The organism is Aestuariivivens sediminis (assembly GCF_022662105.1).
GTDB lineage: Bacteria > Bacteroidota > Bacteroidia > Flavobacteriales > Flavobacteriaceae > Aestuariivivens > Aestuariivivens sediminis.
This window is the reverse complement of the sequence record NZ_JAKMCP010000008.1, coordinates 1-112,587: the sequence shown is the minus strand read 5'-3', so window position 1 is coordinate 112,587 and position 112,587 is coordinate 1. Positions and strand designations below refer to the sequence as shown.

Sequence of the window (112,587 nt, the reverse complement as noted above, 5' to 3'; positions counted from 1 at the left end):
CTTTGCTTCTTACTAAAAACGACTTTGTCGCTTTTGCGGGTGCAAATATAAAACCCTTTTTATTCCCCCACAATACTTTTTTCACTTTTTTTGAAAAAAAATCCGCCAGACCCGAAAACCCAACAAATCCAATACCCGAGGTATTTACATCTTAACCAAAACGTATCCGTTTTTGCGGCTGCAAACATACAACCCTTTTACCGCTTCACAAGACTTTTTTTGCCTTTTTTTTAAACCCTATTCTTAATAGCCTAGTAGAGCGTATTTTACATTCAAATTTTTTTTAAAAGCCTTTGTATTTTCTTCCAACAAAACAATCCCGTTCTGATACAATTTCTGCAATAAATAAAAAAGGAGGTCCCGGATGACCGCATTTGAAGTCAAGATCCGAGGATAGTCATTTTTAAGCTTCAGGGAGTAAACCGTTCCAAACAGGCCGCGCCCAATACCATAAAATTGATTTACAAAAAGAAATTCCATACTACGCCGAACCGCACAATAAAATCCCTGTATGGCGTATTCGGTGCTGCATAATAATTGTAGCCCGTAAAAGGCGCATTGAAATGCTCTGCCTTTAAAAAGATTCTGGTTTGTCGAATTTTTGCATTTACAAAAAAATCAAGTCGTGGAAAGCCTCCATATTCTTTGTCCCTTTGCACATAAAACTCTGCCAGTAATGGACTGTATGCATTCATATAGTATTTGGTAAAATAATTAAGCGTTAGTCCTGTTTGCAAATACATAGCCTTTTTAAACACATGACTGGAAAAATATAAAGTGTTTCGTGTAATAAATTGTGGCACATTAAACACCTCATTATCATTTTGCACGTTCTGATACAAAACAGTATTATGCAAAGCGAACTTACCAGCCCTTAACTCATTAACCCATTTAACTCTTAAGTAAGTAATGGATTCATTCGATTGAAACGGCTTAATGCTATTTGTCCCTTGATCTTCTCCAAAATAGACGTAGTCATTTAAGGTGGTATAATCCACCGTGATATCTGCAAAGTCCTTATATTTTACCTGGAAGGCCAGTTGCTGGGATTCTGTGTTATTAAAATGGTTTTCCCAATTGTAATGGACATATTTACTTTGGTAAAGCAATGTATTGTAATTAGGAACTTTCGAATTGTGATTAATGGAAGCTCTGGCAAAGACCTCTTCATTTAATTTAAATCCGACATGGGCATTTAAAAAATTGCCCTCGAATTCACCTGAGATATTTAACCCTAATTCGCCGTGCAGCTCCAATCCTTTAAATTGCTTATGATACTTACCTCCGGCCGACACAATATCTCCTTTTAATCGATTAGTGACATCAATCCCATTCTTTACATCCCGATAAAGTGAATTATAACCGTAATTATAATTATTATGATTAAGATTAAACTGTAAATCTCCCAAAAGATCATTACTATAACTTACATAGAACTGATTATAGAAATTTTCCAGAGTCACTTTGTCTTTTATCGAATTTTCTGAAGCTTGTCCAAAATACGCTGTGACTGCAGAGGTTTGACTAAATTCATAAAACTTATCCTTAAAGGACATGATATGCCCAATACTCATGTTGTTTTTTGATAAGGAATCTTTTTTACGAATTATAGAATAAGCATGTTCCACATGAAAACGTTTGCCTTTTAAAATACTTTCTGCATTTTCAAAATTAACTTCCAAAAGGGATCGATCTAAAAATTCCGCTATGCCACTTTCAAAATTTTCGACCATATCATCCCGTAATCCACCATTTTCCTGATTGAGCAGATCCTGCATGACAATATGGGCTCGAAAATGATATTGGTTGTTTTTAGTTGAATAATTTGTAGTGAATCTGAAATTCCCCGTACTGGTCAAGAGATGTTGATAATTCCCTAAGGACCTTAAACCCTTATACGCAATCGAAAAATTAAATCGAGGCGAGGTGTTTACCGTAAAGAAGGAATCGGCCAATTGTCCTTGCTCAAAGGCTGTTTTAAAAAATAGTTCCGTTAACGGTGTTGGTACTCTATAGTAATTGATATCCTCAATTTCCATATAATTAAAATGTCTCGCACGGGCACCAAAAACCGGCATTAAAGCAGTGCTTTGGAGGTTTTGAGTTAGGGTATTATAGGTTTGTCCCAAATTTGAAAACGGCATTAATCCGAAGTTATCCCTTCTTAAATAATTAAATTTATACTCCTTTTGAATGGTTAAAGTCGTATCGACATGTGTGGTGTCATTTAAATACGAAATGATAAGGTAGTCTTCTATTTTAGCATTTTCATTTTTGATGTTCTTTATCCCGGTGCTTTTTCTTTGTGCAGCGCTTAGTGTATCTTGTCTTCCAAAATTACCAATCCCGCTTTCCGGATTTAACCTCCGACCTTCCTGGGCAAAGACTCCCCCATACAGACACCATAAAACACCAATTAATACTACCTTATTCACCATAGGACTCTGTTAGTATTTTAGAAAGAATAAAACCCATATTTAGTATTTCTAATTTTTAAGGATCAACGACAAAACCAATCACAAATTTCAATCTTACCAATTTTTAGGAACAAAAGTAATTATTTGAACGATAAATGGCCTGAATTATTTTTAATAAAGAAAGCCAGCATGTCTATGCTGGCTTTCTTCTCTATATACCATCTTCAACTGATGATAATTCGAATATTTAATTTGAGTTAGTCGATTACAAACATCTAAATATTATCTTTAAATTCCAAAAAAAAACTTTAAAAAAGTACAGCTCATTTATTTTCCCGTTAAACATATAACAATTTTCCTTATGCTTTTTTATGTATTTTTTAATTATACAGCCCTATTTTAATGAATTACTAATGATAAGGTTCTCAAATATGAAAAATAAAATAATTTGTACCCTTTTAATTAAATTATAAACCTATAGATTTGTAATGTCATGAACGGTAAGTTATTAGCAAACTACTCGGGCAATCCTTTAGAATGTGGAACAGACGAGGCAGGTAGAGGCTGTCTGGCTGGTCCGGTAACAGCAGCTGCCGTGATTTTACCAAACCATTTCAAGAATACCCTTTTAAAGGATTCCAAACAACTTTCTGCAACGCATCGCTTTCAATTAAAACCGATTATTGAAGACGAATCTGTTAGTTATGGTATAAGCCACATCTTTCAAGAGGAAATTGACGTCATAAATGTGTTAAACGCCTCTATTTTGGGCATGCATAAAGCCATAGCGCAACTTAATCCAACACCGGGTTTTATAATTGTGGACGGCAATAGGTTTAAACCCTATAAGAACATTAATCATCAAACTATAATAAAAGGAGATTCCAAATTTTTGAGCATAGCTGCCGCATCTGTTTTAGCCAAAACCTACAGGGATTTGTATATGGAAACGATCCACGAAGAATTTCCAATGTACAATTGGAAACAAAACAAAGGTTACCCCACCAAGGAGCATCGCGAAGCGATAAAGAAATATGGCATCACCAAATACCATCGAAAATCGTTTAGGTTATTGCCTGAACAATTGAAATTTCAATTTTAGCAGGTTTTGTACCCCTGTAACTACAGTTCACTTTTTATAAATGACTATAATTTTGACGCATTAATTTATAAAATCTCATATCACTTTGGCCCACACTAGGCCCGTCCCTATCCTTTTTTTCATTTCGCTTTTATAAATGTTCTAATGAAAAAATTCATGTACTTTTGCAAAAACTAATTTATTTATGAGATTTTTTTGTTTTGTTATTTTAGCAACTACACTTTTAGGCTGTACCAATTCAAAAACAAACCCCTCAAAACTCCTTCATTATCTTCCTGAAAATGTTTCGGTGATTATAGAGACCCCATCTTTGGAAACCTTAAGAAGCAATTTAAAAAACAATGATTTGGTTAATCAATTTTCAAAGAATGGAATCTACAATGTAATTAGCTCCAAACTGGATTTTTGTGAATTATTAAACCCTAACGGTAAGATGCTGATTGGTTTGGGCTTGAATACTCAGGATACCCTGGAATTTTCAATCGTTACAAAATATCACAAAGACCTATTTCTTCGAGATTCTTTAGAGCACTATGCCGAAGAACAACAGGAATATCACGGTAAATCCGTTATTAAATCAACATTTAAAAATCAAATCGTATACAGTACTGTTATCGACAGTGTATTTTTAGCCTCTACTTCAATAAATTCACTGGATGATGCTTACCAAAATACCGCTCCGGAAAATGAATTAGAAAAAATATACCATACAACCAATGCCGACAAAACCTTATCGATGACGCTGAAGCCAGGCCATCCATTTATGAAATCTTTGTTTCTCAACGACTCTCTGTCCTACAATAGACTCACAGACTATACGGCATTAGACATGGATGTAAACCAAAATAAGTTGGTGTTTCACGGTATTACAAATGCCGCAGATTCTTCAAAAAAACTAATAAATGTATTTAAGTATACCGTCCCTCAGCAAAACCAGATGCAACACATTACACCGTCCAACAGTGATGGCTATATGAGTTTTACATTTGGAGACTACTATGTTTTTAAGGACAATTTAATTCGATATAACGGAAATGATTCCATAGCCAATACCACTAATTTATTTGAAAATATTATTGAAGTTGGTGTTATTTATGAAGGCCAAAATCAGGCTGTTGTTTTAAATGCCATGGATGTCATCGCAACAAACGACGCTTTATTGGCAGAACAAACTAAAATTGACCAATACCGACAAGTTGATATTTTTAGTTTTAGTCAGCCTCATTTATTTGCTGACACCTTTACCCCCTTTGTTACGCAAAACGGATTTATCACCTATTGTGTATTGGATTCATTTTTTGTGTTCGCCCAAACCATAGACATGCTTCAAAATATTATTGTAAACTATCAAAACAATACGACCCTAAGTAATTATGGTCCATTTATAGATACCCGGGACCAACTCAGCAGTGCCTCTTCTTTGATGCTGGTATGCAACGGCACGGCACTAAAAAAGATCATTTCGTCATCGTTCTCCGAAGCCCTTAATTTGGAGTTGGATGACTATAAAACCTCCGCCTTACAATTTGTGTACGACTCCAATTTTGCTCATGTTAATGGTATGATAGGTAAAAGCAAGGCCAAAGCTGTAGAACAATCTGTTAATGAAGAGTTTAGCATTACCCTGGATAGTGAATTACTCAATGCCCCTCAATTTGTAACCAATCACAGAACCGGACAAAAAGAAATTGTGGTTCAGGATGTTAGAAACTACTTGTATTTAATTTCAAATGAAGGCAAAATTCTTTGGAAAAAACAATTGCACGGCCCGGTTTTGGGTCGCATTGAACAAATCGACATTTACAAAAATGGCAGACTGCAATTGGTGTTTGTAACGCCTCACCGACTTTATGTTATGGATAGAAATGGTAAGGATGTCGCTCCATTTCCAGGCAGGTTCAATGACGACATCACGCAACCCCTATCCGTATTTGATTATGATAAAAACAAGAATTATCGGCTTCTGGTCACTCAGGGGGAAAATGTATTGATGTACAATACCCAGGCAAAAATGGTCTCGGGATTCACCTTTAAAAAAGCTAATGACGTAATTATTCATCAACCGCAACATTTTAGAATGGGTAATAAGGATTATCTCACTATTAAAACCAGGAACAAACTTCATATATTAAATCGTACCGGGAAAGATAGGGTGGTCCCAAAAACCAATAATACCTATTCTGAAGAGGCGATTTATTTGTACAAAAATAAGTTTACAACAACCTCGGATGACGGCAAACTTATAACCATAGATGTTAGAGGCAATACGGCCATTCAAGATTTAAAACTATCGGAACGCCATCATATTTATACCTCTTCTAAAACCTTAGTCACTCAAAACGACAACGAACTCTCTATTAGAGGTACGACCAGAGCACTGGATTATGGCAACTACTCGCCTCCAAAACTATTCTACATCTACGATAAAATTTATGTTACGCTTACCGATTTCCAATCACAAAAAGTGTATTTATTTGACAGTCAAAATGAACCTATACCCAATTTTCCGGTATACGGTAATTCGTTAATAGATTTGGATGATATTGACCGAGACAGAAAATTAGAATTTGTTACCCAAGGCGATAACAATACCATTATTTTGTATCAAATCAATTAATAGACGCCCTATTGCTCAAATACATTTGAACCTCATGCCGTGGCATGATGTCCTTTTTAATCCTTTTTAAATTTTCATTATTTAAGGCCAATCCTTTTGTTTAAATGGTATTTCGTAATACGTAAAATTCAATGTATATTTACATCTGTAGTATACACTATGCCTCATTAAAAATTTAAGTCCTCAAATCTCGGGCGTCAAAGCATTTGTTTTGGCGCTCATTTTTTAATTGTTACTTATATTATATACTCTGTTACATATGTAAAACGGGTTGATCTATTTAAAGTCTAAATCTAAACCATCCCATCTCCATAGCCTGAATCACTTATCCAAATAAAAGAGATTATGAAAATTTTTACTTCAGGCTTTTTGGTATTGGTCCTTGTGTGGACACCATTTGCTAACGCCCAATACGAAAATATCAGAATAGACCAGGAAGATTATTACCAAAAAGACCCGGCGTCGCCCAATAATGCTTCGGTTCTGGTGAATGTTTCCAGAAATGAATTATTTTACGACAATGGTGGCAATAAACACACACGAGTGGAAGGCTATTCAAAACCTATCGGAACTTCGGACTGGATGCCCTCTTTTCAAATTATAACACCTATAATGTGGACAACAATCTGGAAACTTCAGAATCCCAAATTTATGATGGCAGTCAATATCAGTCCTCCACATTAAGTGAATACTCCTACATAAATGGCAATATCAATGTGATAAATATAAGTCAATACCTAAACATGACATGGACGCCCTATAGTCGCAATGTTTACAGTTTTAATCCTGATAATACGATATCCGAGGTAAGAACAGACAATTGGAATACCATGACCAATGATTATGACTATTCGAGCTTAATTACGTACTCCTACACCAAGGGCCTGTTAACAGGATTTAATGCGTATACGTATAACGGGATGACCCCTGTGGATAATTACAGAGCGACTTACACATTGAATGGCTTTGATGAGATTGATTACATCCTGTTTGAAAAATATACCGGTAGTAATTGGGAGAACTGGAGACAAACACAATACAATTACTTTGCTGAGTTATTGTTGGATACCGAGGAAGAGTTTTGGGACAAAAGCCTTACGCCGGCAGCATGGGTAAAGTCCATCAAAACCTTTTATTCCTATACTACTATTGACGGTCAAACCGTTTATAATCAAATCCGCGGACAAGCTTGGGATAGAGACGAATCCAATGGAGGAGCCAACCCCTTTTGGTTTGATTCTTACAAGGTGGTATATCAATTGAGTTCCATTTTATCTACTCCCGAAGACACCGTTGAAAAAGGTATGGCCTACCCCAATCCGTTTAAAAGTGCCGTTACCATTTCATTGCCTCAACCCCTGGAGGCGGATGCCAAATTATATCTGTTGGACCCTCTTGGCAAAGAAGTCTCAACAGCACAATTAAAGGCCGGAAGAACGTCCATTTCCTTAAGCAATAGCCATTTGGCACAAGGTATTTATTTTATTAAAATTACCAATAGGAGTTACGATCAAACCATAAAGATTATCAAAGAATAACCTGGGACAGATAAACATGCTGTATAGTATGGCATTCTTAAAAATGGGCTTCTATGATTTCCATAAAAATGCATTATTATAAATTTTTTTACAATGCTGATAATTCATCGGTTTCTTGATTATTAACTAAAATATTATTCTGTTTGGTTTTGTTTTTTTATTAACTTGGTGGACATGAAATCCACGAATACCAGCCCATCCCATAAGGAAAACTTCAATTACGATAAAGAATTAGCAAAACTTCATGTCGAATTAGTCCATCTTCAAGAATGGGTTAAGCAACAGGGATTAAAGGTGGTTATCCTCTTTGAAGGGAGGGATGCTTCAGGTAAAGGTGGTACCATAAAGCGATTTACGGAACCCTTAAACCCAAGAGTGTGCAAAGTTGTAGCCTTAGGGGTCCCCACAGAAAAAGAAAGGACCCAATGGTATTTTCAAAGGTATGTTGAACATTTACCCCATAGCGGGCAAATTGTACTTTTTGATCGCAGTTGGTATAACAGAGCCGGAGTGGAAAAGGTTATGGGCTTTTGCACCGATGAGGAATACAGGGAGTTTTTACGCTCATGTCCCGAATTTGAACGTATGTTGGTGAGATCTGGCATTATTCTTTTAAAATATTGGTTTTCCGTTAGTGACGAGGAACAGGAAAAACGATTTAAAAATCGGATTAAAAATCCTTTGAAACGTTGGAAATTCAGTGAAATGGATTTGGAATCACGGTCCAGATGGTTAGAGTATTCTAAAGCCAAAGATGCCATGTTCGCGCATACGGATACCAAGCAAGTTCCCTGGTATGTGGTGAATTCAGACAATAAGAAAAAAGCGCGTTTAAATTGTATAAGTCATGTATTGAGCAAGATCCCCTATAATAAAATGAAGATTGAGCCCATAGAATTACCCGATTTGCCCGATAATCAAGCCTATGTTCGTCCTCCAATGGATTATCAAACCTTTATTCCGGAAAAGTATTAAAAAAAATTCCGATACTGCATCACTCTAAAATCAAAAGTATTGAAATCCGGGTGTTTTGCTTTCAATTGTTTGTACAATGGTAGACTACCAATAGCACGATTGGCACTTCCCGAGGCTGAGGTTAAAGAGACGGTTCTAATTTCTCTCTGAAATGCTGTCTCCCGACCTTTGGATTCGACTGGTAAATAAAATTTATGTATTCTGGGTATGTCGTCTGAAACCAACTCTAATGGTAGGTGGTATGCCTTAATATGTTTTCTAAAAAAATATTCCGGCCCATTTTTACTATTCCCTCCGGTAAACAGAAGGGTCTCAATGGAAGGGTACTGTTTTATATAACCTATGAGATCGCGTAATTTAACATTTTGCATTCCAAAGTCGGAAGCGTCTATCTTTTCCCGCTCACAGCGCTCAACGATATCGCACACTCCTATGTTATGTTCCATTAAGAACTGTTTACGCTCATCTATAGCTTCCTGCGAATTATCATAACGCAATGTCAAGCCGTAAATGACATCCAAATAAAGCCATAAGGAATTGTAATAACTGCCGTAACAAAAATCGACATCCTTGTCAAGAAGTTCACCGGTGGAAAATCGTGGTGGTGGTAATGTCCCGACGATTAACTTTTTGGTATCAGACCTTATAAAGGGAGGGTATGGATGCCGATGAATAAACATTGATTTTGACTTTTTTAATAAAATTTCTTATCTTATTGAGAACTAAAATATGAGAATTTATGGGAAAAGGAGATAAAAAAACAAAACGCGGGAAAATTCATCGAGGTACATTTGGCGTAAGACGGCCAAGAATCAAGAAAAAACCTTCTGTTGAAACTAAAATTAATGTGGGGTCTAAAGCGCAGGCCAAATAGAATTTACCTTATGAAAACCAATTCTGTATCACTTGACAGTGGTTCGCTGAAGTGGTACCCCTCATAATTAAAGCCTTTAACATCATCCAGGGTATTGGCATTGGTATCTACAATATAACGCGCCATGTACCCCCGAGCTAATTTAGCGTAGGTCATAATGGTCTTGTATTCTCCATTTTTAAAGTCCTTAAAGTGGGGGGTAACTACAGGCACTTTTAAGGCTTTTGTATCTATGGCTTTGAAATACTCATTACTGGCCAAATTTAAAAATAATTCACCATCATGCAGTTCATCATTCAAGGCCTTAACGACATCTTTTTTCCAAAAGTCGTATAAGTTTTTATATTTTCCGACAGGCATTTTCGTTCCCATTTCCAGGCGATAGGGTTGTATGAGATCGCTTGGTCTTAACAGTCCATAAAGTCCTGATAAAATACGCACTTTATCTTGCAATACCTCCATTTTATCTTCAGGAATAGTGTAGGCATCCAATCCGCGGTAAACGTCTCCACTAAAGGCGTAAATTGCCGGTCTGGCATTAGCACTGGAGAACGGCAATTCCCAAGATTGATTGCGCTCGTAATTCAACTGTCCTAAAGCATCTGAAATACTCATAAGTTTCGACAAACTTTTGGCCGATTTTTTCCGAAGTACTTTATTTAATCGTTCGGATTGCTTTAAAAAACGGGGCTGTGAAGAGGTATCTGTTGGTAATTGACTTTCAAAATCCAATGATTTGGCCGGTGATAATACTAATTTCATAAATTTTCTCTTTTAACTAAACTACAATAATTCTTTTATATGTCCTTCTTCAAAACAAAAGTTATAATCGCCTTTAATTATAAAATCCGAAGTACGAGCTTCCTCTTGGGTAGGGTACCATTTTTTTTGAGATTTATTGATGATAATAAACAACCCTTCCGCATTGCCCAGAGCACAAAATCGATGCAAATTTCCACTGTAAATCGGGATGTCTCTCATATCTTTAATGGATTGGTAAATGGGTTCTATTCGGTTTGTAACCATCCCAATTTCACTAATGGATAGGATACTTTTTGAAGAAAAGGAATCTTCACTAATCACATTTAAGTCCTTTCTTGCTATAAATTCCATGATATTATTATCGGCATCATAAAAATAAATGGCCTGAGCATTCCAACTTTCAAAATTCGAAATCAATTTTTTGTCATAAGGCAAAATAACCACCTTTTTTTGAAGCCATTCCAATGCCTGAGTAATGGCATTCGACGGAATATTAAAGGCTACATGGGCCGCATTAAAATATGCTTTGTACTGAAAGGATAAAATGCTGTTTCCCACATTAAAATCGATCCTGTCATTGGAGCTAAAAACCAATTCAAAATCCAAAATATCCGCGTAAAATTGCTTTTGCCGCTGTATGTTATTGGTGTATAATATGATTTGTTTAATAAGCATACCCAAAAATAACAGGAAATTAAAGGATATCGCTATGGTTGGCAATGAAATATTCTATATTAAAATAGGATGTCCTTATTCAGGCTTAACCACAATAATCCAAATCATTCATTGTCCTGATGTCTGGCATATCCGCGCCATTTATCAATACACTGTTGCATATCGTCTGGAAGAGGTGCTTCAAACCTAAGAAATTGACCGGATTTTGGGTGTTTAAATCCTAAAGTTTTCGCATGAAGGGCTTGTCTTGGCAGGATTTTAAAACAATTCTCCACAAACTGCTTGTATTTCGTAAAGGTTGTGCCTTTTATGATCCGATCACCACCATAACGTTCATCATTAAACAAGGTGTGTCCCATATGCTTCATATGCACTCGAATCTGGTGGGTGCGACCAGTTTCTAATTTACAGGATACCAGAGTAACATAACCAAAACGCTCTAAAACTTGATAATGCGTGATGGCAGGCTTGCCTTTGTCTGCTTCGTCTCCGATATAAACTGTGTTTTGTAATCTGTTTTTGGGATGTCTTCCAATGTTACCTTCAATGGTCCCTGTATCGGATTCAACATTTCCCCAAACCAAGGCCAGATATTCACGTTCACTGGTTTTCTCGGCAAATTGCAAGGATAACTCATTCATGGCCCTTTCGGTCTTGGCCACCACCAAAAGACCGCTCGTATCTTTATCAATTCTATGGACTAAACCAGGACGTTCACTGGAATTGTTTGGCAGGTTGTCAAACCGGTAAATCAAAGCATTAATTAAGGTTCCCGAGTAATTTCCATGTCCGGGATGAACCACCATACCGGCAGGTTTGTTAACCACCAAAAGCTCCTCATCCTCATAAACCACATCAATGGAAATATCTTCACCAACCAATAAATGCTCATGAGGTGGATGGGTAAACAGGACGCGAATACGATCGTCAGGCTTTACTTTGTAATTGGATTTTACGGGAATGCCATTCACCACAATACTCCCATTTTTAGCAGCGGCTTGAATTTTATTTCGCGTGGCATTTTCAACAAAATTCATTAAATATTTATCGATGCGTAACGGGGATTGTCCCTTATCTACCTTAAAAGCGTAATGCTCATAAAGCTGATCATCATCCGGAAGCTGAAGGGTGTCATCGTCCATATTAAGGCCTGTTACCATTGCCCAGTACGATATCGATAACTGAGGTCTTGGGTAATTTATCTCCGGGATTTATGGGTTCCCCCTGATATTTCAAACCAATAACAATATCCTTGCCTATATTATCCACATAGGTTAATGTTCCAATTCTAAACTCCAAAGCCTCCAAAGTACTTTTGGCCAATCGGAAGGTTTTATCTTCCAAATTCGGCACTAAGATGTTTCGATATCCGGAAGGATTCAGGGTGAGATAAATTTTTCTGTTTTCCTTAACCTTAGATCCCGGTTTAGGATCCTGGTCAATAACCGAAAACTTTGGATAGTCCGGGTTAAAATTCGAAGAATCCTGAATTTGCATGACTAAATTATTGTCTTTTAATTCTAATTCTGCCATATTAATAGATTTGCCCGTTAAGTTTGGCACCGTCTCAAAATCACCGTGATTGGTGGAAATTTTAAGCCATTTCAGCGCCATAAAACTGAGTACTCCAATGGCAACAACCGCTAATAGAATTTGTTTTACGAAGACTTTGCTGGTCAGGAATTTTATAATGTTCATAAAGTAGATTTACATTCAAACAAAGATATAAAAACAGAACTGTTTTTTGTTTTGCAATTTATATGATATTTTAGCTAAACTTATATTAGATACGTTTTATTGTCGGTTTTAGACTGAACTTTACGGTATGAAAAAAAACATCGCCATCATCATGGGAGGATATTCCAGTGAATATCAAATTTCCCTTAAAAGCGGTAACGTCGTTTTTGAAACGCTCAACCCCTTAAAATATGCTCCTTATCGCATTCATATCTTTCAGGACAAATGGGTTTATGTTGACGACAATGACAATGAATTTCCTATTGATAGACATGATTTTTCGGTTAGGGTTCATGGCGAAAAGGTTACCTTCGATTGCGTTTTTAATGCCATTCATGGTTCTCCGGGTGAGGATGGTTTTATACAAGCCTATTTTCAGCTTTTAAATATACCTCATACCAGTTGCAGTATGTACCAAGCCTCCTTGACGTTTAATAAACGCGACTGTTTGAGTGTGTTAAAACCCTACGGTATTAAGACGGCAACCTCCTATTATTTAAATTTGGGTGATGCGGTCGATGAGGTCGGTATTATCGAAAAAGTGGGCTTACCCTGCTTTGTGAAAGCCAATAAAGCGGGCAGTAGTTATGGAGTGAGTAAAGTTTATCGTAAATCCGATTTACAAAGCGCCATTGACGTCGCTTTTAAGGAAGATGATGAGATAATAATTGAATCTTTTTTAGATGGCACGGAAGTTTCGGTTGGCGTCATAACGTATCATGGTGAAACTAAAGTATTGCCGATTACCGAAATTGTCTCGGACAACGATTTTTTCGATTACGAAGCAAAATACTTGGGTGAATCCCAAGAAATTACACCTGCACGTTTAACCAAAGTTGAAGAAAATAAGGTTCATGCTGTTGCTAAACTGGTTTATGATACCTTGAAGTTGTCCGGTTTTAGCCGTAGTGAGTACATTTTTAAAAATGGGGAACCTCACCTATTGGAAGTGAATACCGTACCGGGATTAACCAAGGAAAGCATCCTGCCCCAGCAGGCCATGGCTGCAGGGATTACTCTTGAAGCGCTTTTCGAAAATGCCATTGAAGAAGCCCTGAAAAATCAGTCTTGATGCTTCTGTCACCTGCAGGTAACACAGCGTAGCCGTCACCCCTATGAAAAATACCGATAGCCCTAAACATTACTTCCAAAAAATTAGTGTTTTTACAGGAGTATGAAGCGGTCCGTGGGAAAAGGATTAGGCACAACTTGAGCCATAACCGATTATCCTTTTGGGATCGCGTAACCATGGCCCATTCAAATTCACAGGAGTTTTTTCAAAATTTACAGGAGTTTTTTGAAAATTCACAGGAGTTTTTTCAATACGGATGCTTATAAAATTACAGAAATGACGGCATTGCTTTACAATGCCCTGCTTAGTTAAATTTACAGCTCTAGGGTATTAGGGTCCGCCAAAGGGTTACCCCTATAAACGGTCTCTTTAAAGTTGCCTCAAGGTGACATTTTACATTGACTTCGAAGTTGAGAGGGGTTTTGGATCGTAATAGCTTGAGAAGCGGGAAACTAAATTTGGTTAAAGGATTAACTCATTGTATATTTATCCACATAATTACATGCCCCGATGGGCACATCAAGAGAGCTAATGAAACGCGCGCTATTTCCGGGATCTTTCGACCCGCTAACTTTGGGACACTACGATATAATAAAACGTGGCCTCACCGTTTTTGATGAAATTATTGTAGCTATTGGGATCAATGCGAGTAAATCCTACATGTTCTCCCTTGAGGAACGACAAGGTTTTATTGAAAAGGCTTTTGCTGATGAACCCCATATTAAAGTGATGACCTATACCGGACTCACGGTAGACTTCTGTAAAAGTATTGGTGTCGCATTTATTTTACGTGGATTACGTAATCCCGCTGACTTTGAATTTGAAAAAGCCATTGCGCATACCAACCGTGATCTTGCTCCAATTGAAACTGTATTTCTACTTACCTCAGCACAAACCTCTTATATTTCTTCTTCCATTGTTCGGGATGTCATTAAAAACAATGGCGACTATACGAAACTGGTTCCTAACAGTGTTCGCGTGCAATAGATTTTTAAAACAGGCGTTTTCAATTTTTTTTGGAATACTATAACTTATACTCCGCCAACCCCTTGGTAAAGGCTTCCGGATCTTCGGCCAAATAGTAACGGGGATCGTCGATGGCTTCAACAATTACTTCCCTGAATTTAGGACTCGATTTATAGAGCAATACTTTACAGTCCTCACTTAAATGGGTTAACTTTATTTGCTTACCCGCTTCTTCGTATTTATGGACCAAATTAAATATGGCTTCAATGGCAGAATGGTCACTCACCCTGGATTCGATAAAATCGACTTCAACCTTATCGGGATCATTCTTAACATCAAACTTTTCGTTAAAGGCAATAATAGACCCAAAAAACAAGGGACCCCATATTTCATATACTTTGGTACCATCTTCTTTCATGCGTTTACGGGCACGAATACGTTTAGCATTTTCCCAGGAAAAGACCAAAGCACTTATAATGACACCGGCAATAACGGCAATGGCCAAATCGAAAATTACCGTTAAGGACGATACCGCAACCAAAACAATAACATCGCTCAGAGGGATCTTATTTAAAATCCTAAAACTACTCCAGGCAAAGGTTCCTATAACCACCATAAACATAACGCCTACCAATGCCGCAATAGGAATTTGTTCAATATAAGGTGCGGCAAATAGAATAAACATCAGCAACAGTAACGCCGCTACAATGCCTGAAAGTCTGGTTCTTCCACCCGATTTGATATTGATTAAGGATTGTCCGATCATGGCACAACCTCCCATACCACCAAAAAAACCGGTTATTATGTTAGCGCCTCCCTGAGCCATACATTCCCGATTGGCATTCCCTCTGGTTTCGGTGAGTTCGTCAATTAAGTTGAGCGTCATTAAAGACTCTATCAATCCAATGGCGGCCAATATTAAGGCATAAGGTGCAATAAACGTAAAGGTTTGCCAATTGAGTGGTACTTTATTGAACATATCAAGCTGGAACTGTGGTAATCCGCCTCTCAGACCTTCTCCCCCGCCGTCCCTTATAAAACTTCCTACAGTAGGAACATCGAGCTTTCCAAATATCACAATAGCCGATACTACCAAAATACCGATTAAGGCCTCCGGTAATTTTTTGGTTAATTTGGGTAACCCATACATAATGCCCATGGTAAGGGCAACCAATGCCACCATAACCCATAATTGACTTGCCTGAAACCAGTTGCCGCTGGCATCTTTAAACATGCCTAACTGGGATAAAAATATAACAATGGCCAGTCCGTTTACAAAACCCATCATGACGGGATGGGGTATTAATCTCACAAACTTACCAAGCTTCAGGATGCCCGCCAACATTTGGATGATTCCCATCACAATAACGGTTATAAACAAATAATATAGACCGAGGTTTTCACCATCTGCTCCCATGGTATTACCCTCTGCCACAAGACTTACCATAACCACAGCCAAAGCACCGGTAGCACCGCTAATCATGCCGGGACGACCCCCAAATACAGAAGTCACCAATCCTACCATAAATGCCGCATACAAACCAACCAATGGATCTACACCAGCGACAAAGGCAAATGCCACTGCTTCAGGAACGAGAGCCAAGGCCACCGTCACTCCACTTAAAATATCGTCTTTCGCATTGGCCGCGCGTTTTCTAATGAATTCTGTCATAATGGTAGATTTAAAAAGCGGCAAATTTAAGGTTAATATATAGAAGCACAAACCTTAAGCTAACGTAATTTGCAACAGATCAACTAAATCGTTTGAATACGCTGCTGTGAATATAGCCAATCCAATGCCTCCTCCTTAGCGGTAAACACTTTGATCCTGGACCTTTCATTTTCATTGATACTAATTAATGTGTTAACAGCCATTTCGGCGCCAGGGGTGCGTATTACAATAGCAATGGATTTAATTTCTTTTAGATTACCGATATGCTTTTGGGCTTCAAAAGTATAACTGTAGGCGTGCTTTTTATTGATTAATAAAGAAAAAGGAGGTTCTAAGGTATTACGCAAAAAATCATGATATTCGTCCATCATGACTTCATCGATAAGCACATCCTCATCAACAATGACTTCAGCCATGTTTGAATGAAACACCTTAATTTCGCCAAAGGATAATCTATAACTCTCCATGGTATCAATATTATTGAGAGAATTATAAATTCATTGTGCCAAATTACGGTTATCCCCGATAGCAAATTACAATGGATTAAAGTTAAAACATTTTTTATAAATTTCAACAAAATCCCACAGAAGTAAATTTTAAACCCATGAAAACAAATTTATAATGTTCAAAACCCGATTTGGTTTTACTCAAACCGCAACAACAAGTTTCCTCGCTCTGGCCTCATTTTGCATGCTATCCGCACAATCCCGGCTTTTCGAAACCCAATTCGAACGTTCTGATGGCTTAGAGACTGCGACTTACCGGGAAGCGATTACTTTCTATAAAAATTTAGCCAAGGCCTATCCCGAAATTTCAATTGACAGTATTGGGGAAACCGATTCCGGTGAGCCTCTGCATTTTGTCACCTTAAACGGAGATATGGATTTTAACTTTTCTAATATTCGAACCCATAAGAGGTTACTTCTAATTAATAATGGAATTCATCCTGGAGAATCAGATGGTATCGATGCTACCATGATGTTATTTCGCGACTTTGTTCAAGGCAAAATCTCAATACCCAAACACACCGTTGTCGTTACCATCCCAATTTATAATGTCGGTGGCAGCTTGAACCGAAATTCTACCTCTCGTACCAATCAAAACGGTCCAAAAGCCTATGGTTTTAGGGGCAATGCAAGACACTATGATTTGAATCGTGATTTTATAAAGTGTGATACCAAAAACGCACAAGCCTTTACCGAACTCTACCATTTAATAAAGCCCGATGTGTTTATTGATACCCATGTTAGCAATGGTGCCGATTATCAATACACGCTTACCCATTTATTTACACAGCACAATAAAATTGGTGGCGAATTAGGCCATTATATGCATACTAGAATCATGCCCAAACTAGTAGAAAAGCTCATTAAAAAACAGTGGGATATTACACCCTATGTCAATGTTTTTAATGAATCTCCCGATAAGGGTTTTTCACAATTTTTAGATTATCCTCGCTATTCCACAGGGTATACCACCCTATTCAACACCTTGGGAATGATGGTGGAGACCCACATGCTAAAGCCCTATAAACAACGTGTTACAGGTACATACGAGCTAATTAAAAGTATGATTGAAATCACCGAGGAAGAGGGCCAAACGATATCAGCATTACGAAAACAGGCCCTCCAAAACTTTAAAAAAGGGAATGCCTATCCTTTAGATTGGGAACTTGATACCGCAACAACTACCCCTCTTAACTTTAAAGGGTATGAAGCCGAACGAATTAAAAGTGCTGTTACAGGACAGACACGACTCAAATACCATCGGGAACGCCCCTACATAAAAACCATATCCTATCAAAACTACTATGCCCCAAGGTTAGAAATACCTATTCCTTCAGCTTATGTCATACCTCAAGCCTGGCAAAAGGTTATAAACCTTTTAAAACTGAACCAGATTGAGATGACAATCTTAGAACAAGATACCGTCATGCCAATTGAAGCCTACAAAATCAAAGATTTTGAAACTGTACTTACGCCATTTGAGGGGCATTATCTCCATTTTAATACCAGTACAATACCAAGTTCAAGGGTACAATCCTTTAGAACAGGCGACGTTATAGTTCACACGAATCAACCGGGAATAAGATATATTATGGAAACTTTAGAACCCATGGCTCCCGATTCTTTTTTCAACTGGAATTTCTTTGATACTATTTTACAACAGAAAGAACATTTTTCGCCATATGTCTGGGAAGACAAAGCCTTAGCGTTATTGAACCATAACGGTGCACTGAAAAGGGCATTTGAAGAAAAAAAATTACATGACAAATCATTTTCAGAGCAGGGGTATGCCCAACTCGATTGGTTACACAAACAAAGCGAACATTATGAAAAAGAGCATATGGAGTATCCCATTTACCGCATCGTAATCCCCTAAACTAACAGTTTAATATTGGCATAGGAGTTATTCATCGCATCATTGATTTGTGCATGATTTAACCACTCCACCCTGGTAATACCCTCATTTTCCTGGGCCACCAAATGACCAGAAAAGCTGGTCTTCATTTCAAACCAATAGGTAATCTTTATTTTGTACCGGCCGTTCCTTTTAAAGATATGATACGTCGTTTCAAGCGGCTTTACAATCTCTAATCCGCCTACTCCGGTTTCTTCGGCGACTTCACGCAATGCGGTACGTTCTATACTTTCATTGCCCTCTATCTTACCTTTGGGCAAATCCCATTTATCATTACGGTAAATAAACAATATCTTACCATTATCATGATAGACCTTACCACCACCGGCAATAACATTTGGTAATTTTTTCAAAAACTTTTTAAGTAATTTTTCTTTTTTATGATGGATCAGGTGAACTTCCTTTATTTCCGTTTTATTAAGTTCTTTTATTACCTTTCCTATATGGACACTGTCCAACAAATAGTTTTTAAATCCACGCTCCAATACCACTTTATCTGTTAAAACGATAGGTTTATCTCCAACAAAAACTTGATACATTATAAATGTCTTCGGTTAGGTTTTGGTAAAAATATCATTTTTCAACACAAATTAAACATTGTTAAAAAAAATATTTTAATTCGAGTATCAGATAAACATAAAATTAAATTAATGTTTAATTTTGCCTTTATGATTTTCAATAAACACACCGCAAGAAAAACGGCAGAGGTCTTATTACAGGTCAATGCCATAAAACTGAGTCCCAAAAAACCTTTTACATGGGCGTCCGGATGGAAATCCCCAATTTATTGTGATAACCGCATTGTTTTGTCCTTTCCACCTATCCGCAATTATATCCGCGAGGCCATGGGAAAACAAATTGAAAAACAATATGGGAAACCCGATGCCATTGCAGGTGTGGCCACAGGAGCCATTGGCATAGGAATTCTGGTGGCGGAGTATTTGGGATTGCCCTTTATTTATGTTAGACCGGATGCCAAAGGACATGGTAGAAAAAATCAAATTGAAGGGTTTATAGAAAGGGGTCAAAAAGTGGTGGTCGTTGAAGATTTGATCAGTACGGGAAAAAGCAGTTTAAACGCGGTTAAGGCCTTAAGGGATGCCGGAGTTATCGTAAAAGGTATGGTTGCTATTTTTACCTATGGTTTTGAGGTGGCGACCGAAAATTTTGCTAAAGCCGATGTGAAGCTGCAGACTTTAGGGAATTACGACAGTTTATTAGAACAGGCCGTGGATACGAATTACATTTCAGAAAAAGAGCTGAAAACCTTATCAGAGTGGAATTCCAATCCCGGTGCGTGGCGTCCCAGCTAATGCTGATCATAGTCACAGTCTTATCGCTATTATGATTGCGCTGGACCATTAACCAGAATAACAAGAAGAACACTATGAATTTAGAATCCCCCAATATAACGGTTAACAAGTCGGCAACCGACGTTTTTAATTTTTTATCCAATCTCAAAAACTTTGAAGATTTAATGCCGGAGAACATAAGCAAATTTGAAATCCTGGAAGAGGATAAATTTTTGTTTGCCTTAAAAGGTATGCCGGAAATCATTTTAAAAAAGAAAGAGGTCAATCCTCCCAACACCATAGTTTTGGGGGCTGCCGGAGGTAAAATAGATTTTTCACTTACCGGGGAAATCAATGAAATTGATGCCACCACGAGCGAAGTTCAATTAAAGTTTAATGGCGATTTTAACCCCATGATGGCCATGATGATAAAAGGTCCCATAACCAAGTTTATAGAAACCCTTGTGACTAAAATTCCAAATGCCATCTCAGCCTAAAGGCTGGCAGAACGCTGTTATACATTGGCGGGAAGACCATGGAAGTCCTTAATACATTAAGGTAATTTCCTTTAAATCATATTTTTTAACAACACCATCGTCGATAGCCACCATGAGTTTGCCATATTTGGTAACTCCCTTTAGAAACCCGGAAAACAAGGTCCCATTGTCCATTCTAAAGGTTGACGGCTTATCTTTTCGAAACAAATACGATTCATATTCTTCTTTGACCGCGTCGTATTGCGCATCCTGTAAAAGTTGAGAGTACACTTTAGTAAAAGTCATGATATGGTGTAAGACCTCATCCAAATCGTAATGAACACCTGTAATGTTTTTTAAAGATGAGGCTTGGGGAAGATGATCAAATTTAATCTGGTTAACATTAACACCTATCCCAATAATTGTAGAGTATAACCTGTCTTTTATGACATTTTCAATTAAAATGCCACAAACCTTCTTGTCGGCTGACAAAATGTCGTTAGGCCATTTTATGCTTAAATCGGGTATTTGAAGGAATTGCAGCGCCCTTAAAATAGCCAGTGAAATGGCCATACTGATATAAAATGGAAATTCAACCACATGCACACTCAAATCCTTAAACAAGCTAAACAATAGGTTTTTACCCCTATCGGAAGACCACGAAGTTCCCATTTGTCCTCGCCCGTGTGTTTGATATTGGGCAACAACAACGGTATAATCTTCAACAACTTCACGGTAAATCATTTTTTTTAAAAATGAATTCGTGGAATCGATGGCATCAAGTTTGATTATACGCATGTGCAAGTGGTTTTTAAGCTTTACAATCTTATGATTATTTTAAAGTATAAAGAACTAAAAAAATAATAACTTTGCACAAATTAAAAAAAATTAATGGCGAAAGAAAAAATAAGTCCAGACCAATTAATATCGGTTATAATAAGCGGGATTGAAGATGTTAAAGGCAAAGAAATAAGTATTTTAGATTTAAGGGATATTGAAAATACGGTTTGTGATTATTTTATAATATGTGAAGGAACTTCCAACACGCAAGTGACCGCTATTGTAAATTCAATACAAAAAAAAGTTAGTAAGGAACTAAAGGATAATCCTTGGCACACTGAAGGTTTAGATAATGCTGAATGGGTGCTCATCGATTACGTGAATGTTGTTGTACATGTTTTCCAAAAACACATTAGGGCGTATTACGATATAGAAAGCCTTTGGGGAGATGCAAAAACAACAGTTATAGAAACGAGTTACTAAAACATGGCAAACAACAATAAAAATTCAAAAGACAAAAAGCCAAAATTAAGTCCATACTGGATTTATGGCGTCATTATAGCTATTTTCCTGGGATTCCAGCTATTCAGTGGCAGTGCTTATCAAGATGGCAACAGTACAACTCCTGCCGATTTTTTTAAATATTTGAAAGATGGTGACGTTGAAAGGGTAGATATTATAAAAAACACACGGGTTGCCAAGGTTTATTTAACCAAGCAAGCTCAGGAAAAGGAAATTCACAAAAAATCAAAGCCGCAATCATTTATTCCCTCGGCAACAAGGCTTCCCAATTATAAATTTGAATTTGGTGACCTTCAAAATTTTGAAAATGAACTAAATGAAATTACCGAAGACTTAACCACCAAGCCGGTTGTAAAATTTGATACGGAAACCAATGAATGGGGAAATCTACTGATGAGTATCCTCCCTTTCATCTTATTAATTGCGGTTTGGATCTTTATTATGCGCCGTATGTCGGGGGGTGCCGGTGGAGGTGCTGGCGGACAGATATTCAATATTGGAAAATCCAAGGCGAAATTGTTCGACCAAAATACCGAAGTCAAAACAACATTTAAAGATGTAGCCGGTTTAGAAGGTGCTAAGGAAGAGGTTCAGGAGATTGTAGATTTTCTAAAATATCCTGAAAAATATACCACTTTAGGAGGTAAAATTCCGAAGGGCGCACTATTGGTCGGTCCTCCGGGAACAGGAAAAACCTTGTTGGCACGTGCCGTAGCGGGTGAAGCGAAAGTACCTTTCTTTTCACTGTCGGGATCTGACTTTGTGGAAATGTTTGTGGGTGTCGGTGCATCACGGGTTCGCGATCTGTTTAAACAGGCGAAAGAAAAATCACCATCCATTATTTTTATAGACGAAATTGATGCCATTGGTCGGGCAAGAGGTAAAAATGCCATCTCCGGAAGTAACGACGAACGTGAAAATACCCTGAATCAGTTATTGACAGAAATGGATGGCTTTGGTACCAATGCCAATGTTATTGTTATAGCAGCGACCAACAGAGCCGATATTTTAGACAAAGCCTTGATGCGTGCCGGACGATTCGACAGACAAATTTTTGTTGATTTACCGGATTTGCGAGAGCGAAAAGAAATTTTTGAAGTGCATTTAAGGCCACTTAAAAAATCTAAGGATCTGGATACCGATTTCTTAGCCAAGCAAACACCAGGGTTCTCGGGTGCAGATATTGCCAATGTTTGTAATGAAGCCGCGTTAATAGCTGCAAGAAATGGAAAAAAGGCCGTTGATAAGCAGGACTTTTTGGATGCTGTGGATAGAATAATTGGTGGTTTAGAAAAGAAAAATAAAATTATTACCCCTAATGAGAAAAAGGCCGTTGCCTATCACGAAGCCGGACATGCGACGGTGAGTTGGATGTTAGAGCATGCGGCACCACTGGTTAAAGTTACCATCGTCCCTCGAGGGCGCTCCCTGGGTGCAGCCTGGTATTTACCCGAAGAACGCTTGATTGTTCGACCCGAACAAATGCTGGACGAAATGTGTGCTGCCTTGGGTGGTCGGGCTGCCGAGAAAGTCATTTTCAATGAAATTTCAACAGGGGCACTTAGTGACCTGGAAAAAGTAACCAAACAAGCCAGAGCCATGGTCACCATATATGGCTTAAGTGATAAGATAGGTAACCTGACTTACTATGATTCATCAGGACAAGGAGACTACGGCTTCACAAAACCTTACAGTGAGCAAACAGCAGAATTAATAGATAAGGAAATATCAAGTATCATAGAAAAACAGTATCAACGTGCAATCAAAATATTAGAAGAAAATAAAGATAAATTAACACAGCTGGCAGAGGTCTTGCTTGATAAAGAAGTCATATTTAAGGACAACCTGGAAAAAATATTTGGCAAACGCGCTTTTGAAAAGGAAGAGGGAAACCCTGAGGAAAAATAGATCGAATTCGCTTTATTTTCTGAGCTAGCAGTAAAAATCTTAAATTAACCCTATGGTTAGTTTAAGATTTTTTATATTTGATAAGCCCCAAGATGTAATTGAGTAATAGCACTATCTAAATGAGTCTTTTTAGAAAAATTTTTGGTTTTAAATCTAAAGATAAAGATGAGGAATTAAAATCGAACGAAAGAAGTAAATACATGCCGGAAATCAAGTTGCCCATAGACGAAAGGTTTACCATAAACTTTAAATCTAATGGCGGCAAATTTTTGTATTGTGAAAACTTAGACGAAATTTTTCAAAACTTGCAAAATATCATAACTGAAAATCAATGGGAAGAAAAAAAAGTATTGATTTTGGATGAGCGATTGCAAACTAAATTTAAAGACTCCCATTTAATAGCAACACGTAAAATTAGTGAAGCGACCTTTTTCTTAACCACTTGTGAAAACCTCATTGCCAACGACGGTTCTTTACTCATCTCATCCAAGCAGATTTTTGAAAAAAAGTTACCCGAATTACCCTTTAATTTTGTGGTTTTCGCAACCACAAGTCAAATTGTTGAAAGTATTGGAGAAGGGCTTCGCGTTATAAAAACTAAAAGCAGACAAAAAATACCAACCAATATTACGACCATTAAACATTTTAAATCTGCCGATGAAAAAGACTTTTTGAGTTATGGTAGTAGTGCAAAGAATTTATACCTGTTACTTCTAGAAGACTTGTAGAATGAAGGAATTTATTATTCGGGGATTGTCCGGCATAATTTATATTATCCTATTAATATCGTGTTTGTATTCAGAACAGGCCTTACTGATCCTTTTTTTTGTTTTCGGTATCATATGTCTTATGGAATTTAAAAAGCTCATTCAGCTTAAAAGTAAAATTCCATTTTTCATTTTTATCATCCTTTATGGTATTTTTGGGTATTGGCAAGAAGTTTTGCAATCCAATGGGGGTCTTGACGAAGCCACGCAAATTTTAATGGTATTGACTATTTTTGTTCAATTGTTTTTAATTAAGGATCTGTTTTCAGAAAAAATCATTCCCCTATTTAGCACGAAAAGATTTATTCTTACAACGTTTTATTTATCCAGCGGATTTGTTTTTCTGGTTTTAATTACCAATTATTATCCAACCTATAACCCAACCATTTTATTGGGCACCTTTATTTTGGTTTGGGTTAACGATTCCTTTGCCTACTTAATTGGCAAAAATTTTGGTAAACAAAAACTCTTTGAAAAAATATCTCCTAAAAAAACTGTTGAAGGATTTCTAGGAGGTCTGTTTTTTTCATGTATTGCAAGCTATTTTATTACTACCTTTACCCTGTCCTTAGGTTTTACAAGCTGGCTCATTATAGCCATAATTGTAAGTGTATTTGGGACGTTAGGCGATTTAGTAGAATCCAAATTTAAACGACAGGCACAAGTAAAGGACAGCGGCATTATCATGCCAGGCCATGGTGGATTACTGGACCGATTGGACAGTATTATTTTTGCGGCACCCTTTATATATTTATTCCTAAGAATATTAAAGTATGTTTCATAAGGAAGGGCATCAGATCATTATCATCACTTTCATAGTCGTTGCAGCAGGGGTGCTATTGACGGATTATTTTGTTAATATACCATGGTTGCGATTAACTATAACGCTATCGCTTCTTCTTTTTTTAATCATCATTTTACAATTTTTTAGAAATCCCAAGCGTAAAGCTCAAGTTAACGACGGAACTGTTGTATCGCCTGTTGATGGTAAGGTTGTGGTTATCGAAGAAGTATTTGAAAAAGAATATTTTAAAGACAGTCGTTTACAGATAAGTATATTTATGTCTCCCATAAATGTTCATGTTACGCGATATCCTGCCAGTGGTCAGGTTATTTTCAGCAAATACCATCCCGGTAAGTACCGCGTTGCATGGCATCCTAAAGCGAGTGAAGAAAACGAACGGACTACTGTAGTATTGGAAAATCAAGCGTTCGGCAAAGTTTTGTATCGTCAAATTGCCGGTGCGCTGGCTAAACGTATTGTAAATTATGCCAAAGAAAACCATAAGGTGATTCAAGGTGAAGATTCCGGATTTATTAAATTTGGTTCAAGGGTAGACGTGCTGTTGCCCTTAAATGCAACAATTAAAGTAGGCCTAGGCCAAAAAGTTAAAGGTGGTGAAAGTGTTATAGCAACAATCCATGACTAAAACCGATCTAGACATAGCATTTGAAGAAGCTGTACAGCGTGTCAACGCATACACAGGGCCCTTTCCCGCTGATACGCTATTAAAGCTTTATGCTTATTATAAAAAAGCGACAAACAATTATAGTAAACCCAGCAGTAAGAAACCCATTATTAATGCTTTTAAAACCAATGCCCTGTTTCAGGTGCAAAAAATAAGTCCAAAGGAAGCCAAAAAAAAATATATCGAACTGGTTAATAATTACTTTCTATATAGGAAATAATAGCCTATTCCTTTGCCCATTCTGCTTCAAAAAGTGCTGTAAAATGCTTTAGTAATTTTTCCTTAACCTCTTCGAGATCGACGTTTTCCAAGCCCAGTTCAACATTCAGGGAGGTGACCGACTTCCCGCGTATTCCACAAGGAATAATATTATCAAAATAACCCAAATCGGCGTTCACATTAAGGGCAAAACCATGCATGGTTACCCATCGGCTTGCACGCACTCCCATAGCACAAATTTTGCGTGCAAAAGGTGTCCCCACATCAAGCCATACCCCCGTTTCCCCTTTACTCCTTGAGGCCTCAATACCGAATTCGCTTAAAGTTAATATGATCATTTCCTCTAGTAAACGAAGGTATTTATGAATATCAGTAAAGAAATTTTCAAGGTCTAAAATAGGATAGCCTACAATTTGTCCGGGTCCATGATAGGTGATATCCCCACCACGATTTATTTTATAAAAGGCAGCCCCCTTTTCGGTGAGTTGGGCTTCATTTAAAAGTAGATTTGAAAAATCACCACTCTTGCCTAAGGTATACACATGAGGATGCTCTACAAACAAAAAGTAATTGTTGGTTTTTAAGGACGTTTCCTCGTGTCGGTTTTTAATCTTGGTATCCACAATACCCCTAAACAATTCCTCCTGGTAATCCCAAGTTTGTTTGTAATCCTTAAACCCTAAATCCTGCAGAATGACTTGTTTATTCATAGGCTGCAAAAGTACGTGAAATTTTTCATTTACATAATCACCAAACCTTAATGATAATACCGATTAAGGATTAAAAAAATGCCTGCAGAATTGATAGCGATATGCCTTTACACTTGCATTTAGAATAAAAAGAGGGGTTGTGTTTTAACGCTTTGGATTGTTTAAAATAACCAGCGCTGCAATAACCCCCGGTACCCAACCGCAAAGCCAAAGTAAAAAGACAATAAATATAGATCCGCAACCCTTATCCAGGACTGCTAGGGGCGGACAAATAATCGATAGTAGAACTCTCCAAAAACTCATGCCATTTTAGGTTTAATTAGGACACCCATATGACGCTAATAACTTCCATTTGTTACAGGCTCATTAAAAATCATTAGCCTTAAATCACAAATCGTAATTCAAATGTTTATCTTTGCGCCAATAATTTTACAACGTTTTAAAAGCATGTCGCAATTATCAGAGCAAGAACTTGTTAGGAGAGATAAATTAACAAAATTACGCGAAATGGGTATTAATCCATACCCGGCAGATGTATACCCTGTAAAGGACACTTCAAAATCGATAAAATCCAATTTTAAAGCAGGGCATAAAGTGATTATTGCAGGGCGGTTAATGTCCCGACGCATACAGGGGAATGCCAGTTTTGCAGAACTACAGGATGCCGAAGGACGTATCCAGTTGTATTTTAACAGAGATGAGATTTGTTCCGGTGACGATAAGACGAAATACAATACCATTTACAAGAGACTCTTAGATATAGGAGATTTCATAGGAATAGAAGGCGAATTGTTTACCACTAAAGTTGGTGAAAAGACGGTTATGGTTAAAGACTTTACCATATTGAGTAAGGCCCTAAAACCCCTGCCCTTACCAAAACTGGACGCGGAAGGAAACCTTCACGATAAATTTGATGATCCAGAATTACGCTACCGCCAGCGGTATGCTGATTTGGTGGTCAATCCCCATGTTAAAACCATTTTTGTAAAGCGTACCAAATTGTTCAATGCCATGCGTCAATTTTTTAATGATGCCGGTTATTTTGAAGTAGAAACTCCCGTATTGCAGCCTATAGCGGGTGGAGCGGCCGCACGACCGTTTGTAACCCACCATAATGCGTTGGATATCCCCCTCTACCTGCGAATCGCTAACGAATTGTACTTGAAGCGTTTAATCGTGGGGGGATTTGATGGGGTTTACGAGTTCTCCAAAAACTTCCGTAACGAGGGAATGGATCGTACCCATAACCCCGAGTTTACAGCTATGGAAATCTATGTGGCCTACAAAGATTACAACTGGATGATGGGTTTTTGTGAACGTTTATTGGAGCATTGTGCCCTGGCGGTTAACGGCACTACCAAAGTAACTTTTGGTAAGCACGATATCGATTTTAAGGCGCCCTATACCAGAGTAACCATGGCCGATTCCATAAAGGCCTTTACCGGATTTGATATTATCGGCAAAAGTGAAGCTGAAATAAGGCAAGCCGCCAAAGATATGGGCATCGAAGTCGACGACACTATGGGCAAAGGAAAGTTAATAGATGAGATCTTTGGTGAAAAATGTGAAAGCCATTACATACAGCCCACCTTTATTACCGACTACCCAAAGGAAATGAGTCCCTTATGCAAGGAACACCGTACGAATTCGGAATTAACAGAACGCTTTGAATTGATGATTTGCGGTAAGGAAGTTGCCAACGCCTATTCCGAATTAAACGATCCCATTGACCAACGCCAGCGCTTTGAACACCAAATGGAATTGGCCCAAAAAGGGGATGATGAAGCGACAGCCACCATTGACTATGACTTTTTGCGGGCTTTGGAGTATGGTATGCCCCCAACCTCGGGTATGGGTATTGGGATGGATCGATTGATTATGTTTTTAACCAATAACCAATCCATACAGGAAGTCTTGTTTTTCCCGCAAATGAAACCCGAGCGGAAACAGGTGGACCTCAGCGAGGATGAAAAGGCGGTATTCAAGCTCCTAAAATCGAGTTCCCCTATAGAATTGGGCACTCTCAAAGGTCTGTCGGGTTTAAGCAATAAAAAGTGGGACAAAACCATTAAAGGCCTGACCGGCAAAAAAGTAGCCAAGGTTGTTAAAAAGGACGAAGGCCTTTTTGTTGAGGTTCTTTAGTTCAACGATCGTTGTCCTGATCTTTTTCAAGTATCTTATAAAACTTAAAGGGAATTGTAAAATGTGATTCCCTTTTTCATTACAGATAATTGAAACGGACTCCGTATTAGTGTCATGAATCTGTCAACAGAAGAGTCAGGTACTTAATATCTTTGAGAAATTTAATACTATTTATTGACAGATTTCTGCGACTCATTTCAAAGAAGCGGTTACTTCTTTAAATTCCATTGTAAAAACCCCTCCCTACTACTTTTGAGTTGAAAGTTATCTATAAATCTGTTAGGGAAAAAGGCCTTCAAATACCGAGAATTAGAATCTTAATACTGTTTTAAATAGCATGCAACCTACTCTATAATAGTTATTACCTTTATATAAATGGAATCCTATAGTTAATCTGCTTGTCCTTATTATGTCAAGTTGTATCGAATAATATTGGATATTTTCTTCATGTGTGTTAATTTTAATACAGTAATTCCCCTTCTCTATACCGATTCTTATTACTGTTAGTTAGAACGAATGATACAGGACGATAAATTAATATCGAAATTAAAGACTACAATTCTTGAAAACCTTCAAAATGAACAATTTGGCGTTGAGGATTTATCAAAAATAATAGGACTGAGTCGTTCTCATCTGCATAGAAAATTAAAGAAGTTAAAATCACAATCCATAAGCCAGTTCATTAGAGAGGTCAGACTTCAAGAAGCTCACAAATTACTTCAGCAAGATACATATTCAATATCTGAAATAGCATATCAAGTAGGTTTTGGAAGTACCTCTTATTTCCACAAATGTTTTCACGAATATTACGGGTATCCCGCTAGTGAAGCAAAAAAACATATTAACAAAGAATCCTTGAAACAAACAGAGGAAAAGAGAAGGCTTTTCAATTTTAAAAATCAAACTAAAACAACTTATAAGTTTATTGCGCTTATTGTTATTTCCTTTTTTACCGGTTATTTACTAATTAACCTTTTTGCAAAAAATAACATGTTATCTCCAAATGATAAATCTATTGCTGTATTACCGTTTAAAAACATTAGCGGTGATGAAGAAAATCAGTTTTTTGCAGATGGGCTGGTTGAAGGCCTTTTGAATAGGTTAGCCACCTTAGAAGAATTCAAAGTTATTTCACGCACCTCATCAGAAATTTACAAACATAACACGACAAAAACCATCCCTACAATAGCATCCGAATTGGGTGTATCCTACATTCTAGAAGGAAGTATTCAGAAGTATGAGAATAAAGCCAGGATAACGGTACAGCTCATCGATGCTACTAGTGATAATCATGTCTGGATTAAGAGTTTTGACAGAGAGCTATCTGATATTTTTGACATACAAAGCGAAATAGCTATCCAAATAGCTTTAGACTTGGACACAACTCTTTCAGAACAACAAACTTCAAAGATAAAAAAGAATCTAACTGAAAATATTGAAGCCTATAAATGGTATCAATTAGGTAGATTTTATTGGGGAAAAAGACAAAATAAGGATTATGCCACTGCCATAGCGTATTTTAACAAAGCTATTGATAAAGACCCGAATTACGCTTTGGCTTATGCAAGTTTGGGAGATACTTATTTCTTAAAAATTTGGGTATCTCAAAGTCGTGAGGAGATCGGAGAAAACAGATTAAAGGCGGAATACTACGCTTTAAAAGCTTTAGATTTGGATCCTAATCTAGTAGAGGCTCATACCGTATTGGCCTCCCTTTACTTCTATATAGACTGGGAATGGGAAAAAGCTAACCAAGTATTTGTCAGGGCTTTCGAAGTGGGAACCAACAATTCTACGCTACATCATAGATATTCAGAATACCTTAGTAGCATTGGCAAACATGAAGAAGCAAGATTTCATATAAATGTAGCACTGGAACTTGATCCATTATCTTATATAGTAAGAGAGGTAAGTGCCAAACTTTATTTAAATAGAGGGCAATTTCACGAAGCGATAGACGAATCAAAAATGGCTGGCGATTTGAATATGGACCACATACGACCACCGCTATACCAGTTTTTTGGGCATTATATGCTCAAAAATGACGAACTAGCCTTAGAAAATTTAAAAAAGCTCAGAACTGTAATAAAAAACAATACGACTGATAAGGTTTTGGAAAACATTTTTAAAATCTCCGGAAGAAGAGGGTTAATGAAATGGTGTGTAAAAAATATCCCCGACAAGTATTTTAAAACCAAAGGTTTGGTGTTTTTGGGTGAGAATGAAAAAGCGATACATGAGCTTGAAGAACTATATAATAGTGGAAGACGTTTACCAGATGTCTCCTATTGGTATTCTCCTAATAATTTGGAAACACACCCACGTTTTATTGCCTTAATGAAAAAAATGAATCTGCCCTATACTCCGGCTTCCTTACCATAAATTGGTCTTTATCTTCTCGAGAAAAAGGCCTTTTATCTGTTCTGCAACATAGTTTCATCATACAACATAATTTTTAAAAAAATTTAAGTTTTTTACAACATAGTTTCTTTATGTAATGTACATTTTTTATCCAACTTTATAGAAATAAATGTATTGTAATACCTTATAAAAACATGTCATTATGAAAACTATAAAATTATTGAGTTTGGTCCTTTTAAGTCTTTTGCTTTTTACAGCCTGTGATGATTCAACAGATGCGTTTCAATCAGAACAAAGCTTACTTGAATTAGACAATATGGCCTCAAAATCCAGAATTGAAAAAAGTTTGCCTTTAAAAGCTACCTTTACAGTGTGGCGAGCAGAGGCTCCCGGTTCCCAACCATGTGACGTTGGTTTTAGTGAAACCATGGTCATGAAGGGAAAAGGTGAGATGACCCACCTCGGGAAGCTACAGGAACTCTTCATGAGATTTTGTTCAGCACCCACTCCCGAAGTTATCTTTCCTGTAAACTATTCATTTATTGAAACCGGTAAATTTGTAGCTGCCAATGGCGACGAATTGCACTGCATAATTGAGTCAGGCCAGATATGGCCATATACAGGAGATAATCCTAAGTATCAACTATATTTTAATGACGATATATTATTTATTGGAGGTACTGGCCGTTTTAAAGGTGCATCCGGATGGGCTAAGACCAATGCCTATGTTCATCCAGGAACTACCGATAATGACGGAGAGGATCCTTTTTATACCGATTTCTTTATAAACGAAGGAGAATTAATTATTATACCTGGTAGTGCATCAGAATAATTACTAAAAATAAGAAAAGTGTTGATAAAATGGGAATCTTACTCAATGGATTCCCTTTTTTATTTAAACGTTTTTCTAAAGTGCAAAACAACTTCTGTAATTAATAATGGTGCCGTCATACGTCCGGAAGTAAGCTCTGCAACAGCTATTCCATTGGGGATTGATCGAATTGAACATTATATAGGTAGTGCCGCCTTAAAAGGAGTAAAAAATGGTTATGCCAAAACTTCCAAACTTGATTTAACAGACCCTGCAATCGACAGGGCAATAGACGTTTTTATTGATCATAACGTTTATTTCAACGCTACTTTGACCGTAATCGGAGGGTTTAACCAAAGCAAGGACAAATGGCTGAAAAATGGGGTAGATGAGAGGAAGTCCTGGACCCCTTTTTCACAATCAATTGTCACAAATAACACTAATAAATGGAACCCACCAGCCAATTTCTATGAAAAAAGTAAAATCATACTCAAACGATTTTATGATAAAGGTGGACTGATTTCCATGGGAACAGATGGTCCACTCATACTAGATGGTATAGGGGTTTTCCAAGCTCCGGGTTTCAATACACATCGATAAATGGCAATGATGGTAGAAATTGACATACCAAACCATGAAGTAATAAAGATAGCAAGCCTGAACAGTGCCTCCGCTATGGGACTGAGTGACAATTTTGGAAGTATTGAAGTTGGAAAATTTGGAGATCTAATGATTATTAAAGGGAACCCTCTGGAAAATATTTACAATACACGTATTGTGCACACCGTGATTAAAAAAGGAGTTATTTATGATACTCAAGAACTATTGAAGGCTTGTGAGGAAAAGTCAGGCCCCAATAGCAAACAGGAATGGTTTGGAAAAACATTCGTGGAATCTAAGCATTAATAAAACAAAAAATCCCACGCACCTCAATTTAAAGCTTCATTTACAGTAAATTTTAGCCAGATCTTAAGGTTAAAACATTTTAAAGCGTTAATCTACTCCATAGAATTTATCTCAGAGCTAACCCGTTAGTAACTCGTAGACATTTTAAAATATTTGTCAAGCTGAACTCGTTTTAGGATCTGAGGAAAATTTAAGTGATTTACTTCACTGTAAATCCATTTTTGTTTGCAGATTATAGCAGATAAATGCTAAAATGGTGTCATGAATCTGTCACTTCATACTTTGGTTCTAGTAATTGAATTAAAGCTTTATTAATACTTATAAGAATTTTCTTTATATTTAAAGGAATATACATTATGGATATAAACATAATAGTGTTTATCCTTAAGTTATGAGCAATAATTACCAGAAAATAAACTTATCTAAATGAACAATCAAATATTAATTTATCTTTTCATTCTTATCAATTTAGTATCCATTGCACAAGAGAAGAAACCCGAAAAAAAAGAAATTCCTAAAGGTGAGATTTTCACATCTACACAAACGGTAACCATAAGCGGAAAACGTATTGAACTCGCAACTGAAGTAGGCACAGTTCAATTGAGAGACGAAAATGATAAGCCTATTGCTTTGTTTGGTTTTACTCATTACAAAAAAAAGGATGAACCAAATAGACCAATAGTATTTGCATTTAATGGTGGCCCTCTTACAGCTTCTTTCTGGTTGCATTTTGGTGTTTTAGGCCCAAAAAGGGTAGTCATTAATGATCCGGACTATACCAAACCAGCACCTTATCAAGTTGTGAATAATGAATATTCCATATTGGATAAAGCAGATCTTGTGATGATTGACCCAGTCGGTGTTGGGTTTAGCAAGCCAATTGGTGAGGCAAAATGGGAAGATTTTTGGGGTGTAGATCAGGACATTCGATCAATTGGATTATTTATAGAACAATTCCTGATTAGAGTAAATAAATTCAATTGTCCTAAATATTTACTCGGTGAGAGCTACGGTGCCTTCAGAAATGCTGGGCTAGTGAAATATCTTCAGGAAAAAGGTGTTGCTATGAACGGGGTAATTATGGTATCTGCAGTTTTTGAACTTCAGCATTTGCTTTTTGGATCGGGAGATGATATAGCATATTTGATCCATTTTCCTACCTATGCGGCAACTGCATATTATCACAACAAAGTGGAAGAAAAGGGACAGAGTTTAGAGGGCTTTTTAAACGAGGTTCGTAGCTTTTCTGAAAATGAATACGCACCGGCTCTTCTTAAAGGGGATCAAATCTCCGAAGATACAAAAGTGACAATTGCCAGGAAACTATCAAATCTATCAGGTCTTAGCCCAGAATACTGGTTAAAAGCAAATTTAAGAGTAACCAGTTCCGAATATTTTCAGGAATTACTTCGTGATGAAAAACAAACAGTTGGAAGACTAGATTCTAGATATACAGGTATTAATGAAGACCTATTGGCTCAAAATGCTTTTACAGACCCTCAGGGAGATGCAATATCTACTCCATACATTGCGGCATTTAAAGATTACCTGTACAACGATTTAAATGCAAGAAAAGATCTAACATATATAACAAGTACAAAACAGAGAAATAACTTCAAATGGGACTGGAAGCACAAAAGCAATATAATTTGGAATGTACAAGCAGCCATTAGCACATTACCTGATATGTCTTCTGCTATGAAACGTAACCCAAATTTGAAAATCCTGATTTTAAATGGTTATTATGATTTAGCTACCGCATTCTACGGTGTTGAATATTCCATTAACCACATGGATCTAAATCCTGAATTAAAGAAGAATATCATCATGAAATACTATGAGGCGGGTCATATGATGTACATACATAAACCGTCAATGCAAAAGTTTAAAAAAGATGTTGATGAATTTCTTGATCAAACTTCCAATTAATAAATAAAGCTTATAACAATGTATCCAATGAAAAGCACTAGGTTAGTTCATCAAAGTTAATATTTAAATTTTTTACTACATATTTTTATAACGGAATGTTAATAATTCCGAAGGATTATCACGCAACGAAACCATAGCGTAAACGCTGTGCTTCATTAAAATCAACAAATGGCCAATGATAAAATTCTTTAAAAAAATTAGACAGAGCTTAATTGCTGAGGGTAAAACCGTGAAGTATTTTAAATATGCCATTGGAGAAATTGTTCTTGTTGTTATAGGCATTTTGATTGCATTACAGATAAATAATTGGAATACAGAACGAATTAATAATAATCGGGTTAAGCAGTATTCAAAATCATTAATTCGAGATCTTGAAAATGACATTGAAATGATTAATGTAAGTCAGTTTCAAGCTAAAAAAAGTTTTAAAAAAATAGACAGCTTAAAAAGTTATATTCTTTCTACCGATCCAGCAAAATTATCAAATACCAACCTTTTCGTTCTTACGCATGATATTATGTATCGCCCTTTTATGTGGAATAGATCGACTTTCAACGAAATGAAAAACTCGGAAATTATCCATAATTTTAAAAATGACAACTTAAAGAAAAAGTTAATGGCCTATGAGTCGTTTTCTTACCATTTGGATGAGGATTTTGATCAAGATATGACGAATGCCCACAAGGCAGAGGAAATCACAAGTGAGATTATGGATTTGAATAATCCATATTTTTCTCAAATGTTAGTTTTAGAAAGTGAAAGATTTAATGATCCTACTCTTGACCTTTTTAAAACGGTTGAATACCAAAAGGCAAAGAAAGAAGACCGTGTATTTCAAATCAATAATGTAAATGATTTGAAAAAGTTCGTTAATGTTTTTATACGAATTCAAGATTCATATAGAATAAGGGCGTTCCAGGAGATGAACGAGATTAAAGAAAATGCCAAAGAGATAATAAAGTTGCTTAAAAATGAATCTAAATAATTAAAATAGCAAAAGCATAACAAAATACATTAAAAGGATCTTATTCTAAAACGTTATGTTTATTTTATTCAGGATATGAGAGTTAAAACATTGATAATCCTTTTTGGAATCATAAACAGTTTTTCTTTAATGGGTCAAACTAAGTTGGAAGACTCCATTGTTACTTTGACACTAAACCTTTCCGATAGAGCCTTATATGATGCTAGATTTGAAGAAGCAAAGAATATGGTTAACCTTTCATATTTTAAAAATTTCAAAGATTATAAGATTGAACATGGGGTGCTTTTAACAGTTCAGAAATTGAGAATTGATGGCATAGCAAATAATGTTTTCAATAAAAGAACAAATCACAGAGAAAACCTTAATACCCTCCTTAACTTTTTACCAGATTCAAATAAGATCGAAGACACTGAAGTTTTGGGACAGCTGTATTTTGCTTTATCACAGGCCTATCGTTCTAATAATATAATTGACTCTTCTCTTATTTATCACGATAAATCACTACAAATTTTTGAGGACCATGGGAATTTTGAAAAAATCGCTGAAATAAGAGCTTATGATACTTCTGTTAAACATAATATGCTTCTACAGAGGGGAGACAAAGCCAAAATATTAGAATTAATTCCCGAATACGAAAAGGAGATCAAAGCTAGAAAGCATTATAGCAAGTACATTCTAGCATACAACACTCGACATTTAGCGCAGATTTACAGAAGGCAATTATTAGATTATGAAAAAGCTTTACAATTATTTAAGTGGTCGCTTGAATTAAGACTTGAAATTGGTTTTAAGCCATATTTGCCTGCATCATATTCATCGCTCGGTGATGTTTACATGAAAATGGGGGAAGATAAACTAGCCATTGCAATGTATACAGAATCTTGCGAGTTAGCTGAGGAAATTGGATTTATTAGATTTCAATCATATCCAAACTTGCAGATAGGAGACATTTATCTGAATACACAAAAACCAGAAAAAGCGTATAAATATTATTTAAAAGCGCTTAAACTAGCCTCAAAAAATAATTTTTCATTGGGTATTGATCAATCCATTGAAAGAATCGAGAAACTAAATACAACAAAATATAAAATGCATTAAAACGCATCGTATACCAGCCATTGTACTACAATAAAACAAACCAAAATCAATGATAAAATTCTTTAAAAAAATTAGACAGAGCTTAATTGCTGAAGGCAAAACCGGAAATTATTTAAAGTATGCTATCGGTGAGATTACCCTTGTTGTTATAGGAATATAGCTGGCATGGAGTATTAATAATTGGAATGAAGAAAAAAAGAGTTCCAAACTGGAAATTAAGATATTAAAAGAGCTCAATAATGATTTGAAAACAAACTTAGCTGAGGTCAATGAAACTTTTAATACTACCAATAATAGACAACTATCGACGGTACTAATTTTTGATTATTTTAAAAACAAATACCCCGTTGACGATAGCTTAAAACAAGCATTTGAAATTATTAATATGGACGGGCTATTTAATGTAGGAAATACCGCTTACAAGTTCATCGAAAATCAAGGTGTTAATATTTTAAGCAATGACAGCATTCGAATAAGAACTACAGAAATGTATGAACGCCTCCTAAAAAATATCCATACACGTGAAGCCAAAAATTGGGAAATAGTTAATGAAGAATTACTTCAACTCATGAATCAACATTTTGTATCCTCGCCCACAATTGATAGTAGTATATCATTTTCTGTGTAAGCAATGAATATGCCCAAAGACATGGAGTCATTAAGAGAAGATGCTGAATTTAGGAATGTTTTACTCAGACTTCAAAACTGGCTACTACTCCGTTTGAAATGGCAAAAAGAAACTCTTGCGAGTCTGGAGCAACTCATTATGGATGTTCAAATTGAAATTGATAAATTGAGTAACTGAAGACGAATAAGGAAAGGCTAACGCGTATAAAATTAATTGATAGTGCACGTCTACTTACGAATATCCAACTCGTTTTGTTAAATTGGTCTCTTAAAAAACTTTTTTTAAACTAAAACAATAACTATTTATGAAACCCCTTTTTTTACTCATGCAAAGTGTTCTTCTCCTTTCTGTAGCTTCTTATGCACAAACAACCTCGCTGTTTAACGGAAAAAACTTAGAGGGATGGAATATATATGGTACTGAAAAATGGTATGTTGAACACGGCATTCTCGTATGCGAAAGTGGCTCCGATGAAGCCTATGGTTATCTGGGTACAGAGAAGCATTACAAAGATTTTATACTTACTTTAGAATTTAAACAAAATAGCAATGGCAATAGTGGGGTCTTTGTAAGGTCTACGGTCGATGGCACTAAAGTTAGTGGCTGGCAGGTAGAAGTTGCACCACCAGGAAAACATACCGGAGGAATATACGAATCTTATGGTCGTGGATGGCTTATAAAACCAGATCCCGAAAACGAAAAGGTTTTAAAAGAAGGTCAATGGAATACAATGAAAATTAAAGTACAAAATTCCAAAATTACCTCATGGCTAAATGGAATTATGATGGCTGATCTTGAGGATGAAAAAATAGGCCGGGGAGAAGGTGGAATCATCCTCCAAATTCATAGCGGCGGGGACGTTAAAGTAAGCTGGAAAAACATTAAAATAAAAACACTTTAAGCTTCCTTACTTTTATTAAAGATCCCTTGTCGGATTGCTTCGGTAACACTCCAAGGACAATTCGGGCGATACAATAAAAAATGGGATATGATCATAAAAGGCCTGACCGGAAAGAAAGTAACTAAGGTCGTTAAAAAGGACGATGACCTTTTAAAAAGGTTGTTTAAAACCATTGTGACACTGAAGTTGTTTCAGCATCTTTAAATCGTTTAAAAGTAATTAAAACACAATGAATCCCCTTTTCAGCATTACTGAAAAACAACACCATAAAGCTCAACAAATACATTAATTTCAGTCTTTTTTGTTAACGCATAGGACAGTAATAACTCATTTTAATTTTGCTTATCTTTAGAAGGCACAAATAAAATCATGGTTATCTCTTAGGAACGTGATCCGCTTGATATTGATACACCCCTACTTTATTTTAGAACAACATATGTAAGAACCAAACCGTATGACCATATGAAAAGAAGACGCTTTATCAAACAATCCTCACTGATGGCTTTTAGCATTAGTGCCTTCGGGGCCATCCAATGGGATGGGAAAAAATATGTGGGTGACAGGCCAACCACTACAGATATTTTAGGTCCTTTTTACCGGCCGGGCGCGCCCTTTAAAACCAATATCATTCCTCCCCATTCTAAAGGTATTCCTTTACATCTCAGTGGTGTTATTTACATGGAGGATGGAGAAACGCCAAATGCAAATGCCATGATTGAAATCTGGCATTGCAACGAAAATCAAGAATACGACAACACCTCCGACGACTTCTTGTGCAGGGGTGCCATGAGAACCGGAAAAGACGGTAAATACAATTTCACGACCATCATGCCCGTACCCTATAAAGCAAACCCGGATAGCGATTCAAGTTGGAGACCAGCGCACATACATTTGCGCGTTTCAAGTCCGTCACAACAGGACCTGATAACACAAATCTATTTTAAAGGTGATCAATACATCGGTATGGATGCAAGTGCCTCTGCACCGGAATCGGCCGACAGAATTTTAATGGTATCCACCAATTCTAAACAGGAAAAAGAGGTGGTATTTGATATCGTCCTGAGTAAAACGTTTCCACTGAGCGATGAGGTGTACCAAAAGATTGAAGGCCTCTATCGTTCCGATCAAAAACTTTCGGACAGTGAGAGAATCTTTGAATTTGTGAGAAGGGATGATATCCTTTTCATGAAATTAAAAGGGCAATATATTGCAGGTTTAAAATATGTTGGCGACAATGCTTTCGAAGGCGGCAGAGGGTTTCCTAAAGTGACCTTCAATTGGGAACAGGATGGCCATGTTAAAGCCAACATTGCACTTCGCAAAATACAGGTTACAGCCGAGAAATTTTTGAAATATTGAGCACCGCCTTTATGCGATGAACATCCTTTAAATCATAGCCATGACTCTATGGAAACCATACATTAGGAAGCGCTGCATTACAGAATAAATAAGTCGTGGTGGTAGTCAATGGTGAAGGTCGTGTTGCATCAGGGTTAGGGTAACCTGTGTCAGGCTGAATTTCGTTCGGCTACTTATAAATCATTTTATGGATTGACTGAATGGTGATTTTTTTATCCAGGTGTCTCGGCGAATGAGGCTAAAAAGAGGTCACAAACCAATCACTTTCTGTTTTGATTTAATCGCTTGAAATAAAGCTTTACAAAACCTACATGAATTTTCTTTATATTTAAAGAAATAAACATCATGAAAATAACACAATGTGTTTATTCCTAATAGTACTTGTTGGAATCTGCAAAAATTCGGTACCCGACTCAAAGGAAATTCAACCCTATAAACAGCTATGAATGCAATACTAAACAGAATTTGGAATACATCTATAATCCATGATAACAATCTTTAAATTATCGAAAAGCCATGTTGTAATACAAAATCAAAAGCCAAGTAGAACTTTGGTGGAGAATGCCGCTTGCGGAATAAATATCCAGCTTACTTATGATTAAAGTTTTTAGAAAACTCCGCCAGCAATTACTTTCAGAGGGCAAAACCGGGAAGTATCTTAAATATGCCATTGGTGAAATTGTACTGGTGGTTTTGGGAATATTAATAGCCTTATCCATAAAGAATTGGAATGAAAAAGAAAAGCACGTCTGGAAGAAAACGTTCTTTTAAGTAATCTAAAAGATGATTTCAAACAAGCCATTAATTCCCTGGAGAAAAAAAATGCGTTACGTAATCAAATTCTTGATTGCAATTACAGGTTGACCGATATTCTACAACAAGATGATTTTACCGAAACGAGCTTAATAGACAGCCTTCTTGGAATAACTTTAAAAAATCCTACCTATAATGGAAAATCAAGTGGCCTTAATCTTTTATTGAATAGTGGGAAATTCAATCTTATCAGTAGTGACAGCCTTAAAAATGAACTATTGTCCTGGCCTCAGGCTGTTGAAGAAATGGTAGAAGATGAATTGGTATCACAAAACATCAATAGAAATCGTTATACCCCTTTAATAAGTGAGTATGTTAGTTTAAACGACTTGACTTATGTAACGGCCCAGGATTTTAAAAATCTTGTAAAATCAAGAACTTCAAAAATGTCGGATAATTACAAAGGTTTATTTCATGACCCGAAATTTGAAAATCTTCTTTACGAATTGGAATTCTTAATAATTGTAGCAAAAGCGAACGCACAAGACCTTATTAATAAGGCCTATCATATTAGTAGAATAATAGACAAAGAATTAGAAAAGGATGATTGAAGAAAACATTACAATTACTTATTACATTCAACCCAGGTAATTCTTAATGCATTGATTAAGAATTTAATCAAATATTATCATTTACCCCTATTTCTTTTGGTCATATGTTTTCCTTCCCCTACTCTGGACCAAAATGAAAAGGAATTAATGAACTGTTGGAAAAGGATATTAACAGGACCTGTTATTGGGCAAACCCTCTTTCACTTCTCTTTTTATGAGATGTTGAGGTTACCATATTAAACGGATCACTAACCCGGATTCAACATAGTTTATCCCCACCAGAACTTCGTGGGAATTTTATAATATAGAGCATGATGGCGCGCCGCGAGATCATAATCCTTTTACTGGGTCGCAATCTTAGATTCTGCGGGAAATTTCATTATATTTATAGGTCATGAATCCAAGATGAATAAGTCCTATCCCAATATTATATTTATCTTAATTTTATCATGCGTTTTTTTCCTTTTACCCGGGTCAGACCTAAAAGGTCAAGAAGCGGAAACACCAATTGGTCCAGGGGCGAGATGGGGTCATGTATTCATATATGTCCCCGGCCATAATCATATATTGCTCTTTGGCGGAACGAACAAAAAGGGTGGTGAGTTTTTAAGTGACACTTGGATTTGGAAACAAAACAAATGGAAAAAGATTGCCGTTTCAGGTCCCTCTGCAAGAGGATTTTGTGCGGTCACGTTTCATAAAGGTAGAAATTCAATTATTTTACATGGGGGTCGCGGTAATAACAGAGAGACCTATTCAGATCTTTGGGAATGGAATGGTTCCGGCTGGTATCAACTGGATAAAAACAGTGATTACAAGGCAGATCATCATCAGATGGTTTACCTGAAAGAGCAGAACACGATTCTTGCCTTTGGTGGATGGAATGGTGAAGGTGTTACCGGTAATACCTGGCTATGGACCAATAAATGGCATAAATTAAACATTCCTTCTCCCCCAAAAAGAGCTTCCTTTTCAATGGTGTATCATGAAAAAACAAATGATGTTGTCTTATTCGGAGGATTATGGATCAATGGGCAATACGCCGATTTGTGGCGATGGTCTAATCATAAATGGCAAGCTTTAAGTGGACCTTATGACCATTCTTCTCTAGATCATCATGCCATGATCTATGATAAAAATTTAGACCAAATTATCGGATTTGGTGGTAAAAATTACCGTTATGACTTTCAAAATAAGACCTTTAAAATTGCACATGATAAAATTCATGTCATAAATAATGATGGCCCGTCTGCGCGACATAGTTTTGGATTTACCTTTAATACGAAAGAAAATTATGGATATTTATATGGTGGGAAAGCCTTCGTTAACGGCCAACAACTGCCACTCAGCGATTTCTGGAGATGGGATGGCCAAAATTGGAATAACATACCCCTTGACAGATGATAAAATCCATGAAACTTAATAACTAATGAATGAATAAAATCGTAACTACATGATTTACCGTATTGATTATCTGACATCTGCAAATTTTAGCACAGATTAAATCTGAAAGTACCAATTTGCATTTGGCCACTTTCCAAGGTAACCTTGAAACCACTAAACAACTCTTAACATCCGGAACCGATCCTAATGAAAAAGACCAATTTGGATCAACCCCCTTGATCATCGCATCAACCTTTGGTAAAAGTGAAATTGCCAAAGCCTTAATAGATGGAGGAGCTGATTTAAATATCCCTAATGATCAGGTTTCCAACCCATTGCATATTGCGGATTTCTTTTGTTATAAAGATATCGTCGAGGCCTTACTTAGGAAAGAAGCCGACAAAACGGTGAGAAACCATGATGGGGCTACCGCATTTGATGTTGTTGCAGCGCCTGTGGACTTAGATTGAGATACCTACAAGCAATTAACATCTACATTAGGGCCCTTGGGATTGAGGGTCGATTTAAGCTTTATTGAGAAAAACAGGGCTCTTAGTAGTGGTTTTTTCTCAAAACAACAGCATGATACCCTCCCTTTACTATATCAATAGCATAACCCGTGTTAAAAACATGTATTTCCGGGTGTATTTTCTTTCTAAAGATTTTAGTAGTAAACCTCTAATATGTGGTTACGATTGGAATATTAACAAGTCTCTGATTTAAAACGAGTCAATCTATCCATTCTAATCCTATGGGTAAAAGACGTGATAAAATTCATTACATTAGACTTTATTAACGCACTAACTTCTTCTAATTCAACTTTGGTATGAAAATGTATGCTCAAAAGATCCAAAACCTCATTCTATCGTGTTTTATTGTATTCAATTACCTGTTTGCCCATAGTCAAAATACACAGCATCCCCTGGATCCCGTAACATGGCAGGAGTATTGGACGGTGCTGGATGTCTTGCATTCCACCAATCACCTCGATAGCAAAACAAGATTTTCACATATTAATCTATTGCCTCCCGAAAAATCGGTAGTTTGGGATTGGAGCGGAAATCAAAAGGCGCCAAGGGCTGCTTATGCTATAGTCCATCAGGAAGAAAAAACGTATAGGGCTGAGGTAAACCTCAATACACGGAGTCTGGATTTATGGAAAGAATTAAAGGGTATTCAGCCCACATGGTTGAACGAGGAATTTGATAAAATGCTGGACAAGGTTAAGGAGGACCCCCAGTTTAAAGCTGCAATGAAAAAAAGAGGATATGAGGATCTCACTTTTATTGAAGGCTTTTTTGGGCCACCTGGTTATTTCGGTAAAGAAGAACAGAAGGGAAGACGCATTGCTCATGGTACCTTTGTTGATGTGCGCTATGCCCGAAATTTGTGGTCAAGGGGTATTTCCGGTTTGACCGTGGTGGTTGATATGCATACGGAAGACATATTGAGAATTGTGGATGAGGGAGTTGTGCCCATAGCGACAGTAAACGTAGACTTCGATGCGAGTTCAATTCCTAATGTTAGAGAGATTCCCGGAGAGATGATCATCAGCCAGCCCAATGGCCCCGGTTTTAAGTTGGATGGATATACGGTGCGTTGGCAAAAATGGAAATTTCATGTGCGCCCGGACCATCGTGTGGGTATGATTATATCAACCGTAACCTACCAGGATGGCAGTGACAGCCGTAAAATTTTGTACGAGGGTCATTTGTCAGAAATATTTGTGCCCTATATGGATGCCTCTTTTGATTGGTCCCATCGCAATTTTATTGATGCCGGTGAATACACCGCCGGAGGATTGACCAAACCTCTACTCCCCGGTCTTGATGCACCGGATTTTGCATATTATATGGATGGCCTGGTTTTAAATGATAATGGCAGTCCACAACCTGTTCCGAATATGCTTGCCATCTTTGAGCGGGAGGATGGAAATCCGTCATGGCGACATTTTAGTAATGATATGGAACCTGAAAGTCGCGTTAAAAGAGACCTCGTCGTAAGAAGCGCAGCGGTACTCGGGAATTACGATTATATCTTTGATTGGATCTTTCAACAAGATGGTTCTATAAAAGTGCTTGTGGGTGCTACCGGTATTGCAGAGGCAAAAGCCACCATCCAAAAAAACGCCGCTTCTTCAGTCGAAAATGACGAACCCGGTGATGCTTATGGCCGGTTTGTAGACCCCAATATTATTGCTGTTAACCACGATCATTATTTTAGTTTCCGAATGGATCTTGATGTGGATGGTGAATACAATAGTTTATTGCTCGATCGCCTTCAAACCAGGATGCTTCCTGAAAGCAATCCAAGGCGAAGTATATGGGTAACAAATCCTAAAATTGCGAAATCCGAATCGGAGGCGAAACTTAAAATAAATCTGGATAAACCAACCTTATGGAGGGTTATTAGCCGTAACCGAAAAAATCATGTAGGCTATCCAACAAGCTATCAATTGATGCCAGGAAAAACGGGAAATACCTTGTTGAGTGCAGATGATTATCCAAGGCGGAGAGTAGGATTTATAAATTATCATTTATGGGCCACTCCTTACGATAAAAACGAAAAATTTGCTGCCGGAGACTTTCCTACACTAAGTTTACCGGGACAGGGGCTTCCTTCCTGGACAGAAAACGATCGCTCCATAGAAGATACAGATATTGTCCTCTGGTATACGGTAGGTATGCATCACATGGTTAGAGCTGAAGATTGGCCGGTGATGCCCGTTCTTTGGCATTCTTTTGAACTGAGACCCTTTGATTATTTTGATCGGAATCCTGCACTGGATCTACCAAAAAAATGATCCCTTTTAGCAACGGGGTCCAAGAAACCCCTTTTTGAAAATAAAGGAAAAGGGGATCGTATAATTTGTAAAGTTTTTCCGGTTAAGGATCCATTTATACGGCATTTCAGAGCATGTAGTCCCCAAATGGTCACAGGGTGATAGGATCAAAAAGATGCAGGCGGTTATCATCCAAAATACCCTCCACCTGATGTATCGGTCCCGGAGCCTGTCATCATGACAACCCCCGGAGGCCTAATATTCAAAAAAGAACGCATTCTGTCACAGGACTGGACTGAATTCAATCCATCGTCAGACTACTGTGACGACCACGTATGACTTCTATGCGATATCTGATTATCTGGTGCATTAAAAACCTTCGTAATTATACGAACTTCTAATTTAAATATCTCTTTAAAACTTAGTTGAAGTAGAAAGTCATATCAAAACGTGCTTATATCAAAAGCTTGACGTTTTGGGGATTTTGGGTTTCATTTTAGGTTTCTGGTATTTAAAATAGGGTCCAAAATAGGGTAAAACGGCGTGCTGAACTTCCACTCTTTTACTATTAAAGTGGGAGCTAGAACAAAACATAAAATACGTTGTTAGGTTTTGCTCCCGTATTTGGTTCATTATTATTACCTTTAAGATGTATTATCAGGAGAAACGCATACACCCCGTTTTAAAATAAACTGTTCGGATTAAAAAAAATACATTATGAATTACAAAATCACCACCCTGCTTTTATGTATGAGCTTATTAGGCTGTAAAAAAATCGATAATTCAAATCCGCCCAATGACACCAGCACCGATGTAATTACAGATTCTGTGGTCCCTAAGGTATTAGGAAAAGAATCCGTGGTCTATACCACGGCAGACAACACGTCATTTCGACTCACAGAAACGGCTAAAGAAACCTTCATAAAGCAAGAACAGCCTTTGGAAAATGAAGTTTGTGTTTTTGTTAATCCAAACCAATCATTTCAATCCTTTCTTGGAATTGGAGGCGCCATAACAGATGCAGCGGCAGAAGTGTTTTCACAACTCCCCCCCGATAAGCAGAATGCGCTTTTAACCGCCTACTATGATAAAGAACAAGGAATAGGGTATTCGCTTTGTCGTACCCCAATACACAGTAGTGACTTTAGTAGTGAAAGCTTTACTTATATTGAGGAAGGGGATAAGGCATTGAAGACCTTTAGCATTGATCATGACAAAACCTATAGAATTCCATTGATAAAGAGAGCTATTGAAACGGCGGGCGGTCATTTACTGCTTTATGCCAGTCCATGGAGTCCACCTGCTTTTATGAAGAGTAACAATAACATGCTTCATGGAGGAAAATTGTTACCCGAATATTTTGACGCATGGGCCCGATACTATGCAAAATTCATCAAGGCTTATGAGGCAGAAGGGATGCCAATTTGGGGGATTACTATTCAAAACGAACCTATGGCCGTACAACGCTGGGAATCCTGTATTTACACTGCCGAAGAAGAACGTGATTTCCTAAAAAACCACCTCGGACCAACCTTGGAACGGGAAGGTCTAGGTGACAAAAACATTGTAGTTTGGGATCACAACAGAGATCTTATTAACCATCGGGCAAATACCATTTTTGAAGATCCTGAAGCAGCAAAATATGCATGGGGTATTGGTTTTCACTGGTATGAAACCTGGGCCGGTGGCGATCCCATGTTTTCAAATCCAGGCCATATTAAAGAATCTTTTCCTTCCAAAAACCTGTTATTTACGGAAGGGTGTCAGGAAGGATTTAGATCGGATAGATACCAGTATTGGAAACATGCTGAGCGTTACGGAAGGTCCATGATCAATGATTTTAACCAGGGAACGGTTGGATGGACCGATTGGAATATCTTGTTAAATCAAAATGGAGGTCCTAATCATGTAGGGAATTATTGCTTTGCTCCCATCCATGGAGATACGGAAACCAAAGCATTAATTTATACCCCTACCTATTATTACATTGGACACTTTTCTAAATTTATTCGCCCCGGGGCAAAAAGAATTAGTACCGTGAGCAGTCGAAGCCACTTACTGAGTACTTCTTTTATGAATGAAGATAACAGTTTGATCAACGTCATCATGAATCAAAGTGACAAACCGATAGATTATAAACTTTATATAGGTAATGATACGGGAATTTCCATTAATATTCCGGCCCATGCCATTCAAACCGTTGTAACGCCTTAGACCTTAAACCCTCAAATGCACGAAGTATGGTTATGCTTAACGCGTCAGCCACACTTTTGATTCTTATGCAAAACAGGGTGTTGCATTGATAAATTGAAAAATCAGTTAGGTGCTATTATTTTGTCTCCATTCATTCTATTTAAAACCTAAATGAATTATCATTATATTTAATGGAGAAATAGAATGGTGATTAAAATCACGGTGTTCATATCTGTAGTACATCCTATCATGAAAATACTGTTTCAAACATGTATTCTGATCCTAATCACTTCATGTGGTTCATTAATGATACCACCAGACCTGGTTTTTGAACAAAAATTTAACGAATGCACAAACGAAAAGTATATTCAACTGGCTGGACGAACCCTACCAAAAGATACACTGTTATTCAAAAAGACGCATATCCATAATTTACTGGAGAACAAACTGATTGTAGATGGGTTTTTGGAAGAAATAAGTAAAAAGGGCTACTTAAATTTACTTGATAAAAGTATGACCACAGAATTCTTTCATGGGTTTGAAAATGAAATTGGATTTGACCCCTATTTTTTATTCCCTGAAAACGCGTTTATCTCGTGTTACAGTATTCTGGATGACAAACTAAATTTATTTGATGAAAATAGTTGGCAGTTCAGATTTGTTCATGCGTATAACCAGTACGAAGCCCATGGCGATATGGATATCAAAAGTCCCTATTTAAAGGCTGCATTAGAGAAAATACCAGAAATAAAATTTCAGAATATTATTTACAGAAAACTATTTTTAGATTTAATTTATAAATATTATAACTGAAAAACCCAGTAATAATGTGAGGTATGGTCTGTCGCTGGGATGAATGTTTAAAATAGCCATAAAGGGAGAACATCGATTTACGATCCGTATTGGTATGGTTTTAATTTCTAGATCGGCATTCCATCCAATACCTCTTCAATACTATATCATGAATATCAATACCATTATCAGACAGTACGATTTTAACCTTGAATATGCAAAAGTTCTTATACACGATCTCAGCGAAGAACAGATGACCATTGTTCCTGCAATTGGACTGGACAATCACCCGGCTTTTACCATTGGGCATTTAATATCCGGAAGTGCCGATTTAGCCAGAGATTTGGGGGCATCATTTGAAATGCCCGATGCATGGGCTGCCTTATTTGTGAGACAAGGTCCTGGCGATCCGAGAAAACCTGATCCTGATAAAAACAAATATCCATCAAAATTAGTATTGATCAACGAACTTGAAAAACAACACAACAAGGTAAAGCAACTCTTGACGGAAGTTGATAAACATAAATTGAAGAAACCATTATCCTGGCGTTTCAGTAATTTCATGCCGACCTTGGGAGATGTGGTTACATTTATGTGTATTAATCACGAATCCATGCATCTGGGTCAATTAGCAGCATGGAGAAGATCCATGGGTTTGGAGTCGGCTCTTGCTTTGGTGAAACACAACAACAAAAACTAATGATTGGGTTCTCCATCGTTCTCATTTTTACATATTTCGGACTTAAAAGATGACATCTCTCCCTATAACGTCCTATGATAAAGTTAAGCGCAAAGGCTACTACCAGCCACGAAAAAAATAGTAATGGAGGCGCCACTCAAATGTAAAAAGCCACTCTAATCGAGTGGCTTTTTAATGGGGACATTTGCTATTAATCTTATAGGATTTCATGAGGGTTAAAGTTCGCCGGTAAATACGGTTTGGTATCAAAATCCAGCATCACCTCTTCCTCCGGTTCATATAATTCTATGGTAGTCCAGTCCAAATCATGTAATTTTTTTAAGGGATTAAAATCTTTGGGAAGGTAATGTTTGGTATCAAAATCAATCTTAACATCTTCCTCAATTTCATACAACGCTATGGTATTCCAGTCTAAATCTCCTAAACCTTTTAAAGGATTAAAATCTTTGGGAAGGAATTGTTTTGTGTCAAAATCTATGTTTACGTCTTCCTCCAGTTCATAAACAAAAACATCTTCTATTTTAACAGGCTGCACCGCTACATGTTTGGCGGTACTAAATAATATATTACAATCTTCAACACTGGTTTCATTACATTCAACGTTTAACAAACGTGATTCTGAGTTCAACGACGCCGCTGATAGGGTTATTAACAGCATGGCACAAAGTGTAGTTAATGATTTCATCTCTGTTGTTTTATTTGATTTGCTTAACAAAGTTACTACAGACCAGAAATAATGATGCTGTGCTTATGAAAGGTTTAACACAACTTATGAAAGTTTAACACAAATACACTTAATTTATATTTTCTTTAAGAATAATTACATGAGTTACTGGATAAAACAAGATCACTATCAGGTCGATTTTGCAGCCCGATGGCCCTTAACACCTTGAAAATATGCCTGTTTCTAAATAAATTTCTTTGTATTTATGAAAATCTAACTGTTTTCATTGAAAAATATTCTATAAAAATGCCGTTAGATTCTTTGAATTAGAGCATTTAATAGATGAGTGAGGTATTAGGGTTGTATTGAATATTTCATGGAACATTAGGTAATGGTTTCCAACGGCTTTATCTGCTTTATAGCGGTCTAAAGTAAATATACGTTTATTTCAGACCCTCCTGTTTACTACACTATTCTATGGCTACGGATAAGGAAAAGGTTTAGACACTGGCCCATTCGGAGTAACCCTCTATGCCATCCTGTTCTTTACGCTTCAAATCGTGGCCTGCAATTGGTGGGCACGATATTTTCGATTCGGTCCAGTAGAATGGATATGGCGTTGTATTTCCTATAGGTCCCCGGTGTCCATAAAACGACAATAACCTTCTGAACATGGCTTTTTCTGAAATGAATCCAATGAAGAGAAAGTAGCTGATTCCCTCTTATTGTAAAAAACAAAAACCCGATAAGGACTTACCGGGTTTTCACTAACTAACCAACTAAACTAAATTTATTTACTAACAAAACTTTTAATCAATATGAAATGATTTTCTAATGCTATGTTGTATAAAATTACAATACAAAGAGACGTAATTTTTTTAACATGAAAAACTAATTTAGAAATGTTTAACAACCCCTCTTAAAAATTTATATTTTTTTTAAGAATTTCGGTATGACCCTATGTTCTCAAGGCAGTACAGTTTCAATGTTGGACCAATACATCTCAAAATCTGCCAGGTTGTTATGCTGTCCGCCTGTAACAGGGATAAAGGTAGTTAGCGACTCCGGCGCCATGTCGACTAACTGTTTAGCAGAATCAAACGGAACAACTTCATCGTCCGTACCATGAAATATGGTAATGGGACAGGCCACCTCCTGGATATATTTGTAACTGGGAAAAGCATACTTCAATAATACATCCACCGGGAAAATGGGAAACCTCTGTTTTGCAACATCTACCATGCTATAGTACGGCGTTTCTAGTATGAGCTGATAAGGACTGTGTTTTGATGCCAGGTAGGTGGCCAAACATGTTCCCAAAGAACGACCATATAAGCTAATACGCTGTTCATCATAATGTGCTTTAACATAGTCATAAAATAATTCGGCATCCGTATAAAACCTATCATGTTTTAATTTTCCCGTACTTTTACCATAGGTTCGATAATCCATTATCACGACATCGTAACCCCTTTTTACAAAAAGTTCGGCAATGGTACCCCACCGGGAGAGGTCGCCGGCATTGCCATGAAAATACAAGATAACCCCTTTGGGCTGCTCCACCTTAAAATGGATGGCATTAAGTCGTGCATCATCATTGGTATTAAGAAACAATTCCTCAAAATTATAGTCGAATTGATATTGGTAGTCCTGCTCTAGTGTAGTTGACAAAAACAATAACTTCTCTTGTAAAACATATAACGATGTTAATATCATTATATAAAGGGTAATACAGCCAAAAGCTATCTTTTTAAGCCTTCGTTTTAGGGGTTTTGGAACTGTGTTTAACATGGATGCTCGTGGTTGACAAATCGATTTCCTGCGGTTTTGTATTTAAAATATCATGAATCATTTTATGGTAGGATTCAAAATTATTCAGGTTTTTATGCCCTCCACCTATCACGGTATGAAGTTGTGTTCGTTTAGGATTCACTTTCGACAATTTTATACTGGTCTTATAAGGTATCAGTTTATCGTTTGTACCATGAATAATGTGAATAGGACACCTTACATACTTTAACCATTTGTAAGTGGGCAAAGGATATTTCATCAATAACGATAACGGCATAAAGGGGATGTAACGGGCCGTAACTTTGGTCAGGCTGTAATACGGAGCATCCAGAATAAGCATTTTAGGATTGTTCATTGATGCCAGTTTTGCTGCAAACCCCGAGCCCAAAGAACGTCCATAAAGAATAATCCGGTCCTCTGTAGTATGCTCCCTAATTTTATTATAGACCTCCTGTAAATCTCTTTTAAGGGCCTTATGGGTCCGCTTACCGGTACTTTTCCCAAATCCTCTGTAATCTACCATTAAAACATTATATTGATGTCTCGTAAAATCTACGGCAAACTTCCCCCAGCCCTTGATACTTTTAGAGTTTCCCTTAAGGTAAAGCACGATACCTCTTGATTCCCCCTTGGGCTTAAACAAAACACCATTAATTAAAGCACCATCCCGAGTTTCAAGATTATATTCTTTAATGTCTTGATTTTCATAGTAGAACTCGAAATCCTTCGATAACTTTTCCGGCTTGAACAACATATAATCCTGCAAATAGTACAATGCTATACTAATTCCTATGTATAGTATTACCAGAATAATGAGTATGTGTAACCAAATTGGCATGCTTAACCTCGTTAAAATACTAAGATACAAAAATGGTCAACGCATTAACCCGGCTTTTACAAGGTAATTTTTTTACAAGGTATTATATGAATAAAAGTTTATTTAATTTTACGCGATGTCAAAAAGAATATGTTTTATTGTCATTTGTATTTGCACACACATTACCTATGGTCAGATAAAAGACCATTTACCCTTTAAAAATGGAATAGAAAAACCAAATATTTTGGCTACACACCATTTTGGTATGTTTAGTTCAAGAATTGAGCAAAACCTCAAAATAACGCCTCCAAAAACCATTGTATTTGCTTTCAATTACTCGAGTGGTAATACTTTTCATCCTTTTGTTGAAGCCTATTTCCCAAAGGATCCAACAGTTAGAAAAGAATTAAGTCAAGTGGTCTGGCACAGTAGAAAATTCAATTTTATAGACCAGGAATCCACACCAGCCGATTATTTAAACATCGTTGTCGATGCAGTTATTAAGGAATTTAGACTCAATTTTAATATTCCCATGAGTAGACATCATGAACTCGGTATTTCCCTGAGGTCCTATTTAATTACAAAAGGGAAGTATCCATTTTCAATATTTACTAACGATGAAGCCATTGAGTGGTTTCACAGCACAATTTGGGGAGGAGAGGACCCTTATGGCAGAAGATATTATGGGCTAAATCAGGTAAACTTTGAATATAATGACCGCCATGGCAATCACCTTGCATTACATCAGAACGACTTTTTTATTAGTGGCATAGAATTAAACCATTACTACTACCCTGCTTTTTTAACCCACACCTCAAAGCAGTTGTATTTTAATATGGGTACCCATTTGGGGATTAATACCACTAGGTTTAATCCTTCCATTGATTTTGGTATGTCGTTCACCGGAATTAAAAAAATCTTCCTGAATACCAATAAAGTGCTGCATGTCGGAGCTGGTGCAGGTCTTCTTCGCAAAAATATGATCAATTTTAAAGAGGTGGTCGACCTGGGGACCAATAGGTTTTTAGCCACTATTGATGCTAATATTGAATTCACTAAATATACCCTAAAAAATCATTTCCATGCCTTTAGTGCGAACTACCATATCCAATCCAGATATAACAAATTAGAAGAAGCCGATTATTACAAATTATTGGGAAAGTGGAAAGAAATTAATGGCGGTTGGCAGCACGGGGTTGAAAAATTATACAAAGCTTTATCCGATTGGACCTTCATATATACCTATGGGAGCTCAAATTTTAAACTATCCCTATACTTTAAAGAAGATTTTCTGGTGAATAACGCCCCTGATTTTCAAACAGGAATTGGTTTACAAATCCCCATTTCAAAGTAATTTCATAGAACTTCAGGGTTCATGATTCCGTTAAAAATCCGTTAAATTTTTTAAGTCATTAAACCATTACTCCCTATAGAAGTCTTAGAGATATACCATTTAAAATTTAACAGTATGAAAACGTTTTTAGTAATAGTCCTGGCCGCTGCGACACTTCAAATTACGGCACAACAACCAAGACAAGAAGGGCCTAAAGATCACGAAAGAATGATGAATCTTTCAGCTGAGGAAATGGCGAACCTGCAGACCAAAAAAATGACCCTTCGTTTAGATTTGAACGATAAGCAGCAAAAAGAGATCTACGCCATGAATTTAGAAAATGCCAAAGTTAGAAAAGCCCATATGGCAGCGCGCAAAGCTCAACGAGAATCCGGTAATGCGGAAAGACCATCACAAGAGCAGCGTGTGGAAATGATGAATGCCATGTTAGACCATAAAATTGAAATGAAAGAAAAAATGAAAACGATTTTGAATGAGGAGCAGTTTGCAAAATGGGAAAAAGCTCAGGCTAAAATGGAACATAAAAAACGGTCTGGTTTAAAAGGAAAAGGTGAAAAAAGGGGTGAACGAATGAAAAAAGAATAACGATTTAGTTTAGTTTGATTGATTATAGTTAGTAAGAGGCATCTCCACAGTTGGGATGCCTCTTCTTTGTACTAAATTTGTGGCGATTACTCCTTATTCGCATCATCCAAGTTTGAAAAGGCATAGCTTCATTGTTCAATTGAAACACATTGCCTAAAGATTGATGATGATACCCTTTTCTAACCATTCGATTAAATTTTTCAGTACTCATGGCAGCCATATTTTCTTTCCCCCCTTTTCTATCTGAAGCCAACATATCCAAAACAATGAGATCAGGAAACAAATCATTGTTAATAACTGCCAGATCGGTACCTATACATCCTATTCTTGGAGATATGCTTGAACTGATTTAAAATGGTATTGGTAGAGGTCGCGTCCTGATTATTCAAGTATAATAAATCTAATGGTCATAATTTTATATTGTGAATCCAAGAGAATAAAACGAAATTACTTTAATATGCTAAATATCAATTAATAAAACTGCAAAATTGACCAAACCCCAATGCAGCCGTTAGCAGTCCTAAAATTAATGCTTGAAAATTGTTAGTATACTATGAATGGATCATTTTGTGCCATTTCCCATGCCATTCATAACCGAAGTCTCCCTGAAAACCGATATAATTATTTAAAATCCTTTACAGCGGAGGCCACAGATGCAATTGTTACATCCAGGTCTTCGTAACTAAGGGCATCACATATAAACCAGGTTTCAAAAGCACTGGGAGCAATATAAACCCCATTATTTAACATTCCATGGAAAAATGCCTTAAACATATCATTATTACCCTTTGCGGCAGTGTCGAAATCGGTAACAGCAGTATCGTCAAAATGTACAGAAATCATAGAGCCCACTCTGTTAATTGTATGGGTAATTTTATTATCCATTAACACTTTAGACATGCCTTTATGCAAATAGGCCGTTTTTTCTTCAAGACGATCAAAAATACCAGGGTCATTGTGCAATGCGGTGAGCATAGTTAATCCTGCTGCCATGGCTAAAGGGTTTCCGCTTAATGTTCCGGCTTGGTAAACGGGTCCCAAAGGTGCCAAATGATTCATGATTTCATTTCTGGCTGCAAAAGCACCAACCGGTAATCCTCCACCAATAACTTTACCAAAACAGACAATATCTGCTTCAATATTAAAACGCTCTTGTGCGCCACCTCTGGCCAATCGGAAACCGGTCATCACCTCATCAAAAATCAATAGAATATCATGGGCATTGCATAAATCCCTTAAGGACTGTAAAAAACCCTCTTTGGGGGGTATGCAACCCATATTTCCAGCCACAGGTTCTATAATAATACAGGCTATTTGATTTTTATTAGCCGTAATAAGCTCTGATACGTGTTCAATATCATTATACCTGGCTAAAAGGGTGTCCTTGGCAGTACCCTGAGTTACTCCCGGACTGTTCGGAGTTCCAAAAGTTACCGCTCCACTACCGGCCTGAATTAAAAAAGAATCACTATGGCCATGATAACACCCGGCAAACTTTATAATCTTTTCTTTTTTTGTAAATCCTCTGGCTAGACGCACTGCACTCATACAGGCTTCCGTACCAGAATTAACGAATCGTATTTTATCAATGTGAGGGACCATGGATACCGCTAAGGATGCTATTTGTGTTTCCAGTTCGGTTGGTGTTCCAAAGGACGTCCCCTTTTTTGCGCGTTCAATGACGGCATCAACCACAGGTTGATAGGCATGTCCTAAAATCATGGGACCCCAGGAATTGATGTAATCAATGAACCGATTACCATCTTCATCGTACAGATAAGCGCCTTTGGCCTCCTTTAAAAAAATGGGAGTACCGCCAACACTTTTGAATGCCCTTACCGGTGAGTTCACCCCACCGGGTATTACTTGTTCAGCTTGTGCGAATAATGCGCTGCTTCGTTTATAAATCATAATATCACTTTACAATTGTATGAGTAGAATTTGACCAATACTTAATATATTATCCTTCAATCCATTTATTTTTCTTAGCGTTTCCACCGTGGTATCATATTTCTTTGAAATGGAATATAAGGTATCCCCCTTGATTACTGTGTGCCTAATTTGACTTTCCGCAACTTGAACTGAAGGTTCTGATTCTAAAACGAAATTTTCTCTATCATACTGATAAAGCCGGTAGCGTTCAATCAAATCGATCAATTTTTGGGGATACCTTCTATCCGTGGCATATCCAGCAGTTCTTAACCCTTTGGCCCATGCTTTATAATCGAACTTGTCTAAATCGAATAAAAAAGCATAGCGCTTGCGTTCGGCCAAAAACAAGGAGTGGTCCCTAAAGGAATATTTGGCATCATTGTATTTTCTGAAACATTCCTGAGAACGGTCATCATCATGATAAATCTTTTTACCAGTCCAGTCGTGGCACTTAATTCCAAAATGATTATTTGCCTCAATAGAAAGCCTTCCCCGACCTGAACCGGATTCTAATATGCCCTGAGCCAATGTAATACTGGCCGGAATATGGTACAGTTCCATTTCCCTTTTTGCTATTTCTTTATAGGTATCAATATAAGCCTCGGTTGCACTGGCATATGTTTTAGTGACTCCGGGGCGTTCCCCCACTACTGTTGTGTTGTCCTCAACTTGGTCTCGGGCAGTTTCCGTTTTTCGTTCTGTAGACGGCCTTTGAGTAATGACTCTTTTTTTAGAACCACAACTATATATTAAAATACTTATAAAAAATAAGGCAATGATAGGTTTCATTTATATGTCAATTAATGGCAAATTCTTTTTCTTTAAATGGGTATTCATCCCCAATATACCCTGCAATCCTCCTGTATGAATGGCCAAAACTCTCGATCCGTTCGGGAAAGCCCCTTTATCTATAAGGTCCATAACACCAAACATCATTTTACCCGTATAAATTGGATCTAAAGGCACACTATACGCGCTCGAAAACGTATTAATAAACGACACCAAGGCTTCATTTATTTTTGCATAACCGCCAAAATGGTAGTCATTTACCAGAGTCCAATTGGATTTCCTTGCAAATTTACTAATATCTTTATGCAAAAAAGAACCTTTTAATGCAGGAAAACCCAAAACTTGTTGACCGGGTTTTGAACAATTAATAAGACCAGAGATTGTTCCACCTGTACCAACCGAAACACATATGTAACTAAAATCCTTATCCGTTTCACTTAATATTTCCTCACATCCTTTTACAGCCAAGGCATTAGTACCACCTTCAGGAATTAAGTAAAATTTACCAAAGTCATGCATGAGGGCATTCAAAAAAGAATCTGACATTTTATTCCTATAGTCTTCCCTTGACACGAACTTAAACTGCATCCCACATGCTTTTGCAAAGTGTAATGTTGGATTATGTTCGATCCGGGTACTCAACTCATGTCCTCTTATAACTCCAACGGTTTTAAAACCCAAAACCTGACCTGCCGACGCCAAAGCTGCAATGTGATTGGAATACGCTCCTCCAAAGGTCAATAGGGTCTTGCACCGTAAATCCTCAGCTTCTTTAAGATTATATTTTAATTTTCTGAATTTATTGCCAGAAACGAAATCATGCAGTTTATCTTCCCGTTTAACATATAATTCTATACCCCTGTTCGGAATTTTTATCTGTTGATTTATGCTCTGTTTTAACGGAATCATTATAATTGCTAAGATACTTTAAAAACTTTTTTATGTCTTTATTAAACACATTACTTTATAGATTACTTCATTTGAATTTGCATTATCTTTGTATGAGATGAAAAAGATAGTCCCTATTGAAGAAGGCGATTTTTATTGGACACCCGAAGGTTATCGGTGTTTTACAGAACAATACCATTTGAAACGTGGCTATTGTTGTGAAAGTAATTGTAGGCATTGTCCATACGGCTTTGACCCGACCAAAGGATTTGAAGGCAGAAAAAAATCGATTTGAGGTTACTAATTTACCGTTTATCTCTTGGTTTTGACTTAAACAGTTGGTATGATTATTGATGCTTTAAGTTAAAAAGTGGTTTTAAATGCAACCTTGAAATAACCCTAAAAAATTGCATTATGAATAAATTATTAAAAACATTACCGCTATTAGCATTAGTAATAATGCTGTCATCTTGTAGCTCGGTTCGGGTTGCAGCAGATTACGACAAGAATGCAAATTTCAATGACTACAAAACATTTGCCTTCTTTAAAACAGGTATTGACAAAGCTGAAATTAGTGATTTGGACAAGCGTAGAATTTTAAGAGCTATAGAAGCCGAATTATTGTCCAAAGGCTTTACTAAATCTGAAAATCCAGACCTTTTAATCAGCCTTTTTACAAAATCCCAACAACGTGTTGATGTATACAACAATGCATGGGGTTATGGCGCCTGGGGCTGGGGCGGTTGGGGACCCTGGGGTTGGGGTGGCTATGGACCCGGATGGGGATGGGGTTGGAACAATCCTTCCGTATCTACCAGCACACAAGGCACTTTGTACATAGACCTTATTGATGCCAAGAAAAAAGAATTGGTTTGGCAAGGAATGGGTACCGGTTATTTGAGTAAAAATGTGGAGAAAAAAGAAGAACGCATTAAAGAATTCGTGAACAATATTTTATCAAAATATCCCCCTGGAATCCAATAAGAATCCTATAATAAATTTATTAAAGCGACTTAGTGTAACGGTATGCAGATAACACTAAGTCGTTTTTTTATGATGTATATGCTACAATCGGCAATTGGAATCATTTTAATCATTCAACAAAAACAAAGTAATATTGACATTTACTTTTAAATGATTGCTTAAAAAATAGTGTTTTCACTGTATTATTCGTATTTTTATATGAGTCTATGTTAAAGTCATTATTACTAATTTCCCATGTCCAATACTTTTGAATCCAATACGATTTTAAATAAGTTACCTAAACATCTCAAACAGTTTATAAAACCCCAGAATTACAACGACTATTCGGCTATAGATCAAGCTGTTTGGCGCTATGTGATGCGGAAAAATGTTGACTTTTTAAAAACGGTTGCCCATGAATCATACTTACAGGGCTTGAAACAAACAGGCATATCCATAAACCATATTCCCAACATGTATGGTATGAACCGTATTCTGAAGGAAATTGGTTGGGCTGCAGTTGCGGTAGATGGTTTCATTCCTCCAAATGCCTTTATGGAATTTCAAGCTTATAACGTACTGGTCATTGCAAGTGACATTCGGCAATTGGAGCATATTGAATACACGCCGGCTCCAGATATTATTCATGAAGGCGCAGGACACGCTCCCATTATTGCCAATCCTGAATATGCAGAATACTTAAGGCGTTTTGGAGAAATTGGTAGTAAGGCCATTTCATCGGCTAAAGATTACGAATTGTATGAGGCCGTAAGGCACTTATCGATCATCAAAGAAGCCCCAAACTCTTCTGAAGAGGAAATTGCTTCCGCAGAGCTTAAGGTTGAAGAACTTCAGCAAAATATGGGCAAACCCAGTGAGATGGCCCTTATTAGAAATTTGCATTGGTGGACCGTTGAATATGGCTTGATAGGCACTATTGAAAACCCGAAAATTTACGGTGCCGGTTTATTATCCTCGATTGGTGAAAGTGCGTGGTGTATGACAGATGCTGTTAAAAAACTTCCCTATACCATTGATGCAGCTTATAAAGATTTCGATATAACCAAACCTCAGCCTCAATTATATGTCACACCGGATTTCGCTCATTTAAGTCTGGTTTTAGAGGAATTTGCGAATACCATGGCTCTGCGATGTGGTGGTCTTTCGGGTATAAAAAAACTTATCGATTCAAAAGCATTGGGATCCATTGAAATGAGTACTGGATTACAAATTTCAGGGGTTTTTACACATGTTATTGAAAATAATGGTAACCCCATATACGTTCAAACCTCAGGTGAAACAGCCTTGGCCTATAGAGAAAAGGAACTTGTCGGTCATGATATCAATGCCCATAAATCGGGATTTGGCTCGCCTATCGGAAAATTGAAAGGCATCAATTTAGCCATTGAAGATATGAGTCCACGAGACTTAGCGGCCTATCATATTTACGAAGAGAGAATCACCACCCTTGAATTTGAAGGCGGTATAACCGTTTCCGGTAAAATTATTACGGGCAAGCGCAACCTTAGAGGTAAAATTATTCTCATTAGTTTTACAGACTGCACCGTAACACATGGCAAAACTGTTCTATTTAAGCCTGAATGGGGTATTTACGACATGGCCATCGGCAAAGAAGTAGTCTCGGCCTTTTCTGGTCCGGCAGATCTAAATAGCTTTAATTTAATAACCCATGTCCCTTCCACCAAAACGATCCATGTGAAAAAATCTAATCGCCGTTTAGATTTGGAGGAGCTCTATCAACAAGTTCGAGATTACAGAGAAGGAAAAAACAGGAGTATTTCCAGAACCAAGGTTTTGGAACAGCTCATTGAAAAACACCCCAATGATTGGCTCCTGCCCGTGGAATTATATGAGCTGGCTTGTATAAGTAATGAAACGAAGTTATCCGAAGCGATACTGGAACACCTGGAACACCTAAAACAGCATAGACCTGAAGTTGGTAAGCTGATAGATGATGGAATCGGAATAATTGAAAAGGGAGCGATAATTAAGTAAAAAATATCAGGATATTGGCAATAAAACACCACTATAAAATTCGCAATAATAGTATAATCTCATCTTATTTAAACCGTTTTAATTTTTCTTTGGTGAATGCGCTCAGTACGAGCTTTCCACTTATTTTGGATCGCTCCAGAAGCAATTCGTTCCAATGGTCGGTACCTTCCCAAAACACTTGCTTCATTTGCTCTAAAGCCTCCGAATTGTAACCGCATAATTTTTCAGCCATTTCATGAATTGCTTCATCAAGTACTTCAGCAGAGTCAAAGACTTCAGCATACAAGCCCTTTTCTTTTGCCCATTCTGGAGTGTAAAAGGTTTCAGCATCAAGGGTCAATCGGGACATCGCGGTCTTCCCTATTCTTCTTGAAACAACAGGTTCTATTACAAAAGGCCCAATCCCAATACTTAATTCACTTAATTTAATAGCTGCGTACTGGGTAGCCAAACAGTAATCTGCTGCCGCAGCCAAGCCAACACCTCCACCCACAGCTTTTCCTTGCACCCTTGCTATAATTAACTTAGGACATTCCCGCATGGCATTTATGACCTGAGCAAATCCGGAAAAAAATTGGGTTCCCTTAACTTCATTGTCTATGGCAATAAGCTCTTTAAAACTCGCTCCGGCACAAAAGGTTCTATCACCACCGCTCTTCAAAACAACAACCTTAACCATTTTATTGGACCCCGCTTCACGGATAAACTGTACTAGCTTTTTAAGGTTTGCCGAGGGCATAGCATTGTGATCGGGATGAAAAAACTCGATGTACCCAACTTTATTTTTAATCTGAAGTGTTACGTAAGGCTGCATGCTAATTGTTAATTTACCGGGTTGAAGATACACAAAATTATTAGTAACTCTTGTTACACAGCCTTATTAAAAATTGAATGATCTTTGCATCAAATAAAATAAATTATGGGATTTTTTAATGCCCTTTTTGGCAACAAGGAACAAAGGATAAAAGATTTAAAACATAGAGGAGCCATCATTATTGATGTGCGTACCAGAGCAGAATATGGAGAAGGTGCTATTGAAGGTTCTAAAAATATACCGCTTCAAATATTAAGTACCAAAGTTGATGATATAAAAAAACTCAATAAACCCATTATTACCTGCTGTGCTTCAGGCATGCGTTCTGCCAGAGCAGCCTCTATTTTAAAACACCACGGAATTGAATCTTTTAATGGGGGTGGTTGGATGGCATTGAAACATATGTTATAGCCTAAAACAAAAAAACATTAGTTTCCTTCGACCTAAGAAGTCTAACTAATGTAATTTCTCATTTGATTAATAGCATAACAAATATAGGAGTTTTTTAAATATGTTATAATAATCCAATGTTAAGTAATTATTATATTAAATTATGCCTTCCGGCCTTTTGGACTGCCAAAAACCAGACACTATTCGGCCGGAATTAATGTCATTAAGAAAATATATTACCCAATTAAAACCCATTATGTCATGCCAAAGTTTAATTTATATTTTTTTTAATTAGACAAAAAAAAACACCAACCACTAAATAGAATTTAGTAATCGGTGTTTCTTATATGAACTGATTAATAGCATATTAAATTTACAATTAAAACTTATTCGAAACGCTTTTTTTCGATAAAATGGCATTTATAAAAGATTAAGCGCAATAACTAAGTTATTACGCCCAATCAAACAAATCTAAACAACAATATTATTTGTTTAAATTGAAGGCACATATGTTATTTGCATTATCTTTAAAATACATAAGACCCTCAATATCATCTACTTCGCACATTGCATCCTTGTCATGGATAACCATTTCATTTAAGATCTGACCCGTATTTTTATTTCCCTTAATCAAGGATATACCATCATCTACTTAAGTAAATAATAGCAAACCCGAACTGTTCCTTTATAACACTGAAATCAATCCGACGAAATACGTATATGTTTTAATTAGAGAGGAATTCCACTTTACCATTATCCAAAAGAATTTGAGGTTAATTAAAAAGTAATATGCGGGAATTGCTGTTGTAGAATATCCTTTTTGTTCTTTAAATCTTGAAGAAATTTTATGTGCGCTTTAGAATCCTGGGAAAACGGTTTATGCTTAAGCCCTTTTTGAACCCGATCAACGTCATCCATCGTATTATAGGCTTTTTCCGATATCCAGACCTGTTGAAATTTTTCCCAAATAATATTTACAGCCGTACTATTGGGGTGAATCATATCTTCTTTGTAAAAGCGATAGTCACGGAGTTCATCCATCATAATTTCATAAGATGGAAAATAATATAACCCTTCCGACTGTACCCGAGGTGAAAGCAATTGCCGGATGGCAGCAATTAAATGGGCTTTACTTTGTGTGTTTTCAATAAAGCCATCCTTTAAATGTCGTACTGGGGATACGGTGAATATGATGGTTACCCCTGGGTTTATCGATTTTACTAAATCAGTCACAAAATGTAATGTCTTTGTTATGGTTTCTATCAACAAAAGTTCTTTTTTAAACTGCTTTTGGGGTAATTTGTGACAATTAGCTACAATCCTATCGGTTTCAATAAACCGATATACCCAAGCTGTTCCCAAGGTGATGACCAAATGGCTTGCCGTTCTAAGCATTTGATGGGTAATATGGATTTGCGCATTCAAATCCATGAGTAATTTCTCCTTTGAGGTGGCACTCAATTTGGAATGCGAATCAAAACAATGCCATTGATGGTCGTGTAAAAAGATATCGGTTTCCAAATATAGGTTCTTACTAAAGGCCTTAGCTAATAAAGTTTCAATAGCTTTAGGATGAAATAGAATTCCAAAAGGGTTCTGAAGGTTTTGAAACTTATAATACGACAGTTTTTCTCCTATATGTTCGACAAAACATGATCCTAATAATAAGACATTGGCAGTATAGTCTATTAGATGATGAGATTGTTTTTCTAATGGTATTTTGGTTTGAAGTTTCATCACTAAGATCCTGAAACAAATTCAGGATTTCAAAATTATTGAACGTATTGTTTTGCCATCTTTAAGGCCTCCGTAATTCCTTCGGGATTTTTACCTCCGGCTGTGGCAAAAAACGCTTGTCCGCCACCGCCACCCTGGATATATTTCCCCAACTCACGTACTACCTGACCTGCATTTAATCCTTTACTGGCCACAAGTTCTTTAGATATATAGCAAGACATGTAGGCTTTTCCATCTTTTTCTGTTGCCAACAATACAAACAGATTATCCATCTGCTTGCCCAAGTCGAAGGCAACATCCTTTAATCCTGAGGCATCCAATTCCAATTGCTTTGCTAAAAACCGAATCCCGTTAATTTCGGACAATTCATTTTCAAGTTCCAATTTAATGGTCCTGGCTTTATCTTTTAACAAGGCTTCTATTTGTTTTTTTAAATCTGCATTTTCTTCCTGCAAATTCTGTAATGCTTTTATGGGCTCCTTGGCATTATTGAGTAAATTCTTCATTCCCACATAAGTCTTATTGTTTTCAATGAAATACGCTTTTACCGCATCACCCGTTATCGCTTCAATGCGCCGAATACCTGAAGCTACTGCCCCTTCTGAAAGAATTTTAAAATGCCAAATATCCGCCGTGTTTTTAACATGCGTACCACCACAAAGTTCAATGGATTTTCCAAAACGCACAGTCCGAACAGTATCCCCGTACTTTTCTCCAAATAAACTCATCGCGCCTTCCTCTATAGCTTCCTGTTTTGGAATGCTTCGTTTTTCCTCTAATGGCAACTTTCCTTCAATACGCCTATTTACAAAATTTTCAACATCTTGTAATTCTTCATCTGTGAGTTTAGAGAAATGGGAGAAATCGAAACGCAAGTGTTTGGCCTGAACAGCACTACCCTTTTGTTCCACATGAGTCCCTAAAACTTCCCTGAGTGCCTGATGCAACAGATGGGTTGCGGTGTGATTGCATTCTGTTCTAAATCGTTCTTTAGCATCCACTACGGCCTTGAAGGTCTCCTCTACGTGTTTTGGTAAATTTTTTGTGGAATGAATAATGACATTATTCTCTTTTTTAGTATCTAAAATATATACCACATCGCCGTGCCTGTCCTCCAGATAACCCTTATCCCCTACTTGTCCACCGCCCTCAGCATAAAATGGCGTTACGTTGAAGACCAACTGGTACATTTCACCTTCTTTTTTAGAGGTTACTTTACGGTATCTTGTAATCTTAACGTTCGCTTCCAAGGTATCATACCCCACAAAATCTTCTGGTCCATCGGCGTTTAAGACGGTCCAATCTCCTGTAGCCATTTCACCGGCTGCTCTGGAGCGGTCTTTTTGTTTTTGAAGCTCTTGATTAAATCCTTTTTCATCTAACTTCAGGCCTTTTTCAGAAAGAATTAAGGCTGTTAAATCAACGGGAAACCCATAGGTGTCATAAAGTTCAAACACCTTTTCGCCGGAAACGGTATTACTCGATGTATCTTCTACAATTCGGTTTAAAAGTACCAAACCTTGGTCCAGAGTTCTTAAAAACGACTGTTCTTCCTCTTTAATAACGTTTTCAATAAGTTGTTTTTGTGCTTTTAGCTCAGGAAAGGCCTCTCCCATGGTCGTACTTAAAACATCAGTAAGTCTGTAGATAAATGGTTCTGTTTTATCTAAAAATGTAAACCCGTAACGCACTGCTCGCCGCAATATTCTTCTTATCACATAACCGGCTCCCGTATTACTTGGTAATTGTCCGTCGGCAATAGCAAACGCAACGGCACGAATATGATCTGAGATGACTCGAACGGCCACATCCACTTCTGTGTTTTTACCATAGTGCTTACCCGTAAGGGCTTCTATTTCCTTAATGAGGGGGCTGAACACATCCGTGTCATAATTGCTTTGAGTCCCTTGCAAAACCATGCACAAACGCTCAAAGCCCATACCAGTATCAACATGCTTTGCCGGTAAGGCTTCCAGTTTACCATTCGCCTTTCGGTTATATTGTATAAAAACTAAATTCCATATCTCCACCACCTGAGGATGGTCTTTATTTACCAAATCTTTCCCGGAAATCTTAGCTTTTTCTTGGGCATTACGAATATCGACATGAATTTCACTACAGGGGCCACAAGGGCCTTGGTCACCCATCTCCCAAAAATTATCTTTTTTGTTGCCCATTAGGATGCGATCCTCAGAAATATGCTGTTTCCAGAGATCATAGGCTTCAATATCCCTGGGAATGTTATCCTTTTCATCACCCTCAAATATGGTTACATACAGCATGTCCTTATCAATCCCAAATACATCCGTTAACAACTCCCACGCCCAGGCGATGGCTTCCTTTTTAAAATACCCGACTTCCGGATGGGCAGCGTCACCAAAACTCCAATTCCCTAACATTTCAAAAAGGGTATGGTGATAGGTATCATAACCCACTTCCTCTAAATCGTTATGCTTTCCCGAAACCCTCAAACACTTTTGTGAATCCGCAATACAATTATATTTTGGTTTGGCATTTCCCAGGAAATATTCTTTAAACGGTGCCATTCCAGAGTTAATAAACATCAAGGTAGGGTCATCCTTTACAACCATAGGAGCCGAAGGAACAATGGTATGTTCCTTATCTTCAAAAAAACTTAAAAATTTTGAGCGAATATCTTGTGATTTCATTGACTTTCTGTACGGCGTTTCTTTATAATTACATTAATTACAAAACAATTTTTATCTTTACTGTCCTTAAATATATTTTTTTATCCTTAATAAGGATGATACTTTTTGGGCAGGTTTAGCGTTTGCCTAAAAACATTAGGATTTCGTTGTTTTAGTTGAAAGCAAAAGTACATGAATTTTTTCATTTGAAAATTCTTAAACATGAAATGAGAAAATGAAATAAGCGAACGAATTTGATTATTGATTTGGGGTTAAATTTTGTGGTTTTAATACACAGAATTTAGTCCTTTAAAAAAACACACCAAATATAGGTAATGAGCAAAGTTAAATATTACTACGATCCCGAGTCGCTTTCCTACAGAAAAATAGAACGAAAGAAGAGAACCACGTTTAAGTATGCGAGTATGTTTATTCTGGCTTCAGCTATTTTTGGGTTTATCTTTGTTTTTATTGCCAGTCAGTATGTTGAATCTCCCAAGGAACGCGCTTTAAAAAGAGAATTACAAAATATGCAATTACAGTACGGCATCCTGAACAAAAAAATGCAACATGCCGAAACTGTTCTGGAAAATATTGAAGATCGAGACAATAATATTTATCGCGTGTATTTTGAAGCTAATCCCATACCTGAAGAACAACGCAGGGCCGGTTTTGGAGGTATAAACAGGTATAAAAAACTAGAAGGATATGACAACTCAAAATTAATTATTGAAAGTAGTAAACGTTTGGATATTCTTCAAAAACAAATTGTAGTCCAATCGAAATCTTTGGATGAAATTGCCAAATTAGCTGAGGAAAAAGAAAAGCTTTTGGCAGCAATCCCTGCCATTCAACCGGTAAACAACAAAGATTTAACACGAATGGCCTCTGGTTATGGCATGCGTTCCGATCCATTTACAAAGGCAAGGAAAATGCACTGGGGTATGGATTTTACAGCGCCTCGGGGTACGCCCATTTATGCTAGTGGTGATGGTGTTGTGGTTAGAGCCGATGCCGGTGCTGCAGGTTATGGTCGACACATACGAATAGACCATGGTTATGGTTATACAAGTCTATATGCGCACTTATATAAGTATAATGTAAAGCGAAATCAAAAAGTAAAGCGTGGCGACCTCATCGGTTTTGTGGGCAGTACAGGACGTTCGCAAGCACCTCATTTGCACTATGAAATCTTTAAAGACGGCAATCGTATAAATCCAATTAACTTTTACTACGGCAGTTTAACTGCCGAGGAATTTGCAGAATTGCTGGAACGTGCGTCCCTCGAAAACCAATCTTTAGACTAATGCATTTAGAACTTCCTGAAAAACGGTATTATAATATTGGTGAAGTAGCCAAAGCCTTTAAGGTAAATACTTCCTTAATTCGATTTTGGGAAAAGGAATTTGATGTGCTTAAACCAAAAAAAAATGCCAAGGGCAACCGCAAGTTTACACCCGAGGACATTAAAAACCTGAAGTTTATCTATCATTTGGTTAAAGAACGTGGTTTTACCTTAGAAGGAGCCAAAATTCATATCAAAGAAGAAAAGAAGGAAGCCCTGAACAACTTTGAAATTATTGATAAACTGGAACATGTTAAACAGCAGCTTTTAAAAATTAAAGAACATTTGTAACATTTCTTGAATCTGATCAACTTATTAACTAAAACATCAAACTATTTATCATGAAAAAATTTATACCATGGATTATTGTTGCCGTTGTTATTTTTGGTCTCTTTTCATGGGGCAAAGGATTTAATAATACGGCTGTCGCACTAAACGAAAACGTAAGTGAGGCATGGGGTAATGTTCAAACGTCCTATCAACGTAGAAATGACCTTATAGGCAATTTAGTAAAAACCGTGCAAGGCGCTGCCGATTTTGAACGTACTACTTTAACCGAAGTTATCGAAGCCCGTGCCAAGGCCACATCAATAAGCATTGATCCAAATAATATTACACCGGAACAACTCGCACAATACAATCAGGTTCAAGGTGGCTTAAGTGGTGCATTGAAAAGTCTTTTGGTTACGGTTGAACGCTACCCGGACCTTAAGGCCAATCAGAACTTTTTGAAGCTACAGGATGAATTGACCAGTACCGAAAACACCATTCAAACCGCAAGAACCCGATACAACGAAGCCATAAAGCCGTATAATGTCCATGTAAAGACATTTCCCAACACCTTATTAGCAGGTCTTTTAAATTTTGATGGCAAGCCCTATTTTGATGCCGAATCCGGATCAGAAAGACCCGTTGATGTAGATTTTGATTTTAATTAACATCCCATGTCCAAGGTAGAAGACTTTTTAACGGCTAAAGAAGAGCAGGAGGTCATTGAAGCCATAAGGACTGCAGAAAAACATACTTCTGGAGAAATTAGAGTCCACCTGGAAGAATCGGCTAATACCGATCCTTTTAATCGTGCTCTCGAAGTCTTTCATTTATTAAAAATGGATAATACCAAAGCCATGAACGGGGTACTTATTTACGTTGCCGTAAAAGACAAGAATTTTGTTATTTACGGAGACAAGGGTATAAATGATGTGGTTCCAAAAGACTTCTGGAACAACACTAAGAATATAATTCAAAACCATTTTAAATCTGGAAATTATAAACAGGGGCTTGTGGACGGTATTTTAAAAGCCGGGGAAGCATTGGAAAACCATTTTCCCTGGCATCCCAATGATGAAAACGAACTTTCTGATAACATTTCAAAAGGGTAATCTGTAACATGTTATATTTTTTAACCCCATTGCAGTCTGTAAAATATCATAAAGCTAATGTCCTTACCTTTGTTTTAGCTTTGTTTTGCTATAGCCTTGTATTTGCGCAGTTTGATATCCCCGAGAAGCCAAAGGTCCAAACCAGTGTGTACGATTATGTTTCCTTATTATCCCCTTCAGAAAAAAGTCAGTTAGAACATAAGCTTATAACCTATTCCGACACGACTTCTACCCAAATAGTTGTTGTTATTATTTCGACCAGCAAAGGAGAAAATATTGGATTATTAGCCCCACGCTGGGGCCATGAATGGGGCGTGGGACAAGCCAAAGAAGACAATGGCGTCTTTATATTATTGGCAAAGGAAGATCGAAAAATTTGGATCTCCCCCGGTTATGGCGTAGAACACAAGTTGACTGCCGGAATAGTAGGAGAGTTAATACGGAACATTATTATACCCGAATTTAAACAAGGAAACTATTACAGTGGCTTAAACAAGGGGACAGATGCCATTTTTCAAGTCTTAAAGGGAGAATATACGGGTAAAAGACCAAATAAGAATTCTCAGGATATGCCCTTTGGTTTCATACTCATCCTAATTTTCATTTTTTTTATAATCCTCATCGCTATTTCAAAAAATAAGCGCGGTGGTGGCAGAGGGGGTAACAGGCACAAAGGAATGGATATATGGGATGTCATTATTTTAAGCAACCTTGGAAGAGGAAATTACGGTGGAAGTTCCCGTGGATGGGGTGGAAGTTCCGGTGGTGGTTTTGGAGGCGGTTTTGGAGGAGGCGGCTTTTCCGGTGGTGGCGCCGGTGGAAGTTGGTAGTTTTAAAACTATTTCATCTTGTAAATCTTCCCGATACATTACCTTCCAGAATCTTGGTAACTTCATGAATCGTTGCATAATTGACATCTCCTTGATAGGTATGTTTCAATGCACAGGCGGCGCTTGCAAATTCCATTGATTTATAATCATCAAATTGTTGAAGTCCATAAATGAGTCCCGCTGCAAAGGCATCACCAGTACCAATACGATCCACTATATGCGTAATATCGAGATCTTCTGTTTCTCTAAATTCTTCGCCATTCCACATTCTCGCCCTTATTTTATGCCAGGAGGCATTAATGGAAGTTCGTATTTTATCGAACACTTTACTAATTGATGGAAATGCCGTCATTAACTTTTTACTGGCCTCAATGAATTCTTCGTTGGAGTACCCATAAGTTGTTCCCAGAACTTCATTCATTTCATTTATACCACCTATAAATAGTGTTGAATAATGAAGTAATTCGGTTAAGGCCTCATTTGCATCGACCCCATATTGCCATAACCCGGATCTGTATGTTGGATCTGCCGATATTTGAATTCCCTTTTCACTGGCTAACTTAAGACCTTCCCTTAGCGTGTCAAAACTCCCTTTCGTTAAAGCCGGGGTAATCCCTGTCCAATGAAACCAACTCCCATTTTCCAGTGCGCTTTCCCAATCGACCATGTCTGGTCTAATTCCTGAAAATGCCGAGTGGGATCTGTTATAGGAAATGGAACTCGAACGCATGACGGCTCCTACTTCCAGAAAATACACTCCTAAAGGCCTATTAGACCAATGGCACTGGTATCTAAATTAAACTTATTCAAATAGGCTATAGCGGTATCCCCTATAAAATCATCAGAAATACAAGTAATATGTTTAACACTTCCACCGAAATTGGCAATCGACAACCCCACATTTAACTCAGTACCTCCAAAATAAAACTCTAAGGTATTGGCCTGAATAAACTTTTTGTTCCCCAAAGGAGACAAACGCATTAAGACTTCCCCAAAAGTTATTATTTGACCCATGATGACTTATTTAGTCATTAAAATTAAAGAATTCTAAAGAATAAAATGAATTATTAACCCATAATCTTAACATAAGATATGGACAAAATATCCCTATTTTTTGCGCATATAAATGCTAAGGGGCACACCAGTAAAATCAAATTTTTCCCGAAGTTTATTTTCCAAAAATCGTTTGTAGGGGTCTTTAACATATTGCGGTAAATTACAGAAAAACGCAAACTGAGGTTGTGGTGTGGGCAACTGCATAATATATTTAATTTTTACAAACTTGCCTTTATATGCAGGTGGTGGATAGTGTTCAATAATTGGCAATAAAACCTCATTAAGCTGGCTTGTCTTGATTTTTTTGGATCGATTTTTATATACGTCAACAGCAGTCTCAATGGCTCTGTATATGCGCTGTTTGGTGAGTGCGGAAATGAATATTATGGGTACGTCAGTAAACGGTTCTATTTCCCTGCGTATGGCTTTCTCGTATTCCTTAACCGACTTTTGATCCTTGTCTACTAAATCCCATTTATTGACCAAAATTACTATTCCCTTTCTATTCCGTTCGGCCAACCAAAAAATATTTTGCACTTGTCCGTCAAATCCGCGTTGTGCATCCAAAACCAATAAACACACATCACAATGTTCAATGGCCCGAACACTGCGCATAACCGAATAAAACTCTAAATCTTCTTTTACTTTAGACTTTCGTCTTATCCCGGCGGTATCTACTAAATTAAATTCAAATCCAAAACGATTATATTTGGTATCTATGGCATCCCTGGTTGTACCGGCAATATCGGTTACGATATAGCGTTCTTCCCCAATCAATGCATTTATAAAAGAGGACTTACCTGCATTCGGGCGGCCCACTACGGCAAACCGAGGCAATTCCACCTCTGCAAGATCTTCTTTTTCAGGTAAAGCAGCAACCAGTGCATCCAACAATTCCCCCGTACCACTGCCGTTAATACTAGCGACCGTGTAATATTCTCCCAGACCCAATGCATAAAACTCAACTGCATTTTCGGCACGTTTCGCATTATCTACTTTATTGACGACCAAAAAAACAGGTTTGTTCACCTTACGCAGTAAGTTGGCTACATCTTCATCCATTCCGGTAACGCCGGTCTCAACATCTACCATAAAAATAATGGCATCGGCTTCATCAATGGCTAACTCCACCTGTTTGTCAATTTCAGTCTCAAAAATATCGTCACTTCCAACCACATAGCCCCCAGTATCGATTAAGGAAAATTCCCTGCCGTTCCAGTCACTTTTCCCATAATGCCTATCTCTGGTCACACCACTAACCGCATCTACAATTGCTTCTCGCCTTTGGATTAATCGGTTAAATAATGTCGATTTGCCTACATTTGGTCTTCCCACAATAGCTACTATACTACTCATATCCTTTTAATTGTTTGCAAAGGTAATGTTTAATATTAAAGAAAAAACACTAATTTACCTCTGAAAACGTTCCATATGCCTTTATCTAACGACATCGTTTTAAGACCGCGATTTAAAATTGAAATTCCAAGGACCAATGCGTCCGTATTAGAGGATTTCGATAAGAGCAAAACGGTCCAATCTGATTTTATCGTAAGTCGAGTCGATGACCATGTTTTTATAAAATTTCCTAAACGAAAACAACATTTCTGGTCCCCACAATTGCATTTAGAGATTAACGAAATTGATCAAAACTCCTGTTTGCTTCATGGCCTGTTTGGCCCCAATCCCACGGTATGGACTCTTTTTATGTTCTTGCATTTTTTAGTTGCCGGACTGTTCATTGCCTTTGCGGTTTGGGCTTATACTAACTGGACATTAAATAACAGTTATGCCATACAAATAAGCCTTATGTTACTTATGGTTGTATTCTGGTTTGGCTTGTATTTTACAGGCCGAATAGGAAGGGCCTCTGGCAAAAATGAAATGCAGGAGTTGCATAATTTTATGCTAAATGTGGTTGAGGGCGAGAACACCAAGACATCATTCCTATGAATTATAACCAAAACGTTTTAATTGGTTAGGATTACTGCGCCAATTTTTATTTACCTTAACGTATAACTGTATGTGGATTTGTTTTCCGAAAAATTGCTCTAAATCTTTTCTTGCCTCGATTCCCACACGTTTTAAAGCATTGCCCTTATGCCCTATAATAATTCCCTTTTGACTTTCCCTTTCCACCATGATGACCGATCGTATTCTAATGATGTTATCGTCTTCCAGGAACTCCTCGGTATCCACTTCAACCGCATAGGGTATTTCTTTTTTATAATGCATCAGGATTTTTTCTCGAATGGTCTCATTGATAAAAAACCGTTCCGGTTTATCCGTCAATTGGTCTTTAGGATAAAATGGCGGGGATTCGGGGAGTAATTCAATAATTCTATCGAACACTTCCCGTACCTGAAACCCTTCCAATGCAGAAACGGGAATGATCTCTGCATGGGGGACTTTTTCCTTCCATAATTGCACCTGCGCTTCCAACTGTTCTTGATTAGATTTATCAATTTTGTTAAGCAGCAATAATACGGGAAGTTTAGAATGTATTATTTTATTAAAGAAATCTTCATCTTTAAGTTCTTGTTCACCGATTTCCACCATATAGACCAGGACATCGGCGTCTTCAAAAGCCGATTTTACAAATCCCATCATGGATTCCTGAAGTTCGTACGCCGGTTTGATGATCCCCGGAGTATCACTAAAAACCACTTGAAAATCCTCGCCATTAACAATGCCTAAGATTCTGTGCCGCGTGGTTTGGGCCTTGGAGGTTATAATAGACAACTTTTCTCCAACCAGGGCATTCATGAGTGTAGACTTCCCTACATTTGGATTACCAATGATATTTACAAATCCCGCTTTATGTGGCATGTCTTTAATTATTTGTTATACCCTTTACAAAACTACAACCTTTTTCAATGTAAAAAGGCAGGAAGTAAATCTTCCTGCCTTTTCTATTTACAATCGCGTCTTAATGGTTAGTCCATGACTTCCAATAATTCTACTTCAAATATCAAAGCATCAAAAGGTCTAATTTTCCCCCCTCTTGGTGCAGCTCCGTAAGCTAAATTTTGTGGAATAAAGAACTTGTATTTTGCGCCTTCCTTCATCAATTGAAGACCTTCTGTCCATCCCGGAATGACCTGATTCACACCAAATGTGGCTGGTTGATCTCTATCTACAGAACTATCAAAGACAGTCCCATCGATTAAAGTTCCATGATAGTGGACTTTAACTTTGGACGTCGCAGTAGGCTGATTTCCTGTACCTTCTTCTAATACTAAATATTGTAAACCACTTTCAGTAGTTAATACGTCCGGATTATTGGCTACATTATCTTGAAGAAATTTTTCACTAGCTTCCTTTACTTCTCCATATTGTTCTTCGGCTTTTTTTGCAGCAATTTCCTGCTGTTTTTTCATGATTTTTTCTCTGTTCTTTTGAAAATAATCTTGAACAATGCCCTGCGCCATGTCTTTATCTATCAATACATCCGCAGAATCCAAAGTGTTCAAATAGCCTTCAATGAACAAATCATTATTAATATCCTCAAAACTCATTTCCACATTTCTTCCCACATCCATACCTAAGGCATAGCTAACTGAATCTAATTCCGTTTTTAAATCTTCTTTTGTTGTTGCTTTTTTTCCACAAGACACTACAGTGGAAGTCAATATTACTACACTTAATAATTTTATAAACTTCATTTTATCGTTATTTTATTTGGTAGCCAAAAGTAGCAAAATTTATTAATAAACACTGTTCTTAAACCAATTAATTCATATTAAATATTTCTTAAAAATTGTTTTAATATGGGATTCCTATTCGCCTTACTCCAAACCAGTGACAACGTGGTTTTATGTGGTATGTTTTTTAGTTCTATAAACCGAACCCCCTTTAAATTTTCATTAAGCAATGAGCGTGGCACAATGGATACACCGAAATTATTTTCAACTAACTTATAAATAGATCCTGCATGTATGGTATTGTGGGACACTATTGGTGTAAATCCGGCATCTTGAAAAATGTGCATGACTTTTTCATAATAACTGGTGCTATAATTAGGGTCGAACAATATAAATGAGTCGTCCTTAAGTTGTTTTATGGTTTTAAAATTACCCTCCGCTAATGGATGCTTTACCGGCAACACCAAGCAGAAATTTTCTCTTAATACAGGTTTTCGTACAATGCTATCGGGCACACGTTCCAGCCGTACAAAACCGATATCAATATCCTCTGAAATTAACGCGTGAATTTGCCGTTCATTATCCATTTCCTTTAAGGACAATGCGGTATTAGGGTGATGCAACTTGAACTTTAGTAATAAATCAGGAATAATCTGCTGCATGGCCGAACCCACATATCCCAATTTCAAATTACCGGCTATTCCATCATTTATCAGCTTCGCATGATTTATGATATTGTCCAGATTTTTAAGGTTTCTGATAATTTCACCTTGGAGATACATCCCAGCTTTGGTCAGTTCAACTTTTCGGTTATGCCTTAAAAATAGTTCTATACCCAAATCCTCCTCCAATTGTTTGATCTGCCTGCTCAACCCAGGTTGGGAAATAAAAAGTCGTTCGGCTGCTTTCCTGAAGTGTAAATCCTCCGCTACCGCTAAAAAATATTTTAAATGTCGAATTTCTAATTGATTACTCATAGTTATCATTAAAAAATAAAATAGTCTTATTGTGAATTAAAAATACTAATAACTTTGTAAAAATCAAACTATTGAATTTATGTTATTTAAATATGGTAGCGATAGGCTCACAATAGATCTGGTTATGGCTATTTGTAATGGACATGTAAAGGCCGTGATTACTTCGGATGCTATTGCAAAAGTCAATACCTGTCGCAAGATGGTTCAGAACATGGCGGATTCGAACAAAGCCGTTTATGGTATAAACACGGGATTTGGCCCTTTGTGCGATGTTCAAATATCGCCGGAAGAAACCTGTAAACTTCAGGAAAATCTACTTATTACCCATGCCGTTGGGGTTGGTTCACCGATAAGCAAGACACTTTCAAAACTCATGATGATTTGCAAAGTTCATGCACTCTGTCAAGGATATTCTGGAATCCGCCTTACCGTTCTAGAACGTATTATCTATTTTTTGGAACACGATTTAATCCCGGTTGTTCCAGAACAGGGCTCTGTTGGTGCTTCAGGTGACTTGGCTCCTTTAGCACACTTATTTTTGCCACTTATTGGGGAAGGTGAGTTTTGGTTAGATGGTGCAATGGTTCCTGCAAAACATATTTTAAAAGAACATAAGCTGAAGCCCATTCAATTGCAAGCCAAAGAAGGTTTAGCTCTTATTAATGGTACCCAATTTATTTTGGCACATGCCATTACCGGACTGGATAAAATGAATTACCTCCTGGATTTGGCCGATTTGGCAGGTGCCATGAGTATTGAAGGTTATAAAGGAAGTGCTTCTCCTTTTAAAGAAGCCTTGCACACGATACGCCCATTTCAGGGGGTATTAAAAGTTGCTGAGCGCATGCGGTTGCTATTTGAAAATTCAGAAAACATCATGTCCCATGAAAATTGCGAACGCGTGCAAGACCCTTATTCGATGCGTTGCATCCCTCAAGTGCATGGCGCCTCAAGAAATGCCTATTCCCACTTAAAAGAATTAACAGAAATTGAACTGAATTCGGTTACCGACAATCCTATAGTTTTAAGTGATACTGTTGCCATATCGGGTGGCAATTTCCATGGGCAACCACTGGCCATGGGACTGGATTATGCGTCTGTTGCAGCATCAGAACTTGGAAATATTTCAGATAGACGCTGTTATTTGCTTATTGAAGGGAAATATGGATTACCCAGACTCTTAACTACAGGGGGTGGCTTAAATTCAGGATTTATGATTCCGCAATACACAACAGCCGCTTTAGTTACGGAAAACAAATCCCTTTGCTTTCCCCCTTCAGCAGATAGCATTCCAACGTCATTAGGACAAGAAGATCATGTATCCATGGGCAGTATTTCGGGACGAAAATTTAATCAAATACTACATAATCTCGAAAAGATATTGGCCATTGAGCTCATGTATGCAGCACAAGCTATGGAATTTAGAAGACCGCTTAGGTTTTCAAGTGTGCTAGAACAAAATTTGAGTATAATTCGTGAAAAAGTTGATAAATTGGAGAGTGACCGGCTTTTAAAAGACGATATTAATGCAATGATTTCGTTAGTTAAAAACAGATCCTTAATCGTATCTAAATCATAAATCATGACGTTTAAAGACCAAATTTTACAGGGCATCCCAACCATTTTACCGATTAAAAAACCATATCCAACCCATGCCAATAGAGCCCCAAAGCGAAAAGATATTCTAAACAAGTCCGAAAAGCAACTTGCCATACGTAACGCCCTGCGATATTTTCCAGAACAATGGCACAATGTCTTGGCCAAGGAATTTGCCGAAGAACTCAATGCTTATGGCAGAATATATATGTATCGTTTTAAACCGGATTATGACATGTATGCCAGGCCTATGGAAAACTATCCGGCAAAATCAAGACAAGCTGCGGCCATCATGCTCATGATACAAAATAACTTGAATCCTGAGGTTGCCCAACATCCGGAGGAATTAATTACCTACGGCGGAAATGGGGCTGTTTTTCAAAATTGGGCACAATACCTTGTAACCATGCAATATTTAGCAACCATGACCGACGACCAAACCTTACACATGTATTCCGGTCATCCCATGGGGCTATTTCCATCCTCTAAAAATGCGCCACGGGTGGTCGTGACCAATGGTATGATGATTCCCAACTATTCAAAACCGGACGACTGGGAAAAATTTAACGCATTAGGTGTTACCCAATATGGACAAATGACCGCCGGTTCATTCATGTACATAGGTCCTCAAGGTATCGTGCACGGCACCACCATTACCGTTATGAATGCTTTCAGAAAAATTTTAACCCCTGAGGAAGGGCCTGCCGGAAAAATATTTCTGACTGCTGGATTAGGGGGTATGAGTGGGGCCCAACCTAAGGCAGGAACTATTGCAGGGTGTATAACCATTTGTGCTGAAGTCAATGAAAAGGCAGCAAGGAAACGATACGAACAGGGATGGGTTGATGTTTTGGTGCACGCAATGGATGATTTAATAGTACGAACTAAGATGGCGCAATCAAAACATGAAGTGATCTCCATTGCCTATATTGGAAATGTAGTAGATGTATGGGAACGATTTTATGAGGAAGATATTTTTATCCATGTGGGATCCGATCAAACGTCACTTCATATCCCGTGGACGGGAGGTTACTATCCTGTTGGTATTTCATTCGAGGAATCCAATCGGTTGATTCGCGAGGAACCCGAATATTTTAAGGTTAAAGTCCAGGAATCATTGCGAAGACATGCAAATGCCATAAACAAACATGCCGAAAAAGGCACCTACTTTTTTGATTATGGTAATGCCTTTCTATTAGAAGCCTCTCGTGCCGGTGCTCAGGTTATGGATAAAAACAATATTGATTTTAAATACCCGTCCTATGTTCAGGATATATTGGGCCCCATGTGCTTTGATTATGGGTTTGGACCATTTCGATGGGTATGTACCTCGGGAAATCCATCGGATTTAGAACAAACAGACCACATTGCTATGGAAGTGCTTCAGGAGATTATGCAAAATGCCCCAGGAGAAATTCAACAGCAATTGCAAGACAACATAACCTGGATAAAAAACGCGAAACACAACAACATGGTGGTTGGTTCCCAAGCCCGTATTCTATATGCCGATGCAGAAGGTCGCACAAAAATTGCCAATGCCTTTAATCAAGCTATTGCAAAAGGCACCATTGGGCCCGTTGTATTAGGTAGGGATCATCATGATGTAAGTGGAACCGACTCCCCATACAGGGAAACCTCAAATATTTATGACGGGAGTAAATATACTGCCGACATGGCCATACAGAATGTGATTGGTGACAGCTTTAGGGGAGCCACCTGGGTGTCCATCCATAATGGCGGCGGTGTTGGTTGGGGAGAGGTGATTAATGGAGGATTCGGATTGTTACTGGATGGGACCAAAGAAGCTGAAAACCGCTTACAGAGTATGTTATTTTACGATGTTAATAATGGTATAGCAAGACGGAGCTGGGCCAGAAATGATGAAGCCATTTTTGCTATAAAACGGGAAATGGCACGTACCCCCTCTTTAAGGGTGACACTGCCCAATGCAGTTAATGATTCGCTACTGGAAAATCTCTTTTAGAATATTTCTTTTTAATTTGGAACCCGTTATGGACCATTCTCAGCTACAGGATGTTCACCTTGGTCGCATTCTAAATAGGGCTATCCTGGGTATATTTTAGAATCGGCGAGGAAAGAATTATGCCATGTAGTTTTAATTGACCTTTTCGGCTAAGCAAGAAGATCCAATATCAAAAAAAACAAAGCCTACAAAAATTTGTAGGCTTTGCACACCATTAATCAATCAAAGGGAGCTATAACCATATCAAGACGTTCAAGTTTCGTTAGGATTTCTGTCTTAAGGAATAATCAACTTAAAATGAACCTCAATGTTGTGTTTTAGGATATGGTATAATTTAAATTCTATACTCTAGTAATGCCATCTTACGAAAGCTTCAATAGCTGCATAATGCGCCAATCCTAACTGATTGTACAGCTCTGCGGTCTCCCGGTTTCTGTCCTCTGCTCGTTGCCAAAACTCCCTGCTATCACTGCCTTGAAAAACAACACCATCTTTTTGTGATTGATGCTTAAATATACCATTACGCTTTTGCAGCACTTGATCCGGACTCATGGGTACCGCCATTTCTATTTCATCGATACTCCATTCCTGCCATGCCCCTCTATACAGCCATAACCAGCAGTCATCCATAAACTTTTTAGGCTTTAATCGCTTGACGGCTTCAAAAACGGAATCCAAACATACTTTATGGGTACCATGGGGGTCTGCCAAATCTCCGGCCGCATAAATTTGATGCGGTTTTATTTTTTCAATTAAATCCATCGTGATTTTAATATCGCCCTCTCCAACGGGATTCTTTTCAATGGCTCCCGTCTCATAAAATGGCAATTCCATAAAATGGATACGTTCGTCAGGCAAGCCTACATAGTGACTCGTAGCTCTCGCTTCGCCTTTTCTAATTAATCCCTTGATATGGCGAACTTCAGGAATATCTATATCACTACTTTTCTTATTCTTGAGAAATTCTGAAGCCCTTTTGTAAATGTCTTCGGCTTCATCACTCTTAATTCCAAATTTCTCATTATAATCTATTACGAAATTAGCAAACCTGAGCGCTTCATCATCGGCCACGGCAATATTTCCAGAGGTTTGGTAGGCTACGTGCACTTCATGCCCTTGCTCATGAAGTCGGATAAACGTTCCTCCCATACTAATAATATCATCATCAGGGTGTGGACTAAAAATTAAAACACGCTTTTTGGCAGGTTCCGAACGCTCCGGACGTTTACTGTCGTCTGAGTTTGGTTTACCTCCGGGCCATCCCGTAATGGTATGTTGCACCTGGTTGAATATATTAATATTAATATCATAGGCTGGTCCCGAATCGGCCAAAAGGTCGCTCATACCATTCTCAATGTAATCCGCATCGGTAAGCATTAAAATTGGTTTTTTCAACTTGAGTGCCAGACCAAGAACTGCTTTTCTCACCATTTTATCAGACCAATCCACTTTTTCAACCAACCAAGGCGTTTCTATACGGGTTAGTTTGGAAGCTGCTGCCTTATCAATAACAAATACGGCATTATTGTGTTCCTGTAAGAACGATGCCGGTACTTGATTGGTAACCGGACCTTCTGCTGACGCTTTGATGATATTTGATTTACCTTCCCCCCAAGCCATTAAGATCACCCTTTTGGCCTCCATTATCTTTTTAACTCCCAGAGTAATTGCCGTTCTTGGGGTATTGGTCAAACCACCAAAATCTTTACTTGCCGCTACTCTGGTGATATGATCCAAAGCCACTAATCTCGTTCTTGAGTTTTGCAGTGATCCCGATTCATTAAACCCTATATGACCATTACCTCCAATGCCAAGGATTTGCATATCTATACCTCCCAAAGCCTCAATCTTTGATTCATAATCTGCACAAAACCCGGCAATATCCTCCTTAGGCAACATCCCATCCGGGATATGACAGTTCTCTGGCAGAATATCCACATGATTAAATAATAATTCTTTCATGAATCTTACATAACTGTTAATGGAGTCCGGTTCCATAGGATAGTACTCATCCAAGTTAAATGTAATCACATTCTTAAAACTCAATCCTTCTTCCTTATGCAATCGGACCAATTCTGCATACAATCCCTTTGGGGTAGACCCTGTTGCCAATCCTAAAACACAAGACTGATTACTCTTTTGTTTCGCTTTTATCAACTTAGCAATTTCACTTGCAACCTCAACAGAAGCTGCCTTTGAATCCTCGAAAATCACGGTATTGATATTTTCAAACCGCTTCTCAAAACCTGTAGCCTTGTCTGTACTACTCTTAATCATTTTACTATAAATTTATTTAGTTTTAATTTTTGTCCAACTTTTAATGTTATGACCCCATAGCGCAAAGAACAATATAATAACATAACATGGTATCAGTATCCAATAGCTATCTGTTGCAGCCATTGCGGTTGCTTCTGCCCTGTCGATACCACTGGCAATTAATTCGTGTTTATTGGCATCTACTAATCTTCCATATAATGGAGGTATAATCGCGCCTCCCGCGATGGCCATAATTAATAAAGCCGAAGCTGTTTTGGTGAATTTGCCTAAACCTTCCAGAGTTAATGGCCATACTGCGGGCCAAACCAATGCGTTAGCAATACCTAAGGCTGCGACAAACAAGACCGAAGTAAATCCTGTGGTAGACAGTATGCAAATACTGAAAATAATACCCAGTGAGGCACTTATTTTTAAGGCTTTATCCTGTTTAAGGTATTTAGGTATTAATAGGACGCCCAAAGCATAAGTCGCTACCATGGCCATAAGTGTAAAGGTGGTAAAAAACTTGGCATCTTCCGCAGAGAATCCCAACGAAATACCATATGCTATAATGCTATCCCCAGCAATAACCTCTGCTCCAACATACACGAATAAGGTTAATACTCCCAACCACAAATGGGGAAATTGAAAAATACTTGTTTTTGTAGTTTGACCAGCTTTTGGTTCTTGGGCAGGAGCCGCTTCAACATGGGGTAGTGGTGCTTTTCTGATGAGCAACCCTAAAACAAATAAGACCAGAGCCATTACTATGTATGGTGTTACCACACTATCGGCCATCGTATCCAGAAGCTGTCCCTTTTCAGCATCGGAAACGGATCCTAATTTTCCCTTAACCTCATCTATACCCGATAAAAGCAAGGCTCCAAATATTAATGATCCCATGGCGCCCGCCACTTTATTGGCTATTCCCATAATAGCGATACGCTTAGCACCACTTTCTATAGGCCCTAAAATGGTGATATACGGATTTGCTGCTGTTTGCAAAATGGTCATCCCTGCACCTTGTATAAAAATAGCTAGCAGAAACACCCCATAAGTTCTGGCCTCTGCAGCCGGTATAAACACTAAAGCTCCTAAACCCATAATAACCAATCCTAAAGACATCCCCTTCCGATACCCAATTTTATTCAAGAGGTAAGAAGCGGGTAAAGCCATAACCACAAACGAAATATAAGATGCAGATGCTACTAAATAGGACTGTGCCTCCGTTAACTCATTAATGGTTTTCATAAAGGGTATTAAGGCCCCGTTAATCCAGGTTACAAAACCGAATATAAAAAACAAGCCTGCTATTATTGCAATGGCTACCGTATTACTGCTTTTAGGTGGTTGTGTCATAATTTTAAGGTTTTAATGGTTTGGTTATTTGATTTACAATTTAATAAAAGTCTTATGTTTATTGGGTTAAATTATTAGTCCATAGAGTACACGTTTTTGGTTTTAATGACGTCCATCTGGTGAACCATGCTATCGATGAGTTTAAATTGATTTTTCGCCCTGTCCAGATTATGTTCAGGATATTTGGTTTTATAATATATATCATTATTTAAGTAATCGGTTAAAAATCGTAATGCCATAATAAAAATCATGGTCTTTGCCCCTATGGGTAAGGTGTTAATTTCTAATGGTGACAGGGTTGATGCCACTTTTTCTAAAAAACCCTTTTTATAGGCCCTGTAAAATTCTATATTAAAATGGACCAAGTCTAAATTGGTTTCATCCTCGGCAGCTGTATTGCAAATCGTTCTAATGGCATCCCCAAAATCATAATGCACCACACCGGGCATAACGGTATCGGTATCAATAACACAAAGTCCGTTGTCATGCTTATCGAATAGCACGTTGGAAATTTTAGTGTCATTATGGGTTACCCTTAGTTTTAGTTGACCGGATTCCTTTAATTTTTGAATGATATGCATTTCCTCCTTAAGTTCGGCAACCTTAAGCAAATAGACTCTCGCCTTTGACTTTCGATCTTCAGAAGCTACTTTTAGGGCTTGTTCAAACTGCCAAAATCGATACGGCATATCATGAAATTTTGGAATCACTTCAGTTAAATTGGACGTATCAAAATCGCTCGTAAGATTTAAAAAATTACCGGATAATTTTCCACCTTCATAAGCAATTTTCGCATTGCTAACGACGTCATGAGTAACACTATCTTTAATGTAAATCATGACATTCCAGTAATCCCCATGCTTATCCTTGTGATAATAATCCCCATTTTTAGCCTGAACAAACCTAAGGACCTGCCTATGCAGTTCTTCATCGGACAGGTAGGAAAGTTTATTTTGAATATGACGGCTTATGCTGACCTTATTGGACAGTAAGCCCGGGACATCTTTAAAAACAGAATGGTTTATACGTTGAACAATAAAGAACGGCTCCGCTTTGGTTTCAATTAAAAAAGTATCATTTATATGTCCGGAGGCTAGCTCCTTAAATGAAACATATTCAGAAGCATGCTTAAATTGATCGAACGTATAGATAAGTTGTTCTTGTGTCATGATGCCCACAAATTTTTAGGGTATACATGTGCTGCTTTTAAGTCTTGAATGGCCTTTTCAACAACGTCCTTGTCTTCCTTATAGGTTACCCCAAACCACTTGGCATTCGATTTCAATACCTCCACGGTTCCTTCTCCGGATTTTAAAATCTCATTAACTATGGTAGGAAGATAAAATTCTGCCTTTAAATCGGCATGGTTCTTTTCCAAAAAATCAATCAGGAGGTTTTCGGCAAAATCAAAACATCTAGGGGTAAACCCAAAAAAATTCATGGAAACCACGGTGTCCTCATCTATGGGGATCAAATCACCATGGTCATCTTTACGCATAAGTCGGCCATCAATCTTCTCAATATGCGTTCTTTCTGTCACACCCATTAAATAGCCCTTGGCACTCACCTCGCACTCCCCTCTCGAAACATACCCATGATCGGATACTGTATTCTTCAACAAATAGGCCATGGTTTTGAAATTAAAGGAGGTCTTGTCGGTTTCCATCAAGGCCTTTGCCATAACCTTAAAGGCTTCCCTTCCATAAAAATCATCGGCATTAATAATGGCGAAATTCTCTGTTACAACCGTTTTAGCCATAAGCAGCGCATGACCTGTACCCCAGGGTTTTACGCGATCTGGATTTCTATATTTTTCAGGTACATTTTCAAGCTCTTGAAACACATATTCTACCTCAGCTTTTCCGTCTAATTTTTTATTGAATATCGTCTTGAATTCTTTTTCAAAACTTTTACGTATAATAAATACAAACTTGCCAAATCCACTCTGAAGGGCATCATAAAGTGAAAAATCAATTATGGAATCCCCTTCAGGGGTAAACGCATCCATTTGTTTCAGACCCCCGTAACGACTTCCCATTCCAGCTGCCAAAATTACAAGTGTGGGTTTATCCATAATTTTATATTTAAGCCATTCATTCCCATCACAATGATATCATTAAATGCATTAAATCACTAATAAACAAGGCTTTATAAGTAATATAAACACGATATAAATCACCTTCAGGACACGAAACTACGTAATAAAATTCAATAAAAAAAGAAAAATATTAAAAAAGTGTGTTCGAGCACACTATTTTGATGTTTTATAAATATCCACTTATCGGTACATTAAAAATCTTTACCTTTGCAGTGGATGAAAAAATACACCATTAAAGATATCGCTGAGTTAGCTGGAGTATCAAAGGGGACTGTAGATCGTGTTATCCATAAGAGAGGTAAGGTTTCAGAAGCAGCTTTAAAAAAAGTTGAAAACATACTTAAGGATATTGACTACCAGCCTAATCTGATCGCCCGAAGTTTAAAGAACAATAAAAATATTCTTTTATGTATACTCATGCCTGATCCTAAAATTGACCCTTACTGGAAACCATGTATAGAGGGCATAGACGAAGCGAGTCATGAATTCTCACCATTTGGTGTCACCATAAGGTACGTTTATTTTAATCCCTTTAACAAAGACAGTTTCGTAACACAAAGCCAGCTGGCTTTAGACCCCAGTTTTGATGGTGTTTTATTAGCACCCCTATTCCAAAAGGAATCCATTACGTTTATCGAGGCATGTGAAAAACAAGAAAAGCCTTATTTTTTGTTTAATAATGACTTAAAAGATGCCGACTCACAAAACTTTATAGGTCAGGATCTTTTTCAAAGTGGGAGAATAGGCGCTAAACTCATCCACTCTACCTTGAAAGATAATGCCGAAGTTGCCATAATACATATCGATGAAATTTTTAAAAACGCAACCCATATGCAGGAAAAGGAAAGAGGGTTTCGAAGTTATTTTAATGAATTAGAAAATGGCCACTTTAATATTAGAGCCTATAAGTTAAAACATAGAAATGCGAATAACCTAAAGAAGACCATTAAATACTTTATAGATACGCATCCGGAAATAAATGGTTTTTTTGTAACCAACTCTAAAATAAATTTATTGGCCGCACTTTTAAACAAAAACAGGGAGCGAACTTGTGTTGTAGGCTACGATTTATTACCGGAAAACCTGCATTTTTTAAAAACAGGCGTGATTGACTATTTAATTCATCAAAACCCCAGGCAGCAGGCTTACTTAGGAGTCACTTTTTTATCCGATTATTTATTATTCAATAAAGTAATCCCTAACAAAAATCTTATTCCCATCGATATTGTGAACTCCGAAAATTTTATGGGTTACATAAAAAGGTAATTTCAATCCTCTAAGTGCAAAATTCCAAAGGATGATGCGATGTGAAAGTCTGGTGTTTTGGTGTTTGGATCTATCCAAGTTATCCAAGCCGGCTCATAACGCCCGTCGCTTTGTTTGTGATATTTAGCCCTGTAAATTCCGGCTTCAATAACATTTTCATTGATTAATTTAAAGGCCTTAAGAGAGGTCATACTAATGGCACCCTCTACCGTAAAGCCTTTACTATCGAACGATGACTGCACATTAATATCGCTTTTAGGCCAATCCCAGTTAAAATCAAATTGCCGGTTAGGTTGGGCTATAAAATCCATAATTCTAGGCGATGGATCTATTTCTAAGCAGTAATATGGTCTTAAGTTTTTATCCTGCCTGAAAAATAACTCCACCCGATCTGAATTGTTAATACTGGCCTTAGTATCATCTTTTTGGTCTATGTATACATCGGTGTCTTTTACCCTGAAATAAAAAAACAAATGCTTAGAATTATGGAGCACTCTAAATTCTATTGGGGCTATTTCCTTTTGATCCCATGGCGATTTAAAATCGGATAGTACATGAGCCTCCATCCAATAAGGAGAGTCCCCATTCCCATTAATACAAAAGTCTTCCGAAACTCGATTTACCTGATATATGTCCATCCATTTTGGAATTAAATATATATATTGATCACCAATTATAATACATTTAAATTTAACCCTTAAGTTTTATTAAAAAAAATGAGCTTTCGAACAAGCTCATCTATAAAAATGCGTCATGTTATCCGCTTATATTACGTTTAATTCTTTACCAACTTTAACAAAGGCATCTACAGCTTTATCTATGTGATCTGTCGTATGCGCTGCAGACAACTGCACCCTAATCCTTGCCTTTCCTTTAGGCACCACCGGATAAAAGAAACCAATGACATAGATGCCTTCTTCCAGAAGCTTATTGGCCATGATTTGGGATAATTTAGCATCGTACAACATCACTGGAACGATGGCGGCATCAGCTCCAACCAAATCAAAACCTGCAGCTTCCATCTTAGTTCTAAAATACCTCGTATTATCTTCCAATTTATCACGAAGGGACGTGTCACGCTCTAAAATTTCAAACACTTTTAATGAAGCCCCAACTATAGCCGGAGCCAGAGAATTTGAGAACAAATAGGGCCTTGAACGCTGACGTAACATTTCTATAATTTCCTTCCTTCCGGTTGTAAAACCGCCCATAGCTCCTCCAAGCGCTTTACCTAATGTTCCGGTAACTATATCTACGCGTCCCAAAACATTTTTTAATTCAATAGTCCCGCGGCCTGTCTTCCCAATAAAACCGGAGGCATGACATTCATCTACCATAACCAGGGCGTCATATTTATCGGCTAAATCACAAATTTTATCCAACTGGGCAACGACACCATCCATAGAGAACACGCCATCTGTAACAATAATCTTAAATCGATGGTTTTGTGCATTAGCCTCCATCAATTTGGCTTCCAGATCGGCCATATCGTTATTGGCATATCTGTACCGTGCGGCTTTACATAAACGGACACCATCAATAATGGAAGCATGATTTAAAGCATCCGAAATAATAGCATCCTCAGCATTCAATAAGGGTTCGAAAACACCGCCATTAGCATCAAAGGCGGCCGCATAGAGTATGGTATCCTCACTATGGAAAAACTCCGCAATTTTAGCTTCCAATTGTTTATGTATGTCCTGGGTACCACAGATAAAACGAACCGAGGACATACCATAGCCGTACCTGTCCATGGTATCTTTAGCTGCCTGTATGACGTCTTTGTTATTAGACAGGCCTAAGTAATTATTGGCGCAAAAATTAATAACTTCCTCACCGGTCGACACTTTTATAACGGCATCTTGTGATGTTGTTATAATGCGCTCATCTTTAAACAAACCCTCTTTTTTAATGGACTTCAATTCCTCTTGTAAATGCTCCTTAATCTTACCGTACATCTTGATATTTTTATGCGATTACTGAATTATAATACCTTTTTAAATTGTCAATCATGACTTGAGACATGGTATCCAAATCGTATTTTGGCTTCCAACCCCAGTCCTCTCTTGCTTTAGAATCGTCAATACTCATAGGCCAGGAATCGGCTATTTTCTGTCTAAAATCCGGTCTGTAGGTTACTTCGAAATTAGGATATGATTTTTTAATGGACCGCACTATTTCTTCCGGACTAAAACTCATTCCTGCAAGGTTGTATGCCGTCCTAACGGATAAATTTTTGGAAGGCGCTTCCATAAGCTCCATACTCGCCCTTACGGCATCGTCAATATAAATCATGGGTAATCTAGTTGAGGCCTTTAAAAAACAGTCAAAAGGTTCTCCTTTAACGGCTTTGTGATAAATATCAACTGCATAATCCGTGGTCCCTCCACCCGGTAAGGATTGATGACCAATAATGCCCGGATAGCGAATGGATCGCACATCTAGATCATATTTGTTAAAATAATAATTGGCCCAATTCTCACCTGCCACTTTACTGACACCATAAACGGTAAGTGGAGACAAATTAGAGGATTGTGGTGTATTCATACGCGACACATTAGGTCCAAATACGGCAATTGAACTCGGAAAGAAGACGCGCTCTACGCCTAACAATCTCGACACCTCTAAAACATTAAAAAAAGTGCTCATGTTAATCTCCCAGGTCTTAAGTGGAGTAGCCTCTCCTTTTGCGGACAGTATCGCTGCCAAATGGTATATCCGGGTAACTTTATATGTCCCAACAATGGTTTTCAGTGCCTCTAAATTGGTGACATCCAGCGTCTCAAAAACACCCTTAAATGATTTGTTGAATTGCAAATCTGATGCAATAACATGTTCGGCCCCAAACTTAAGCTGTAAGGCCTTGGTAAGCACAGCGCCCAACTGTCCGCTGGCGCCTGTTACTAATATGCGTTCCATTGTCCTTTTATTACATAAACCCTATAGTACAAAATTAACAATTAATGTAATATCATGATTTTTTTACCTTTAATTTAAAATTAAAAAAGTATTTTTATCTTTATTTTTAACTATTCTAAGTGTTTTTAACTTTAATGGTTTTAAAACGTATTCAATTGGAGTAAAATCATCCGCATATGGAAAAGCTCGATTCAACTGATTTAGACATTCTGAGAATTCTGCAAAAGGATTCCAAGAAAACAACCAAGGAAATCGCTGAAACATTAAATCTTACCCCATCGCCCGTTTATGAGCGTATTAGAAGACTGGAAAAAAAAGGTTTTATTAAAAGGTACGTTGCCCTTTTGGATAAAAAACTGGTAAAAAAGCCCATCACGGCCGTTTGCATGGTGTCCTTGCGCTATCACAATGAGGGATTCATTGACAAATTTGACAAACAAATACGGGCGCTCAGCGAAGTTCAGGAGTGCTACCATATGGCAGGGAAAGTCGATTTTTTTTTGAAAATAAATATTGAGAGTCTGGATGCCTATCACGACTTTGTGCGATCAAAGCTTTCAAAAATTGAAAACATAGGGGTTCTGGAAAGTTATTTTGTTTTAAAAGAGATTTTACACACCACAGAATACAATATTTAAAAGGATAAACAAACCATTTCTGTGTACATAAAAGCCTCCACTTTAAAGGTGTATTCCAATCATGGCTCATGTGCTGTTAATTCCTCAAGAGCAGGTATTAAAAAACTTTTGTTTTTAGGTGTTCGATGTTCTTTTTGAATAATCGCCATAAATTTTTCAATCAGTTCCGGATGACTATTCGATATATCATTTTGCTCAGACAGGTCTTTTTCCAAATCATATAACTCGACATGTGTATTTCCCTTTTTCATCTCTTTCCAGATCATTTTCCATTGCCCCATGCGTAAGGCAACCTGACCATCATATTCCGGAAATTCCCAATATAAATAATCATGTTGTTCCTGTTTATCACCTTGTGTGAGCGTATTTAAAAAACTTATACCATCTATGGTTTCTGGAACTGTTGCCCCTGCGACCTCGCTTAAGGTAGGCATGACATCCCAAAAGGCAGAAATATGATCAGTGGTCGTGCCCGGCTTAATATGATCGGGCCAAGAAGCAATCATAGGGACCCGTATACCGCCCTCATACACAAACCCCTTACCTCTTCCATGACCACTCTCAAATGGTTTGGCACTATCAAACCAGGGCGAATCTGCTCCGCCAGCGTAGCTCGGTCCGTTATCGGAAGAAAATATGATTAAGGTGTTCTCGTATGTTCCTGTTTTCTTTAAATGCGCTATGAGTTTCCCTATATTCTCATCTAAATAAGACACCATTGCCGCATAAGTGGCATGCGGGTAACGCACTGGAAAATAGCCGTTTTGTCCCAGATAAGGCGCTTCTTCTCCAAATTTTTGCACATAATAATCGACCCATCGTTTAGGGGCCTGCAAAGCGGCATGGGGTATTGGTGTGGCCCAATACATAAAAAATGGCCCGGATTTAAGCCGATCGACAAAATTTATCATTTTTTCAAAAGACACCTCCGGAGCATAATAGGGTTGGTTGAATTTTGCATAAGATGCCTCATCATAAGGATCATCCTCAGGAGTGAATTTAGTGTGTGGTGGTACCGTATCATTGGCTAAATGATACCGGACTTCATTTTCATAAAGATGTAAGGGATTATAAGTGTGCGCGATGCGCTGACAATTATATCCAAAGAAATAATCAAATCCCATCTTAGTTGGAATCGATTCGGTATGCGGTGCTCCTAACCCCCATTTCCCGAACATACCAGTAGTATATCCGGCTTTTTTCAACAACTCCGGTAATAGCACGACATCTTTGCCTATGGGTGCCTGACCCTCAAGCGTAGAATCCTTAACCATCTTTATATAATCCCATACCTCGCCCCGACTGCGCCATGCATCATTTCCCCTTATGGGGGAATGTCCCAGATGCATACCAGTTAAAAGTGTCGCCCGTGCCGGGGCACAAACAGGAGCTCCGGAATAGTGTTGGGTAAACAACATCCCCGACTGTGCTAAGGCATCGATATTCGGGGTTTCGATTTTTTCCTGTCCATAAGCCCCAACTTCGGCATAGCCCAAGTCGTCTGCCAGGATGTAAATAATATTTGGCTTAATTTCCGCTGTTGCATCATTTTTAATTTTTGAATTGCATGACATCAATCCAATACCAACCAGAACTAAATAGAACACTTTAAAATCCATAACTGTGATTTAAAAAAACATTTGTCGCTAATTTACAAATCAAAAACAGATGACGCCCAAATTCTTTTTAAATCTTAAAGGGCATTCCATAAAACGGGACAAACGACATCTTAAAACCTCCTGTCGGGACTAAAGGGTTGTACGTTTAGTGTAGTCTTCTTATTCAAAATAATTTCAGCAACCAGCTTTCCTGTTGCAGGACCCAGACTCCATCCCATCATGGCATGGCCTGTTGCTATTGTTAAATTCTTACATTTTGAAGATTTCCCAATATAGGGCAGCCCATCGGGAGTACAAGGCCTCAAACCACATTGCGCTGCATTTTTTGCTTCCTTATTAATCTCCAGTCCCTTATAATAATTTTGAGCAGCATTGGCAATGGCCTCAACGCGTTTAGGGATAATATCGTGATTAATTCCGCTAAGTTCCATCGTACCGGCAAAACGCGTGAAACCATCCATTGGTGTTACGGCTACCCGAGCTTCACACAAAATTGCAGGATAGGATATTCCTGTTTTCTTCTGAACGTCAATTCTATACCCCTTACCTGCTTGCAGCGGAATGTTTATACCAAGCTTTTTAGTTATTCCGGGACTCCAGCTACCTGCTGCTAAAATCACCTCATCGGCAATTAATGTTTGCTTATCTGTTATTACCCTTTGAATGACCCCATTGGAAACTTCAAGAGGCTTTACCGTTTCATTTTTGTAAAACATAACGCCCTTGGTTTTTAAATAGGAGATCATTTCCTTCATAAAGTCATGGGGAGTCATATGCGCATCACAACTGTAATACACAGCACCCTTTATATCCAGATTAACATGAGGCTCCAATACATCAACTTCCTTTTTAGATAAGTGTTTCACTTCAAAGCCCTCTTGAATACCACGTTTCCCAACTTCCCATTCCTCTTCCCCTACCTGTTCTGTTTTATAACACATGAGTAAACCCTTGCGCTCGTAATGAAATTTAAGATCTTCAGACTGTTTCAAATCCTCATATAAATCCCTGCCCAATAAACTAATATGTTTTAAAACCGGGATAGAAGCCTCCACTTTAGATGGTATAGCCGATCTTTTAAAGGCCAGGCTCCATTTAAAAAAATCTAAATCCAATCTCGGTTTAACATATAAGGGGCTGGAAGAATTAAGCAGCCATTTCATGCTTTTCGAAATAACCCCGGGAGAGGCCAGGGAAATAAAATGACTGGGGGATATGTAACCCGCATTGACATGGGAGGCCCCGGCATCCATATAGCCCTGGTCTACAATAGTAACATGGCAGCCTTCGTTAAGCAAATAATACGCGGAACACAGCCCTATAATTCCACCACCAATAATGACACAGTTTTTCATGCAGTTAAAATTAATGTCAAATATACATTATATGACCTGAAAACCATGGGCATAAGGATCGTCTTCCGTGTCGATTGTAATGGTATTATGACCAAAAATTTTGGCCCAGCCTGTAATACTTGGGATTATCGCTATTTTGTCCCCTATGGTTGAGACTTGCTCAATGCGACTCACAAACTTGCTTCCAATAAAACTTTCATGAATGTATGACTCACCCTCCTTTAAAAGGCCCTTTGAGTATAACTGTGCCAATCGAGCAGACGTTCCTGTACCACAGGGGCTTCTATCTATAGCCTTATCTCCATAAAACACAGCACTCCTGCCGGAAGAGCTCGGGTCTATCACATCGCCTGTCCATAGCAAATGACTGACATCCCGTATGGTATCATTCTCCGGATGAACAAATAGATTTGGGTACTTTTCATTAATACGTTGTCTTAACACTTGTGAATACTCCACTATTTTAGCTGCCGAAAGTGATTGTACCCCTTCAAAGTGGTTCTGTGGATCTATTATAGCATAATAATTGCCCCCATAGGACACGTCGAAGATGATATCTCCCAATTCCGGACATTCAACGGTTAGGCCCTCTGCAGCCAAAAAACTTTTAACATTAGTAAATTTCACCCAGTCAACTTTAGACCTGGTCTGTTGATATTCAATATGGATCAACCCTGCCGGGGCCTCCATTCTAATTTTACCGGGAATTTTAGGGTGGATCAACCCCTCTTCGATACCTATGGTAATCGTTCCTATGGTACCATGTCCACACATGGGTAAACAGCCGGAAGTTTCTATAAATAATATGGCAACATCATTTGCCGGATCGTGGGGTGGATATAGTATGCTGCCACTCATCATATCATGTCCGCGCGGCTCGAACATTAGGCCTGTTCTAATCCAATCATATGCGCTTAAAAAGTGTCGGCGCTTTTCACTCATATTTTTGCCATGAAGTTCAGGGCCACCTTCAGCAATAACCCTCACCGGATTTCCACAGGTATGGGCATCTATACAAACAAATGTACTTTTACTCATGATTGATTAGCTACTGTAACGCTTTAGGCAATAATACCTTTGGAAATGACTGATAGCATAGTGGTCTCACCCATCGCTTGATAGCATGAGTGCCTACTGCCGTAAACCTTGAATCTGTCGATGCAGGATAGGGCCCGCCATGGTGCATAGACGGACAAACTTCAACACCTGTGGGTACACCGTTAAAGATTAGTCGTCCCACTCTATTTTCGAGGGCGTCAACCACCTCATAAAGTTCGCCATACTCTTCCTCTTCGGCTATGATGGTACCCGTTAACTGACCCTCTAAATTATTGATAACTTCCAATAATTCCTCTCGATCCTTACATCTTACGACTATGGTGAATGGTCCAAAGACTTCCTGGCTGGTTTTCGGATTTTCTAAAAAATCGGTTCCTGAAACCGTAGCCACTAATGACGGCGCATAATTGGGTTCAAGAATCCCTTCAAGTTTACCTACAACCTCAACTCCTTTCTGGGCAATCACCTCTGCTCCATGTTCTACAAAGCCCTTTTTTATATCTGGATGTAACATACACTGGGCTTCAATCGCTATCGTTTTTTCGGCAAGATCCTGAATAAACTCATGGGTTTTATCACTTTCAACGGTTAATATCAAACCCGGATTGGTACAAAATTGCCCGGTACCCAGTGTAATGGAACCGGCATAGTCTTTTGCGATGTCCTCTGCTCTATTATTTATGGCTTTTAAGGTGATAACGACCGGATTTATACTTCCCATTTCGGCGAAAACCGGAATGGGCTCTGCCCTGCGAGAGGCTAAATCAAACAGGGACCGACCACCGGAAATGCTACCTGTAAAACCAACGGCCTTAACTTTAGGATGTTTCACTAAAGCAGCACCAATGCTTTTACTCTGCCCCATAATATTGGAAAATATCCCATTGGGCATGCCTGTTTTTTTTGCGGCCTTAACCACAGCCGAAGCCACGAGTTCTGACACCCCCGAGTGCATGGCGTGGGCTTTTACAATGACGGGGCATCCCGCGGCCAATGCACTGGCCGTATCGCCTCCGGCAGTGGAATAGGCCAACGGAAAATTACTGACGGCAAAAACGACAACAGGTCCTAAAGGAACCAGGGTTTTTCGCAAATCGGGTTTTGGCACTGGCTGTCTATCTGGAATGGCTTTGTCGAATGAATTGTTCCTCCAATCCTCATTGGAAACCAATTCTGCAAAAGAACGCAATTGAAATATCGTTCTTCCGCGCTCACCAATGGCGCGCCCTTCGGGCAAACCGGATTCTATAGTATAAACATCTATCAATTCTTGATCTAATGCTAAAATTTCATCTGCAATGGCATTTAAAAATGCAGCCCTTTTGGCTCCCGAAATTTTGCGATACACCTTAAAAGCATCCCATGCTAAGGCAACGGCATCCCCGATTTCTTCATCTGTGGCTTCGTAAAATGGTATCGGTGTCGGTGTATTTAATTTTGGATTGAAGGTATGGTAGGTTCGAGTTCCCCTGGCCGACAAGGTATTCCCTATATAATTCTTTCCTGTAATCATAATTACTGATTTTGTGTTAGGGGTTTAGTCATACAACAACGATGCTCCGTACGGGCCTGTTTCGACACTTCCGATAACCATCGGTAAATACGTATCTCAAGCCAGAACCTGCAAGGCTAGTAAATCCCTAATGTGTTAAATTTTTGTATTCTGGCAGCTCTGGTCTAACGGCCAAGGCATCCATGATTATTTTCTCTATGCGTATACGCTCCTCACCAGACAGCACGAGTCTCGGTGCCCGCACATACTCTGCTCCGATTCCGGTATGTACCGAAGCCAATTTGATATACTGTACTAATTTAGGGCTTATATCTAATTCCAGCAACGGCATAAACCATCGGTAAATTTTTAAGGCTTCTTTTATTTTACCTGCTTTTTGTAATTCGTAAATGGCAACCGTCTCAGCCGGGAAAGCATCAACCAATCCCGCTACCCATCCATCGGCACCAATTAATAGGCTTTCTAAAGCCAAGGTATCCACGCCTGTCATGATGGCCATTCTATCCCCAAAGCGATTCTTTATTCTCGTAATATTGGTGGTATCCCTGGTGGATTCTTTAACGGCCTGAATATTTGGGCAGGCCTTCAAGAGTTTATCAAACATATCCAAGGTTACTTCAATTTTGTAATCAATGGGGTTATTATAGATCATTATGGGCAATGGTGTGCTGTTTGCCACAGCCATAAAATAGGCTATCACCTCCTCATCGCTTGCCTTATATCGCATGGGAGGCAACATCATTAAACCCGAAGCGCCATCTTCCTCGGCTGTTTTTGCCAATTGAATGGCTCCTTTGGTCGTTTGCTCGGCTATATTCATCAGAACGGGAATTCTACCTTCCACTAAGGCCACCGTTTCCCTGGTAAGAATGCGCCTTTCATCATTAGTAAGTGTACTGGCCTCACCAAGTGTGCCTCCTAAAACAATACCGTGAACTCCCGCTTTTAATTGGGCTTCAATATTTAATTTAAATAAACTTAAATCCAATTCATCATCAGCCGTGAACTGGGTCGTAATTGCAGGCATAACACCCTTCCAAACCATACGCATCATTATATATTTTTGATGGTATAAAATTACTTGTTAATACGCCTTGTCTGTAATGCATTATTATCCATTTTTAATATTATATTATCCAAATAAATATATATATTTAATATTTTGAATATTATTTAACTACATTTATGCTATGAAAGTATTGCCCTTTAAAATCCCTAAACCCAAAGAACATACTATTCTGTTTCAGGAAGACCATGACCTTGCGTTTTATGATAAGCTGCATCAGCACGAGGAAATTCAGATAAGTTTGATTGTTGAGGGGGAAGGGACCTTAATTGTAGGTGATACGGTTAATGATTATAGAAAAGGAGATGTGGTTATTATAGGCAGTAACATCCCCCATGTTTTTAAAAGTGACATCGCAGCGTCCAGTACCTCACATATGCTCAGCTTATTTTTTACAAGTTTATCATTTGGCGACCAATTTTTTAATTTGGATGAATTAAAGGAGGTGGCCCCTTTTTTTAAGCGTTCCAAACAAGGGTTTCGGCTAACCAGTAATAAAAGGGCGATCTATAATTTGTTAACGAATTTGAACAAAAACTCAAAGCTCGATATGCTCATAACCTTATTACTCGTCCTAAAATTAAGCGCCAAAGCAAGTTATACGAGTTTATCGTCCTATATATATGATAAAAAGTTTTCCAATAATGAAGGTGAACGCTTTCGCAATGTTTTTGAATATACCATGTCCCATTATACAGGAAACATTTCATTAGAAACCATAGCTTCGGTAGCCAATATGACCAAAAATGCCTTTTGTAAATATTTTAAAAAACGAACCCGTAAAACCTACTTTGCATTTTTAACCGAGTTGCGTATAGAGAACGCCTGTAAACTTTTAGCAAAAAACAAAGAACTCCAAATTTCTGAAATCGCCGAAATCTGTGGGTATGACAATATTTCAAATTTTAACCGGCAATTTAAAAGATTAAAACAACAAGCGCCATCCCATTACAGAGCGCAATATTTTTAATGCTATCAAATCAATAATTAATATTTTGAATTCAAAATAAGACTGGCACATATTAATGCAATACCGACAAGGCTCAGAAAGCTATACTGTTCTGCAAACAAAATGACACCTGCAATCATAGTGAATACCACTTCGATATATTTTAAGGGTGCAACAAAACCCGTTTTAGAACCCTGTAACGCTTTGGTCATGTAAATTTGACCAAAGAATCCAAACACCCCTAAACTCAATAGTACCAACCATTCAAAACCGACGGGGGATTGCCAATACGAGACACATAAAAGACCACTAATGATACATGAGATTAACATAAAGTAATTTACAATGACCATCGGGTGGTCATGGTTTCCAATTTGTCTTATAATAACAAAAACCCACCCCGTTAATATCGCCGAAGCCATTGCCATTAAAAATCCGAGACCAAAGCTCTGAAATTCAAACCCTTTTAATGCAACCACACCAACAAACGCTAAAGAAAAATAGAGCCATTGCACGGGTCGGATGTATTCTTTTAAGATGAATACGGCAAAAAATGCTGCAAAAATTGGTGCCAAATAGCGAATTGAAATTGCCGTTCCGGTAGGCAGCAACTGCAGCGCACTAAAAAACAAGGCCATGGCAATAAAACCAAATACACTTCTTAGCATCAGTAATTTTACTTTATTACCGATAAAAGAAATCCTTCTTTTAATCAGGAAGGGAAACGTAAAACACAATGACCCCAATGCCCTGAAAAACACAATTTGATAAACATTAAACGCGCTTAGATATTTGACCCCTACATTTAGCACCGCAAATGCCAATGCGCTAATTATCATAAATTCTACCGCCTTTCTCAAATACGTTGCTATTTAATAATCCATTTGTGGTATGCTAACCAATATTCCAGGGATTTCGTCCAAAATTGGTCAGTCCCAGCTCTGCCAAGACCAAATCCATGCCCCCCGTTTTCATAGATATGCAGTTCCACGGGTACATTATGCTTTTTTAAAGCCTCATAATACGTTAAACTATTTTGAACAGGAACAGAAGTGTCATTTGAGGCGTGAATTAAAAACGTAGGAGGGGTCAAGGCATGAACTTGATTTTCCATAGAGAAAATCCCAACCATATCATTGGACGCAGATTCTCCTAATAGATTTGCTTTCGATCCCTGATGTGCTATAGGGTCCTGCATTGAAATTACCGGATAGACCAATATTGAAAAGTCAGGCCTTGCGGAAATGGAATCCTGTATTTGATAAACCTTATCATTAAATCGGTTAGACAGTGTTGCCGCTAAATGTCCCCCGGCAGAAAAACCGATTACACCAATTCTATTCGGGTGTAATTGCCACTCCATTGCATGACGCCTTACGTATCTTATGGCCCTCTGAGCATCCTGTAAGGGTCCCATGCACTTGTTCACCATAATTTCATTGCTCGGCAATCTATACTTAAGAACAAAGGCAGTAATTCCTAAAGAATTTAGCCATTTTGCGACTTTCGTGCCTTCCTTATGTATGGCTAAGTGGCGGTAACCCCCACCAGGACAAATAATTACGGAGGTCCCGTTAGGCTTTTCAGGAAAAAACACAGATAAGGTTGGGGTAACCACCTTTTTGATCCTGTGAATTTCCCCCTTTTCTATCTGTAATTCTTCTTTATAGTTTTTAGTTGGTATGGCACCGGGTATACTATCCTTCCAAATTGGAATAACCTTATCCTGTGCTTCTATGTTACCCCATAAAAGTGCATATATCAGAAGAGTGGCCCAAAATTTTATTTTCATATTTTCCTATTCAACACTACTGGGAACCCCTTGTCTTTCACCAATAAACACCTTATTAAATCGAATGTTCTTAGTGTTGGTTAAAGTCATTCCGTTTTTTGCTGATTTTATATTTTAATTATCGATAATACATTTTCAACTTCACATTCGGGGTACCCTTCCAGGACAACTGCGGCATTTGAAACCTCATCAAAATGCACTCTTGAAATCGTAATATCGGAAATTTTTGATGGCTATTTACCGCTTCCCCCTCCGTAATAATAACGTTAGGTTCAAAAAGTGCTCATTTAAACGTTTCTTTAGTCCAATTTTGCCAACCTTCTGGTTTAACTATAATTTAACTTCTAAATGTAATACTTATCCAAAACCTGCGCTTCCAAGGTAAAAGAGAGCGCCAAGAGGATTAATATCAAATAAGGCTTCATATATTGACAATCCTTTTATCTAAATGACTTCGTATCGACGCCTGTATAATTTTTATGACATTCATGGCCTCCAATCCCGAAACCGGCAATGTCGCGTCATTTCTAATGGCTTCATAAATGCCATCATAATAAGCCATATAATTTCCTTGTTCGGAATTGATATCAACCTTTTTGGATTCTCCATTGTCAACAATATGTAACACCCCTTTTTCAGAATCCGGTTCGATGCCCCAATTCTTACCATTGGGGCTTATATTTTTTTGAAGATCATGTTCCTGTATATCTGATCTTGACTTTATAAAAGAGCCTTTAGTCCCATGGACAACATACGCCGGCATAGGCTCACGTACAAAATAACTGGATTTTAAACTCACATAATGCGATGGGTAAAATAATGTGATATCGAAGTAATCGTCAACTTTCGAGTCTTTTCTAAGGGTATCAATAATGGCAAAGACCCGTTCGGGCATTCCAAATAAACATAAGGCCTGGTCTATAATATGTGACCCCAGGTCATAAATGTTTCCAACCCCTTCACTGGGTATTTCTTTATGCTTTTTATCGCTGAGATTTGGATAAAACCTATCATAATGAAATTCAGCTTCAATAATATCCCCCAATACCCCCGTGCTCACGATGTTTTTTATGGTTTTAAAATCGCTGTCCCATCTTCTGTTATGATACACAGAAAGTTTGACGCTGTGTTTCTCAGCCAAATCAATTAATTCCTGAGCCTCATGTTCAACTGCCGTAAAAGGCTTTTCGATGATGACGTGCTTTCCGGCAAGAATGACTTTTTTAGCGAATTCATAATGGGTAATATTTGGGGTATTTACAATAACCAATTCAACGTGACGGTCTTCAAGAAGTTCTTCAAGACTCCTGTAAGTTAGCACATTTGGATACTTTGCCTGAGCCAAGTTCCTGGTCCGTTCAAGTACACCGTGGAGCTTGAATTTGGGATTGACCTCAATAAATGGTGCATGAAAAACACGTCCACTCATCCCAAAAGAACATAATGCTGTGCTTATAGATTTCATAAAATTTTAGTAATCATCACTCTTACTTTCTATTAACTGTTGGTGTGATGTCCGTCAATGCTTCTATTTTTACAGGTTTACCGGATTCTATACTTTTTCTGGCGGCAATTCCAATTATTGCTGACATGACACCATCCCTGCTACCGGCAGCTCTGCCATATTCGTCGTCGACTTCGGGAGATTTAAAAATTTTATCGTGTAACCGTTTATCCCCGCCACCATGTCCTGCTTTTTGGAAAGGGACTTGAACGGTATCAAAATCATTCCACAGTTTATGCACAATTATTTCTTCAAAATTGGCTTCTTCAATGGCTTGTTGCTCCATTTCTCTGGCATGCATTTCCGCTTGATCAATCCTCGTTTTTTGATTATATGGTATATCCAGTGAAGCCTCTATCCTGCCCTCCGTACCATTAAACGCAATACGCCAACCCTCAAAAGGCGAATAGGTTGTAAGCGAATAATTAACGGTAACATTATTGGCATACTTAATTTGGGCAGACATTTTATCATAAATATCTATTTCCTCCCTAAAAAGACAATTATCCCTAATGTAACCATCATATGTTTCGTTAGCGACATATAGATCCATCAGGCGTTGGTCTTTAGTGATATCGAAATGATAATCACAATTGCTTTTGTGTTCGCAAGTTCTACATCGATCTCCTCTAAATGGACCATTCTTACCATAGTGTTCCAAACTTCCGTAGGCAAAAACCTCTGAGGGATCTGAATCTAGCCACCAGTTTAAGAGATCAAAATGATGGGTTGCCTTATGCACCCAAAGGGACCCCCCTTTATCTTTTAGTCCATGCCACCGTCTGAAATACGATGCGCCATGGTAGGTATTCAAATACCAATGAAAATCTACCGATGTAACTTTTCCAATAGTTTGGTTCATTAAAAGCGCCTTAATTTTAGTGTTGTAAGGGCTCCATCTGTAATTAAAGCCTACAATAAGGTTTTTTCCCGATTTTCTTTCGGCTGTTAAGATTTCTTGAGCCTTAAATTCATCTGTAGTTAGCGGTTTTTCCGTAAGCACATCACAGCCAATTTCTAATCCTTTTATTATAAACCTATGATGCGTTACATCTGTAGTTGTGACAATTAATAAATCAGGTTTTGTCTTTTTCAACATGGCATCAAAATCAACGAATATCGGACAACTCACACCAATATATGCTCTGGCATATTTTAATCTGCCCAGGTTAATGTCGCATAATCCAACAAACTCCAAAATATCTGAATATGCATCAACAAGGCGTTTCCCCCAAAAGCTTGTGCCCCTTATACCTGTCCCTACTAAGGCAATTCTGAGTTTTTTTGAATTGTTAAAACTAAAGGAACTAAGAGGAAAAGCACTGTAGGCTGCTAACATACTTATTGAGGCTAAAAAATTTCTTCTCGATGTGTCCATATTTTAATAATTTAATCCAGTCTTCATAGTGAGGCTAATCATTCCAAAATGTATTTTTTTATGACCAGATATTTAAGTTCTGTGACACCGACATTCTTTATCCCATGTTCATATCCCGATGGACAATACAAACTTGTATATGGTCCTACTATTTTTGTATCACCGTTTAAATAGAATGCCGCGGTCCCTTCCAATACGAAAAAGAATTCATCTTCATAATGAATGTGTGGTGCATGGGTTGCTTTTCCGGGTTCTACAACGCTTAGCTTTAAAGTTCTTCCATCGATAAACGATTTATTTACAAACCAATATTGGTATCCCACTTTAGTTTTTACAGTATCACTAAAATTAATCTGATTTACACAATTTTCAATGTTATATTTCAATGTCGTATTGATGGATGCCTCTTTTTTCTGAGCATGACTGCTATAGAAACTACCCATAAACAAAAGACCAAATATAACCGTAATCATTTTAAAAGTAAAACGATCTCTACCCAGCATAAAATAAATACGTTTCATATATTATAGGATTAAGTGAAATTGTAATACTATAAGGCAATCGATTGTAAATATATAAAACCTGACCTCAATTTTAATGGTATAGATCAAAATACTTTTACAGCTCCCGGAATGTCAAAAAACAATAAAATAACCCCTAATGATCATAAATAGTTGATTTCAATTATTTTAAACTATTCTTTCATCCGCAAGTCCAATTTTATCAAAATAGAAACAAACGCAAAAACCTCTAAATTATTTGTTTGTATTAAAAAATAATATATCTTTGTGTAATCGATTACATTTTTATTTTCAAATGAAATCAAGGACAGGCTTTTAGACTCACTCAAACTAATTCTATGACAACCAAATTAACACGTCGTTTGCACTGTTCTTTAAAAGCTATTGACAAAACGTTTTCTTTTAAACGCCAAAAGAAGGATTACATGGTTTTGTTCTTGAGCATTATGTTTCTCTGCAATGCTTATAATGCATTTGCTCAAACCAAAACGATTAGTGGAACGGATACCGATGCCACGGTAGGGGACCCTTTACCAGGCGTTACTATTTTGGCAAATGACACCATTGAAGGTACTTCAACCAATGTTATTAAAAAGGACATGTCAGTAGAAAAATTCAAACCATTCAAATTAAAACACATCAATAAACGGTAAACTAATTAATTAATCATGAAAAATTTTGTGCTAGTATTACTTCTTATATCTTGTCTTATCTCATGTAAAGAAAAGCAAACGGACCCCCCGACTCCAATGGGAACTGAAGAAAGTTCTGTCGAATTACCACTTAAAAAAGCCTATGCTGAGATTTCTATTGCACAAGGTGGAGAATGGATTGACGGTTCAAGAGGGCATAAGGAATATAGTGCAGGCACTTCATTTATAAATATGGATTCCATTCATGTTCCTAAAGAACATACCGACCATTCTTGGTTTATTCGCTATGAAGGTCCCGGATGGGAAAATAACCAGGTTGGGTATCGTTTGTATCTGGACTGGAGAAATGCCATTGATATTTTTGGAAAAAAAGTAGATACTCTGGTGTTACCTTTTATTGGACAGGATGGATTTGATTCGTACCATGAACCCGCCAACTGGGGGCAGGATATTTTGAAAGCAGGAAAATCTATGGGTTTGGGAGGCTTTGGTCGCGTAGTTGCAGACACTACAGTACATTTTCAAAATGTAGAACACACCTTTGCCAAAATTGATAATGCTGAAAATAGTGCTTCAGTCATGGTATCCTATAAAGGTTGGCAATCCGGGAGCGAGCGTATTGATCTAAAATCAAAATTAACGATCTTCACTTCAGACCGCCATACCAAAGTGGAATTAATCCCTTCAAAGAAAATCAAGGGACTCTGTACGGGCATAGTAGACCATGATGTTGCTTTTCATAAAAAAGAAGGAGAAAAATGGGCTTACATAGCAACCTATGGTAAGCAGACCTTAACAAGTCCGCCGGACCATTTAGGTATGGCCCTCTTCTATAAATTAGACGAAGTAGCCGAGCAAAAAAAGGGAGACTATGATCATTTGGTTATTTTTAATCCTACTACGGCACCCATTACCTATTATTTTTTAGGGGCCTGGGAACAGGAACCAAACGGTATTAAAAACGAAGACGACTTCCTTAAAGATATCAATAGCAAACTACGGGCTTTGGATAAAACCAATTCAATACTTTAAAACAGCAATGAAAGCTACTGGGCCTTTAAAAATGGTATTTTAAATGATGGCCGTATCGGTGCAAGTGATGGTAATGGATTTAAAACAGGCGGCAGTGATGATAACTTATTGAAACACCATGCCACATATAAGAATTGTGTGGTCTCTGGTCATGTAGTTGACGGTTTTGATCACAACAGTAATCGGGGAGACATCACCCTGTATAACTGCTCGGCCCATGACAATGGGAGAAACATTAGTTTTGGCAGTTCAAACATTGCCAATGCCTTAACCATAAAATATCGTTAGCCTTTCGGGCTATAATAATGACAGGATTAATGACACAACCACAGACATAACCAACATCAGCTGGCACAAGGGGTTGTCTGTGGATGCATCAGCCTTTGTAAGTCTTAGTATTGATTTACTAAGTGGTCCAAGACAGGCTGACGGCAGCTTACCGGACATTGATTTTATGAAACTGACGGCAGGAAGTGATCTTATTGATGCGGGAATAGATGTGGGTTTACCCTAAACCGGAGCCACCCCTGATTTGGGTGCTTTTGAAAATAAGTGAATATAACACATGGGTAACAGGACAAAAAGGAAGGTCCCATGGCAACCTTCCTTTTTACAGTACCGAATACCAATAGGGTTTTAAAATTAGAATCTATTTTAGTTTTAAATTTTTACGCCAGTGTAATTGTTAATTGAGGTTTTATGCCATATTTTTAGAATTTATTCATACCTAATTCATGGGAAAAAAAACAACCATATATGATATTGCGAAAGCGCTAAACATAACTGCTGCAACAGTTTCCAGAGCCCTGAACAACAACCCTAAGATAAGTCAGGACACAAGAAATCTTGTATTAGAAACGGCTTTAAAAATGAATTATGAGCAAAACAAATTGGCCCTGGCCCTTAAAAGTGGCCGAAGTTATAACGTGGGTGTGATTGTGCCTCGTGTGGACATCAATTTTTTTGGTTCGGTCATTCGGGGTATTGAAGAAGAATTGAACCAATACGGATATCATGTCATCATTTGTCAAACCCATGAAGACCCCATAAAGGAAAATGAAAATATAGATACCTTATTGAATGCTCAAGTTGATGGAATATTAATATCCACGACTTCTAAATCTACGGGGCTGAACTCAACAATAGAGCCATTCAACAACATCCTAAAGAAAAACATCCCTTTGGTTTTTTTTGATCGTAGAAAAGAAATGAAAGGGGTTAGCTCGGTGGTCATTAATGATTTTGAAGGCGCCTATAAGGCGACCATGCATTTAATTGAACAAGGTTGTAAAAGAATTGCCCATTTCTCGGGTGATTTTGAATTGGAGATATACAAGGATCGGTATTTGGGTTATAAACAAGCCCTTATTGATTCTGGCATTCCCGTAAATGAGGATTATGTCTTTAGAGCTAAGAGTAGTCTCGAAGAAGGAAGCAGAGTGGTGAAGGACCTTCTGAAGTTAAACCCTCCACCTGATGCCATCTTTTCTTCGAGCGACTTTGCTGCTTTGGGTGCCATTCAAGAGTTAAAAAAACACCATAAAAAAATTCCGGAAGACTTTTGCGTGGTAGGTTTTAGTAATGAACCCTTCACACAGTTCATGGAACTGCCTATCTCCACTGTAGACCAATCCCCATTGGAAATGGGACAAATGGCCGCCAAAGTATTTTTGGAACAAACCCAACACGACCGTAACATTAAAATGGAAAAAAAGGTGATCTTGGAACCTAAGTTAATTATAAGGAAATCGTCCTTAAAAAATTAATGTAGCTTAACTCCAAACATTACTTAACCAAGTTTATCGGCATACCAGTAATACCCTATAGCTCGTTTAGAGGGACACCCCTCTTTTCCAGGGAATGAAATCATTTTGATCTAATAGTCTGGCTTTGGTTTTTACCTTGCCACTGGCAACCTCAATAATGAATTCAAGCAATTCATCGGCCATATCGTCTATAGATTTCTCGCCCCATATAATCGCCCCGGTATCAAAATCAATGATATCGGGCATTCTGGCCGCGAGTTCGCTATTTGATGACACTTTAATGATTGGAGCAATGGGATTTCCCGTAGGGGTACCAAGGCCTGTTGTAAACAGAACAATATTGGCTCCAGATCCTACCATCGCGGTGGTGCTTTCCACATCATTTCCGGGCGTACATAACAGATTTAATCCCGGATTAACCATATATTCGCCATAATCCAACACATCCTGAATGGGCGAAGTCCCCCCTTTTTTGGCAGCACCGGCCGATTTCATGGCATCTGTTATCAGGCCGTCCTTAATATTTCCGGGAGACGGATTCATATCAAAACCGGAACCTGCGTCTATAACAGATTTTTCATAGGCTTTCATTAAATTTAAGAATTTCACCGCTTTTTCTTCCGCTACGCATCGGTTCACCAACTCCTGTTCTACACCACAAAGTTCAGGGAATTCAGCCAAAACTGCCGTTCCATTTAAGGCCGCCAATTTATCTGAAACCGCACCCAGGGTTGGATTTGCCGAAATTCCCGAAAATCCATCCGATCCGCCACATTCCAAACCTACTTTTAATTTGGATAAGGGTGCAGGCTTACGTTCAATAGCATTGGCTTCTTTTATCGCCTCAAAAGATTCCTTAATGACCACCGATAACATGTGGTCCACCGTGCCCATTTGTTGTTGTTCAAAGATCAAAACAGGCTTTTGGATATCCGGATTTAAAGCACTTAAGGCCTCTTTAAAAACACATATCTGCAGGTTTTGACAGCCTAAACTTAACACAGTCGCCCCGGCAACATTGGGATTATTTACATAGCCCGCCAATAATTTTGCCAAACTTTCCGAATCTTGACGAATCCCGCCACAGCCACCGGGATGCGTAATGAATTTTACTTCAATATTATTGAATACGTCCGATGATTTTGCGGAATTCTCAACGGCAGTATCTCCACTGACCAAAGTACGCAGTAATAACTGGTGAGGGTTTTCCTTTTTCTTTAAAAGTTCTTTTTCAAAAACGTCTTTTAAGATCTCAATATTTCTGTTTTCACAAAATACCAAAGGAAAAAACAGCCATATATTTTCAGTTCCTACCTGACCATCCTTTCTATGATACCCTAAAAACGTTCTGTTTTTCCATTTTTCTACAGGTGGTGCCGTCCATTCTATGGTTTCCGTTTTATGAGTAACCTGTGCACTTTCATGTGTCACATTGGTGGTAGTAAGAACATCGCCTTTTAAAATGGCGGTATTGGCTTTACCCACCAAAACCCCGTACATCACAATCTTATCCCCTTTTTGAAAGGGTTCCAAAGCAATTTTATGCTTGGCCTTCACATTTGAAATCACAGTGATATCTTGATTATCAAGCGAAACAACTTCACCTGCCTCTAAGTTGATCAAAGCCACAGCCACATTATCTTTTGCATGTACTTTTATTAATTTCTTTTGCATGTCATGTTTGATTTTAAATCAATATTTTTCTTTAAAATGCGCTAACCCCTGTTCAATACCGTGGGTTTCTATCTGCTCCAAAGCCAAGGTCACAGCTTCCACCAGAGCATGCACCTCGGTCAAATCCCTGTCCCAAAATGCCGCATTTTGTAAGGCTAATACCGCGACTTGCTGTAAACGGTCTGCTTTCCAAATGGTTTGAAAGGCCTCAATTACCGAATCACTATCTTGTACAGGCAATGCTTTACCTTGCCAGGTTCCCTTATAAAATCTGATAAGGCAGGCGAGTCCAAAGGTTAAATAGGTTGGTAATTTGTTATTTTTGGCCACAAACTCCAGTAAACTGGGAAGCACCCGAACTTTATATTTTGAAATGGAATTTAGTGCAATGTCCGCTAACCTGTGCTTAATAAAAGGATTTCTAAACCGATCCAACACGTCTTTTGCAAAACTATCCAATTCCTCCCTCTCCATAGGAAGGGTATCGTTAATCTCATTAAAAATGACCTGGTTCACAAATTCACCGGTGAATGGATTGTCAATGGATTCTTGAACGGTTTCATTACCGTAAAGCAATGAAAACGGTACCATTGTAGTGTGGGCCCCATTTAATATTCTCACCTTTCGTGTACGATAGGGCTGCATATCCTTAACAATCTTTACATCCAGGTTTGTTTTATGGAAGGGCAGTTTTTCTTTTAATGCCTCATCGCCTTCAATAACCCAAAGTAAAAAGGGTTCGGCGGTAACAATTAATTGGTCATGATAGGGTAACTGAGCGTTGTGGGCCTCTATATCATCCTTTGGATATCCCGGTACAATACGGTCTACCAGGGTACTGTGAAAGGAACAACTTGCATATATCCAATCCAAAAAGGCCTTGTCCAAATGCCATAACGTAATATATTTATGAATAATATCCCTTAGGGTTTCGGAATTATAATTAATCAGTTCACAAGGAATGATGATCAATCCCTTATTCATATCCCCATTGAAATATTGAAACCGTTCATATAATAACCGGGTTAGTTTTGCCGGAAATGAATTGGGCGGGGTCATGTTTAAAGTATCACTGTCAACAAAGGAGATTCCTGCTTCGGTCGTATTTGAGATGACAAACTGTAGCGCTTCCTCTTTGGCTAAAGCAAGATATTGATCAAAATCCTTGTAAGGATCAATCCCCTTTACAATAGTGGTAATTAATTCCTTGTGTTGAATCGCTTCACCATTTTGAATGCCTTTTAAAAACAAGGTATACAGACCATCTTGTTCATTAAGCAGATGCACCATGCCCCTATCGATAGGTTGCACAACGGCTATACCCGCATTAAAATTTGCGTTTGTATTCAATTGTTGTATCGCATAATCTACAAAGGCTCTTAAAAAGTTGCCCTCCCCAAACTGCACAATTTTAATTGGCCATTTATCCTCGAGTCCGAGATTAACCCGATTTAGTTTATGTTTTGTCATTATTGACATCTGAAACTATATTATAAGTTGAACAATCGTGGCAGCCAAAGTGAAAGTTCCGGGAAGTACGTCACCAAAAACAGCGCCACTACCATGGCTAAAAATAATGGGATTAAGGGTTTCAACACCTTTTGAATGGTAGTCTGAGCCACACCAACACCAACAAAGAGGACGGAGCCCACGGGCGGGGTACATAATCCAATACATAAATTAAGGACCATAATGATTCCAAAATGAACCGGATCCATCCCCATATCCACCACTACCGGTAAAAATATTGGCGTAAAAATAAGTACAGCCGGAGTCATATCCATAAAGATCCCCACGAACAGCAACAACAGATTTATGATCAGCAGGATTATTATGCTATTATCACTTATGGCCAATAAGGTGGAACTTATGTCCTGGGGAATATTTTCATAAGACATGACCCATGACATACTCATGGATGCCCCGATTAAGAGCATCACTATAGCTGTAGTAGCCGAGGAATCCAACAATATTGAGGGAAGTGACTTTATGGTTATCTCCTTATAGACAAACCCTAAAACCAAGGTGTACAATACGGCGATCGCCGAGGCCTCTGTTGCCGTAAAAATGCCCGTAACGATACCTCCAATGACCACAACCAACAAAAACAAGCTGGGAACAGCATCAATAAACGTTTTAATAACATCTTTTAATGCGCTTCTTTTACCTAACTTATATTTTTTCTTTTTTGCCCAAAAAGAAGCAACGATCATTAAAAATAGTCCCGTTAAAATACCAGGAATGTATCCTGCCAGAAATAATGCTGCAATAGAAACCCCTCCGCTGGCCAATGAGTAAACAATTAAAATATTACTAGGTGGTATAACCAGTCCGGTTGTGGCAGAGGTAATATTTACGGCCGCACCAAATTCTTTTGAATAGCCCTCCTTTTCCATTTCAGGGCCTAAAATACTCCCCATGGCCGAAGCCGAGGCCATAGCCGATCCTGCAATGGCTCCCATGAGCATGGCACCAATGACGTTTATTAAGGCCAATCCGCCCGGTAAGGATCCCACCAGGGTTTTTGCAAAGGCTATTAACCGATGTGCAATCCCCCCCTTGTTCATAAGTTGTCCCGATAGAATAAAAAACGGAATGGCCAACAGGGCAAAACTATCCAGACCCGTTCCCATACGTTGTGAAACCGTTGTGAACGCCGGCATTATGGGTATGCTCACCAACATGGTTAACACCGATGAAATGGCAATACTCCATGCCACAGGCGTTCCAATGGAAAGCAAGGCAACAAAACTTATGACTAATACTAAAACAGGTAAATACTCCATAACTATTCCATATTTAAAATATCTGAAACTTTATAAAAAATAATCAGCAATCCACTTAAAGGAATAGCTAAATAAACAAGGGCTAAAGGTATTTGAAGTGCCGGGGACTGTTGGTCTAACACATAAGTGATATAAACCAATCTGCTCCCTCCAATGACCATGGCTAAAATGGCAAAAATGATAATGAGCACATATACTATGAATTTTAGCTTTCTTTGGGTTGCTGTGCCTGCCCTTTGAGGGAGGACATCAATCGCCACATGCATATTTCTTCCCGAAACATAGGCTGCCCCTAATATCCCTAACCAAATCATTAAATAGCGTGCCAGCTCATCTGTAAAGGAACTGGGGGTCCCCACTATAAATCTTGTAAAGACCTGCCACAGTACATTAATAACCATAACACTCATGATAATAATAAGGGTATTGCCCAAGAGTTTGTCTATTTTTTTTCTTAGTTCCATATTAGTTATAGTCTTTAATTCTTTCAATTAATTCGCGGATGTCCTCTTCCTGCTCATATAGGGAATAGACGGCTTCGACTTCCTTGGAAAAAAGCTCTTTGTCCGGTCTAATGACGGTTACCCCGGCTTTCTGCACTTCCTCAAGCGCTTCTTTTTCTGCCTCGGCCCATAATTTTCGTTGATAGACTACGGAGGCATCAACCGCTTGTTTTAACCATTGTTTTTCCTGTTCAGTAAGCCTGTTCCAAATATGAGTGCCAATGATCAACACATCGGGCAATACAGTGTGTTCGTCCAGGGCGTAATATTTACAGACTTCATAATGTCTTGACAAATAAAAGCTCGGTGGATTATTCTCCGCACCATCCACTACACCTTGTTGCAATGAGGTATACAGTTCGCCCCAGGATATCGGTGTTGGTGACCCTCCTAAACTTTTAACCATATCCATGGCCGTTACACTTTCCATGACCCTGATTTTTAATCCCTTTAAATCATCGGGGGTTCTAATCGGTTTATCTTTCGTGTAGAAACTTCTACTGCCGGCATCATAATAAGCCAAACCCTTGATCCAATATTGGATGCCTTCATCCAGAAGCTCTTGTCCAATAGCACCATCCAGCACCCGAAAGGAATGGGCCCTGTCCTTAAATAAATAGGGCAATCCAAAAACTTTCATATGCGGAGCAAAATTTTCCATAACTCCAACAGACACCTTGGTCATATCTAAGCTCCCGATCTGTAAAAGTTCAATACACTCCCGTTCTGTTCCAAGTTGCTGGCTTGGATAAATCTCCAATTGCATTTTACCTCCGGAGATTTTCACCAAATCTTCTCCCATTTTTACCATGGCTTTATGCACGGAATGATTAACATCCAACCCATGTGCCAGTTTAATGGTTCTTGATTTTTTAACCTGGGCACAGTTATACACCAGGCCAAACATACCTATGGCGAGAATTAGTCTCCGGAATACTTTCATATTTATGGTTTATTTTTTAATAGTTTTGATCAGGTCCAATACCGTCCTTACGGTTGCTTCCAGAGTTTTGAAATCCCTGTTGCTGATTATCGTCTTGGATATCAACTGGGACCCCATTCCCACACAGGTTACCCCTGCATCGAACCATCCTTTAAGGTTCTCTTCGGTGGGCGATACCCCTCCCGTGGGCATCATGCTGGTCCATGGTTGAGGGCCCTTGATGCCCTTTACAAACTGAGGACCATAGATATCCCCCGGGAATAATTTGACGATCTCACAGCCCAGTTCCTCGGCCCGGGCTATTTCCGTGAGGCTTCCACAACCCGGTGACCATAATACTTTCCTTCGGTTACAGGCTATGGCGATGTCCTCTCTCAGCACTGGCGTTACAACGAAATTGGCACCAAGCGCCATATACAGGCTGGCCTGGGCCG

111 protein-coding genes are annotated in these 112,587 nt (G+C 38.0%); 60 read left to right on the top strand and 51 right to left on the bottom strand.

All coding sequences use genetic code 11. The features are described from left to right. Nucleotides 1-461 precede the first annotated feature (461 nt). Complete coding sequence (locus MR054_RS15710; protein ID WP_242158760.1) at nucleotides 462-2,438, bottom strand: putative porin; 1,977 nt, start codon at nucleotides 2,436-2,438, stop codon at nucleotides 462-464. A 472-nt stretch (nucleotides 2,439-2,910) separates the two neighbouring features. On the opposite strand from MR054_RS15710, the gene MR054_RS15705 reads away from it, so the two are divergent. The 5 genes from MR054_RS15705 to ppk2 all read left to right on the top strand — a co-directional run bounded on the left by MR054_RS15705 (nucleotide 2,911) and on the right by ppk2 (nucleotide 8,649). Continuing rightward, entirely contained in the window at nucleotides 2,911-3,519 is a 609-nt protein-coding gene (locus tag MR054_RS15705; RefSeq protein ID WP_242158758.1) for a ribonuclease HII, read from the top strand. A 184-nt stretch (nucleotides 3,520-3,703) separates the two neighbouring features. After that, on the top strand, nucleotides 3,704-6,136 hold the full coding sequence (locus tag MR054_RS15700) for a ribonuclease HII (protein WP_242158757.1): 2,433 nt from the start codon (nucleotides 3,704-3,706) through the stop codon (nucleotides 6,134-6,136). Nucleotides 6,137-6,481: 345 nt separating this feature from the next. After that, on the top strand, nucleotides 6,482-6,820 hold the full coding sequence (locus tag MR054_RS15695) for a hypothetical protein (protein WP_242158756.1): 339 nt from the start codon (nucleotides 6,482-6,484) through the stop codon (nucleotides 6,818-6,820). Then, nucleotides 6,751-7,674 carry a T9SS type A sorting domain-containing protein gene (locus tag MR054_RS16770; protein ID WP_242158755.1) on the top strand — a complete coding sequence of 308 codons (924 nt, stop codon included), beginning with the start codon at nucleotides 6,751-6,753 and terminating at the stop codon, nucleotides 7,672-7,674. Before MR054_RS15695 ends, MR054_RS16770 begins: the two co-directional genes overlap by 70 nt. Nucleotides 7,675-7,848: 174 nt before the next feature. Then, the gene (ppk2, locus tag MR054_RS15685; protein ID WP_242158754.1) at nucleotides 7,849-8,649 is read left to right on the top strand and encodes a polyphosphate kinase 2; all 801 of its coding nucleotides are present in this window, start codon (nucleotides 7,849-7,851) and stop codon (nucleotides 8,647-8,649) included. Here ppk2 and MR054_RS15680 read toward each other — a convergent pair. After that, nucleotides 8,646-9,329 carry a uracil-DNA glycosylase family protein gene (locus MR054_RS15680; RefSeq protein ID WP_242158753.1) on the bottom strand — a complete coding sequence of 228 codons (684 nt, stop codon included), beginning with the start codon at nucleotides 9,327-9,329 and terminating at the stop codon, nucleotides 8,646-8,648. The genes ppk2 and MR054_RS15680 overlap by 4 nt on opposite strands. A 59-nt stretch (nucleotides 9,330-9,388) precedes the next feature. Between MR054_RS15680 and MR054_RS15675 the strand changes: the two genes are divergently transcribed. Then, nucleotides 9,389-9,523 (top strand): 30S ribosomal protein THX, encoded by a 135-nt coding sequence (locus MR054_RS15675; RefSeq protein ID WP_242082276.1) that lies wholly within the window; start codon nucleotides 9,389-9,391, stop codon nucleotides 9,521-9,523. A 3-nt stretch (nucleotides 9,524-9,526) separates the two neighbouring features. Here the strand turns inward: MR054_RS15675 and yaaA are convergent, their stop codons facing one another. From yaaA to MR054_RS15655, 4 genes are read right to left on the bottom strand one after another with little or no spacing between them, the layout of a single operon-like run. Next, on the bottom strand, nucleotides 9,527-10,285 hold the full coding sequence (gene yaaA, locus MR054_RS15670; RefSeq protein WP_242158752.1) for a peroxide stress protein YaaA: 759 nt from the start codon (nucleotides 10,283-10,285) through the stop codon (nucleotides 9,527-9,529). A 21-nt stretch (nucleotides 10,286-10,306) separates the two neighbouring features. Continuing rightward, nucleotides 10,307-11,005 carry a VOC family protein gene (locus MR054_RS15665; protein WP_242158751.1) on the bottom strand — a complete coding sequence of 233 codons (699 nt, stop codon included), beginning with the start codon at nucleotides 11,003-11,005 and terminating at the stop codon, nucleotides 10,307-10,309. A gap of 59 nt (nucleotides 11,006-11,064) precedes the next feature. After that, nucleotides 11,065-12,102, bottom strand: a complete 1,038-nt coding sequence (locus MR054_RS15660) for an RluA family pseudouridine synthase (RefSeq protein WP_242158767.1) — start codon at nucleotides 12,100-12,102, stop codon at nucleotides 11,065-11,067. A 1-nt stretch (nucleotide 12,103) separates the two neighbouring features. Continuing rightward, on the bottom strand, nucleotides 12,104-12,658 hold the full coding sequence (locus MR054_RS15655) for a PASTA domain-containing protein (RefSeq protein ID WP_242158750.1): 555 nt from the start codon (nucleotides 12,656-12,658) through the stop codon (nucleotides 12,104-12,106). Nucleotides 12,659-12,785: 127 nt separating this feature from the next. On the opposite strand from MR054_RS15655, the gene MR054_RS15650 reads away from it, so the two are divergent. Further along, nucleotides 12,786-13,769: a D-alanine--D-alanine ligase gene (locus tag MR054_RS15650; RefSeq protein WP_242158748.1), complete on the top strand. Its 984-nt coding sequence runs from the start codon at nucleotides 12,786-12,788 to the stop codon at nucleotides 13,767-13,769. Nucleotides 13,770-14,300: 531 nt separating this feature from the next. Next, a complete protein-coding gene (gene coaD / locus MR054_RS15645) occupies nucleotides 14,301-14,756 on the top strand; it encodes a pantetheine-phosphate adenylyltransferase (protein ID WP_242084437.1) in 456 nt (151 codons plus the stop codon). A 37-nt stretch (nucleotides 14,757-14,793) separates the two neighbouring features. Here the strand turns inward: coaD and MR054_RS15640 are convergent, their stop codons facing one another. Next, nucleotides 14,794-16,407, bottom strand: coding sequence for a SulP family inorganic anion transporter (locus tag MR054_RS15640; RefSeq protein ID WP_242158746.1), 1,614 nt, complete (start codon nucleotides 16,405-16,407; stop codon nucleotides 14,794-14,796). Between the two features lie 83 nt (nucleotides 16,408-16,490). Beyond that, nucleotides 16,491-16,874, bottom strand: coding sequence for a DUF7793 family protein (locus tag MR054_RS15635; RefSeq protein WP_242158745.1), 384 nt, complete (start codon nucleotides 16,872-16,874; stop codon nucleotides 16,491-16,493). A gap of 223 nt (nucleotides 16,875-17,097) precedes the next feature. Between MR054_RS15635 and MR054_RS15630 the strand changes: the two genes are divergently transcribed. Further along, on the top strand, nucleotides 17,098-18,789 hold the full coding sequence (locus tag MR054_RS15630) for a M14 family metallopeptidase (protein WP_242158765.1): 1,692 nt from the start codon (nucleotides 17,098-17,100) through the stop codon (nucleotides 18,787-18,789). Here the strand turns inward: MR054_RS15630 and MR054_RS15625 are convergent. Further along, on the bottom strand, nucleotides 18,786-19,367 hold the full coding sequence (locus MR054_RS15625) for an NUDIX hydrolase (protein WP_242158743.1): 582 nt from the start codon (nucleotides 19,365-19,367) through the stop codon (nucleotides 18,786-18,788). The two genes, MR054_RS15630 and MR054_RS15625, sit on opposite strands and share 4 nt — an antisense overlap. A 129-nt stretch (nucleotides 19,368-19,496) precedes the next feature. Here MR054_RS15625 and pyrE point away from each other — a divergent pair, with 129 nt between their 5' ends. Together pyrE and MR054_RS15615 are read left to right on the top strand one after the other, a co-directional pair. After that, nucleotides 19,497-20,141 carry an orotate phosphoribosyltransferase gene (gene pyrE, locus MR054_RS15620; RefSeq protein WP_242082284.1) on the top strand — a complete coding sequence of 215 codons (645 nt, stop codon included), beginning with the start codon at nucleotides 19,497-19,499 and terminating at the stop codon, nucleotides 20,139-20,141. Nucleotides 20,142-20,215: 74 nt separating this feature from the next. After that, complete coding sequence (locus MR054_RS15615) at nucleotides 20,216-20,617, top strand: SRPBCC family protein (RefSeq protein WP_242158741.1); 402 nt, start codon at nucleotides 20,216-20,218, stop codon at nucleotides 20,615-20,617. Nucleotides 20,618-20,665: 48 nt separating this feature from the next. Here MR054_RS15615 and MR054_RS15610 read toward each other — a convergent pair whose 3' ends face one another. Next, a complete protein-coding gene (locus tag MR054_RS15610; protein ID WP_242158740.1) occupies nucleotides 20,666-21,394 on the bottom strand; it encodes a biotin--[acetyl-CoA-carboxylase] ligase in 729 nt (242 codons plus the stop codon). A 93-nt stretch (nucleotides 21,395-21,487) separates the two neighbouring features. Between MR054_RS15610 and rsfS the strand changes: the two genes are divergently transcribed. From rsfS to MR054_RS15580, 6 genes are all read left to right on the top strand, one after another. Further along, nucleotides 21,488-21,859 (top strand): ribosome silencing factor, encoded by a 372-nt coding sequence (gene rsfS, locus MR054_RS15605; protein WP_242082287.1) that lies wholly within the window; start codon nucleotides 21,488-21,490, stop codon nucleotides 21,857-21,859. Between the two features lie 3 nt (nucleotides 21,860-21,862). Then, nucleotides 21,863-23,806: an ATP-dependent zinc metalloprotease FtsH gene (gene ftsH, locus MR054_RS15600; protein ID WP_242158738.1), complete on the top strand. Its 1,944-nt coding sequence runs from the start codon at nucleotides 21,863-21,865 to the stop codon at nucleotides 23,804-23,806. Between the two features lie 119 nt (nucleotides 23,807-23,925). After that, nucleotides 23,926-24,534: an LUD domain-containing protein gene (locus MR054_RS15595; RefSeq protein ID WP_242082289.1), complete on the top strand. Its 609-nt coding sequence runs from the start codon at nucleotides 23,926-23,928 to the stop codon at nucleotides 24,532-24,534. Nucleotide 24,535: 1 nt separating this feature from the next. After that, entirely contained in the window at nucleotides 24,536-25,357 is an 822-nt protein-coding gene (locus MR054_RS15590) for a phosphatidate cytidylyltransferase (protein ID WP_242158736.1), read from the top strand. Beyond that, nucleotides 25,347-26,003, top strand: a complete 657-nt coding sequence (locus MR054_RS15585) for a phosphatidylserine decarboxylase family protein (protein WP_242158734.1) — start codon at nucleotides 25,347-25,349, stop codon at nucleotides 26,001-26,003. The genes MR054_RS15590 and MR054_RS15585 overlap by 11 nt, the downstream gene beginning before the upstream one ends. Further along, the gene (locus tag MR054_RS15580; RefSeq protein WP_242158732.1) at nucleotides 25,996-26,262 is read left to right on the top strand and encodes an acyl-CoA-binding protein; all 267 of its coding nucleotides are present in this window, start codon (nucleotides 25,996-25,998) and stop codon (nucleotides 26,260-26,262) included. Before MR054_RS15585 ends, MR054_RS15580 begins: the two co-directional genes overlap by 8 nt. A gap of 4 nt (nucleotides 26,263-26,266) precedes the next feature. On the opposite strand, the gene lipB is transcribed toward MR054_RS15580, so the two are convergent. Together lipB and MR054_RS15570 are read right to left on the bottom strand one after the other, a co-directional pair. Further along, entirely contained in the window at nucleotides 26,267-26,971 is a 705-nt protein-coding gene (lipB, locus tag MR054_RS15575) for a lipoyl(octanoyl) transferase LipB (RefSeq protein ID WP_242082294.1), read from the bottom strand. A gap of 144 nt (nucleotides 26,972-27,115) precedes the next feature. After that, on the bottom strand, nucleotides 27,116-27,274 hold the full coding sequence (locus MR054_RS15570; RefSeq protein ID WP_167919338.1) for a YqaE/Pmp3 family membrane protein: 159 nt from the start codon (nucleotides 27,272-27,274) through the stop codon (nucleotides 27,116-27,118). A 144-nt stretch (nucleotides 27,275-27,418) separates the two neighbouring features. Here MR054_RS15570 and lysS point away from each other — a divergent pair, with 144 nt between their 5' ends. The 20 genes from lysS to MR054_RS15470 all read left to right on the top strand — a co-directional run bounded on the left by lysS (nucleotide 27,419) and on the right by MR054_RS15470 (nucleotide 49,305). Continuing rightward, entirely contained in the window at nucleotides 27,419-29,113 is a 1,695-nt protein-coding gene (lysS, locus tag MR054_RS15565) for a lysine--tRNA ligase (protein ID WP_242158730.1), read from the top strand. A 516-nt stretch (nucleotides 29,114-29,629) separates the two neighbouring features. After that, the gene (locus MR054_RS15560; protein ID WP_242158729.1) at nucleotides 29,630-31,495 is read left to right on the top strand and encodes a helix-turn-helix domain-containing protein; all 1,866 of its coding nucleotides are present in this window, start codon (nucleotides 29,630-29,632) and stop codon (nucleotides 31,493-31,495) included. A 181-nt stretch (nucleotides 31,496-31,676) separates the two neighbouring features. Further along, on the top strand, nucleotides 31,677-32,306 hold the full coding sequence (locus MR054_RS15555) for a hypothetical protein (RefSeq protein ID WP_242082300.1): 630 nt from the start codon (nucleotides 31,677-31,679) through the stop codon (nucleotides 32,304-32,306). A 45-nt stretch (nucleotides 32,307-32,351) separates the two neighbouring features. Beyond that, nucleotides 32,352-32,885, top strand: a complete 534-nt coding sequence (locus tag MR054_RS15550; RefSeq protein ID WP_242158728.1) for a hypothetical protein — start codon at nucleotides 32,352-32,354, stop codon at nucleotides 32,883-32,885. After that, complete coding sequence (locus tag MR054_RS15545) at nucleotides 32,886-33,191, top strand: amidohydrolase family protein (RefSeq protein WP_242158727.1); 306 nt, start codon at nucleotides 32,886-32,888, stop codon at nucleotides 33,189-33,191. 426 nt (nucleotides 33,192-33,617) lie between these two features. Then, nucleotides 33,618-35,120, top strand: coding sequence for a S10 family peptidase (locus MR054_RS15540; RefSeq protein WP_242158726.1), 1,503 nt, complete (start codon nucleotides 33,618-33,620; stop codon nucleotides 35,118-35,120). Between the two features lie 175 nt (nucleotides 35,121-35,295). Then, nucleotides 35,296-36,105 carry a DUF6090 family protein gene (locus MR054_RS15535; protein WP_242158725.1) on the top strand — a complete coding sequence of 270 codons (810 nt, stop codon included), beginning with the start codon at nucleotides 35,296-35,298 and terminating at the stop codon, nucleotides 36,103-36,105. Nucleotides 36,106-36,234: 129 nt separating this feature from the next. Beyond that, nucleotides 36,235-37,203, top strand: coding sequence for a tetratricopeptide repeat protein (locus MR054_RS15530; protein WP_242158724.1), 969 nt, complete (start codon nucleotides 36,235-36,237; stop codon nucleotides 37,201-37,203). 160 nt (nucleotides 37,204-37,363) lie between these two features. Further along, nucleotides 37,364-37,831: a DUF6090 family protein gene (locus MR054_RS15525; RefSeq protein WP_276520198.1), complete on the top strand. Its 468-nt coding sequence runs from the start codon at nucleotides 37,364-37,366 to the stop codon at nucleotides 37,829-37,831. A gap of 21 nt (nucleotides 37,832-37,852) precedes the next feature. Then, a complete protein-coding gene (locus tag MR054_RS15520; protein ID WP_242158723.1) occupies nucleotides 37,853-38,008 on the top strand; it encodes a hypothetical protein in 156 nt (51 codons plus the stop codon). A 127-nt stretch (nucleotides 38,009-38,135) separates the two neighbouring features. After that, on the top strand, nucleotides 38,136-38,732 hold the full coding sequence (locus tag MR054_RS15515; RefSeq protein WP_242158722.1) for a 3-keto-disaccharide hydrolase: 597 nt from the start codon (nucleotides 38,136-38,138) through the stop codon (nucleotides 38,730-38,732). Between the two features lie 462 nt (nucleotides 38,733-39,194). Beyond that, nucleotides 39,195-40,091 (top strand): dioxygenase family protein, encoded by an 897-nt coding sequence (locus MR054_RS15510; protein ID WP_242158720.1) that lies wholly within the window; start codon nucleotides 39,195-39,197, stop codon nucleotides 40,089-40,091. Nucleotides 40,092-40,685: 594 nt separating this feature from the next. Further along, nucleotides 40,686-40,862, top strand: a complete 177-nt coding sequence (locus tag MR054_RS15505; RefSeq protein WP_242158769.1) for a DUF6090 family protein — start codon at nucleotides 40,686-40,688, stop codon at nucleotides 40,860-40,862. Between the two features lie 89 nt (nucleotides 40,863-40,951). After that, a complete protein-coding gene (locus tag MR054_RS15500) occupies nucleotides 40,952-41,455 on the top strand; it encodes a hypothetical protein (RefSeq protein WP_242158718.1) in 504 nt (167 codons plus the stop codon). A 405-nt stretch (nucleotides 41,456-41,860) separates the two neighbouring features. Beyond that, complete coding sequence (locus MR054_RS15495; RefSeq protein ID WP_242158716.1) at nucleotides 41,861-42,859, top strand: Kelch repeat-containing protein; 999 nt, start codon at nucleotides 41,861-41,863, stop codon at nucleotides 42,857-42,859. Nucleotides 42,860-42,981: 122 nt separating this feature from the next. Beyond that, nucleotides 42,982-43,308, top strand: coding sequence for an ankyrin repeat domain-containing protein (locus MR054_RS15490; protein WP_242158714.1), 327 nt, complete (start codon nucleotides 42,982-42,984; stop codon nucleotides 43,306-43,308). A 356-nt stretch (nucleotides 43,309-43,664) separates the two neighbouring features. Continuing rightward, a complete protein-coding gene (locus tag MR054_RS15485) occupies nucleotides 43,665-45,641 on the top strand; it encodes a copper amine oxidase (protein ID WP_242158712.1) in 1,977 nt (658 codons plus the stop codon). Nucleotides 45,642-46,337: 696 nt separating this feature from the next. Further along, nucleotides 46,338-47,834, top strand: coding sequence for a glycoside hydrolase family 30 protein (locus tag MR054_RS15480; protein ID WP_242158711.1), 1,497 nt, complete (start codon nucleotides 46,338-46,340; stop codon nucleotides 47,832-47,834). 183 nt (nucleotides 47,835-48,017) lie between these two features. Continuing rightward, nucleotides 48,018-48,626 carry a hypothetical protein gene (locus MR054_RS15475; RefSeq protein WP_242158710.1) on the top strand — a complete coding sequence of 203 codons (609 nt, stop codon included), beginning with the start codon at nucleotides 48,018-48,020 and terminating at the stop codon, nucleotides 48,624-48,626. A 43-nt stretch (nucleotides 48,627-48,669) separates the two neighbouring features. After that, complete coding sequence (locus MR054_RS15470; RefSeq protein ID WP_242158709.1) at nucleotides 48,670-49,305, top strand: DinB family protein; 636 nt, start codon at nucleotides 48,670-48,672, stop codon at nucleotides 49,303-49,305. Nucleotides 49,306-49,501: 196 nt separating this feature from the next. Here MR054_RS15470 and MR054_RS15465 read toward each other — a convergent pair whose 3' ends face one another. Further along, nucleotides 49,502-49,990, bottom strand: coding sequence for a hypothetical protein (locus MR054_RS15465; protein ID WP_242158708.1), 489 nt, complete (start codon nucleotides 49,988-49,990; stop codon nucleotides 49,502-49,504). Between the two features lie 539 nt (nucleotides 49,991-50,529). Here MR054_RS15465 and MR054_RS16835 point away from each other — a divergent pair. After that, nucleotides 50,530-50,631, top strand: coding sequence for a DUF418 domain-containing protein (locus MR054_RS16835; RefSeq protein ID WP_420868352.1), 102 nt, complete (start codon nucleotides 50,530-50,532; stop codon nucleotides 50,629-50,631). Between the two features lie 304 nt (nucleotides 50,632-50,935). Here MR054_RS16835 and MR054_RS15455 read toward each other — a convergent pair whose 3' ends face one another. Together MR054_RS15455 and MR054_RS15450 are read right to left on the bottom strand one after the other, a co-directional pair. Further along, entirely contained in the window at nucleotides 50,936-51,685 is a 750-nt protein-coding gene (locus MR054_RS15455; RefSeq protein WP_242158706.1) for an alpha/beta hydrolase, read from the bottom strand. Nucleotides 51,686-51,719: 34 nt separating this feature from the next. Continuing rightward, nucleotides 51,720-52,598, bottom strand: a complete 879-nt coding sequence (locus MR054_RS15450) for an alpha/beta hydrolase (protein WP_242158705.1) — start codon at nucleotides 52,596-52,598, stop codon at nucleotides 51,720-51,722. A 115-nt stretch (nucleotides 52,599-52,713) separates the two neighbouring features. On the opposite strand from MR054_RS15450, the gene MR054_RS15445 reads away from it, so the two are divergent. Continuing rightward, nucleotides 52,714-53,931, top strand: coding sequence for a hypothetical protein (locus tag MR054_RS15445; protein WP_242158704.1), 1,218 nt, complete (start codon nucleotides 52,714-52,716; stop codon nucleotides 53,929-53,931). Between the two features lie 114 nt (nucleotides 53,932-54,045). Further along, nucleotides 54,046-54,516: a hypothetical protein gene (locus MR054_RS15440; RefSeq protein WP_242082322.1), complete on the top strand. Its 471-nt coding sequence runs from the start codon at nucleotides 54,046-54,048 to the stop codon at nucleotides 54,514-54,516. Nucleotides 54,517-54,544: 28 nt separating this feature from the next. Here MR054_RS15440 and MR054_RS15435 read toward each other — a convergent pair whose 3' ends face one another. The 4 genes from MR054_RS15435 to MR054_RS15420 form a co-directional block, all read right to left on the bottom strand. Next, entirely contained in the window at nucleotides 54,545-54,799 is a 255-nt protein-coding gene (locus tag MR054_RS15435; RefSeq protein WP_242158703.1) for a hypothetical protein, read from the bottom strand. Nucleotides 54,800-55,137: 338 nt separating this feature from the next. Beyond that, nucleotides 55,138-56,427 (bottom strand): glutamate-1-semialdehyde 2,1-aminomutase, encoded by a 1,290-nt coding sequence (gene hemL / locus MR054_RS15430; RefSeq protein WP_242158702.1) that lies wholly within the window; start codon nucleotides 56,425-56,427, stop codon nucleotides 55,138-55,140. A 9-nt stretch (nucleotides 56,428-56,436) separates the two neighbouring features. After that, a complete protein-coding gene (locus MR054_RS15425) occupies nucleotides 56,437-57,237 on the bottom strand; it encodes a glucosaminidase domain-containing protein (RefSeq protein ID WP_242158701.1) in 801 nt (266 codons plus the stop codon). After that, nucleotides 57,238-58,146 carry a 1-aminocyclopropane-1-carboxylate deaminase/D-cysteine desulfhydrase gene (locus tag MR054_RS15420; protein WP_242158700.1) on the bottom strand — a complete coding sequence of 303 codons (909 nt, stop codon included), beginning with the start codon at nucleotides 58,144-58,146 and terminating at the stop codon, nucleotides 57,238-57,240. A 97-nt stretch (nucleotides 58,147-58,243) separates the two neighbouring features. On the opposite strand from MR054_RS15420, the gene MR054_RS15415 reads away from it, so the two are divergent. The 3 genes from MR054_RS15415 to MR054_RS15405 all read left to right on the top strand — a co-directional run bounded on the left by MR054_RS15415 (nucleotide 58,244) and on the right by MR054_RS15405 (nucleotide 61,104). After that, nucleotides 58,244-58,420, top strand: coding sequence for a C1orf53 family protein (locus tag MR054_RS15415; protein WP_242082332.1), 177 nt, complete (start codon nucleotides 58,244-58,246; stop codon nucleotides 58,418-58,420). Between the two features lie 119 nt (nucleotides 58,421-58,539). After that, the gene (locus MR054_RS15410) at nucleotides 58,540-59,109 is read left to right on the top strand and encodes a DUF4136 domain-containing protein (protein ID WP_242082334.1); all 570 of its coding nucleotides are present in this window, start codon (nucleotides 58,540-58,542) and stop codon (nucleotides 59,107-59,109) included. A 234-nt stretch (nucleotides 59,110-59,343) separates the two neighbouring features. Beyond that, nucleotides 59,344-61,104, top strand: a complete 1,761-nt coding sequence (locus MR054_RS15405) for an aromatic amino acid hydroxylase (protein ID WP_242158699.1) — start codon at nucleotides 59,344-59,346, stop codon at nucleotides 61,102-61,104. 64 nt (nucleotides 61,105-61,168) lie between these two features. Here the strand turns inward: MR054_RS15405 and MR054_RS15400 are convergent, their stop codons facing one another. Then, nucleotides 61,169-61,918 carry an enoyl-CoA hydratase/isomerase family protein gene (locus MR054_RS15400; RefSeq protein ID WP_242158698.1) on the bottom strand — a complete coding sequence of 250 codons (750 nt, stop codon included), beginning with the start codon at nucleotides 61,916-61,918 and terminating at the stop codon, nucleotides 61,169-61,171. 105 nt (nucleotides 61,919-62,023) lie between these two features. Here MR054_RS15400 and MR054_RS15395 point away from each other — a divergent pair, with 105 nt between their 5' ends. Then, entirely contained in the window at nucleotides 62,024-62,329 is a 306-nt protein-coding gene (locus MR054_RS15395; RefSeq protein ID WP_242082340.1) for a rhodanese-like domain-containing protein, read from the top strand. Nucleotides 62,330-63,085: 756 nt separating this feature from the next. Here MR054_RS15395 and MR054_RS15390 read toward each other — a convergent pair. Together MR054_RS15390 and alaS are read right to left on the bottom strand one after the other, a co-directional pair. Next, nucleotides 63,086-64,045 (bottom strand): GSCFA domain-containing protein, encoded by a 960-nt coding sequence (locus MR054_RS15390; RefSeq protein ID WP_242158697.1) that lies wholly within the window; start codon nucleotides 64,043-64,045, stop codon nucleotides 63,086-63,088. Between the two features lie 35 nt (nucleotides 64,046-64,080). Next, on the bottom strand, nucleotides 64,081-66,714 hold the full coding sequence (gene alaS / locus MR054_RS15385) for an alanine--tRNA ligase (RefSeq protein WP_242158694.1): 2,634 nt from the start codon (nucleotides 66,712-66,714) through the stop codon (nucleotides 64,081-64,083). 314 nt (nucleotides 66,715-67,028) lie between these two features. On the opposite strand from alaS, the gene MR054_RS15380 reads away from it, so the two are divergent. From MR054_RS15380 to MR054_RS15360, 5 genes are read left to right on the top strand one after another with little or no spacing between them, the layout of a single operon-like run. Beyond that, a complete protein-coding gene (locus tag MR054_RS15380) occupies nucleotides 67,029-68,000 on the top strand; it encodes a M23 family metallopeptidase (RefSeq protein WP_242082343.1) in 972 nt (323 codons plus the stop codon). Then, nucleotides 68,000-68,329, top strand: a complete 330-nt coding sequence (locus MR054_RS15375) for a MerR family transcriptional regulator (RefSeq protein ID WP_242082344.1) — start codon at nucleotides 68,000-68,002, stop codon at nucleotides 68,327-68,329. The genes MR054_RS15380 and MR054_RS15375 overlap by 1 nt, the downstream gene beginning before the upstream one ends. 50 nt (nucleotides 68,330-68,379) lie before the next feature. Next, on the top strand, nucleotides 68,380-68,976 hold the full coding sequence (locus tag MR054_RS15370; RefSeq protein WP_242082345.1) for a LemA family protein: 597 nt from the start codon (nucleotides 68,380-68,382) through the stop codon (nucleotides 68,974-68,976). Nucleotides 68,977-68,982: 6 nt separating this feature from the next. Next, nucleotides 68,983-69,420 carry a TPM domain-containing protein gene (locus MR054_RS15365; protein WP_242158693.1) on the top strand — a complete coding sequence of 146 codons (438 nt, stop codon included), beginning with the start codon at nucleotides 68,983-68,985 and terminating at the stop codon, nucleotides 69,418-69,420. Nucleotides 69,421-69,428: 8 nt separating this feature from the next. Continuing rightward, nucleotides 69,429-70,250, top strand: a complete 822-nt coding sequence (locus tag MR054_RS15360) for a TPM domain-containing protein (protein WP_242158692.1) — start codon at nucleotides 69,429-69,431, stop codon at nucleotides 70,248-70,250. 13 nt (nucleotides 70,251-70,263) lie between these two features. Here MR054_RS15360 and MR054_RS15355 read toward each other — a convergent pair whose 3' ends face one another. From MR054_RS15355 to der, 3 genes are all read right to left on the bottom strand, one after another. After that, nucleotides 70,264-71,007 carry a PfkB family carbohydrate kinase gene (locus MR054_RS15355; protein ID WP_338081538.1) on the bottom strand — a complete coding sequence of 248 codons (744 nt, stop codon included), beginning with the start codon at nucleotides 71,005-71,007 and terminating at the stop codon, nucleotides 70,264-70,266. A 2-nt stretch (nucleotides 71,008-71,009) separates the two neighbouring features. Next, nucleotides 71,010-71,264 carry a PfkB family carbohydrate kinase gene (locus MR054_RS16765; protein WP_338081537.1) on the bottom strand — a complete coding sequence of 85 codons (255 nt, stop codon included), beginning with the start codon at nucleotides 71,262-71,264 and terminating at the stop codon, nucleotides 71,010-71,012. 93 nt (nucleotides 71,265-71,357) lie between these two features. Next, nucleotides 71,358-72,662 (bottom strand): ribosome biogenesis GTPase Der, encoded by a 1,305-nt coding sequence (gene der / locus MR054_RS15350; protein WP_242082353.1) that lies wholly within the window; start codon nucleotides 72,660-72,662, stop codon nucleotides 71,358-71,360. A 75-nt stretch (nucleotides 72,663-72,737) separates the two neighbouring features. On the opposite strand from der, the gene MR054_RS15345 reads away from it, so the two are divergent. Continuing rightward, entirely contained in the window at nucleotides 72,738-73,256 is a 519-nt protein-coding gene (locus tag MR054_RS15345; RefSeq protein WP_242158691.1) for a GTP-binding protein, read from the top strand. Here MR054_RS15345 and era read toward each other — a convergent pair. The 3 genes from era to MR054_RS15330 all read right to left on the bottom strand — a co-directional run bounded on the left by era (nucleotide 73,251) and on the right by MR054_RS15330 (nucleotide 75,924). Beyond that, on the bottom strand, nucleotides 73,251-74,132 hold the full coding sequence (gene era / locus MR054_RS15340) for a GTPase Era (RefSeq protein WP_242158690.1): 882 nt from the start codon (nucleotides 74,130-74,132) through the stop codon (nucleotides 73,251-73,253). The genes MR054_RS15345 and era overlap by 6 nt on opposite strands. Nucleotides 74,133-74,239: 107 nt before the next feature. Then, nucleotides 74,240-74,968: a BamJ family beta-barrel-assembly machinery protein gene (locus tag MR054_RS15335; RefSeq protein ID WP_242158689.1), complete on the bottom strand. Its 729-nt coding sequence runs from the start codon at nucleotides 74,966-74,968 to the stop codon at nucleotides 74,240-74,242. Nucleotides 74,969-75,045: 77 nt separating this feature from the next. Continuing rightward, nucleotides 75,046-75,924, bottom strand: coding sequence for a LysR family transcriptional regulator (locus MR054_RS15330; protein ID WP_242158688.1), 879 nt, complete (start codon nucleotides 75,922-75,924; stop codon nucleotides 75,046-75,048). Between the two features lie 79 nt (nucleotides 75,925-76,003). On the opposite strand from MR054_RS15330, the gene hutH reads away from it, so the two are divergent. Beyond that, nucleotides 76,004-77,503 (top strand): histidine ammonia-lyase, encoded by a 1,500-nt coding sequence (gene hutH, locus MR054_RS15325; RefSeq protein WP_242158687.1) that lies wholly within the window; start codon nucleotides 76,004-76,006, stop codon nucleotides 77,501-77,503. Nucleotides 77,504-77,506: 3 nt separating this feature from the next. After that, nucleotides 77,507-79,504 carry a urocanate hydratase gene (locus MR054_RS15320; RefSeq protein ID WP_242158685.1) on the top strand — a complete coding sequence of 666 codons (1,998 nt, stop codon included), beginning with the start codon at nucleotides 77,507-77,509 and terminating at the stop codon, nucleotides 79,502-79,504. 348 nt (nucleotides 79,505-79,852) lie between these two features. Here the strand turns inward: MR054_RS15320 and nagB are convergent, their stop codons facing one another. From nagB to MR054_RS15300, 4 genes are all read right to left on the bottom strand, one after another. Next, a complete protein-coding gene (nagB, locus tag MR054_RS15315) occupies nucleotides 79,853-81,781 on the bottom strand; it encodes a glucosamine-6-phosphate deaminase (RefSeq protein ID WP_242158683.1) in 1,929 nt (642 codons plus the stop codon). A 12-nt stretch (nucleotides 81,782-81,793) separates the two neighbouring features. Next, nucleotides 81,794-83,119, bottom strand: a complete 1,326-nt coding sequence (locus MR054_RS15310; RefSeq protein WP_242158681.1) for a sugar MFS transporter — start codon at nucleotides 83,117-83,119, stop codon at nucleotides 81,794-81,796. Nucleotides 83,120-83,193: 74 nt separating this feature from the next. Beyond that, nucleotides 83,194-84,288: a phosphotransferase enzyme family protein gene (locus MR054_RS15305; protein WP_242158679.1), complete on the bottom strand. Its 1,095-nt coding sequence runs from the start codon at nucleotides 84,286-84,288 to the stop codon at nucleotides 83,194-83,196. Continuing rightward, complete coding sequence (locus tag MR054_RS15300; RefSeq protein ID WP_242158677.1) at nucleotides 84,285-85,193, bottom strand: sugar phosphate nucleotidyltransferase; 909 nt, start codon at nucleotides 85,191-85,193, stop codon at nucleotides 84,285-84,287. Before MR054_RS15300 ends, MR054_RS15305 begins: the two co-directional genes overlap by 4 nt. 240 nt (nucleotides 85,194-85,433) lie before the next feature. Between MR054_RS15300 and MR054_RS15295 the strand changes: the two genes are divergently transcribed. Continuing rightward, a complete protein-coding gene (locus tag MR054_RS15295) occupies nucleotides 85,434-86,483 on the top strand; it encodes a LacI family DNA-binding transcriptional regulator (protein WP_242158675.1) in 1,050 nt (349 codons plus the stop codon). Nucleotides 86,484-86,485: 2 nt separating this feature from the next. Here MR054_RS15295 and MR054_RS15290 read toward each other — a convergent pair whose 3' ends face one another. From MR054_RS15290 to MR054_RS15280, 3 genes are all read right to left on the bottom strand, one after another. Beyond that, a complete protein-coding gene (locus tag MR054_RS15290) occupies nucleotides 86,486-87,121 on the bottom strand; it encodes a sugar-binding protein (RefSeq protein ID WP_242158673.1) in 636 nt (211 codons plus the stop codon). A 126-nt stretch (nucleotides 87,122-87,247) separates the two neighbouring features. Then, nucleotides 87,248-88,441, bottom strand: coding sequence for a glycine C-acetyltransferase (gene kbl / locus MR054_RS15285; RefSeq protein WP_242158672.1), 1,194 nt, complete (start codon nucleotides 88,439-88,441; stop codon nucleotides 87,248-87,250). A gap of 10 nt (nucleotides 88,442-88,451) precedes the next feature. Further along, nucleotides 88,452-89,402, bottom strand: coding sequence for an NAD-dependent epimerase/dehydratase family protein (locus tag MR054_RS15280; protein WP_242158671.1), 951 nt, complete (start codon nucleotides 89,400-89,402; stop codon nucleotides 88,452-88,454). A 176-nt stretch (nucleotides 89,403-89,578) separates the two neighbouring features. Between MR054_RS15280 and MR054_RS15275 the strand changes: the two genes are divergently transcribed. Continuing rightward, nucleotides 89,579-90,040 (top strand): Lrp/AsnC family transcriptional regulator, encoded by a 462-nt coding sequence (locus tag MR054_RS15275; RefSeq protein WP_242082373.1) that lies wholly within the window; start codon nucleotides 89,579-89,581, stop codon nucleotides 90,038-90,040. A 59-nt stretch (nucleotides 90,041-90,099) separates the two neighbouring features. On the opposite strand, the gene MR054_RS15270 is transcribed toward MR054_RS15275, so the two are convergent. The 5 genes from MR054_RS15270 to MR054_RS15250 form a co-directional block, all read right to left on the bottom strand. Next, nucleotides 90,100-91,659 (bottom strand): arylsulfatase, encoded by a 1,560-nt coding sequence (locus tag MR054_RS15270; protein ID WP_242158670.1) that lies wholly within the window; start codon nucleotides 91,657-91,659, stop codon nucleotides 90,100-90,102. 110 nt (nucleotides 91,660-91,769) lie between these two features. Then, nucleotides 91,770-93,014 carry an NAD(P)/FAD-dependent oxidoreductase gene (locus MR054_RS15265; protein ID WP_242158669.1) on the bottom strand — a complete coding sequence of 415 codons (1,245 nt, stop codon included), beginning with the start codon at nucleotides 93,012-93,014 and terminating at the stop codon, nucleotides 91,770-91,772. A 27-nt stretch (nucleotides 93,015-93,041) separates the two neighbouring features. Next, nucleotides 93,042-94,052, bottom strand: coding sequence for a 4-hydroxyproline epimerase (locus tag MR054_RS15260; RefSeq protein WP_242158668.1), 1,011 nt, complete (start codon nucleotides 94,050-94,052; stop codon nucleotides 93,042-93,044). A gap of 10 nt (nucleotides 94,053-94,062) precedes the next feature. Beyond that, the gene (locus tag MR054_RS15255; RefSeq protein ID WP_242158667.1) at nucleotides 94,063-95,586 is read right to left on the bottom strand and encodes an aldehyde dehydrogenase (NADP(+)); all 1,524 of its coding nucleotides are present in this window, start codon (nucleotides 95,584-95,586) and stop codon (nucleotides 94,063-94,065) included. A 127-nt stretch (nucleotides 95,587-95,713) separates the two neighbouring features. Continuing rightward, the gene (locus MR054_RS15250; RefSeq protein ID WP_242084440.1) at nucleotides 95,714-96,637 is read right to left on the bottom strand and encodes a dihydrodipicolinate synthase family protein; all 924 of its coding nucleotides are present in this window, start codon (nucleotides 96,635-96,637) and stop codon (nucleotides 95,714-95,716) included. A gap of 139 nt (nucleotides 96,638-96,776) precedes the next feature. On the opposite strand from MR054_RS15250, the gene MR054_RS15245 reads away from it, so the two are divergent. Further along, complete coding sequence (locus MR054_RS15245; protein ID WP_242158666.1) at nucleotides 96,777-97,622, top strand: AraC family transcriptional regulator; 846 nt, start codon at nucleotides 96,777-96,779, stop codon at nucleotides 97,620-97,622. A gap of 17 nt (nucleotides 97,623-97,639) precedes the next feature. On the opposite strand, the gene MR054_RS15240 is transcribed toward MR054_RS15245, so the two are convergent. From MR054_RS15240 to MR054_RS15220, 5 genes are all read right to left on the bottom strand, one after another. Further along, nucleotides 97,640-98,461: a DMT family transporter gene (locus tag MR054_RS15240; protein WP_338081536.1), complete on the bottom strand. Its 822-nt coding sequence runs from the start codon at nucleotides 98,459-98,461 to the stop codon at nucleotides 97,640-97,642. Between the two features lie 8 nt (nucleotides 98,462-98,469). After that, nucleotides 98,470-99,393: an alpha/beta hydrolase gene (locus tag MR054_RS15235; protein ID WP_242158665.1), complete on the bottom strand. Its 924-nt coding sequence runs from the start codon at nucleotides 99,391-99,393 to the stop codon at nucleotides 98,470-98,472. A 421-nt stretch (nucleotides 99,394-99,814) separates the two neighbouring features. Next, complete coding sequence (locus MR054_RS15230; protein ID WP_242158663.1) at nucleotides 99,815-100,858, bottom strand: Gfo/Idh/MocA family oxidoreductase; 1,044 nt, start codon at nucleotides 100,856-100,858, stop codon at nucleotides 99,815-99,817. Nucleotides 100,859-100,880: 22 nt separating this feature from the next. Continuing rightward, on the bottom strand, nucleotides 100,881-102,275 hold the full coding sequence (locus tag MR054_RS15225; protein ID WP_242158661.1) for a Gfo/Idh/MocA family protein: 1,395 nt from the start codon (nucleotides 102,273-102,275) through the stop codon (nucleotides 100,881-100,883). A gap of 38 nt (nucleotides 102,276-102,313) precedes the next feature. Next, nucleotides 102,314-102,796 carry a cupin domain-containing protein gene (locus MR054_RS15220; RefSeq protein ID WP_242158660.1) on the bottom strand — a complete coding sequence of 161 codons (483 nt, stop codon included), beginning with the start codon at nucleotides 102,794-102,796 and terminating at the stop codon, nucleotides 102,314-102,316. A 338-nt stretch (nucleotides 102,797-103,134) separates the two neighbouring features. Here MR054_RS15220 and MR054_RS15215 point away from each other — a divergent pair, with 338 nt between their 5' ends. From MR054_RS15215 to MR054_RS15195, 5 genes are all read left to right on the top strand, one after another. Next, nucleotides 103,135-103,449, top strand: coding sequence for a peptidase associated/transthyretin-like domain-containing protein (locus MR054_RS15215; protein ID WP_242158659.1), 315 nt, complete (start codon nucleotides 103,135-103,137; stop codon nucleotides 103,447-103,449). Nucleotides 103,450-103,464: 15 nt separating this feature from the next. Further along, nucleotides 103,465-104,481 (top strand): DUF4861 family protein, encoded by a 1,017-nt coding sequence (locus tag MR054_RS15210; RefSeq protein WP_242158658.1) that lies wholly within the window; start codon nucleotides 103,465-103,467, stop codon nucleotides 104,479-104,481. Between the two features lie 108 nt (nucleotides 104,482-104,589). Then, nucleotides 104,590-104,769, top strand: a complete 180-nt coding sequence (locus tag MR054_RS15205; RefSeq protein WP_242158657.1) for a hypothetical protein — start codon at nucleotides 104,590-104,592, stop codon at nucleotides 104,767-104,769. A gap of 79 nt (nucleotides 104,770-104,848) precedes the next feature. Next, nucleotides 104,849-104,995 carry a hypothetical protein gene (locus tag MR054_RS15200; RefSeq protein WP_242158656.1) on the top strand — a complete coding sequence of 49 codons (147 nt, stop codon included), beginning with the start codon at nucleotides 104,849-104,851 and terminating at the stop codon, nucleotides 104,993-104,995. A 220-nt stretch (nucleotides 104,996-105,215) separates the two neighbouring features. Continuing rightward, on the top strand, nucleotides 105,216-106,247 hold the full coding sequence (locus MR054_RS15195; RefSeq protein WP_242158655.1) for a LacI family DNA-binding transcriptional regulator: 1,032 nt from the start codon (nucleotides 105,216-105,218) through the stop codon (nucleotides 106,245-106,247). Nucleotides 106,248-106,313: 66 nt separating this feature from the next. On the opposite strand, the gene MR054_RS15190 is transcribed toward MR054_RS15195, so the two are convergent. The 6 genes from MR054_RS15190 to MR054_RS15165 all read right to left on the bottom strand — a co-directional run. Further along, the gene (locus tag MR054_RS15190; protein WP_242158653.1) at nucleotides 106,314-107,921 is read right to left on the bottom strand and encodes a UxaA family hydrolase; all 1,608 of its coding nucleotides are present in this window, start codon (nucleotides 107,919-107,921) and stop codon (nucleotides 106,314-106,316) included. Between the two features lie 18 nt (nucleotides 107,922-107,939). Next, nucleotides 107,940-109,391 carry a tagaturonate reductase gene (locus MR054_RS15185; RefSeq protein WP_242158651.1) on the bottom strand — a complete coding sequence of 484 codons (1,452 nt, stop codon included), beginning with the start codon at nucleotides 109,389-109,391 and terminating at the stop codon, nucleotides 107,940-107,942. Nucleotides 109,392-109,411: 20 nt separating this feature from the next. Beyond that, a complete protein-coding gene (locus tag MR054_RS15180) occupies nucleotides 109,412-110,707 on the bottom strand; it encodes a TRAP transporter large permease (protein WP_242082411.1) in 1,296 nt (431 codons plus the stop codon). Between the two features lie 2 nt (nucleotides 110,708-110,709). Next, nucleotides 110,710-111,171: a TRAP transporter small permease gene (locus MR054_RS15175; RefSeq protein WP_242158649.1), complete on the bottom strand. Its 462-nt coding sequence runs from the start codon at nucleotides 111,169-111,171 to the stop codon at nucleotides 110,710-110,712. Between the two features lies 1 nt (nucleotide 111,172). Then, complete coding sequence (locus MR054_RS15170) at nucleotides 111,173-112,153, bottom strand: TRAP transporter substrate-binding protein (RefSeq protein WP_242158648.1); 981 nt, start codon at nucleotides 112,151-112,153, stop codon at nucleotides 111,173-111,175. Nucleotides 112,154-112,162: 9 nt separating this feature from the next. Then, nucleotides 112,163-112,587 (bottom strand): beta/alpha barrel domain-containing protein (locus MR054_RS15165; RefSeq protein ID WP_476774950.1); only part of this gene is annotated, 425 nt, incomplete at its 5' end.

Coding starts and splice junctions, on each gene's coding strand:
- MR054_RS15335 (WP_242158689.1), bottom strand. CDS start 74,968: ATGAAGTTTATAAAATTATTAAGTGTAGTAATATTGACTTCCACTGTA.
- MR054_RS15390 (WP_242158697.1), bottom strand. CDS start 64,045: ATGAAACTTCAAACCAAAATACCATTAGAAAAACAATCTCATCATCTA.
- ppk2 (WP_242158754.1), top strand. CDS start 7,849: ATGAAATCCACGAATACCAGCCCATCCCATAAGGAAAACTTCAATTAC.
- MR054_RS15380 (WP_242082343.1), top strand. CDS start 67,029: ATGAGCAAAGTTAAATATTACTACGATCCCGAGTCGCTTTCCTACAGA.
- MR054_RS15675 (WP_242082276.1), top strand. CDS start 9,389: ATGGGAAAAGGAGATAAAAAAACAAAACGCGGGAAAATTCATCGAGGT.
- kbl (WP_242158672.1), bottom strand. CDS start 88,441: ATGTACGGTAAGATTAAGGAGCATTTACAAGAGGAATTGAAGTCCATT.
- MR054_RS15270 (WP_242158670.1), bottom strand. CDS start 91,659: ATGGATTTTAAAGTGTTCTATTTAGTTCTGGTTGGTATTGGATTGATG.
- MR054_RS15650 (WP_242158748.1), top strand. CDS start 12,786: ATGAAAAAAAACATCGCCATCATCATGGGAGGATATTCCAGTGAATAT.
- MR054_RS15625 (WP_242158743.1), bottom strand. CDS start 19,367: ATGTATCAAGTTTTTGTTGGAGATAAACCTATCGTTTTAACAGATAAA.
- MR054_RS15215 (WP_242158659.1), top strand. CDS start 103,135: ATGACAACCAAATTAACACGTCGTTTGCACTGTTCTTTAAAAGCTATT.
- MR054_RS15470 (WP_242158709.1), top strand. CDS start 48,670: ATGTTTAAAATAGCCATAAAGGGAGAACATCGATTTACGATCCGTATT.
- MR054_RS15595 (WP_242082289.1), top strand. CDS start 23,926: ATGAGTCTTTTTAGAAAAATTTTTGGTTTTAAATCTAAAGATAAAGAT.
- MR054_RS15275 (WP_242082373.1), top strand. CDS start 89,579: ATGGAAAAGCTCGATTCAACTGATTTAGACATTCTGAGAATTCTGCAA.
- MR054_RS15420 (WP_242158700.1), bottom strand. CDS start 58,146: ATGATTCCGTTAAAACAGAGCATAAATCAACAGATAAAAATTCCGAAC.
- MR054_RS15440 (WP_242082322.1), top strand. CDS start 54,046: ATGAAAACGTTTTTAGTAATAGTCCTGGCCGCTGCGACACTTCAAATT.
- MR054_RS15210 (WP_242158658.1), top strand. CDS start 103,465: ATGAAAAATTTTGTGCTAGTATTACTTCTTATATCTTGTCTTATCTCA.
- MR054_RS15700 (WP_242158757.1), top strand. CDS start 3,704: ATGAGATTTTTTTGTTTTGTTATTTTAGCAACTACACTTTTAGGCTGT.
- MR054_RS15530 (WP_242158724.1), top strand. CDS start 36,235: ATGGGTCAAACTAAGTTGGAAGACTCCATTGTTACTTTGACACTAAAC.
- MR054_RS15310 (WP_242158681.1), bottom strand. CDS start 83,119: ATGACACAACCACCTAAAAGCAGTAATACGGTAGCCATTGCAATAATA.
- MR054_RS15705 (WP_242158758.1), top strand. CDS start 2,911: ATGAACGGTAAGTTATTAGCAAACTACTCGGGCAATCCTTTAGAATGT.
- MR054_RS15330 (WP_242158688.1), bottom strand. CDS start 75,924: ATGAGTAATCAATTAGAAATTCGACATTTAAAATATTTTTTAGCGGTA.
- MR054_RS15400 (WP_242158698.1), bottom strand. CDS start 61,918: ATGCAGCCTTACGTAACACTTCAGATTAAAAATAAAGTTGGGTACATC.
- MR054_RS15630 (WP_242158765.1), top strand. CDS start 17,098: ATGCTATCCGCACAATCCCGGCTTTTCGAAACCCAATTCGAACGTTCT.
- MR054_RS15495 (WP_242158716.1), top strand. CDS start 41,861: ATGAATAAGTCCTATCCCAATATTATATTTATCTTAATTTTATCATGC.
- hemL (WP_242158702.1), bottom strand. CDS start 56,427: ATGATTTATAAACGAAGCAGCGCATTATTCGCACAAGCTGAACAAGTA.
- MR054_RS15250 (WP_242084440.1), bottom strand. CDS start 96,637: ATGCGTATGGTTTGGAAGGGTGTTATGCCTGCAATTACGACCCAGTTC.
- MR054_RS15515 (WP_242158722.1), top strand. CDS start 38,136: ATGAAACCCCTTTTTTTACTCATGCAAAGTGTTCTTCTCCTTTCTGTA.
- MR054_RS15185 (WP_242158651.1), bottom strand. CDS start 109,391: ATGACAAAACATAAACTAAATCGGGTTAATCTCGGACTCGAGGATAAA.
- MR054_RS15425 (WP_242158701.1), bottom strand. CDS start 57,237: ATGAAACCTATCATTGCCTTATTTTTTATAAGTATTTTAATATATAGT.
- lysS (WP_242158730.1), top strand. CDS start 27,419: ATGTCGCAATTATCAGAGCAAGAACTTGTTAGGAGAGATAAATTAACA.
- MR054_RS15175 (WP_242158649.1), bottom strand. CDS start 111,171: ATGGAACTAAGAAAAAAAATAGACAAACTCTTGGGCAATACCCTTATT.
- MR054_RS15695 (WP_242158756.1), top strand. CDS start 6,482: ATGAAAATTTTTACTTCAGGCTTTTTGGTATTGGTCCTTGTGTGGACA.
- MR054_RS15570 (WP_167919338.1), bottom strand. CDS start 27,274: ATGAGTTTTTGGAGAGTTCTACTATCGATTATTTGTCCGCCCCTAGCA.
- MR054_RS15365 (WP_242158693.1), top strand. CDS start 68,983: ATGTCCAAGGTAGAAGACTTTTTAACGGCTAAAGAAGAGCAGGAGGTC.
- MR054_RS15220 (WP_242158660.1), bottom strand. CDS start 102,796: ATGAAACGTATTTATTTTATGCTGGGTAGAGATCGTTTTACTTTTAAA.
- MR054_RS15455 (WP_242158706.1), bottom strand. CDS start 51,685: ATGATATTAACATCGTTATATGTTTTACAAGAGAAGTTATTGTTTTTG.
- MR054_RS15235 (WP_242158665.1), bottom strand. CDS start 99,393: ATGAAAATAAAATTTTGGGCCACTCTTCTGATATATGCACTTTTATGG.
- MR054_RS15445 (WP_242158704.1), top strand. CDS start 52,714: ATGTCAAAAAGAATATGTTTTATTGTCATTTGTATTTGCACACACATT.
- MR054_RS15510 (WP_242158720.1), top strand. CDS start 39,195: ATGAAAAGAAGACGCTTTATCAAACAATCCTCACTGATGGCTTTTAGC.
- der (WP_242082353.1), bottom strand. CDS start 72,662: ATGAGTAGTATAGTAGCTATTGTGGGAAGACCAAATGTAGGCAAATCG.
- MR054_RS15300 (WP_242158677.1), bottom strand. CDS start 85,193: ATGGATAAACCCACACTTGTAATTTTGGCAGCTGGAATGGGAAGTCGT.
- ftsH (WP_242158738.1), top strand. CDS start 21,863: ATGGCAAACAACAATAAAAATTCAAAAGACAAAAAGCCAAAATTAAGT.
- pyrE (WP_242082284.1), top strand. CDS start 19,497: ATGATTTTCAATAAACACACCGCAAGAAAAACGGCAGAGGTCTTATTA.
- MR054_RS15535 (WP_242158725.1), top strand. CDS start 35,296: ATGATAAAATTCTTTAAAAAAATTAGACAGAGCTTAATTGCTGAGGGT.
- MR054_RS15320 (WP_242158685.1), top strand. CDS start 77,507: ATGACGTTTAAAGACCAAATTTTACAGGGCATCCCAACCATTTTACCG.
- MR054_RS15295 (WP_242158675.1), top strand. CDS start 85,434: ATGAAAAAATACACCATTAAAGATATCGCTGAGTTAGCTGGAGTATCA.
- hutH (WP_242158687.1), top strand. CDS start 76,004: ATGTTATTTAAATATGGTAGCGATAGGCTCACAATAGATCTGGTTATG.
- alaS (WP_242158694.1), bottom strand. CDS start 66,714: ATGAAATCACAAGATATTCGCTCAAAATTTTTAAGTTTTTTTGAAGAT.
- MR054_RS15655 (WP_242158750.1), bottom strand. CDS start 12,658: ATGAACATTATAAAATTCCTGACCAGCAAAGTCTTCGTAAAACAAATT.
- MR054_RS15550 (WP_242158728.1), top strand. CDS start 32,352: ATGGATTCCCTTTTTTATTTAAACGTTTTTCTAAAGTGCAAAACAACT.
- MR054_RS15195 (WP_242158655.1), top strand. CDS start 105,216: ATGGGAAAAAAAACAACCATATATGATATTGCGAAAGCGCTAAACATA.
- MR054_RS15505 (WP_242158769.1), top strand. CDS start 40,686: ATGATTAAAGTTTTTAGAAAACTCCGCCAGCAATTACTTTCAGAGGGC.
- MR054_RS15255 (WP_242158667.1), bottom strand. CDS start 95,586: ATGATTACAGGAAAGAATTATATAGGGAATACCTTGTCGGCCAGGGGA.
- MR054_RS15260 (WP_242158668.1), bottom strand. CDS start 94,052: ATGAGTAAAAGTACATTTGTTTGTATAGATGCCCATACCTGTGGAAAT.
- MR054_RS15265 (WP_242158669.1), bottom strand. CDS start 93,014: ATGAAAAACTGTGTCATTATTGGTGGTGGAATTATAGGGCTGTGTTCC.
- MR054_RS15520 (WP_242158723.1), top strand. CDS start 37,853: ATGGAGTCATTAAGAGAAGATGCTGAATTTAGGAATGTTTTACTCAGA.
- MR054_RS15710 (WP_242158760.1), bottom strand. CDS start 2,438: ATGGTGAATAAGGTAGTATTAATTGGTGTTTTATGGTGTCTGTATGGG.
- MR054_RS15680 (WP_242158753.1), bottom strand. CDS start 9,329: ATGTTTATTCATCGGCATCCATACCCTCCCTTTATAAGGTCTGATACC.
- MR054_RS15475 (WP_242158710.1), top strand. CDS start 48,018: ATGGTGATTAAAATCACGGTGTTCATATCTGTAGTACATCCTATCATG.
- MR054_RS15405 (WP_242158699.1), top strand. CDS start 59,344: ATGTCCAATACTTTTGAATCCAATACGATTTTAAATAAGTTACCTAAA.
- MR054_RS15615 (WP_242158741.1), top strand. CDS start 20,216: ATGAATTTAGAATCCCCCAATATAACGGTTAACAAGTCGGCAACCGAC.
- MR054_RS15360 (WP_242158692.1), top strand. CDS start 69,429: ATGTTATATTTTTTAACCCCATTGCAGTCTGTAAAATATCATAAAGCT.
- MR054_RS15245 (WP_242158666.1), top strand. CDS start 96,777: ATGAAAGTATTGCCCTTTAAAATCCCTAAACCCAAAGAACATACTATT.
- rsfS (WP_242082287.1), top strand. CDS start 21,488: ATGGCGAAAGAAAAAATAAGTCCAGACCAATTAATATCGGTTATAATA.
- MR054_RS16765 (WP_338081537.1), bottom strand. CDS start 71,264: ATGGGTCAAATAATAACTTTTGGGGAAGTCTTAATGCGTTTGTCTCCT.
- MR054_RS15590 (WP_242158736.1), top strand. CDS start 24,536: ATGAAGGAATTTATTATTCGGGGATTGTCCGGCATAATTTATATTATC.
- yaaA (WP_242158752.1), bottom strand. CDS start 10,285: ATGAAATTAGTATTATCACCGGCCAAATCATTGGATTTTGAAAGTCAA.
- MR054_RS15640 (WP_242158746.1), bottom strand. CDS start 16,407: ATGACAGAATTCATTAGAAAACGCGCGGCCAATGCGAAAGACGATATT.
- MR054_RS15170 (WP_242158648.1), bottom strand. CDS start 112,153: ATGAAAGTATTCCGGAGACTAATTCTCGCCATAGGTATGTTTGGCCTG.
- MR054_RS15585 (WP_242158734.1), top strand. CDS start 25,347: ATGTTTCATAAGGAAGGGCATCAGATCATTATCATCACTTTCATAGTC.
- MR054_RS15580 (WP_242158732.1), top strand. CDS start 25,996: ATGACTAAAACCGATCTAGACATAGCATTTGAAGAAGCTGTACAGCGT.
- MR054_RS15280 (WP_242158671.1), bottom strand. CDS start 89,402: ATGGAACGCATATTAGTAACAGGCGCCAGCGGACAGTTGGGCGCTGTG.
- MR054_RS15230 (WP_242158663.1), bottom strand. CDS start 100,858: ATGAAATCTATAAGCACAGCATTATGTTCTTTTGGGATGAGTGGACGT.
- MR054_RS15190 (WP_242158653.1), bottom strand. CDS start 107,921: ATGCAAAAGAAATTAATAAAAGTACATGCAAAAGATAATGTGGCTGTG.
- MR054_RS15465 (WP_242158708.1), bottom strand. CDS start 49,990: ATGAAATCATTAACTACACTTTGTGCCATGCTGTTAATAACCCTATCA.
- MR054_RS15415 (WP_242082332.1), top strand. CDS start 58,244: ATGAAAAAGATAGTCCCTATTGAAGAAGGCGATTTTTATTGGACACCC.
- MR054_RS15225 (WP_242158661.1), bottom strand. CDS start 102,275: ATGGACACATCGAGAAGAAATTTTTTAGCCTCAATAAGTATGTTAGCA.
- MR054_RS15485 (WP_242158712.1), top strand. CDS start 43,665: ATGAAAATGTATGCTCAAAAGATCCAAAACCTCATTCTATCGTGTTTT.
- MR054_RS15660 (WP_242158767.1), bottom strand. CDS start 12,102: ATGGACGATGACACCCTTCAGCTTCCGGATGATGATCAGCTTTATGAG.
- MR054_RS15555 (WP_242082300.1), top strand. CDS start 31,677: ATGAAAACTATAAAATTATTGAGTTTGGTCCTTTTAAGTCTTTTGCTT.
- MR054_RS15560 (WP_242158729.1), top strand. CDS start 29,630: ATGATACAGGACGATAAATTAATATCGAAATTAAAGACTACAATTCTT.
- era (WP_242158690.1), bottom strand. CDS start 74,132: ATGCCACATAAAGCGGGATTTGTAAATATCATTGGTAATCCAAATGTA.
- MR054_RS15610 (WP_242158740.1), bottom strand. CDS start 21,394: ATGCGTATAATCAAACTTGATGCCATCGATTCCACGAATTCATTTTTA.
- MR054_RS15305 (WP_242158679.1), bottom strand. CDS start 84,288: ATGACACAAGAACAACTTATCTATACGTTCGATCAATTTAAGCATGCT.
- MR054_RS15395 (WP_242082340.1), top strand. CDS start 62,024: ATGGGATTTTTTAATGCCCTTTTTGGCAACAAGGAACAAAGGATAAAA.
- MR054_RS15540 (WP_242158726.1), top strand. CDS start 33,618: ATGAACAATCAAATATTAATTTATCTTTTCATTCTTATCAATTTAGTA.
- lipB (WP_242082294.1), bottom strand. CDS start 26,971: ATGAATAAACAAGTCATTCTGCAGGATTTAGGGTTTAAGGATTACAAA.
- MR054_RS15450 (WP_242158705.1), bottom strand. CDS start 52,598: ATGCCAATTTGGTTACACATACTCATTATTCTGGTAATACTATACATA.
- MR054_RS15410 (WP_242082334.1), top strand. CDS start 58,540: ATGAATAAATTATTAAAAACATTACCGCTATTAGCATTAGTAATAATG.
- coaD (WP_242084437.1), top strand. CDS start 14,301: ATGAAACGCGCGCTATTTCCGGGATCTTTCGACCCGCTAACTTTGGGA.
- MR054_RS15545 (WP_242158727.1), top strand. CDS start 32,886: ATGGCAATGATGGTAGAAATTGACATACCAAACCATGAAGTAATAAAG.
- MR054_RS15290 (WP_242158673.1), bottom strand. CDS start 87,121: ATGGACATATATCAGGTAAATCGAGTTTCGGAAGACTTTTGTATTAAT.
- MR054_RS15345 (WP_242158691.1), top strand. CDS start 72,738: ATGCCTTTATCTAACGACATCGTTTTAAGACCGCGATTTAAAATTGAA.
- MR054_RS15480 (WP_242158711.1), top strand. CDS start 46,338: ATGAATTACAAAATCACCACCCTGCTTTTATGTATGAGCTTATTAGGC.
- nagB (WP_242158683.1), bottom strand. CDS start 81,781: ATGATTAAGAGTAGTACAGACAAGGCTACAGGTTTTGAGAAGCGGTTT.
- MR054_RS15180 (WP_242082411.1), bottom strand. CDS start 110,707: ATGGAGTATTTACCTGTTTTAGTATTAGTCATAAGTTTTGTTGCCTTG.
- MR054_RS15370 (WP_242082345.1), top strand. CDS start 68,380: ATGAAAAAATTTATACCATGGATTATTGTTGCCGTTGTTATTTTTGGT.
- MR054_RS15635 (WP_242158745.1), bottom strand. CDS start 16,874: ATGGAGAGTTATAGATTATCCTTTGGCGAAATTAAGGTGTTTCATTCA.
- MR054_RS15375 (WP_242082344.1), top strand. CDS start 68,000: ATGCATTTAGAACTTCCTGAAAAACGGTATTATAATATTGGTGAAGTA.